The organism is Exiguobacterium sp. S22-S28 (assembly GCF_043359615.1).
Lineage (GTDB): Bacteria > Bacillota > Bacilli > Exiguobacteriales > Exiguobacteriaceae > Exiguobacterium_A.
This window is the reverse complement of sequence record NZ_JBHFFC010000030.1, coordinates 114865-230207: the sequence shown is the minus strand read 5'-3', so window position 1 is coordinate 230207 and position 115343 is coordinate 114865. Positions and strand designations below refer to the sequence as shown.

The 115343-nt window shown below is 47.6% G+C and carries 110 protein-coding genes, 1 tRNA gene and 1 pseudogene (2 of these 112 only partly in view); 83 read left to right on the top strand and 29 right to left on the bottom strand.

Annotated elements, in window-relative coordinates:
* The 3 genes from gatB to rlmD form a co-directional block, all read left to right on the top strand.
* Positions 1–525, top strand: the 3' portion of a protein-coding gene (gene gatB / locus ACHA8N_RS14045) for an Asp-tRNA(Asn)/Glu-tRNA(Gln) amidotransferase subunit GatB (protein WP_393966074.1). 909 nt of this gene lie to the left of the window's left edge; only the last 525 of its 1434 coding nucleotides appear in the window; its start codon lies beyond the left edge, outside the window; the stop codon is at positions 523–525.
* Positions 526–672: 147 nt separating this feature from the next.
* Entirely contained in the window at positions 673–1641 is a 969-nt protein-coding gene (locus tag ACHA8N_RS14040) for a diacylglycerol kinase (protein ID WP_147510393.1), read from the top strand.
* Positions 1642–1670: 29 nt separating this feature from the next.
* Entirely contained in the window at positions 1671–3041 is a 1371-nt protein-coding gene (rlmD, locus tag ACHA8N_RS14035) for a 23S rRNA (uracil(1939)-C(5))-methyltransferase RlmD (RefSeq protein ID WP_147510394.1), read from the top strand.
* A 95-nt stretch (positions 3042–3136) separates the two neighbouring features.
* Here rlmD and ACHA8N_RS14030 read toward each other — a convergent pair whose 3' ends face one another.
* The 3 genes from ACHA8N_RS14030 to ACHA8N_RS14020 form a co-directional block, all read right to left on the bottom strand.
* Positions 3137–5272 carry a bifunctional glycosyltransferase/CDP-glycerol:glycerophosphate glycerophosphotransferase gene (locus tag ACHA8N_RS14030; protein ID WP_393966073.1) on the bottom strand — a complete coding sequence of 712 codons (2136 nt, stop codon included), beginning with the start codon at positions 5270–5272 and terminating at the stop codon, positions 3137–3139.
* A 70-nt stretch (positions 5273–5342) separates the two neighbouring features.
* On the bottom strand, positions 5343–6500 hold the full coding sequence (locus ACHA8N_RS14025; protein WP_393966072.1) for a helix-turn-helix domain-containing protein: 1158 nt from the start codon (positions 6498–6500) through the stop codon (positions 5343–5345).
* A 169-nt stretch (positions 6501–6669) separates the two neighbouring features.
* The gene (locus tag ACHA8N_RS14020) at positions 6670–8919 is read right to left on the bottom strand and encodes a methyl-accepting chemotaxis protein (protein WP_393966071.1); all 2250 of its coding nucleotides are present in this window, start codon (positions 8917–8919) and stop codon (positions 6670–6672) included.
* Between the two features lie 176 nt (positions 8920–9095).
* Between ACHA8N_RS14020 and ACHA8N_RS14015 the strand changes: the two genes are divergently transcribed.
* Positions 9096–9518 carry a CBS domain-containing protein gene (locus ACHA8N_RS14015; RefSeq protein ID WP_012371366.1) on the top strand — a complete coding sequence of 141 codons (423 nt, stop codon included), beginning with the start codon at positions 9096–9098 and terminating at the stop codon, positions 9516–9518.
* Between the two features lie 127 nt (positions 9519–9645).
* The gene (locus tag ACHA8N_RS14010; protein ID WP_393966070.1) at positions 9646–12447 is read left to right on the top strand and encodes a putative bifunctional diguanylate cyclase/phosphodiesterase; all 2802 of its coding nucleotides are present in this window, start codon (positions 9646–9648) and stop codon (positions 12445–12447) included.
* Positions 12448–12601: 154 nt separating this feature from the next.
* On the opposite strand, the gene ACHA8N_RS14005 is transcribed toward ACHA8N_RS14010, so the two are convergent.
* A complete protein-coding gene (locus ACHA8N_RS14005) occupies positions 12602–14308 on the bottom strand; it encodes a M3 family oligoendopeptidase (RefSeq protein ID WP_393966069.1) in 1707 nt (568 codons plus the stop codon).
* Positions 14309–14482: 174 nt separating this feature from the next.
* Between ACHA8N_RS14005 and ACHA8N_RS14000 the strand changes: the two genes are divergently transcribed.
* From ACHA8N_RS14000 to ACHA8N_RS13965, 8 genes are all read left to right on the top strand, one after another.
* Positions 14483–14986 carry a PTS sugar transporter subunit IIA gene (locus ACHA8N_RS14000; RefSeq protein ID WP_393966068.1) on the top strand — a complete coding sequence of 168 codons (504 nt, stop codon included), beginning with the start codon at positions 14483–14485 and terminating at the stop codon, positions 14984–14986.
* A gap of 165 nt (positions 14987–15151) precedes the next feature.
* Positions 15152–15913 (top strand): ABC transporter ATP-binding protein, encoded by a 762-nt coding sequence (locus ACHA8N_RS13995; RefSeq protein WP_393966067.1) that lies wholly within the window; start codon positions 15152–15154, stop codon positions 15911–15913.
* Positions 15900–17816 carry an FtsX-like permease family protein gene (locus ACHA8N_RS13990; RefSeq protein ID WP_393966066.1) on the top strand — a complete coding sequence of 639 codons (1917 nt, stop codon included), beginning with the start codon at positions 15900–15902 and terminating at the stop codon, positions 17814–17816. The genes ACHA8N_RS13995 and ACHA8N_RS13990 overlap by 14 nt, the downstream gene beginning before the upstream one ends.
* 82 nt (positions 17817–17898) lie before the next feature.
* Positions 17899–18585 (top strand): response regulator transcription factor, encoded by a 687-nt coding sequence (locus ACHA8N_RS13985; protein ID WP_147510403.1) that lies wholly within the window; start codon positions 17899–17901, stop codon positions 18583–18585.
* Positions 18586–18602: 17 nt separating this feature from the next.
* Entirely contained in the window at positions 18603–19574 is a 972-nt protein-coding gene (locus ACHA8N_RS13980; RefSeq protein WP_393966065.1) for a sensor histidine kinase, read from the top strand.
* Positions 19567–20331 (top strand): ABC transporter ATP-binding protein, encoded by a 765-nt coding sequence (locus ACHA8N_RS13975; RefSeq protein ID WP_393966064.1) that lies wholly within the window; start codon positions 19567–19569, stop codon positions 20329–20331. Before ACHA8N_RS13980 ends, ACHA8N_RS13975 begins: the two co-directional genes overlap by 8 nt.
* On the top strand, positions 20297–22231 hold the full coding sequence (locus tag ACHA8N_RS13970; protein WP_393966063.1) for an ABC transporter permease: 1935 nt from the start codon (positions 20297–20299) through the stop codon (positions 22229–22231). Before ACHA8N_RS13975 ends, ACHA8N_RS13970 begins: the two co-directional genes overlap by 35 nt.
* 23 nt (positions 22232–22254) lie before the next feature.
* A complete protein-coding gene (locus tag ACHA8N_RS13965; RefSeq protein ID WP_147510407.1) occupies positions 22255–22884 on the top strand; it encodes a helix-turn-helix domain-containing protein in 630 nt (209 codons plus the stop codon).
* Positions 22885–22933: 49 nt separating this feature from the next.
* On the opposite strand, the gene ACHA8N_RS13960 is transcribed toward ACHA8N_RS13965, so the two are convergent.
* From ACHA8N_RS13960 to ACHA8N_RS13950, 3 genes are all read right to left on the bottom strand, one after another.
* Positions 22934–23365: a hypothetical protein gene (locus tag ACHA8N_RS13960; protein ID WP_147510408.1), complete on the bottom strand. Its 432-nt coding sequence runs from the start codon at positions 23363–23365 to the stop codon at positions 22934–22936.
* Positions 23366–23431: 66 nt separating this feature from the next.
* Complete coding sequence (locus ACHA8N_RS13955) at positions 23432–24634, bottom strand: ABC transporter permease (RefSeq protein ID WP_393966062.1); 1203 nt, start codon at positions 24632–24634, stop codon at positions 23432–23434.
* Positions 24624–25517 (bottom strand): ABC transporter ATP-binding protein, encoded by an 894-nt coding sequence (locus ACHA8N_RS13950; protein WP_393966061.1) that lies wholly within the window; start codon positions 25515–25517, stop codon positions 24624–24626. Before ACHA8N_RS13950 ends, ACHA8N_RS13955 begins: the two co-directional genes overlap by 11 nt.
* Before the next feature lie 174 nt (positions 25518–25691).
* On the opposite strand from ACHA8N_RS13950, the gene ACHA8N_RS13945 reads away from it, so the two are divergent.
* A complete protein-coding gene (locus ACHA8N_RS13945) occupies positions 25692–26630 on the top strand; it encodes a VOC family protein (RefSeq protein WP_393966060.1) in 939 nt (312 codons plus the stop codon).
* The gene (locus tag ACHA8N_RS13940) at positions 26627–27226 is read left to right on the top strand and encodes an alpha/beta hydrolase (protein ID WP_393966059.1); all 600 of its coding nucleotides are present in this window, start codon (positions 26627–26629) and stop codon (positions 27224–27226) included. Before ACHA8N_RS13945 ends, ACHA8N_RS13940 begins: the two co-directional genes overlap by 4 nt.
* 69 nt (positions 27227–27295) lie before the next feature.
* Here the strand turns inward: ACHA8N_RS13940 and ACHA8N_RS13935 are convergent, their stop codons facing one another.
* Complete coding sequence (locus ACHA8N_RS13935; RefSeq protein ID WP_147510413.1) at positions 27296–27763, bottom strand: hypothetical protein; 468 nt, start codon at positions 27761–27763, stop codon at positions 27296–27298.
* Between the two features lie 361 nt (positions 27764–28124).
* The gene (locus ACHA8N_RS13930) at positions 28125–28865 is read right to left on the bottom strand and encodes an SGNH/GDSL hydrolase family protein (protein WP_147510414.1); all 741 of its coding nucleotides are present in this window, start codon (positions 28863–28865) and stop codon (positions 28125–28127) included.
* A 43-nt stretch (positions 28866–28908) separates the two neighbouring features.
* Between ACHA8N_RS13930 and ACHA8N_RS13925 the strand changes: the two genes are divergently transcribed.
* From ACHA8N_RS13925 to pgmB, 3 genes are all read left to right on the top strand, one after another.
* Complete coding sequence (locus ACHA8N_RS13925; RefSeq protein WP_393966058.1) at positions 28909–29976, top strand: acyltransferase family protein; 1068 nt, start codon at positions 28909–28911, stop codon at positions 29974–29976.
* 51 nt (positions 29977–30027) lie between these two features.
* Positions 30028–30360, top strand: a complete 333-nt coding sequence (locus ACHA8N_RS13920; RefSeq protein ID WP_235188816.1) for an Asp23/Gls24 family envelope stress response protein — start codon at positions 30028–30030, stop codon at positions 30358–30360.
* A 236-nt stretch (positions 30361–30596) separates the two neighbouring features.
* Positions 30597–31259 (top strand): beta-phosphoglucomutase, encoded by a 663-nt coding sequence (gene pgmB / locus ACHA8N_RS13915; protein WP_147510417.1) that lies wholly within the window; start codon positions 30597–30599, stop codon positions 31257–31259.
* Between the two features lie 233 nt (positions 31260–31492).
* Here pgmB and ACHA8N_RS13910 read toward each other — a convergent pair whose 3' ends face one another.
* Complete coding sequence (locus ACHA8N_RS13910; protein ID WP_393966057.1) at positions 31493–32794, bottom strand: N-acetylmuramoyl-L-alanine amidase; 1302 nt, start codon at positions 32792–32794, stop codon at positions 31493–31495.
* A gap of 294 nt (positions 32795–33088) precedes the next feature.
* Here ACHA8N_RS13910 and ACHA8N_RS13905 point away from each other — a divergent pair, with 294 nt between their 5' ends.
* The 6 genes from ACHA8N_RS13905 to chrA all read left to right on the top strand — a co-directional run bounded on the left by ACHA8N_RS13905 (position 33089) and on the right by chrA (position 40408).
* Positions 33089–33490, top strand: a complete 402-nt coding sequence (locus ACHA8N_RS13905; RefSeq protein ID WP_147510418.1) for a Rok-like winged helix domain-containing protein — start codon at positions 33089–33091, stop codon at positions 33488–33490.
* Positions 33491–33702: 212 nt separating this feature from the next.
* Positions 33703–36096, top strand: coding sequence for an accessory Sec system translocase SecA2 (secA2, locus tag ACHA8N_RS13900; RefSeq protein WP_393966056.1), 2394 nt, complete (start codon positions 33703–33705; stop codon positions 36094–36096).
* 19 nt (positions 36097–36115) lie between these two features.
* Positions 36116–36895 carry an SLAP domain-containing protein gene (locus tag ACHA8N_RS13895; protein WP_393966055.1) on the top strand — a complete coding sequence of 260 codons (780 nt, stop codon included), beginning with the start codon at positions 36116–36118 and terminating at the stop codon, positions 36893–36895.
* Between the two features lie 78 nt (positions 36896–36973).
* Positions 36974–38017, top strand: a complete 1044-nt coding sequence (locus ACHA8N_RS13890; RefSeq protein ID WP_147510421.1) for a glycosyltransferase family 4 protein — start codon at positions 36974–36976, stop codon at positions 38015–38017.
* Positions 38018–38074: 57 nt separating this feature from the next.
* Positions 38075–39196 carry a DUF418 domain-containing protein gene (locus ACHA8N_RS13885; RefSeq protein WP_393966054.1) on the top strand — a complete coding sequence of 374 codons (1122 nt, stop codon included), beginning with the start codon at positions 38075–38077 and terminating at the stop codon, positions 39194–39196.
* A gap of 54 nt (positions 39197–39250) precedes the next feature.
* Positions 39251–40408: a chromate efflux transporter gene (gene chrA / locus ACHA8N_RS13880; RefSeq protein ID WP_393966053.1), complete on the top strand. Its 1158-nt coding sequence runs from the start codon at positions 39251–39253 to the stop codon at positions 40406–40408.
* Positions 40409–40531: 123 nt separating this feature from the next.
* On the opposite strand, the gene ACHA8N_RS13875 is transcribed toward chrA, so the two are convergent.
* The 3 genes from ACHA8N_RS13875 to ACHA8N_RS13865 all read right to left on the bottom strand — a co-directional run bounded on the left by ACHA8N_RS13875 (position 40532) and on the right by ACHA8N_RS13865 (position 42667).
* Complete coding sequence (locus ACHA8N_RS13875) at positions 40532–40948, bottom strand: GNAT family N-acetyltransferase (protein ID WP_393966052.1); 417 nt, start codon at positions 40946–40948, stop codon at positions 40532–40534.
* Complete coding sequence (locus tag ACHA8N_RS13870; protein WP_393966051.1) at positions 40923–41957, bottom strand: LCP family protein; 1035 nt, start codon at positions 41955–41957, stop codon at positions 40923–40925. Before ACHA8N_RS13870 ends, ACHA8N_RS13875 begins: the two co-directional genes overlap by 26 nt.
* Positions 41958–42025: 68 nt before the next feature.
* The gene (locus ACHA8N_RS13865; RefSeq protein WP_393966130.1) at positions 42026–42667 is read right to left on the bottom strand and encodes a YigZ family protein; all 642 of its coding nucleotides are present in this window, start codon (positions 42665–42667) and stop codon (positions 42026–42028) included.
* A 98-nt stretch (positions 42668–42765) separates the two neighbouring features.
* Here ACHA8N_RS13865 and ACHA8N_RS13860 point away from each other — a divergent pair, with 98 nt between their 5' ends.
* The 14 genes from ACHA8N_RS13860 (at position 42766) to ACHA8N_RS13795 (ending at position 53624) form a co-directional block, all read left to right on the top strand.
* Complete coding sequence (locus tag ACHA8N_RS13860) at positions 42766–43938, top strand: sensor histidine kinase (RefSeq protein ID WP_393966050.1); 1173 nt, start codon at positions 42766–42768, stop codon at positions 43936–43938.
* On the top strand, positions 43935–44630 hold the full coding sequence (locus tag ACHA8N_RS13855) for a response regulator (RefSeq protein WP_147510428.1): 696 nt from the start codon (positions 43935–43937) through the stop codon (positions 44628–44630). The genes ACHA8N_RS13860 and ACHA8N_RS13855 overlap by 4 nt, the downstream gene beginning before the upstream one ends.
* A gap of 134 nt (positions 44631–44764) precedes the next feature.
* A complete protein-coding gene (locus ACHA8N_RS13850; protein WP_393966049.1) occupies positions 44765–45610 on the top strand; it encodes a DegV family protein in 846 nt (281 codons plus the stop codon).
* A 163-nt stretch (positions 45611–45773) separates the two neighbouring features.
* Positions 45774–46988, top strand: a complete 1215-nt coding sequence (locus ACHA8N_RS13845) for a helicase-related protein (protein WP_393966048.1) — start codon at positions 45774–45776, stop codon at positions 46986–46988.
* Positions 46989–47173: 185 nt separating this feature from the next.
* Complete coding sequence (locus ACHA8N_RS13840; RefSeq protein WP_393966047.1) at positions 47174–47623, top strand: ComF family protein; 450 nt, start codon at positions 47174–47176, stop codon at positions 47621–47623.
* 213 nt (positions 47624–47836) lie between these two features.
* Positions 47837–48046 carry a hypothetical protein gene (locus ACHA8N_RS13835; RefSeq protein ID WP_393966046.1) on the top strand — a complete coding sequence of 70 codons (210 nt, stop codon included), beginning with the start codon at positions 47837–47839 and terminating at the stop codon, positions 48044–48046.
* A gap of 36 nt (positions 48047–48082) precedes the next feature.
* A complete protein-coding gene (flgM, locus tag ACHA8N_RS13830) occupies positions 48083–48331 on the top strand; it encodes a flagellar biosynthesis anti-sigma factor FlgM (protein WP_147510432.1) in 249 nt (82 codons plus the stop codon).
* 97 nt (positions 48332–48428) lie between these two features.
* Positions 48429–48836 (top strand): flagellar protein FlgN, encoded by a 408-nt coding sequence (locus tag ACHA8N_RS13825; protein WP_147510433.1) that lies wholly within the window; start codon positions 48429–48431, stop codon positions 48834–48836.
* Between the two features lie 12 nt (positions 48837–48848).
* On the top strand, positions 48849–50402 hold the full coding sequence (flgK, locus tag ACHA8N_RS13820; RefSeq protein WP_393966045.1) for a flagellar hook-associated protein FlgK: 1554 nt from the start codon (positions 48849–48851) through the stop codon (positions 50400–50402).
* Positions 50403–50423: 21 nt separating this feature from the next.
* On the top strand, positions 50424–51401 hold the full coding sequence (flgL, locus tag ACHA8N_RS13815) for a flagellar hook-associated protein FlgL (RefSeq protein ID WP_393966044.1): 978 nt from the start codon (positions 50424–50426) through the stop codon (positions 51399–51401).
* A 13-nt stretch (positions 51402–51414) separates the two neighbouring features.
* On the top strand, positions 51415–51993 hold the full coding sequence (locus tag ACHA8N_RS13810) for a DUF6470 family protein (RefSeq protein ID WP_147510436.1): 579 nt from the start codon (positions 51415–51417) through the stop codon (positions 51991–51993).
* 4 nt (positions 51994–51997) lie between these two features.
* A complete protein-coding gene (gene fliW, locus ACHA8N_RS13805; protein WP_393966043.1) occupies positions 51998–52438 on the top strand; it encodes a flagellar assembly protein FliW in 441 nt (146 codons plus the stop codon).
* On the top strand, positions 52438–52665 hold the full coding sequence (gene csrA, locus ACHA8N_RS13800) for a carbon storage regulator CsrA (RefSeq protein ID WP_393966042.1): 228 nt from the start codon (positions 52438–52440) through the stop codon (positions 52663–52665). The genes fliW and csrA overlap by 1 nt, the downstream gene beginning before the upstream one ends.
* Before the next feature lie 134 nt (positions 52666–52799).
* A complete protein-coding gene (locus tag ACHA8N_RS13795) occupies positions 52800–53624 on the top strand; it encodes a squalene/phytoene synthase family protein (protein WP_026832120.1) in 825 nt (274 codons plus the stop codon).
* Positions 53625–53677: 53 nt separating this feature from the next.
* On the opposite strand, the gene ACHA8N_RS13790 is transcribed toward ACHA8N_RS13795, so the two are convergent.
* The 4 genes from ACHA8N_RS13790 to ACHA8N_RS13775 all read right to left on the bottom strand — a co-directional run bounded on the left by ACHA8N_RS13790 (position 53678) and on the right by ACHA8N_RS13775 (position 59781).
* Positions 53678–54604, bottom strand: a complete 927-nt coding sequence (locus tag ACHA8N_RS13790) for an alpha/beta hydrolase (protein ID WP_393966041.1) — start codon at positions 54602–54604, stop codon at positions 53678–53680.
* A gap of 2 nt (positions 54605–54606) precedes the next feature.
* Positions 54607–55488 carry a YitT family protein gene (locus ACHA8N_RS13785; RefSeq protein ID WP_147510440.1) on the bottom strand — a complete coding sequence of 294 codons (882 nt, stop codon included), beginning with the start codon at positions 55486–55488 and terminating at the stop codon, positions 54607–54609.
* Positions 55489–55568: 80 nt separating this feature from the next.
* Positions 55569–58376, bottom strand: a complete 2808-nt coding sequence (locus ACHA8N_RS13780) for a sensor domain-containing protein (protein WP_393966040.1) — start codon at positions 58374–58376, stop codon at positions 55569–55571.
* A 280-nt stretch (positions 58377–58656) separates the two neighbouring features.
* Positions 58657–59781 (bottom strand): hypothetical protein, encoded by a 1125-nt coding sequence (locus ACHA8N_RS13775; RefSeq protein WP_393966039.1) that lies wholly within the window; start codon positions 59779–59781, stop codon positions 58657–58659.
* 129 nt (positions 59782–59910) lie between these two features.
* Here ACHA8N_RS13775 and ACHA8N_RS13770 point away from each other — a divergent pair, with 129 nt between their 5' ends.
* Positions 59911–60570, top strand: coding sequence for a response regulator transcription factor (locus ACHA8N_RS13770; RefSeq protein WP_393966038.1), 660 nt, complete (start codon positions 59911–59913; stop codon positions 60568–60570).
* Positions 60567–61832 carry a HAMP domain-containing sensor histidine kinase gene (locus ACHA8N_RS13765; protein WP_393966037.1) on the top strand — a complete coding sequence of 422 codons (1266 nt, stop codon included), beginning with the start codon at positions 60567–60569 and terminating at the stop codon, positions 61830–61832. Before ACHA8N_RS13770 ends, ACHA8N_RS13765 begins: the two co-directional genes overlap by 4 nt.
* Positions 61833–61885: 53 nt before the next feature.
* Here ACHA8N_RS13765 and ACHA8N_RS13760 read toward each other — a convergent pair whose 3' ends face one another.
* Positions 61886–62389 carry a hypothetical protein gene (locus tag ACHA8N_RS13760; RefSeq protein ID WP_147510445.1) on the bottom strand — a complete coding sequence of 168 codons (504 nt, stop codon included), beginning with the start codon at positions 62387–62389 and terminating at the stop codon, positions 61886–61888.
* Positions 62390–62526: 137 nt separating this feature from the next.
* Between ACHA8N_RS13760 and ACHA8N_RS13755 the strand changes: the two genes are divergently transcribed.
* The 11 genes from ACHA8N_RS13755 to ACHA8N_RS13705 all read left to right on the top strand — a co-directional run bounded on the left by ACHA8N_RS13755 (position 62527) and on the right by ACHA8N_RS13705 (position 72828).
* Entirely contained in the window at positions 62527–63009 is a 483-nt protein-coding gene (locus tag ACHA8N_RS13755) for a hypothetical protein (protein ID WP_393966036.1), read from the top strand.
* Positions 63010–63086: 77 nt separating this feature from the next.
* On the top strand, positions 63087–63917 hold the full coding sequence (locus tag ACHA8N_RS13750; RefSeq protein WP_393966035.1) for a GNAT family N-acetyltransferase: 831 nt from the start codon (positions 63087–63089) through the stop codon (positions 63915–63917).
* A 345-nt stretch (positions 63918–64262) separates the two neighbouring features.
* Positions 64263–64655: a hypothetical protein gene (locus ACHA8N_RS13745; protein WP_393966034.1), complete on the top strand. Its 393-nt coding sequence runs from the start codon at positions 64263–64265 to the stop codon at positions 64653–64655.
* A 393-nt stretch (positions 64656–65048) separates the two neighbouring features.
* The gene (locus tag ACHA8N_RS13740) at positions 65049–66563 is read left to right on the top strand and encodes a peptide ABC transporter substrate-binding protein (RefSeq protein WP_393966033.1); all 1515 of its coding nucleotides are present in this window, start codon (positions 65049–65051) and stop codon (positions 66561–66563) included.
* A gap of 206 nt (positions 66564–66769) precedes the next feature.
* Positions 66770–68053, top strand: coding sequence for a methyl-accepting chemotaxis protein (locus ACHA8N_RS13735; protein WP_393966032.1), 1284 nt, complete (start codon positions 66770–66772; stop codon positions 68051–68053).
* Between the two features lie 225 nt (positions 68054–68278).
* Positions 68279–69370: a flagellin N-terminal helical domain-containing protein gene (locus ACHA8N_RS13730; RefSeq protein WP_393966031.1), complete on the top strand. Its 1092-nt coding sequence runs from the start codon at positions 68279–68281 to the stop codon at positions 69368–69370.
* 559 nt (positions 69371–69929) lie between these two features.
* Positions 69930–70286, top strand: coding sequence for a flagellar protein FlaG (locus tag ACHA8N_RS13725; RefSeq protein WP_393966030.1), 357 nt, complete (start codon positions 69930–69932; stop codon positions 70284–70286).
* Positions 70287–70309: 23 nt separating this feature from the next.
* Positions 70310–71890 (top strand): flagellar filament capping protein FliD, encoded by a 1581-nt coding sequence (gene fliD / locus ACHA8N_RS13720; RefSeq protein WP_393966029.1) that lies wholly within the window; start codon positions 70310–70312, stop codon positions 71888–71890.
* Between the two features lie 12 nt (positions 71891–71902).
* Complete coding sequence (gene fliS, locus ACHA8N_RS13715) at positions 71903–72271, top strand: flagellar export chaperone FliS (protein ID WP_393966028.1); 369 nt, start codon at positions 71903–71905, stop codon at positions 72269–72271.
* Positions 72268–72621: a hypothetical protein gene (locus tag ACHA8N_RS13710; protein WP_393966027.1), complete on the top strand. Its 354-nt coding sequence runs from the start codon at positions 72268–72270 to the stop codon at positions 72619–72621. Before fliS ends, ACHA8N_RS13710 begins: the two co-directional genes overlap by 4 nt.
* 27 nt (positions 72622–72648) lie before the next feature.
* Positions 72649–72828 (top strand): hypothetical protein, encoded by a 180-nt coding sequence (locus ACHA8N_RS13705; protein ID WP_393966026.1) that lies wholly within the window; start codon positions 72649–72651, stop codon positions 72826–72828.
* A 34-nt stretch (positions 72829–72862) separates the two neighbouring features.
* Here ACHA8N_RS13705 and ACHA8N_RS13700 read toward each other — a convergent pair whose 3' ends face one another.
* The 8 genes from ACHA8N_RS13700 to ACHA8N_RS13665 form a co-directional block, all read right to left on the bottom strand.
* Positions 72863–74617 carry a diguanylate cyclase domain-containing protein gene (locus ACHA8N_RS13700; protein WP_393966025.1) on the bottom strand — a complete coding sequence of 585 codons (1755 nt, stop codon included), beginning with the start codon at positions 74615–74617 and terminating at the stop codon, positions 72863–72865.
* 91 nt (positions 74618–74708) lie between these two features.
* Entirely contained in the window at positions 74709–75377 is a 669-nt protein-coding gene (locus ACHA8N_RS13695) for a DUF2225 domain-containing protein (RefSeq protein WP_393966024.1), read from the bottom strand.
* Positions 75378–75400: 23 nt separating this feature from the next.
* Complete coding sequence (locus ACHA8N_RS13690) at positions 75401–75841, bottom strand: YaaR family protein (protein WP_014971201.1); 441 nt, start codon at positions 75839–75841, stop codon at positions 75401–75403.
* Between the two features lie 18 nt (positions 75842–75859).
* Positions 75860–76753, bottom strand: coding sequence for a flagellin N-terminal helical domain-containing protein (locus tag ACHA8N_RS13685; RefSeq protein WP_393966023.1), 894 nt, complete (start codon positions 76751–76753; stop codon positions 75860–75862).
* Positions 76753–77145, bottom strand: coding sequence for a flagellar export chaperone FliS (locus ACHA8N_RS13680; protein ID WP_393966022.1), 393 nt, complete (start codon positions 77143–77145; stop codon positions 76753–76755). The genes ACHA8N_RS13685 and ACHA8N_RS13680 overlap by 1 nt, the downstream gene beginning before the upstream one ends.
* Positions 77142–77432 carry an EscU/YscU/HrcU family type III secretion system export apparatus switch protein gene (locus ACHA8N_RS13675; protein WP_147510462.1) on the bottom strand — a complete coding sequence of 97 codons (291 nt, stop codon included), beginning with the start codon at positions 77430–77432 and terminating at the stop codon, positions 77142–77144. The genes ACHA8N_RS13680 and ACHA8N_RS13675 overlap by 4 nt, the downstream gene beginning before the upstream one ends.
* Positions 77433–77441: 9 nt before the next feature.
* Entirely contained in the window at positions 77442–79316 is a 1875-nt protein-coding gene (locus tag ACHA8N_RS13670) for a hypothetical protein (protein ID WP_393966021.1), read from the bottom strand.
* Positions 79317–79409: 93 nt separating this feature from the next.
* Positions 79410–79916, bottom strand: a complete 507-nt coding sequence (locus ACHA8N_RS13665; RefSeq protein ID WP_147510464.1) for a competence protein ComK — start codon at positions 79914–79916, stop codon at positions 79410–79412.
* Between the two features lie 249 nt (positions 79917–80165).
* Between ACHA8N_RS13665 and ACHA8N_RS13660 the strand changes: the two genes are divergently transcribed.
* The 15 genes from ACHA8N_RS13660 to ACHA8N_RS13590 all read left to right on the top strand — a co-directional run bounded on the left by ACHA8N_RS13660 (position 80166) and on the right by ACHA8N_RS13590 (position 99126).
* Positions 80166–80366 (top strand): cold-shock protein, encoded by a 201-nt coding sequence (locus ACHA8N_RS13660; protein ID WP_026832145.1) that lies wholly within the window; start codon positions 80166–80168, stop codon positions 80364–80366.
* A gap of 280 nt (positions 80367–80646) precedes the next feature.
* Positions 80647–81210, top strand: coding sequence for a ribosome hibernation-promoting factor, HPF/YfiA family (gene hpf / locus ACHA8N_RS13655; protein ID WP_012371293.1), 564 nt, complete (start codon positions 80647–80649; stop codon positions 81208–81210).
* 217 nt (positions 81211–81427) lie between these two features.
* The gene (secA, locus tag ACHA8N_RS13650) at positions 81428–83947 is read left to right on the top strand and encodes a preprotein translocase subunit SecA (RefSeq protein WP_147510465.1); all 2520 of its coding nucleotides are present in this window, start codon (positions 81428–81430) and stop codon (positions 83945–83947) included.
* A 67-nt stretch (positions 83948–84014) separates the two neighbouring features.
* The gene (prfB, locus tag ACHA8N_RS13645; protein ID WP_147510466.1) at positions 84015–85115 is read left to right on the top strand and encodes a peptide chain release factor 2; all 1101 of its coding nucleotides are present in this window, start codon (positions 84015–84017) and stop codon (positions 85113–85115) included.
* Between the two features lie 62 nt (positions 85116–85177).
* Positions 85178–85681 carry a GNAT family N-acetyltransferase gene (locus ACHA8N_RS13640; protein WP_393966020.1) on the top strand — a complete coding sequence of 168 codons (504 nt, stop codon included), beginning with the start codon at positions 85178–85180 and terminating at the stop codon, positions 85679–85681.
* A 101-nt stretch (positions 85682–85782) separates the two neighbouring features.
* Positions 85783–86652 carry a YitT family protein gene (locus ACHA8N_RS13635; protein WP_147510468.1) on the top strand — a complete coding sequence of 290 codons (870 nt, stop codon included), beginning with the start codon at positions 85783–85785 and terminating at the stop codon, positions 86650–86652.
* A 110-nt stretch (positions 86653–86762) separates the two neighbouring features.
* A complete protein-coding gene (cccB, locus tag ACHA8N_RS13630) occupies positions 86763–87128 on the top strand; it encodes a cytochrome c551 (protein ID WP_393966019.1) in 366 nt (121 codons plus the stop codon).
* A 196-nt stretch (positions 87129–87324) separates the two neighbouring features.
* On the top strand, positions 87325–88011 hold the full coding sequence (gene ftsE / locus ACHA8N_RS13625; RefSeq protein WP_147510469.1) for a cell division ATP-binding protein FtsE: 687 nt from the start codon (positions 87325–87327) through the stop codon (positions 88009–88011).
* Positions 88001–88900: a permease-like cell division protein FtsX gene (gene ftsX, locus ACHA8N_RS13620; protein ID WP_393966018.1), complete on the top strand. Its 900-nt coding sequence runs from the start codon at positions 88001–88003 to the stop codon at positions 88898–88900. Before ftsE ends, ftsX begins: the two co-directional genes overlap by 11 nt.
* A gap of 38 nt (positions 88901–88938) precedes the next feature.
* On the top strand, positions 88939–90222 hold the full coding sequence (locus ACHA8N_RS13615; RefSeq protein WP_393966017.1) for a murein hydrolase activator EnvC family protein: 1284 nt from the start codon (positions 88939–88941) through the stop codon (positions 90220–90222).
* A 95-nt stretch (positions 90223–90317) separates the two neighbouring features.
* Positions 90318–91739, top strand: coding sequence for a S41 family peptidase (locus ACHA8N_RS13610; protein WP_393966016.1), 1422 nt, complete (start codon positions 90318–90320; stop codon positions 91737–91739).
* A 19-nt stretch (positions 91740–91758) separates the two neighbouring features.
* The gene (locus ACHA8N_RS13605) at positions 91759–92922 is read left to right on the top strand and encodes a PDZ domain-containing protein (protein WP_393966015.1); all 1164 of its coding nucleotides are present in this window, start codon (positions 91759–91761) and stop codon (positions 92920–92922) included.
* 167 nt (positions 92923–93089) lie between these two features.
* On the top strand, positions 93090–95057 hold the full coding sequence (gene uvrB, locus ACHA8N_RS13600; RefSeq protein WP_393966014.1) for an excinuclease ABC subunit UvrB: 1968 nt from the start codon (positions 93090–93092) through the stop codon (positions 95055–95057).
* 1 nt (position 95058) lies between these two features.
* A complete protein-coding gene (gene uvrA, locus ACHA8N_RS13595) occupies positions 95059–97914 on the top strand; it encodes an excinuclease ABC subunit UvrA (RefSeq protein ID WP_147510474.1) in 2856 nt (951 codons plus the stop codon).
* Between the two features lie 108 nt (positions 97915–98022).
* The gene (locus tag ACHA8N_RS13590) at positions 98023–99126 is read left to right on the top strand and encodes a DUF4097 family beta strand repeat-containing protein (protein WP_393966013.1); all 1104 of its coding nucleotides are present in this window, start codon (positions 98023–98025) and stop codon (positions 99124–99126) included.
* Positions 99127–99231: 105 nt separating this feature from the next.
* Here the strand turns inward: ACHA8N_RS13590 and ACHA8N_RS13585 are convergent, their stop codons facing one another.
* Positions 99232–99624, bottom strand: coding sequence for a hypothetical protein (locus tag ACHA8N_RS13585; protein WP_147510476.1), 393 nt, complete (start codon positions 99622–99624; stop codon positions 99232–99234).
* 119 nt (positions 99625–99743) lie between these two features.
* Here ACHA8N_RS13585 and hprK point away from each other — a divergent pair, with 119 nt between their 5' ends.
* From hprK to ACHA8N_RS13530, 11 genes are all read left to right on the top strand, one after another.
* Positions 99744–100679: an HPr(Ser) kinase/phosphatase gene (hprK, locus tag ACHA8N_RS13580; RefSeq protein ID WP_147510477.1), complete on the top strand. Its 936-nt coding sequence runs from the start codon at positions 99744–99746 to the stop codon at positions 100677–100679.
* Complete coding sequence (gene lgt, locus ACHA8N_RS13575; protein WP_147510478.1) at positions 100679–101512, top strand: prolipoprotein diacylglyceryl transferase; 834 nt, start codon at positions 100679–100681, stop codon at positions 101510–101512. The genes hprK and lgt overlap by 1 nt, the downstream gene beginning before the upstream one ends.
* Positions 101513–101516: 4 nt before the next feature.
* A complete protein-coding gene (gene ppaX, locus ACHA8N_RS13570) occupies positions 101517–102173 on the top strand; it encodes a pyrophosphatase PpaX (protein ID WP_393966012.1) in 657 nt (218 codons plus the stop codon).
* Positions 102157–102639: an acyltransferase gene (locus ACHA8N_RS13565; RefSeq protein ID WP_147510480.1), complete on the top strand. Its 483-nt coding sequence runs from the start codon at positions 102157–102159 to the stop codon at positions 102637–102639. Before ppaX ends, ACHA8N_RS13565 begins: the two co-directional genes overlap by 17 nt.
* A gap of 29 nt (positions 102640–102668) precedes the next feature.
* A complete protein-coding gene (gene kapB, locus ACHA8N_RS13560) occupies positions 102669–103049 on the top strand; it encodes a sporulation phosphorelay system protein KapB (protein WP_393966011.1) in 381 nt (126 codons plus the stop codon).
* Between the two features lie 96 nt (positions 103050–103145).
* Positions 103146–104630 carry a tetratricopeptide repeat protein gene (locus tag ACHA8N_RS13555; protein ID WP_147510482.1) on the top strand — a complete coding sequence of 495 codons (1485 nt, stop codon included), beginning with the start codon at positions 103146–103148 and terminating at the stop codon, positions 104628–104630.
* A 60-nt stretch (positions 104631–104690) separates the two neighbouring features.
* Entirely contained in the window at positions 104691–105653 is a 963-nt protein-coding gene (gene trxB / locus ACHA8N_RS13550; protein ID WP_147510483.1) for a thioredoxin-disulfide reductase, read from the top strand.
* 111 nt (positions 105654–105764) lie between these two features.
* Positions 105765–106634 carry an RNase adapter RapZ gene (rapZ, locus tag ACHA8N_RS13545; protein ID WP_147510484.1) on the top strand — a complete coding sequence of 290 codons (870 nt, stop codon included), beginning with the start codon at positions 105765–105767 and terminating at the stop codon, positions 106632–106634.
* Positions 106634–107632 carry a gluconeogenesis factor YvcK family protein gene (locus ACHA8N_RS13540; protein WP_147510485.1) on the top strand — a complete coding sequence of 333 codons (999 nt, stop codon included), beginning with the start codon at positions 106634–106636 and terminating at the stop codon, positions 107630–107632. Before rapZ ends, ACHA8N_RS13540 begins: the two co-directional genes overlap by 1 nt.
* Complete coding sequence (whiA, locus tag ACHA8N_RS13535; RefSeq protein WP_147510486.1) at positions 107629–108585, top strand: DNA-binding protein WhiA; 957 nt, start codon at positions 107629–107631, stop codon at positions 108583–108585. The genes ACHA8N_RS13540 and whiA overlap by 4 nt, the downstream gene beginning before the upstream one ends.
* A gap of 81 nt (positions 108586–108666) precedes the next feature.
* Complete coding sequence (locus ACHA8N_RS13530; protein WP_012371268.1) at positions 108667–108903, top strand: hypothetical protein; 237 nt, start codon at positions 108667–108669, stop codon at positions 108901–108903.
* 116 nt (positions 108904–109019) lie between these two features.
* Here ACHA8N_RS13530 and clpP read toward each other — a convergent pair.
* Together clpP and ACHA8N_RS13520 are read right to left on the bottom strand one after the other, a co-directional pair.
* Positions 109020–109607: pseudogene (clpP, locus tag ACHA8N_RS13525) on the bottom strand (ATP-dependent Clp endopeptidase proteolytic subunit ClpP); the annotation flags it as partial.
* Between the two features lie 177 nt (positions 109608–109784).
* Positions 109785–109860: transfer RNA gene (locus ACHA8N_RS13520), tRNA-Arg, on the bottom strand.
* 168 nt (positions 109861–110028) lie between these two features.
* Here ACHA8N_RS13520 and ACHA8N_RS13515 point away from each other — a divergent pair.
* From ACHA8N_RS13515 to tpiA, 6 genes are all read left to right on the top strand, one after another.
* Positions 110029–111180 (top strand): RNA polymerase factor sigma-54, encoded by a 1152-nt coding sequence (locus ACHA8N_RS13515; RefSeq protein WP_393966010.1) that lies wholly within the window; start codon positions 110029–110031, stop codon positions 111178–111180.
* Positions 111180–111440, top strand: coding sequence for a glutaredoxin family protein (locus tag ACHA8N_RS13510; RefSeq protein WP_393966009.1), 261 nt, complete (start codon positions 111180–111182; stop codon positions 111438–111440). The genes ACHA8N_RS13515 and ACHA8N_RS13510 overlap by 1 nt, the downstream gene beginning before the upstream one ends.
* Positions 111441–111554: 114 nt before the next feature.
* On the top strand, positions 111555–112583 hold the full coding sequence (locus ACHA8N_RS13505; protein ID WP_393966008.1) for a sugar-binding transcriptional regulator: 1029 nt from the start codon (positions 111555–111557) through the stop codon (positions 112581–112583).
* A gap of 53 nt (positions 112584–112636) precedes the next feature.
* Positions 112637–113644, top strand: a complete 1008-nt coding sequence (gene gap / locus ACHA8N_RS13500; protein ID WP_393966007.1) for a type I glyceraldehyde-3-phosphate dehydrogenase — start codon at positions 112637–112639, stop codon at positions 113642–113644.
* Positions 113645–113767: 123 nt separating this feature from the next.
* Positions 113768–114952, top strand: coding sequence for a phosphoglycerate kinase (locus ACHA8N_RS13495; protein WP_393966006.1), 1185 nt, complete (start codon positions 113768–113770; stop codon positions 114950–114952).
* Positions 114953–114979: 27 nt separating this feature from the next.
* A protein-coding gene (tpiA, locus tag ACHA8N_RS13490; RefSeq protein WP_393966005.1) for a triose-phosphate isomerase crosses the window boundary here: on the top strand, positions 114980–115343 show its start. The gene runs 389 nt beyond the window's last position; 364 of the gene's 753 nt are visible here — the first part of the coding sequence; the start codon lies at positions 114980–114982; its stop codon lies off the right edge, out of view.

Here is a 115343-nt window from a genome sequence, read left to right as displayed (position 1 = left end):
TATCAGGAAGCGCTTGGTCTATCGGCGTATGACGCGAAACAACTGACGGTCACACGTGAGATGGCGGAATACTTCGAAGCGACGATTGCAGCGGGGGCGGAACCAAAAGCAGCAGCCAACTGGACGGTTGGTGAAGTCCAAGGTCACTTGAACAAATCGACGGAAACGTTTGACACGATCAAGTTGACACCAATCCGTCTTGCGGAAATGATCGAATTGATCGCCGGCGGCACGATTTCATCAAAAATCGCGAAACAAGTCTTCACGGCAGTCATCGAACAAGGCGTCGAGCCACGTGCTTACGTCGAAGAACAAGGGCTGGCTCAAATTTCGGATGAAGGACTGCTTCGCGGACTTGTCGTCGAGATGTTTGAAGCGAATCCGGCTGTCGTCGAAGAACTCGTCAACGGACGCGACCGGAAAAAAGGCTTCGTCATCGGTCAAATCATGAAAAAAACAAAAGGAATGGCGAATCCGGCATTACTGGATCAACTGTTCTACGAAGAACTCGAAAAATTAAAATAAGCTCTGTTGAAGCACTGGTGTCCTTCCTTGAATCAAGAGGAAGATACCGGTGCTTCTTTTTTTGCCTTTGTAATGTGCCGGGACTTCATGTAAAATAAAACAGTTATGTATCAAATGGATCGGTTGAGTAAAAAAGGAGAAAATCTTATGAGACCTAGAGCGCGAGTGATTTATAACCCGACTTCCGGGAAAGAGATGGTAAAGCGAAATCTGCCGTATATCTTGGACCGGCTGGAAGCAGCGGGTTATGAGACTTCCGTCTATTCGACGAAAGCGGTCGGTGACGCGACATATGAAGCAGCACGGGCCTGTGAAGCCGAATTTGACCTTGTCGTTGCTGCAGGTGGAGATGGAACGTTAAACGAGGTAATCAGCGGGATGGCATCGTATCCGGTTCGTCCCAAACTGGGCGTCTTACCGGTCGGAACGACTAACGATTTTGGTCGGGCGATGCGGATTCCTTTGACGATCGAAGGGGCAATGGATGTCATCTGTACGGGATATACGATGCCCGTCGACATCGGTAAGATTGAAGGGACGACAGGTACCCACTATTTTATCAACATCGCAGGTGGCGGCATCATGACAGAATTGTCCTATGAAGTTCCGTCTAAACTCAAGACTGCGCTTGGACAGTTGGCGTATTACGTCAAAGGAATGGAAAAACTTCCGCAAATCCGTCCGACGTATGTAGAACTTGAGCATGAACGGGGAATCTTTAAAGGAGAAGTCATGCTGTTCTTGACCTCAAATACGAACTCGGTAGGCGGTTTTGAGAAACTTTCGCCGAATGCTTCCCTCAATGATGGACGTTTTGATTTATTCATTTTGAAAAAGTGTAATCTCGTCGAGTTAATCCGTGTCATGCGGTTGGCGTTAAAAGGGGATCACTTTTCGGACCCTTGCATTGAACACGTGACGACGTCTTTCGTCCGGATGCGAAATACATCCGAGATGAGCTTGAACATCGATGGTGAATTTGGCGGGATTTGTGAAGGGGAGATGACGAATCTTCAATCGCATTTTGACGTCATGACGCCGAAGTTCCGGATTGATGAGATGGAAACGATCAATTTACAGCTACAAGCAGAAGAACAGGAAACAAATCTTGCATAAGGTGCGGGATTTTCTAGGAGGAAAATAACATGATTCCAGTACAAAAAAATGACGAGCATGTCGTCGAGATTGTTGATTTGACACACGACGGTTCAGGAGTCGCGCGGATTGACGGCTACACGGTCTTTATTCCCGGTGCATTACCGACGGAACAAGTCAAAGTAAAAATCACGAAAACAACGAAATCATACGGTTTCGGACGAATCATTCGTCAAAAAACGAAGAGTGTCGATCGTGTTGAACCACCTTGCCCGGTCTACAACCAGTGTGGCGGATGCCAACTGCAGCATCTCTCTTATGAAGCGGAACTAAAATTCAAACATAACCGTGTCCGTGACGCCTTCGCCCGTCTAGCTGGTCTTGAGATTCCGGTCCACGAAACGATGGGTATGGAAGATCCATGGGGATACCGCAACAAGGCACAAGTTCCGGTCGCGTTCCAATCAAACAAATTAATGGCTGGTTTTTATCAAAAACGCAGTCACCGGATCATCGATATGGATTACTGTCTGATCCAAAACAAAGAAAATGATGAAGCGATTCAAGCGGTTCGCAAAGTATTGGCTGACCTGAAAGTTCCGGCGTATGACGAAAAGAAAAACAGCGGTGTCATCCGTCACATCATGGCGCGTCACGGTTATCATACAAACGAATTGATGATCGTCCTCGTGACGAAAGTCAAACAATTGCGTGGTGTCGATAAAATCGTCGAAGGCATCTTAAAAGCCGTCCCGAACGTCACATCGATCCAGCACAACATCAACCCGGATGAGACGAACGTCATCTTAGGAAAACGAAACATCGTCTTACACGGACCAGCTGTCATCCGCGACCAAATCGCCGGATTGACGTATGAAATTTCACCACACTCGTTCTTCCAGGTTAATCCGTTACAGACGGAAAAACTGTACGGAAAAGCACTCGAGTACGCACAATTGACAGGCAATGAAATCGTCGTTGATGCCTACTGCGGAATCGGTTCGATTTCGTTATCACTGGCCCAACAGGCGAAACACGTTTACGGCATCGAGATGGTCCCACAAGCGATTGACGATGCACGCCGAAATGCGAAAGCGAACGGCATCGACAACGTGTCGTTTGAATACGGAACAGCAGAAACGGTCATGCCGGCGCTCGTTAAAGGCGGCATCAAGCCGGACGTGATCGTCGTCGACCCGCCACGTAAAGGGTGTGACGAAGAATTCCTTCGTGCTGCGGCTGAAGTCGCGCCACAACGGATCGTTTACGTCTCTTGTAATGCATCCACACAAGCGCGTGACGCGAAGTTGCTTGCTGAACTTGGTTACAAGCTGATGGAAGTGACACCTGTCGATATGTTCCCGCATACGACACACGTCGAAAGTGTTGCACTCTTCGTACGTGAAACGAATGAGGCATAAGAATAGATTGTAACATGACAAAAGACGCTGCGACTCTCGAAACATCATCGAGAGTCGCAGCGTCTTTTTTTCATGCCGGCTTGTGCAAGTGAGTATTATTCTTCACTCTGTTCCAACACATCATTTTTTTCGGAAGGCGGACCAAACAGTTGCACCGCAACACGTTCACTGGCGGTTCCATCATCTAAACTACAGAACTGATCCAGGAAACGATCGTATTTTTCATCATATAGAGCCGATTTCACATCAATTTGTTCGATGTAATCAATCACTTGATTCGTTTCTTTTAAAAGTGGACCAGGAACAACCTGCTCAAAGTCAAAGTAGAAACCACGTAATGTCGAGGCATATTTTTCCAAATCATAAGTGAAGAAGATCATTGGACGCTTCAAGTGAGCGTAATCAAAGAAGACGGAAGAATAATCGGTAATCAACACATCGCTGATTAAATAAAGTTCAGCAATGTCCCCGTACGACGAAACATCGTAAGCAAATCCGGCAAAATTCTGAATGTCCATGTTTTGGGCGATGAGATAATGCATCCGAAGAAGGACGACATACTCGTCACCGAGTCGTTCTTGCATCTGTTTTAGATCCAGTTGAAGATCAAAACGATACTGTCCACGGGCGATGAATTCGTCATCGCGCCAAGTCGGAGCATAGAGCACGACTTTTTTATCGAGCGGTAGATCCAGTTTTGTTTTGATTTCACTGATTAAGCCGTCTTGATTATCTGTGTACAGTAAATCATTTCGGGGATAACCGGTTTCAAGTAATTCGTTTTGGAAACCGAAGGCGCTGGCAAAGATATCGCTCGAATAAGGATTTGGCGAAATCAGATAGTTCCACTCCTGCGCTTGATTGTAGAAATTCCGTTTGTATCGGATGGCATTGGTTCCTGCCATATGGACTTCTTCCATATCGAGACCCAGTCGTTTTAATGGTGTACCATGCCAAGTTTGAAGATAAATCGTTTCTTCGCGTTTGCTCAAACTGACGGGCTGTCGTGTATTGAAGATCCAATATTTCGCACGTGCCATAGCTTGATAATAAGCCAAACTGTTTTTTAACACCCAGTTCGGACAGGCTTCTTTTACATCTTCTGTCGGTTCTTGAGCAAAAATCCAGACAAGATCCAGATGCGGATAATTTTTTTGCATATAGAGATACAAGGCTTTTGGATTATCTGAATAACTGCGTCCTAAGAAACTTTCGAATAACACGAGATTTTCTTTCACCGGTAGTTTTTGGAAAGCACGATAGAGCATCAGACCGTTCTTAATTTTTTTACGCTTGACCGAGCTGACGAAACGTTTTGCTTGAACACCTCTAATGTACAGTTGGAACAAGGTGAATGATCCGGTTGACCACGCCTTTAAATATTTACTCTTCGCTTTCGTTTGCTTCAGGTCACGGGCGACATAATTAAAAATGATTTTTTGTTGTTGCAGATCACCTTTTTCTAACAAACTGCGTCCGCGTTTCGAGATAAAGCGTTTGTACCACGTATTTAGAAACGATTGTACAGAATCATCTGTCGTATCCGCTGAAAGAATACCAAATATACGTGAGCTGTCTGCCAGTGTTTGCACATCCCGTAATTGATACAAGGACTGTCCTTCGAGAGGAGTACTTCGCGAATTTCTGCCGTACACCACGTAATTAACAGAAGTGAAATTCGTTAATTGCGAAATGACGGTATGGGCGATGACCGTGTCTGAAAACCAAGTAGTCTGGAAAAGAGAAAGATCCAACAATAACGATTTTTTAATCATCCATCCATGGATGCTCGTTAAGTGGTTGGCGTTAAATTTTGAGCGTGTATAGAAAAAGTAGCGGTCGTCTTCAATCGGCATAAACCATTTCTGTTTATTGTAGACCGGAGACACTTTTCCGATGATGACTTCACCATTTGTTTTTTCAGCCGCCTTTAAGAAGGTGTACAGGGCACGGGGAGACAATACATCGTCGCTGTCTAAAAAGATGATATATTCTCCTGTTGCCTGAAGTAAGCCGGTATGACGTGCGCTATGCACACCTTGATGGGCTTGCTCGACGACTTTAATTTGCGGGAAATTGGCTTGAAGGTCTTGACTGTAATTACTTGCGCCGTCAAACACGACGATGATTTCGACAGGTGATTCAACCGATTGTTCGATGACGGATTGAATCGCGGCATTCACTTGTGATTCGGTTTGATAAACTGGAATGATGACACTAATGGAATTCATGAAAATGCTCCTTTTTTTAAAGACTATTCTTAAAAAGTACCATAAATAACCGAGTATGTGCAGAAATCACTTAAAAACGATGACTCTGTCTGTAGTGTGTAGGTGTTTCTCCTGTCGTTTGTTTAAAAGCCTGGCTAAAATGGCTTTGACTTGAAAAGTGCAGCTTATTTGAAATCGTCAATAAAGAATCATCGGTGGAGCGCAATAATCGTTTTGCTTCGCGAATGCGTTCCCGAATGACATATCGAGCGAGCGGCAATCCGGTTTCCTCTTTAAACAGAACGGACAGATAGTTTGAGGAAACATGGATGGCTTGACTGATTGAAGATACCGAAAGCGCTTCATACAGATGTTGTTGAATATAACGAATCGCAGCTAGAACATGCGGCGAATGCCGCAGTTCCTGCACTTCTTTAACAGCTTCTGCAAAGCTGACTGTAATCTTCACATGACGGTTCCGCAGTTCTGAAATGCTGGTCGCGGCTTCGATCGACTCAATCATCCGGTCGCTGAGCATAAAGGCTTCATCGGGTTCGAGACCGCCTCTAATCGCGGCACGAGCACTTAACAAGACTGTACCGAGCAACAGATTTTTTTCGGCACGCAACGGTTGATGGCGCGCCAAGGATCCAAATTCTCCGTAGGCCGGGAGAGAATAAGTTGTTGCCAGACGTTCGCTTTGTCCGGAAGAAATCCATTCGATAATCTGTTGTTCCCGTTCCCAAGCCTTCATGTAGGCGGTCGCAGCGGTATGCGGCGGAACGTCAGCAACGATTTGAACTTCCGGATGCTGACTTTCAGATTCGGTCTGAATATCTTGTGCAGCCAGTTGTTCCCCCGTTAATAACCGGTAAAGGAAATGCGCACAATGCATCAATCGATTTTCTGTCGTCCGTGTTAAGACTTTATAGAAATCATGAAAGGTTTTGTCCTGAATGTGTGCACGAAACAGGGCCGATTGTAACAAAACAGGACCGATTCGGTACTGTCCTTGATTCAGAACCGGCATGAATAAGTAGGCTGTGCCATCGTTTAGTGTGTACAACAATGGTTTGGTTTTGACGTCAGGCCATGTCTGTTCGATTGTCAGCTGACTCGGATGAACGGGTGGGGCAGGGCGAATGTCCAATGATTCGCCGGTCGATGACTGATACGATACGAAAAATCCGGTCGTCCCGTACAAATTTTCTGCAATTTGAATTAAATCTTCTTCTCGTAAGGATGTCACGAAAATTCCTCCTTCCTCACCAATCGTGTTGTATACAGTTTACGTCGTGAGTACTGGGTTGTATAGCCGGAATCGCTGTCCGTCACATGCTGCAGAACAGCAGGAAACGAAAAAAGACATCTACACCTTATGATAACGAAGGTGGTTGATGTCTTTTCGTGTTAAACGATTAACGGATCGTAGAATCTTCTCCAGAAAGAGCGTCTGATTCTTCCGGTAAATGTTCCTCGGCGGAATCAGAGATCATGAGTTCTTCTTCATTCAAAGAAGAGACCGCTGCTTCGTCGTAAGAACTATTTTCTTCAGTCTGTTCGAACATTTCTGCGGGGGTATCTTCTTCCTCATCCATCGCGTCGTCTACTTGGAAGCCGAATGTTAAGGCGTGCAGTTCAGTTGCGATTTGTGCGAGGTGCGCAGCAGCTGTCGTGACAGCTTCAATCGTCGCATTCGTTTCTTGAATACTTGCAGCACTCGTCTCGATCCCGGCTGCATTTTCTTCCGTCAAGGCAAGGATGGTTCCCATAGCATCGGAAACATCTTCTGTTGCCGTCGTCAAGGCGCTGATATCTCCCGTCAATGATTCTGTCCGTTTCGAGACGTGCTGGACGGATCCGGCAATTTGTTCAAAATCCGTCCCAGTCGTTTTGACCGATTCAAGAGAAACTTTTAAGTCACTCATGACGCCATTCATCGCGCCCATCGCTGTCTGGGTTTCTTGTTGAATGTTACCGAGTAATTGCTTGATTTGTTTAGCCGATTGGTCACTCTCTTCCGCGAGTTTTCGGACTTCGCTGGCGACGACGGCAAAACCGCGGCCTTGTTCACCGACACGGGCTGCTTCGATGGCAGCATTGAGGGCAAGCAGATTCGTTTGACTCGAAATGGCCTGTAAGGTTCCGAGAATCTTACCAATCTCATCGGAACGTTTTCCAAGGAAATCGGATGTGTTTTGAATTTCCTGCTCCAACGAGTCAGAGTGTTGCAGCAGTTCGGTAATCGTTTGTTTGGTCAATGCACTGCCGCGTGTTGCCGCTTGTGCGACAGAGGCGACTTCTGTCAAAGTTTCTGTAGCTGCTGTTTGCATGGCGATGGATCGTTCCTTGACCCCATAAACAGCATGCGAAGAGCGTTCCGCTTGTTTCGTCTGTGTCTCGCCGGCTGCAGCGATTTCTTCCATCGTCTGTCCAATCTGAACCGATGCATTTTGGACGTGTGTCGCATTAGAAGATAAATCTTGTGAAGCATCTCTTACGGTACCGGCAGAATCAGTCATGGCGACGATTGTCTGCCGGATTTTTTGCCGCATCGCATCAAAGTTCTCACCCAAATCGGACAATTCATCCCGAATCCAACGTTTTGAACGAGGTGTTGATCGTAAATCACCACTTGCGATCGCTAACGCTTCATTTCGGAGTCCGGATAATGGACGGTTAATCGAACGTCCGATTAACCAAGCGATGACCGTCGCAAGAGCAATCGCAACGACGAAGTTAATCAAAGACTGCTTGAGCATGGCATCTTTTGGTGCATACAAAGAAGCATGATCCAGTACGACAGCCAATTTAAATCCGGTCTTTGAAGACAATTGCCAAATGACGACGGACTTTTTACCGCCGACATCCATGATTGTCGAACCCGATTCTTCGTTGATCATCTGTTTAGGTGCCGCAAAGTACGGTTTTCCCTTTTCGCGTAACTGGTCTACTTTTTTGAAGAAATAGTTGTTGTTTGGATGCGTAACGACTTTACCGTCTTTTGTGTAGCTGAAGACGAATCCTTTTTGACCGATTTCGATGCGTTTCATATCCTGCGATAGACGGTCAATACTTTTATAAACGGACAACACACCTTTGATATTGGCTTGATCGTCAAGTGTTGCTTTAGAAAAGCCGATGATGGACAGTTTGGTGGCTTCATCGTAATACGGTTCGCTCATGGCGACAGTACTTGAATTTTCCAAAGCTTGTTTGTACCAAATCTCTTTACGTGGATCATATCCGGAAGAGGCATCCTGCTTCGGCCAGTTTAAGTATCCGCCTTTTACATCCGCATACTGAACAAAGGAGTTCTCGATTTTAGACGAACCGTACTTTTCGAGGATGCTGTAAATGTCTTTTGCCTTTTGTGAAGGCAACTCGGTGACAGTGGATGTTTCAGGATCAGTTATGTAGTTCGGCAATTGGCCATCGGCCCGGTTAAAGGGAAGACCTGCGAGTAAGGTTGTATCTTTTTTTGTGTCATCGATGATACGGGAAAACGATTGTTCCAGTTGTTTTAAAGCAGTTTGTGATGTTGAGTCAACGAGACGTTCAACCGTCTGACTCGTCTGATTATAAGAAAACCAGGTCGAGACACCCAAAGTAAGAGCAGGTAATAAAATAAGTCCAATAAAAAGCCGACGTGTAATCGGAAGGCGCATATGTATTCTCCCATCTTTTGAAATAGTCTTTAAAATCTGTCTATTCTGATTATCGGAAGGGTAATACTAAATATGAAGGAATTGTGGGTAGATTTTCATGATTTGGGAACTGAACGTAACCAGAGTTCATGATAAAATAGAAGAGGTGTCACAGAGTGGCTAGGGAGGAACTAGAAATGAACATCGCTTTTTTCTTATTACCAAAAGACGAAGTCAAATACTTAGATCCGGAGTCGACGGTCAGACAAGCACTGGAAAAGATGAAACATCATCGTTTCACATCGGTCCCACTCGTCGACGATAAAGGAAAATACGCAGGAACCCTGACGGAAGGGGATGTCTTGTGGGCATTGGAAAAAAATCTGGAACATGCGGATTATGATCATGTGCTGCAAACCCGTTTGACCGATATCAAGCAACGCGTTCGCTATAAGCCGGTTTCGATTACGGCACAAATGGAAGAGATGATTGAAGTCATCACGGATCAGAATTTCGTACCGGTAATTGATGACGGAAAACACTTCATCGGAATTATCCGTCGGCGTGATATCATTGATTATTTTGCAAAAAAAGTCGCACGTGAAAACGTACAATACTGAAATCTAGTATCAAAAGCACTTATTTTCACGAAAAGTGAGGATAGGTGCTTTTATTGACCCGTTTTTACTTCACGAAAGAGAGGAACTGGACGATATAGAAGCATAATGACAGGTTAGGGAGGACGATGTGTTGCGGCGTTTATCACCAGTCTCCATCGTAGAAGCATTTCGAAAACGCTCCTACTATAAAACATTCACATGGATGGTTGTAATTATTGGCTTTTTAGCCTTGTTTATCGCGACACAACAGTTATTGAAAAATCTCGAAGACGGTTATCAGCTTAAACGGTCAAGCGATAAAATGGACATTTTTAATCAATTAAACAAAGTCGAACGGGATTTGACAAAAGAGTACTATCTGACGTTGAGTGAGACGACAACAAAAATGAAATCATCACATGAGGATTCATGGGAAAATATACAGACGGAGATTCAGACATTAAAAAAACAGCTTAAAAAAACAGACACAACAGGTCCTGCCAAAAAAGAATTGTTGTCAGAAATGGAGGACATCACGTCAAAAGGACGTCAAGCCGATCATCAATTTTTCCGAAAGGCGACTTCTTACAAGAATGAAGTCTTGTTCAATCAACTGTATTTAAGTAAAGAGACGGAGACCTATTACTCCTTGTTCTCAAATCTTTTTTTAATAGAGGAAGAGCTTGGACGGACGGGACAATTCTTATTGGATGAAAACGAAGACCGGCAACTGGATTCAATTGAACTATTGCGGATTCGTCAAGCGCGTCAGGAATTAGAAATGCGCCACAACAGGTTAATTCAATCCCTTTATGCAAAAATGGAAGCGGACGGGGATAGCCGGCCACGGGAGATTTCTGTAATGAACAATCAGATCAATGCCTATCTGCGGATTATTGATGCGGCGATCAATCAACCGGATAATCAACAGTACGGGACGATTGATTCAGTGTCAGCGCGTTACCAGACGAGTATCTCCCGGGTCTTTGACGAAGGGATTCGTGATGTTCAAGCAGAGATGACGGATCAAGGAACGTCTGTCATCCGAAATGCATGGTTTGCATTCGTATCGGCGTGTAGTGTCATCTTACTTTTAATTTGGCTGACCTTGTCGTTACTGCGGGCTTTCCGTAAAGACTTACATATTCTCCAAGAGGAAGCGGACTTTTTTGCAGAAGGTCCGCGCCAGTCACGCTACCATGTACCGAAACAAAACGATTTTTATCCGGTCGTTGAAGCCTTTCGCACGATGACGACCATTATTTCAGGACTGTTGGATTATAACGATAAAAAAACAGTTGAGATCAAACAGAAAAAAGCTGAAATTGAATCGCTATTCTCACAAAATACAAATCCGATTGTCGCGTTGTCTTCTGATTTTCAGCTGTTGAGCGGAAATGATCGGTTCAAGCAATTGGCACAATCATCGGAATTGATGACGATTGAAGAGTTGATTCATCCGGCTGACTTGAACCGAGTCCGTCGGGCGTTAAACCGGGCGATCGAAGGATTCAGTCAAACGATCCGGTGTCAAATGATTTTCAAGGAAGACATCCGGAACATGTTCGTCAACATCATTCATGTCCCGACTAAAAATGAAGGTGGGACCGCCCTCTATTTGACGTGTCACGATGAAACGGATCAATTGAAACGGGAAGAACGCATCACACAGTTAGCTTTATTTGATGTTTTAACCGGCTTATTGAATCGAAACGGCTTTGAACAAAAGATGGAAGAAGCACTCGCTGCACCACAACCGGGAGAACTGGTGACGATTGGTGTTCGTCAGTTCCGACGGATCAATGATATTTACGGTCACAGTGCCGGAGATCAAATTCTAAAAGAAGTATCGACGCGTTTGCGGCGTCACTTCATCGGTACCGGATCTGCTGCCCGAATCGGTGGGGACGAATTTGCTGTGATGATTTTTCAACAGGACATCGTCAATTATCGGGATCTCAAGTCCATTATTGAAAGACCGTACCGGATTGACGGCGAGAACATTGATGTCGCCATCAGTATGAGTATGGTCCGTTATCCGGACGATGCTGTAGCCGTAACGTCTTTACTGTCTTCAGTCGACATTGCCATGCAGCACGCGAAGCGGGAAGAGACCGGTGAGCCGGTTTGGTTCGAGTCGTGGATGAGTGAAGAGTATCGGGAATCAGTGGTGCTTGAATCAGAGTTGCGCGAGGCGATTAACCGGAATGAACTACAACTGTTCTATCAGCCGCAGGTGAATCTGGAAACAAAGCAGGTGGATGGGTGTGAAGCCTTATTACGCTGGTTCCACCCGGAACGTGGTCTGATCAGTCCCGCGGTCTTCATCCCGATTGCCGAGCGTTCGATGTTGATCGAAGAGATTGGCATGTGGGTTGTTCAAGAATCGGTTCGTCAAGTAAGAGCATGGGAAGGGACGCCACTGGGATCACTGCGTGTCTCCGCCAATCTGTCAGTAAAAGAGTTGGTATCCGGACGAATCGTCGAATTTTTGGAAGAAGTGAGAGGTCGTCATCCGGGAATCGAACAACGAATGGAGCTCGAAATTACAGAGTCTTTCGGAGTTTTTTCAGATACACGGGTCTTTGACGCCCTTCAAAAATTGAATCATCTCGGTTATCGTTTGGCGATTGATGACTTTGGAACCGGGTATTCCTCGCTATCCTACTTAAGTCGTTTACCGATTCAACGTCTAAAAATTGACCGTTCCTTCATCAGCGGCACAGATGCTTGTTCGAACGCCCCGTTAATCGAAACCATCATCCAACTGGCCCACACGTTAAAGTATGATGTGGTGGCAGAAGGGATTGAACAAGCGGAACAGGGAGAAAATTTACGGAAACTGAACTGTGAGTACGGTCAAGGTTTCTATTATTCACGTCCGATTCCGGCAGATGAATTTAAAATATGGTTTAATCGCTATCAAGATCAAATCAAACAGTCGGGATAATGTCTTTCAGGCGTTAAACTAAAAAAAGTGATCGCTTCCCATCGAATGGAGGGGCGATCACTTTTTTTGTTTACTTTGATGGGAGAAACAAAATGAGTCAAGAACAGACAGAACGAGGACTCCTGTTTAAAAAGCGAAGTCCTGTCTGCAGTCATTACACACGATCAAGTGCGAGATCGTCTGTTTCTGCCAAGTAGGCTTTGATTGGCGCAACCGCTTCACTGACCGTACCAGGAGCGAACGGTGATTTCAGTCCTGCCCGTTCGACGAGTGTGAGGAAGCTTTCTGATCCACCGGCTTTGCAGAGCGCGAGATACGACTTCCAAGCCGCTTCCCGGTCTTGCTCCATCCACGCATAGAACTGGAACGCACAGACTTGTGCGAGCGTGTAATCGATGTAATAGAACGGACTGCCGAAGACATGTCCTTGCTGATGCCACCAGGCGCCGGAATCGAGGTAATCATTTTCTTCATAGTTCCGGTGTGGCAAATACTTCTGTTCGATCGCACGCCATGCCGCGCGACGCTCCGCCGGTGTCAGTTCCGGTTGATTGTAGATGACATGTTGGAACTCATCGATCGCGACACCGTACGGTAGGAATGTGACGCCGCCCGCAAGATGACTGAATTTGTATTTGGCAGTCTGATCACCAAAGAACTCCTCCATCCACGGATACGCAAAGTATTCCATTGACATCGAATGGATCTCACATGCTTCATATGTCGGGAACCCATATTCCGGAACAGTGAAGTGACGGCTTTCATACACTTGGAAGGCGTGCCCGACTTCGTGCGTAAGGACATCAATGTCGCCGGCTGTCCCGTTAAAGTTCGAGAAGATGAACGGGAGTTTTTCGTCAGCGATATACGTACAGTATCCGCCGCCTGCCTTACCCGGTTTCGCTGTCAGATCAAGCGCGCCGCGATCAATCATGTACTCAAAGAACTCATTTGTCTCCGGTGACATGTCACGGTACATTTTCTTTCCGCCTTCGATGATGAAGGCTTCTTCGCCTTGTGGTGTCGCGTTGCCGGACTTAAAGGCGAATCCTTCGTCGTAATAATAAAGGGAATCGACACCGATTCGGCGTTGCTGGCGTTCTTTCAGTGATGTCGCGATTGGCACGATTGTCTCGAGAATTTGCTCGCGGTAGTTTTCGACCATCGATTGGTCGTAATCGACACGTAACATCCGGGCATAACCAAGTTCGACGAACGACGGGAAACCAAGTGTCTTCGCGATATCGGTCCGGACATGAACGAGTTTGTCGTAAATCGAGTCGATGGCGTCGCCGTGCTCTTTTAAATAGCCATAACGTGCTTCAGAAGCGGCTTTTCGGACGTTACGATCGGCCGACTGTAAGTAAGGACCAAACTGGGATAAGTTCAATGTCTTGCCGTCAAATTCGATTTGCGCAGCCGACATCAATTTCGTATACTCACTCGCCAAACGGTTTTCTTCCTGCAGTTTTGGAATGATGGCGTCGGAGAATGTTTTTAAACTGGCTTCCGCCAGTAAGAAAAGCTGTTTGCCCCACGTCGATTCGAGTGAAGTACGGAGGGGATGAGCCGTCAACGCATGGTAATAACTCGAGACGTATCCTTGGTAAACCGGACCGGCTTCATCAAAGAAACCTTGCTCCGTTTCATAAAAACCGTCGCGTGTATCGATTGTGTGACGAATCTCTACTAATTGGCTGGCTGTTTCAAATTGATTTCTAAGGGTATTAATCTCAGAGATGGCATTGTTTGCTGCATCGACATCTGTTGCTTCACGCAATCTGTTGATCGCGGCATGCATGGAAGTTTCAAGGACATTCAGGTCAGGACGGACATATGTAAGTTCTGAAAATGTTAACATGTAAGCGCCTCCTTGTGATTTCTAACTATTATCACACAAAAATACTTGCAAAACCAGAGTTACAAACGTATGCTTTTTGTGAGAACGTGAGCGAGTTTACATTTAACTGGCTCCTATAAAAAAATCGAATCTTCTTAAAGAAGAAAACGATCGAGAAAGTAGAGGGATAGTATCATGGGATTCTTTAAAAAATTGTTTGGTGGTAATGATGAAAGCAACACGAAAATCGCTTCTGCCCTTACAGGTAAAATCGTCAGCATCGAGAACGTACCTGATCAAGTTTTCTCACAAAAAATGATGGGAGACGGCGTTGCGATCGAACCGACGGAAGGTAAAGTCGTTTCACCAATCAACGCGACAGTTGAAACCATCTTCCCGACAAAACATGCAATCGGTCTTAAAGGCGAAGACGGTCTTGAGTTATTGATCCACGTTGGATTAGACACAGTCAACCTTAAAGGTGAAGGCTTCACGGCACACGTTCAATCCGGTGATAAAGTCAAAGCCGGTGACGTCCTCGTTGAGTTTGATCTCGATTTCATTCGTGCGAACGCACCATCGACGGTCACACCGATCATCGTGACGAACCACGATCAATTTACACTTTCTGCTGTTCCGGCTGAAGGAACATCTGTTGTCGCAGGTGAAACAGAGCTTTTCAAAGCGACACATAAATAATCATTTTACGTAATCGCTCCCTTGTCTTAGACGAGGGAGCTTTTTTTGTCGTCTTCTCCTCGAGCTTACTGTTTTGTAAGATGCTTGAAAGTCTAACCGATTCTTTGAAAGGCATATTGCTCCGTATACTAAAAGCAACATGAAGAATACGGGAGGAAACACACTATGAAATCAATCTTACACGCAGAACAGATTACGAAAGTCTACCAAACGAAAAACGCCCGGCATGAGGCACTCCGTCCTACGACGTTGACGGTCCATCAATCCGAATTCGTCAGCATCATGGGACCGTCAGGAGCAGGGAAGTCGACGTTACTGAATCTCTTGTCGACCATCGATCAGCCGACGGACGGCACGATTCATATCAACGGGGAAGACGTAACCGGGATGAAAGAAAAACAGTTGGCCCGGTTTCGTCGGGAACAGCTCGGATTCATTTTTCAGGATTTTAATCTGCTCGACACGATGACGATCGAAGAAAACATCGCCTTGCCGCTTGCTTTGCAACAGTTGCCAAAAGCGGACATTTTGGCACGAGTCGAGCAGGTGGCAGGCGAGCTCGGAATTGAAGAATTACTAAAGAAGCGACCGGCTGAACTGTCAGGTGGTCAAAAACAGCGGACAGCCGCCGCCCGGGCTATCATTCATCAACCGTCGTTGATTTTAGCGGATGAGCCGACCGGTGCTCTCGACTCGAAATCGGCGACCGGGTTGCTAGAAGCAATGGCTCGTCTCAATGGGCAGGGAGCGACGATTTTGATGGTGACGCATGATCCGATGACAGCGTCGTATGCAGAGCGCGTCGTGTTCGTCAAAGACGGCGAATTATTCCGGGAGATTCATCAGTTTGGATCACGGAAAGAGTTTTTTGAACAAATCATGGAAGTACAACGTGAACTCGGAGGTGTCGCTCGTGAACTTGTTTAAGTTGGCTTTTCGCAATTTAAAGAACATTCGTCAAAACATGATGTATCTTGGCGCAGTCACTTTCGCCATTTTGATTTATTACACGTTTTTAGCCATCCGATCGAACGAAGCGATGTTGCAGGCCAATGAGTTATATGGAAAACTCGGCACCGTCTTTACCGGATCGAGTGTGATTTTAGCATTGTTTTCCGCTATCTTTATCTGGTACTCCAGCGACTTCTTCCTGCGTCGCCGGAAGCAGGAGATTGGTCTGTATGCGTTGCTTGGTCTTGAGCGCCAACAAATTGCCAAACTCTTGTTTCTCGAAACGATGGGGTACGGTCTCATCGGTCTCTTGATCGGTATGTTGCTCGGAACGGTTGCTTCGAAGTATTTTGTCATGCTGCTCGCGTATGTGATGGGGATGTCGATTGAAGCAGACTTTTCGATCAATGCCGGTGCAATCGGTCAGACGGTTGCCGTCTTTCTGACCATCTTTTTATTGATTGCGATCCGTTCGGCACGGACGATTTACCGTTTCACATTGATTGAACTGTTTAAAGCAAAGCAACAGGTCGAGACGGTCCCGAAAGTGCATCCGGTGCTTGCCGTAGTGTCCGTCTTGTTGATTGCGGTCGGTTATTACTTAACGGGAAAACCATTGCTTGAACACTTTACGATCATTGCACCGGTTTTGATGCTTTGTATTATTGTCGGGACATTCGGAACGATGAGTTACTTTACGATTTTCCTGTTACGTCTGTTAAGCCGCCGTTTACGGCATTATCAAGGGACGAACATGATTTTACACGGTCAGCTGTTATCCCGTATCAAATCCAACGCCGTCATGCTATCGACGATCACCGTCATCACGGCCGTGACGTTGACGACAGTCGGAACCGCGACGTCGATTTACTATTACATTGATCGGACGGTCGAAGAACAGATGCCGTACAGCTTATCGGTTACAGGGAAACAAGCAGAGGCAGAAAAATTAATTCGATCATCGAATCAAAAGATTGAGTCGCGGTCGATGGTCAATGTCAAAAATGTCAATCATTCGTTTCAGGAGTTGCCAAACCCGCTATCCTTTACGACTTCATACGAGACATTTGGATTTGACGGAAAACCGGGACAATTCAGCTATATCAGTTATTCCGATTATGAGAAGCTCGCAAAGAGTAACGGAAAACGTGTTTTGCCGGAACCTGGAGCCGGGGAAGCGATTGTCCTTGAAACTTTTAAAGGAAATGATCTTTTGAAAGAACCTGTTCAGTCACCGATTGGGGTTTCCATCAAAGATACGCATTCATCCTTTCGTATTACCGGTGCGACGAATTTACCAATCACTCAACTCTATGCAAAAAAACGTCTGGCATTTGCCGTTTCCGATGATGCCTTCGCGATGATGCCGGAAAAAGCAGCAATGCTGACGAACTATCAGTTCTCGGATGAACGAACGGATGACGGATTGATCAAACAGTTGGAACAACTGTATGGCAAAAAAGCAGAGACCGACATGGCGGCCTATTATCCGGTCTATGCCATGACGACTGCGACGACAGGGCTGCTCGCGTTTGCTGCCGGATTCCTTGGGCTTGTCTTCCTGCTTGCGACCGGTTCTATCATCTATTTTAAAATGCTCGCAGAAGCAGAAGAATCGAAACAACGTTTTGCCATTATCCAAAAGATCGGAGTCGACGAGCAGGAACAAACAGGAATCATCCGCCGATTGGTTGGATTCATGTTCTCCCTGCCGTATGTACTCGGACTCGTTCACAGTCTGTTCGCGATGCAGGTGCTGCAAAAACTGTTAAACTACAATTTAGTTTTACCGATGTCGCTCGCCATCGGCTGTTATACGATTGTCTATCTGGTATATTATGTCATGACAGTGCGAGCCTATCGCCGCATCGTCATGTAATTCGGATGGACTGGAAACGAATAAACGTTTCCAGTCCATTTTTTGTTCGGTATCATGGAGGAAGAAGGAGCTGAATGTACTGATGGAAACCATATTATTAGTAGAAGACGATCAACAAATTGCTTTGTTGTTAAAAGAATTGTTGGAACGGTACGATTTTAATGTCATTCATGAAGATGGGTTAGGTGATGTCGTAGCTCGGTTTGAAGAGACAAAAGCAGACGTCATTTTGCTGGATGTCAATTTGCCGAAGTTTGACGGCTTTTATTGGTGCCGGCAACTCCGGATGAAGACGCGGGCGCCGATCCTGTTCATTTCAGCCCGGGTCGGTGAGATGGACCAAGTCATGGCTTTGGAATACGGGGCGGATGATTATATCGTCAAACCATTCCAAGGAGCTGTCGTCATCGCAAAAATCAAAAGTCAGATTCGGCGTGCCTACGGTGCATTGTCCAATGAGAGTGACGAGCGGACGGTAACAAAAGCAGGACTGGTTCTGTATTTGGACCGGTATATCGTTGAGCACGCGGACCGGACGATTGAGCTGTCCAAAAAAGAAGGACTGATTTTAGAAATGCTGCTGACTGCGAGTCCACGGATTGTCAGCCGGGGGGACTTGCTGGAACGCATTTGGGACGACGAGGCATTTGTCGATGAAAATACGCTGAACGTCAATATTACCCGTGTCCGAAAACGATTGGCAGAAATCGGAATCGGGGGACTCGAGACGGTTCGGGGAGTCGGTTACAAACTGGTTCTCGACCAATGAAGCTGTTTCTCCGACATATGATTCCCGGAATATTATTTTTTGCGGGTCAGCTGGCCGCCTTGTTTCTGATTTTATGGTTGTACGATCTTTACCGTCCGGCCGCGTTCTTTTACATCGCACTCTTGAATGGGATTGCCTTGTTAATTTATTTAAGTTACCGTTTTTTCAGTATGCTGCCGCTGTTTAAACGATTGCAGACTCCTATTCAATCGGTCGCAGAACCCATTCGCGGTGACAGCGATGAGCCGCTTGCAGCTGCTGTCGAACACTTTTTAGAACGTCAACAGACGGTGTTTCGAAACAGTCTGTTTGCGGAACGGCGTAAAGAAAAGGAACGTCACCGTTACGTCGATCAATGGATCCATCAAATGAAGACACCGCTGTCGGTCATCGAGCTGATTCTCGAACATCCCGGAGAACACTTTCAAGCGGATCTCCGCCACGAGGTCGACCGGATGCGGATTGGACTCGATCAGATGTTGTATTCGTCTCGTCTTGAAGCGATTGAAACCGACTTGAAAGCAGAACGATCGAATCTGCGGACATTGGTCGCCGGTCTGATTAATCAGGAAAAACGATTGTTCGTCAAAAATAAAGTGTATCCGAAGCTTGAAATCGCGACAGATGTCTATGTCTACACGGATACCAAATGGTTTCGTTTCGTATTGCTTCAGTTGATCACGAATGCCGTCAAGTATACTGCCGGTCACGGTCACGAGGTCGTGATTCGGGCAATTGAACAGGCGGGGCAAATCATCGTGACGGTTCAAGATGACGGCGTCGGGATACCGAAACGGGACGTACCACGCGTCTTCAATGCCTTCTTTACCGGCGAAAACGGCCGAAGATACGGGGAATCGACCGGAATGGGTCTCTACTTCGTCAGTCAGATTTGCTTGAAACTCGGGCATACGATTGAAATTGAAAGTGTGGAAGGAGAGGGAACGACGTGTCGTCTCATATTGGTAGGAGGGAAGCAACATGATTGAAGTCAAACAGTTGGGCAAAGTCTATCCCGGAAAAGTGACGGAACAACCGTTGACCGACATCAATTTCCGGGTCGAAGAAGGCGAGATGGTCGCAGTCATGGGACCTTCCGGCAGCGGAAAATCGACCTTGATCAATTTACTGGCGACGCTCGACCAACCGAGTTGGGGCTCGATTTTGATTCAAGGGATGGATACAGCCGCATTTAAGCGAAAGGAGACGACCCACTTTCGACGGGAGACGCTCGGAATCATTTTTCAGGAATTTAATTTGCTTGATTCCTTGACGGTCGCCGAAAATATGCTTGTTCCATTAATGTTGAGCGGCAAAAAGACGCAAGAGGCGCGGGAAGAGATGTATCATCTCGCGAAGCGTCTTCAGATTGATGAATTGCTGGATAAGCAGGTCGATGAAGTGTCAGGCGGACAACGGCAACGGACGGCGATCGGTCGTGCGTTGATTCATGCACCGCGTCTGATGCTCGCGGACGAACCGACGGGGGCGCTTGATTTTCAGGCGACGAAACATGTCATGGAGTTACTGGCGGAGTTGAATGCGGCAGGGATGACGATGGTCATCGTCACACATGACCCGACCGTCGCGTCTTATTGTAATCATGTTCTGTTTCTGAAGGACGGCAGCATCCAGACGGAGCTGTTTCGTGATGAGCCGCGGCGTGTCTTTTTCCAGCGCGTCATTGAATCGCTTTCGTTGCTAGGAGGGGATGAACATCACTTATCTGCAATACGCCCTACGTAACATCAAGCGTTATCAACGTCTGTATTACGGATATGCCTTGACGATCATCGTCGCGATGACGATTGCGACCAGCTACTGGAATCTTGTCGTCAGCGAATCGTTTCAGAATATCGCCAAAGTGTTAAGTCAGTTGAATCAAGTCATTGAGTTGACGATGGTTTTCGTGTTCATCGCGGAAGTCATTATTTTGTTTTTCAGTATTTTATTCATCTATTCGACGACGTATACGATGCTTGAGCATCGCAAAAATGACTTGCGGATCATGCGGACGCTCGGAAGCGGTTTTTCGCACTTTTTGAAATACTTTATGATTGAAATCTTGATTGTCGGCGGTTTAGCGATTACAGCCGGTATCACGCTCGGCGTCGTTTTGACGAAGCTGATGTTACTCTCCATCGAAAAGGTCATGTTCCTGCCACGGTTGGCAATCGAGATTTCCGTTACTTCCTCTTTGGTGTTGATTGCTGGCGCGTTGTTGACGCTGTTGATCGCGACGGTCCTTGCGATTTACCGGTTTCGACCGGATCGTCCTGTCCGCCTCCGTTCCCGGCTTCGGATTCGACTTGGTCTTTTCGTTCAGGGAGTGGCAGTTCTGATTCTGTTTTACGGATATTTCATGGCGCTGACGCAACAAGGCAACTTCTTTCTGGTCTTTCCGTTTGTCATCTTCGTCGGATCGTTCTTTTTTTGCCGGCATGTCATTCCGGTCATTCTCAAACTGTATCGCCCCCGGCGGTTGTCGTTGCGAAAACTGATTGTCTCGGAAATCGCCATTCAATTACGGACGAACAGCACATTGGTCGCACTGGGAACGATTTTGACTTCGTGTGCACTGACAGCGGTTGGTCTTATTTTTATCCTTCAATTAATTGGTTTTGACCTGTCGTCGAAAAATCAATTTGGATTGGTCTATTACGAGGAATCTGCAGTCCCGTCCAGTCGCCTTCAGACATTGGAACGGACAATGACGAAAACGTTCCCTGATAAGTATCGTCAAGATGTCAGAGTCAAAGGATCGAAGACCCGGCACGTGATACCGTTATCGGACTACAATCAACTCATGAAACATTTGGAATATGCCCAGCGCACGTTGTTGCAGCCGAATCACGCCTTTATGATTCCGGCCCGTCCGGTTCAAGTGGAAGAAGTGACACCGACGATGAAAAAAGCCAAGGCTGCGATGGAAAAGGCCGGCTACACACTGGAACCGATGGCGGAACATGGTCTTCTGTTCGGATATAACGACCGGATTGAAACGTTATTCGTCGTCAGTGACCGCGCCTTTGCAGAGATGAATCTTCCGTTATCCCATGTCCGTGTCTTTGAAACACCATCCTACACGGACTATGGAACAAAAAGTTGGACGAGTTGGATGTCCATCGTCCGGGACATCCAATCGAAAGAAGCGCTCGGAAAAAAAGAATCGATTCCGTATCAGTTGATCAATGAAACGGAAGATGAACTGGACGGCATCCGCATCGTCCGTCTCGTTTCCTTCGTCGTCATCCTGCTGACGGTATGGTTGTTCATCATCAATGCGAGTTTCCTGCATGTTTGGATGCAGATGACGGCAGAGAAGGAACAGAAACGATTGAAGACGTTATTTGCGCTTGGCTTCAGCAAACGCAGCATCCGGCGTTTTCTGTTCGTCAAATACGGTGCAGTCTTGATGATGCCGTACCTCATTTCGATCTTTCATGCCTGGTTGTTCTTTCAAGTCATCTTATCGGAAGGAGGACTGGAAATCGGTCCGTTTCTTTCGTTGTCCTTGATCTGGATTGGAATCGTCACCGCAGGTTATTTCATCAGTATCCTTCCTTTATGGATTCGTTATCCACGTCATCTGCTGAAAAAATCGTGCGAAAGTTCGATGTATCCAATACCTGATTCAAGGGTATGATAAGAATAGCGAGGAGGGGTAATATGCTGGATCATTCACCTTACCGGGGATACGGTGACCGCATCCGAATCTTACGAGAACGGGCCGGAATCTCGATTGACCAATTGGCGGAAAGCCTCGGGGTCGCATCCTATTTTATTCGACGCACTGAACTGAGCGAAGTGTATCCGACGAAAGCGTATATCGAATCGTTGGCGGAAGCATTGCATATCGACTCGAGTTATTTGGCGCGTCATATTTGGACGGGCGAGTCTTTGAAATTCGTCATGCAAGAAAGGACGCCGCTTGAAGAAATGCGTTTGGCGTATGAACAGACGATGGGACAGGATGAGGCAAAAATCGAACGGCAACTCGAGGAACGGATGCGTTTATTTGATTTGATGTATGACGAAGACGTCAAACGAATTGAAGAAACGATGAGTGTAACGGAGCAACGGATCTTTCATGAGTTGGTAGAGGCCGTCATGGAAGCCGGCGAATTGCAACGAGAGGAAGCTGCAGAGACGTTTGAACTGTTTGAAGACAAACTCCCGACGATGCTTCAACTCGATGAATACTTGGATCGTTTAACGGAGGAGACGAATCTTCCGCAAACCGATTGTTATGCGAAATTCAGCCGGACGGATACACGTGCCCGTTACCACCGGAAATGAGCAACAGAAAAAACGCCGTCTCGGAATTGAGACGGCGTTTTTCAATAGATTAACGTTGTACAGCAGGACGTGGAGTCCGGCGTACTTTTTGACGTGTCCGTCCGATCAAGAAACCGATGATGGCGTTTGCGATGACGAGCACCCAGCCGACATAACCGAAGTTTAAAGTCAGACTGCCAAGCATCGCCTGCCATTTGAAAATCATCATGAAATCTCCCCGAAGTAAGAAGCGGGCGACACAGACGAGCAGAACGGTCGTTCCTCCGATAAAGACGCCGATCCAACTTCCGTACAAGCGGGACGACTGGACGCGGAAAGCAACGAACGACCAGTAAAACAGACTGACGATGAATGTCGTTCCTCCATAAGCGAGGACAAGTTTCCATGTCTCACTTGCCTGTGGAAATTTAGTGAACATGACAAGAGACGAGACGATGGCGGCAGCTGTAAATAAAATCGCTGCCCAAAAACGAGACCGCATAACGTAGTTCCTCCTCAAGGCTTTTTCTCACCTAACGATAGCGGAAACGATTCATCTTGTAAACCGTTACCGGCGTCCACCGAGGATTCGCCGCAACTGCTTTAAGGGATTGGAACCGTAAAAGAGAACACCGCCCCGGTAGAACTTTGTTCCGACGAAAAGTGCCAAGGCAATGCTCAGTCCCATCAAGATGAGGGATAAAGCGACTTGCCAGACGGGTACTTCGGTCAACATTACCCGAAGGAACATCAGCATCGGGGTGAAGAAGGGAACGAATGATAAAACGACGACGGCTTGATTCGTCGGAGCGTTCAAGCTGAAGATCGACACCGTGAAGGCAGCAACGATTAACATGATAACGGGAAGTGTGACTTGTTGGGCATCTTCCACACGACTGACGAGCGATCCGAGTGCAGCGAGTAACGTCGCATACAGCAAATAACCGAGCAGGAAAAAGACGAACAGGTAAATGATTGTTTTAGCACTCAGTGAATCAAGGGACAGCTGATCAAACAAGCTGCTGCTTTGCGCACTATAATAGCCGACGCCGACGAGTAATGACAACTGAATCAAACTGACGGTCGCGATCGATGTGATCTTGGCGAGCATATGCTGAATCGGACTGGCCGCTGAAATCAGTAACTCCATGACACGCGACGATTTTTCATTGGCGATTTCGGTCACGATCATTCCGCCGTAAATCGCAATCGTAAAGTACATCAAAAAGAGCAACACATAGACGAGTGCGGAAGCGGCAAACAGCTCGTCTTCACTTTTTCCGCCGGTCGAGGTCAATTCTTGTTTGACATCGACGGGAGCGGCAAGCGAAGCGAGGAGATTCGGATCGACCTTCGCATTGGTAATGATATTTTGATCACGGACTTGTTTTAAAGCAGTCGATAATTGGGTTTGCAGCTCCTGTTCCGGACTGGCGCTGATCAGCGTGACACGGTACGGGTCATCCGTTAAGACGGCGACGGCATCGTACGTTCCTTTGTCGACGACTTGCCGGGCCTGTTTCAGCGTATACTCTTTTTGGGTAACAGTTGTTTTAATCCCGACTTGTTTCAGAACAGGCAAAATGTCCGTATCCAGTGTGCTGACGACGGCAATTTTCGGATCATCACCCGAGAACCAATCGATGATCCGTTCAATATTACTCAAGCCGACGAGAACGACAAGCATCAACGCCGTTGAAACTAAAAAGCTTTTAGCCCGCAATTTTTGCAGAAGACTGAAACGGTACAGGGTAAGGAATTTACGATTCATAACGTTTGCCGACCTCCTCAATGAAGATATCCTGCAGGGACAGTTGATCCCAGACAAAACGTTCGACTCGGAATCCTTCGGTAATCAAGTGGCGCAACAATGAATCGGCGGCTTCTTTGGAAGCAACTTGTAACGTATGACCGGTTCCGTCCGAGTCCACCTGCAAAATGCCGGGGAGTGCATCCCAAAGTAAGGGCGGCGCATCTGTCGTCAATAAGACACGCGTCTTGCCGTATCCGGCTTTGATATCCGGGAGATAACCGGCGACGACCGGCTTTCCGTGATCGAGGATGGCGACGTGTTCACACAATTCTTCGACGTGATCCATCCGGTGGCTGGAGAAGACGATTGTTGTCCCGTCCGCCGTTAATTTACGAACAGCTTTCTTGAGCTGTTCGACATTGACCGGATCAAGACCGCTGAACGGTTCATCTAAAATCAACAGTTCCGGTTTGTGCAGAACGGCAGAAATCAGTTGGATTTTCTGTTGATTTCCTTTGGATAATTGTTCGACCCGCATTTTTTCATATTGCGGAATTTGAAAATAATTTAACCAGTCGAGCAAAGACTGTTTCGCTTCTTTACGTTTCATGTCACGCAGTTCCGCGAGGAAAATCAATTGTTCATCCACGCGGATTTTCGGGTATAATCCGCGTTCTTCAGGAAGATAACCGATTTTTGATAAAGGAATCGGTTGTCCTTTCCATGTAATCGATCCTTCTGTCGGTTTCAACAGACCGAGTAACATCCGGAACGTCGTCGTTTTTCCGGCACCATTCGCACCGAGCAACCCAAAAATTTGACCTTCCGGTACTTCGAACGATAAATCATCGACCGCTGTGAACGTACCAAATTGTTTCGTGATGGCTTTGATTTCGAGCATCTCATCCGTCCTCCTTTAATTTGATGATCGTTTTTATGTAACCTATTCTCTCTTCTTACGTGTACATGGGAAAAAGGTTCCAGTCCTAACAAGAATGAGCATATGTGTTTACTTTTAGTAAATTAGTTACTATTATCGTGTTAAAGGAATGAAACAATGAGGGGGGAACGAATCATGAAAACCAAAGGGATTCATCATATTACGGCAATGGTCGGCAATCCACAGGAAAATCTGGATTTCTACGGTACGTTGCTCGGATTACGGTTCGTCAAGAAAACTGTCAATTTTGACGATCCGGGTACGTATCATTTTTATTTTGGCAATGAATCCGGTGCGCCGGGAACGATCATTACCTTTTTTCCGTTTGAAGGAATTCAACAAGGAAAAGTCGGAGCAGGTCAAGTCGGTACGACGGCATATGCGATTCCAGTTGGTGCCTACGGTTTTTGGAAAAACCGCTTGACCGAAAAACATGTCATGTTCGAAGAATCTGAACGATTTGGAGAACGACAATTAGTCTTAAAGGATCCACATGGCTTACAAATTGAATTGGTCGAACGAAGCAAAGGACCGAACAGCCGTTTTGAAATCGATGGAATCTCGACAGATGTTGCGATCAAAGGTTTTGCCGGAGCGACCTTATTGTCACATGATCCAGCAGATACGGCACGTCTTCTGACAGAAGCGTTCGGATTGACGATCGCTAAACGTTCCGAGACGATGGACCGGTATGAGGCGGAAGGTGAATTCGACAATACCGTCGATATTTTGCATACGAATGTACCGGTTGGTCGTCCGGGTGCCGGAACGGTTCACCATATCGCGTGGCGGGCAGACGATCAGGTACAACAGCTGGACTGGATGAAACAGATCAATACGTTTGGATTGATGACGACAGAAGTCAAAGACCGCAGTTACTTCACGTCGATTTACTTCCATGACCGTGGTCGGATTTTGCATGAAATCGCAACCGATAATCCGGGATTTGAAGTCGATGAAGGATTTGAAGCACTGGGAGAAGACTTAAAATTACCGGAACAATTCGAAGCACACCGGGCGACGATCGAAGGTCATGTCGCACCAATCACATTACCAAAGGGGAGACTTGTATGATTCATCTATTTGAACCGGCGAAACAACCGGGCGCACCGATTTTTCTTTTGTTACACGGAACAGGCGGGACGGAGCAAGATTTGATTGGGCTCGTTTCACTGCTCAATCCGGATGCCGGCTATCTGTCGGTCCGGGGCGAAGTGACGGAAAACGGGATGCCGCGATTCTTTAAACGATTGGCGGAAGGCGTTTTTGATGAGGAAGATCTTGCCCTTCGCACTGCTCGCTTGATTGAGTTTGTTAAAGAAATGAGTCGTACTGCTGACTTTTCTCTTCAAGATGTCATTCCGGTCGGTTACTCCAATGGCGCAAATATCGCGGCGAACATGATGTTTGAAGAACGTTTGTTTGAACAGGCGATACTGCTGCATCCGATGGTACCGCGTCGTGGTGTGACATTACCGGATTCGTCACAGGTTCGAATCTTTATCGGAGCCGGAGCGAACGATCCGATTTGTCCGGCTTCAGAAACGGAAGACTTAAAACAACTCTTCGGGCAGGCCGGTGCGGATGTTGACGTGACGTGGTCGAACCACGGGCATCAACTCGTTATGCCGACAATCGAAGCTGCAGCAAGCTGGCTCGTCCAAAAATAATGGCACAAAAAGAGCATGGGATTCAGGAAGCAGATGTCCTGACATTCCATGCTCTTTTCTTTTTCATATTCAAGCAGGATGATCGCTCTTAGGACGGGAATAGACGATGAGGACGCCGTGCTCGACGAGTTGGGTGGCGAGTGCTTCAATCGATTCTTGGGATGTTTTCGTTTGCGTGATGTGTTTGTAGAGGTGACGGAGTTCGCGGCGCATCGGTTTACGGATCAACCACATGCTGTCGATGATGGGGCACCAGCTCAAAACGGTTTCATGACTGATGTAAAACTGGGTTTGACGGTCAAGATACCGGATCCACCATTCATCGCGTGCCATTTTTAACAGGACGCCCGTCAGCAGGACAACGGTCAGGGAAAGTGGAATGCTTTCGTAAAAAGGAAGGTTTGCGAGTACTTCACGGATACCTGTGACAAGACTGAGCATCGTCCATCCAATGAGACCGATGACGAGCCAATAGCCAAAGTTGACTGTACTTCGTTGCCGCATCATAACTCTTGGTTTAAGAATTGGAGTAGCCATCAGAATCACCTCCTTGTTAAATAATCGAATTTTCTGACAATTTATAGTTGTCCTTCTACTATAGTTACTTTTTCCCGAAACGTCCAGTCCTTAGACATAGAAAATGTGTTTCTTTCTTGACGAATTTCGTGTACGCTAAAAAAAGAAAGTGAACGGTTACATATAAGGGGGAAAAAAGATGGATCAAGTCGTGTGGATCGCAGTCGGTATCGTTGCAATCGCTGTATTCTCAGCATCGAGCATCGCCGCATACATGGGTGTCAAAAACCAAGAAGATTAATGGTGTGGTATACGCCATTGCAAGAATGTTAAAAAGGAGATTCCGATTTTTTACGGAATCTCCTTTTTAACGTCCTTCATTTCATTTGTTTTCCGTAATCTGAAGACGTTCGGCAAACGGTTTTAACGCGTCACTCCATCTTAAATAGCCGTCTCCGACTAAATGAAGACCATCGTACGTGATTCGATTTTGGAGATAACCCTGTTGATTGGTCAGTGCGGGACGTAAGTCGACGAACTTTGCTCCAACAGATTTTGCGAGCTGTTCGAGGTTACGGTTCAGTGCTTCAACATCCCGGTTGATCCGGACAGAATCGGAATACTTTGGAGCAACAGGAAGTGTTGACTGAATAATGACATCGATGTTATTTTTTCGGAGCGTCGTCACAATCGTCGTCATATTTTCTGTGATCGTCGGAATCGGGGTAAAGTGACGAATGTCATTGATGCCGCCCATCAGGAAAACACGTTTTGGTTTCATCTCAACGATCAGATCCAATCGTGTCAAAAATCCTTCTGTCGTATCACCCGGGATTCCGAAGTTGACAATCGTTGGATCATCAAGCAGAATCCGCCAATCACCAAAGTTCGTCATGGAGTCACCTAGCATGACAGAATTCGGAGATTTTGGGTATTGATAAGTATGAAAGAGACTATTCAAGCGGACGTAGTTTGGATTTTTTGTATATTGAAATGTAGTGGTAGGTTGTGTAGTAGTAGCAGGAAAGACCTGCTCAAACAACTCAATCGGCTTGCGTCCGATCAACAGAGCGAGGAGGACGATGTTTGCGACGACCGAGAGAATGACTAGTGCTTTTTTCATAAAACAATCGTTCCTTTCGAGGGAGTATAAGGGGTAGTGTAACATGAATCGAAATCCATGGTTTGATAATATTAAAGGATTCCTTGTCATTTTTGTTGTAATCGGTCATATGCTGACGGATTTACGGTTTGATTACGACGGGAAATTGCTTGAAACCGTTTATTTGGTCATCTACGCGTTCCATATGCCATTATTCATTATCTTGAGCGGTTATTTCTTTCGCGAAAATAAATACTTGCGCGTCATCCAGCTGTTTGCCGTCTACTGTGTGTGGCAACTGTTGATTGGTTCTTGGGCTACCTTCAACGATGGGATGCCTCTTTTATCGGGTGAGAACATCGGAACGCATCTGTTGCGGCCGTACTGGGCACTTTGGTATCTGTTTGTCATGGTCGTCTGGTATATCGTGACACCGTACGTCGTCCACTTAAGAGGCTACGTCTGGTTCGGGTTGGCCTTTGCTTTGTTATACGGTTTTGAACTCGAAAATACAGGTTTCCTTGCTTTACGGAAATTGATCATGTTTTATCCGTATTTCCTTCTCGGGAACTACTTATCGGAACATGAATTCATTCGGATTTTTGAAATGCCGAAAAATTTTAAACGGCGTATGAATGTCCGGTTGATCGGCGGACTGGCATTTGCGAGTGTCGTCGGTTTCCTTCTATATGAGGCATGGCGTGACACACCGGAAGAAATCATCGCTTTGGCGAATGCCTTCAAACACCGTTTTCCGTACGTGGATCAATATGACAGTGATGCGTGGATCGGTGTGTTGAAACACAGTGTCATCTACTTCCTGTCGATTACAGCATCCCTTGGATTCATGATGCTTGTACCGATGCGTCGTCTTCCGCTCGTGACGCGGGCAGGGGAGCTGAGTTTATATGTGTATCTCCTTCATGTCTTTTTCGTCATGGCGTGGCGGCAGTACGTAACAGAAGCGTTTGTACCCGAACCGTGGCTCGCAATGCTCATCGTCACCGGTGTTGCGTTATTGATTGTCGGGGTGATCATTCATCCGGTCGTTGTCCGTCTCCTGCGTCCACTGATCGAAATCGATATTCGACCAATCGTCGAAGAGCGAGAAGACCTTTCAAAAAAAGGTTAAATGCTATACACTTTAAAGTAGAGCGATTAATAGATGAAGGGCGTGGAATATATGTCATATAACTTAAACAATGCGGATGGCGTCGTAAACGTTTCCCAACAGGTCATTGAGGTCATTGCTGGAGTAGCAGTCCAAGAAACAGAAGGGATTGCGTTTACACAGGATGATTCGAAGTTGCAGGAAAAACAGATGGTTAAACTCGTGAAGGTGGAGGATGTTGACGGAGCCATTACAGTCAGCTTGTCCGTGCATATCAAATACGGGATGTCGATTATCAAAACTGCAGGGAAAGTACAGGAACGGATTGCACAGGACATGGAAAACATGTTGGCGTTTCAGCCGAAAGCAATCAATGTTCGGGTCATCGGATTGCTAAAAGGATAATAACCTAAAACTCTCTTCTACTGAGGCATTCAAAAAACGCGTAATCAGCGAAAAAGGAATGCTCCCTTCAGAAGAGAGTTTTTTGTTTTTAAGAAAGGAAAGACAATATATTTTTGATAACGCTTGCAAAGAGAAAGATGAACAGGTAAAATTATTTTTGAGGCAAGTGCAATCGTTTGCGCAAATCATTCGATTTCTTGTCTTTCATGTACGATGAAAGAAAGGATGGATGTCGGATGGCACCAACGATTGAAGCGGTCATTTTTGATTTAGACGGCGTGATTACCGATACAGCCGAGTATCATTATTTGGCTTGGAAACAACTAGGTGAGGAGTTGGATATTCCGTTCGACCGGGATTTCAATGAAACACTAAAAGGCGTCAGTCGGACTGATTCGCTAGAGCGGATTTTAACACTTGGCGGAAAGCAGGATGCTTTTACGGATCAAGAGAAAAGTATGCTCGCGACGAAAAAGAACGATCATTATGTCACGTTGATCCAACATATCTCAGAACAGGATATTTTGCCGGGAATCATTGCATTTTTGGATGAAATCCGTGACGCTGGGCTGAAGATCGGAATGGCATCGGCTTCTAAAAATGCGTTGATGGTCGTTGAGGCACTTGGAGTCCGGCACTATTTTGATGACATCGTCGATGCAGCAACTGTTGCCCAGTCAAAACCACACCCTGAAGTGTTTTTACGGGCAGCGGAAGCGCTTGACGTCGCACCCGACCGTTGTATTGGTGTAGAAGATGCAGCGGCGGGAATTACGGCGATTCATGCAGCAGGTATGTATGCAGTTGGAGTCGGTCCGGAAACGGCGTTACATGAGGCAGACTATCGTGTCGATTCGACGGATTTGCTTTCCCTTGAGCAAATTCTAGCTAGTCGCTAAGGAACATCCGCTATTCCCTGATAGCGGAGCGTTTCATCTGATTGATCTCTTTTCATGTGAGAATAAGAAGAAAGGACGGCTTCCCTGAGCTGTTCTTTCAAACACGAGCATTGGAGACGGTTATCTTTTAAGATGCCGGCTCTGATGTTTTTTTGATTTTGATCAATTTAAAAACGAAGGATGTTTTGCTGATTGAGCAAAACATCCTTCGTTTTTTGTTGATTCATACAGAATTAAAGAGAAGATAAGATACCGTTCGCTAAAGCATCAGCGAAGCGCTCTTGATAATACGGAGAGACCAGTTTAGAACGATCTGAAGCGTTCGAAAGGAAACCAAGTTCTGTTAAGACGGCAGGCGCGTTCGTGCCGCGGAGAACAGCAAGGTTACCAAAACGGATACCGCGATCACGGAGTCCGGCAGTACTTACGACATTTTGTTGCAGTTTCCGTGCCAAGTTGCCGGATGACGTGCCACGGTAGTAGAAGTTTTCAGCTCCATAGGCAGCAGTTGAAGTAGATGCATTCACGTGAATACTTACAAAAAGGTTTGTTTTGTGGGCATTCGAGATCCAGCTGCGCTCTGACAATGATGGGTAGTAATCATTTGTATAGCGTGTTAGTTTTAAATCCACTTTTCCAGCGAGACGTGAAGCTAAAAGTTTTGTGACAGACATGACGATGTCACGTTCGTAAATGCCGTAGCGTGCTGCACCGACATCGTGTCCACCGTGTCCAGGATCAAGAACGACTAACGGACGGTTGGACATACTCGGTTGGAACAACGATAAATATGTTGCCTCTACGTAACCGGAGCGACCATCGTTTGTCCGAACCGGAACAAAACCACGTGTCTTATGGAGATAGTTGCTGACGGTTACAGCAGTCCCACGCGGAAGAGTTCCAATAGAAGAACTTAATGAACTGGCGCCTGACCGTAATGTAACAGATGTCATGGCCGGAACAAGCACGTACATCTTTGTTCCTGTATAATCGACAGCTGATTGTGGTGGAAGCGAAGCAGAGCCGGATGCAGATTTCTTTAAATAGCTTCCGGAGACATAACCCGTTTTGCCGCCGTATGACAGTTTGTACCAGTTGTCAACACGATAACTCGATGTGACGACCTTCCCTTTAGGAATCGTCAGCAGCTTAGAAGCCGTTGATGATCCAGAAGAACGGAGATTCAAAGCATCCAGTGTTATGTAATTTGTTTTTGCGAATGTTGTCCCGGCGAGCATCGGATCAACTTTTTTCAAATAAGCACCGGCAACATAACCTGTTTTTCCGCTGTAAGATACTTTATACCAAGTGCCTTCTTTATAAGTCGAAACAAGGTATTTCCCTTTAGGAATAGCTAGAATTTTTTTTGATGACATAGATGTCGATGTTCTGAGGTTCAGAAGATCAAGCGTCTGATAAGTGGTTTTTGAGAACGTCGTACCTGAAGCAGCTGAGACACTATAGGGAGTCAAAGCGAAAGAAAACAAAAGGCATGAAACTAAGATGATGACGGGTAATGCGATAAACTTTTTCAATTGAATGTTCCTCCTTTAAATCGGTGAGTCAAGCAGCATAAAAACTATAAAATATAAATGTTATTAAAATATATGTTTTTAAAAAATAAATGTATGTTCGAAATCGTCTCCTTTCTGTTAAGATGAAAATGGAAAAAATATTTAAGGAATAATTGTTGAATGTTACAAAAAAATTAAATTTATAAAAAAATCATATATTAATCTGTAAAAAAAGTGGTTACAATATTTCAAAAAACATACAAATGAAATATTATTGAAACAAATATGTATAATTTTAGAAAAGAGGGTAATGGAATGAATAACAGTGAGCATATTTATAGAGAGTTGATGGAAATTGAAGAAGAATACAGACGATTGCAACGTCGTGCCGAGTATCTAGTCGGAGAACTCAGTAGAACGAACAAAGAACAATACGATGAGATCGCAGTGACGCAGGAACGTCCGTTTAAACAAAGACGAGTGAATCAACGGTATCCGCTGGAAGTCTATGTACACCAGATCAGTGATCTCATGCGTGAACGGGAGTCGATGTCAGCCCGTGATATCCAGTTGGAATTAGAATTACGCTACCGTCACCAAATCAGTAACATTTATCAATTGATGGCTAAAGTCGAACAAGCGAACCCGGCGATTAAAAAAGTAGGCCGTGGAATTTATACATATGATCCATCGGCAGAAATCCCTATTTTTATGTAAAATTACTCAAGCACAGCTTTTTTTTCATAAAAAGAGGTGCTTTTTTTTGATTTTATAATGGCAAATTAAATACAATTTTTAATAAAAAAGTAAATGATTTTCTTAAAAACGGTTATTATCTATATCGTTCCAATTTTTAATTGATATAATATAAACAGGAAAATACATTATCGTACCTCGATCAAATTAGGTCGTGGAGAGGAGCAACCATTGTGTTTCAACTAGTAAAAGAGACATTCAACGAACAATCAAAACGTTTAAAAAGCTATAACAAAAAAGTAAAGAAAATAAATGAATTAGAAGCAGTCTATACAGCCATGAGCGACGAAGACTTACAGAAGGTGACGGTTGAACTAAAAAGAAGAGCGGCTGAAGGGACACCTTTAGAAGAATTAACGATTGAAGCGTTCGCATTAGTCCGTGAAGCCAGCGTACGTGTGCTCGGCATGAGACATTACGACGTCCAATTAATCGGAGGATTGGCATTACTGGATGGACAGATTGCCGAAATGGCGACGGGTGAAGGGAAAACATTGGTTGCGTCACTTCCAAGTTTTACAAAAGCACTTCTCGGAAAAGGGGTTCACGTCATCACCGTCAATGATTACTTGGCTAAACGTGATGTGGAACAGATTGGTGAAATTCATCGTTTCCTTGGTCTTTCGGTCGGATTGAATGTGCCTGATATTTCTCCGGATGAAAAGCGTGCGGCATATGCTTCCGATATTACATATGGTGTTGGTACAGAGTTCGGTTTTGATTATTTAAGAGATCACTTGGTCACGCGCGATGAAGACCGCGTTCAACGGGGACATCATTTCGCGATTATCGATGAAGTGGACAGCATCCTGATCGATGAAGCCAAAACACCGTTAATCATGGCGGGGAAAGCTTCCGTCCATCAAGGGCTTCAAACGATTGCCCGGACTATCGTCTCAGCGTTTTCGAACGAAACCGAATATGAGTACGACGAAGAGATTAAAGCGGTTTCTCTGACGGAAACAGGAATCAATACGGTTGAAGAAAAATTCGCCATCGATAATCTGTTCGCGGCAGAACATCAAGTGTTGTATCACTACATCGTTCAAGCCTTGCGTGCTCATGTGGTCATGCACCGGGATGTGGATTATATCGTCCGTGACGGAAAGATTGAGCTCGTTGATTTATTCACCGGACGAATCATGGAAGGAAGAAGCCTGTCGGATGGATTACACCAAGCGATCGAAGCAAAAGAAGGTCTCGTCATCACGGAAGAAAACAAAACGACGGCCCAAGTGACGATCCAACACTATTTCAGGATGTATGAACTGATTTCCGGAATGACGGGAACTGCCCAGACATCAAGACAAGAATTGCTGAAGACATATGGGATGGACGTCGTTCAAGTCCCGACGAACCGTCCGAAACTGCGACAGGACGAGCCGGATATCATCTATGCGACAAAAGCCGCCAAATACGAAGCGGTAGCTCAGCTCGTAAAAGAAGCACATGACACGAAACAGCCTGTTTTGATTGGAACGACTTCGATTGAACAGTCCTTGCAAGTTGCTGAATCGTTAGATGCGTACAAGCTTCCTTATATGATACTGAATGCGAAAACCGTCGATCAAGAAACAGACATCATCAGTCAAGCCGGACAAGCGGGACGCATTACAATCGCGACGAACATGGCAGGGCGCGGAACGGATATTACGCTGGACGAAACCGCGAAATCAGCCGGTGGACTGTTCGTCATTGGGACAGAGCGTCATGAATCAATCCGGATCGATAATCAGTTGCGCGGTCGCTCGGGACGTCAAGGTGACCCGGGAAAAAGTGTCTTCGTCGTCTCGTTAGAAGACGACTTGATTCGCCGGTTTGCGAAAGACCGGTTAGAGAAGTTTCTCAAGAAACGTCAGCAAAGCGCAGATGATCGGGTTACGAACAAAGAAGCGTATGCGTTGCTCAGCTATGCACAAGAAACGTGCGAAGGAACCGGTTATTCCATCCGGGAAGAACTCGTTAAGCTGGATGATGTCTTGCACCAACACCGTCTCGTCATTTATTCGTTACGGAATCAGGTCATCGATGCAGAAGATATCGCGTCACTTGTTTTGCCGATGGCACAAAAAAGTGTCGTTCATTTGACGGAAGGGCTGCTTTCGGAAGAACTGGTCGCAGAAGAATGGCCGATCGAAGAGTTTACGCTGAATATGAACGAGTTATTGAATGACGAGATTGAGTTCCCGTCCCAGGCGGAGAGTGTAGAAGAAGTCAAACAGTACTGTGTTCAATTGGCGGCTGAAAAACAAGAAGCGTGGCAGACGCAATTGACGGAGGAGCAGGCAGGTGAAGTCATGCGTGAACAGCTGCTCGCTGCACTTGAAGAAAGTTGGACGGAACACTTGACGACGATGAACACGTTAAAAGAAGGAATTCACCTCAGAAGTTACGGACAGGAACAACCGTCACGCATGTATGAAAAAGAAGGATTTGAAATCTTTAACTTCATGCTGGCCGAAATCGAATACCGGGTCACATATGTATTGTCTCGACTGACAGAATATGTGTGGCATGAAGAACAGGCAGAGATCAGTGATGTAGGGGAGATTGAAAAAGATGTTTAATCGAAGAAAAAAAATCGTGATGGAACCAGTGGAATCAGCGGAACAAGAATTTTTTAAACCGAAGTTAATTTTTACAGAAGATATGTTACTCGAAAAAGAAGACGAATACTTATTTCGGTATCATGCGAATCAACTGCCGGCATTAAGAAGCAATCAGCTTTCTGTCGAAGCGTTGCAACTGGATGCTTCCACTTATCCGGTATCGGTCATCTCGTTGTTCAGAAATACATTGGAACATTCTTTCCAAATCGATGGACTGCCGTTATTGATGTTAGATGAACGCAAGCAGTTGATCGGTCGGAAAGTCTTATCGACAGAAGATATTCCTGAATTCATAGCGATGAGCAGTATTCCCTGTTGGTTGGATTTTCATGAAGAAGAAATTTTCCTTTCGGCAGCTGAAACATTCCCGGAAAAGATCACACTGTTGTTTAGTCTGGAAGAGACGCATCATCTTGAACTGGGAGAATCCTTGTCGACAGAAGAACAAAAACGGGTGAAACAAGTCTTGTATTCGACCCCGACGCTGACAAGTGAAGAGTTGAATGTCTTGAGTGTTTCGAGTCATCAAGCAGACGGGAAATTAGTCGTGCTGCTTTTGATCCGAAATGGTTACAATCAATCCATTCAACTCGGCACACTTCCGGTCGAATTGTATGCCGAAGATCAAGTCTTTGAAGCACATCACATTCCTATTCAGCAGGAAATTGAAGCGCATACGACGATACCGGTCCGAATCGAGCTCGACGTCATCCATCTGCCGCACGAAGGGGAAATCGCACTTCGCGTAGCGCGGTAAACTTTTGTTTACAATCGGGGAACAGGAGATTATTGATGAAAAATTATGATATAATTCGCGCAGGAGCGTGATGTTATTATGTTATGGACGGCGTCCATTGTGTGTTTTATCGCGGCCTTACTGATCACACCCGTTGTGAAACGCTTTGCGATTGCAGTCGGTGCCGTTGACAGTCCGGACGCGCGAAAAGTACACGTGCGGATCATGCCGCGTTTAGGCGGACTGGCGATTTATATTGCCTTCATGATCGGTTATTTTATTTTGCAACCTTCGAGTCCGTATGCGACTCATGTTTTGGTAGGCGGTTTTGTCATCATCTTGACAGGGGCATTTGATGACCGTTTTCAATTAAATGCCCGGCTGAAGCTGATGGGACAAATCGTTGCGGCGGTTGTTGTCTTAAACGGCGGTATCCGGATCGAGTTCATTAATCTGCCGTTTGATCAACAACTGTTTCTCGGATGGTGGAGTGTTCCGTTAACCTTTTTATGGGTCATCGGGATTACGAATGCCGTCAATTTGATCGACGGACTGGATGGTCTGGCGGCCGGGGTTTCAAGTATCGTTTTGCTGACACTGATCAGCCTCGCCGTCATCCAGGGAAATGTCTACGTGACGATTGTCGCGATTCTTCTGTTGATGAGTACGTGCGGATTTTTATTCCACAACTTTTATCCGGCAAAGATTTTCATGGGAGATACGGGAGCCCTTTTCTTAGGTTACATGCTGGGCGTTCTGTCCTTGCTCGGATTTAAGAACGTCACGCTGTTCTCACTCGCGGTTCCGGTCATCTTGCTCGGGATTCCCATTTCCGATACGTTGTTTGCGATCGTCCGCCGCGTATTGCAGGGGAAACCACCGTTTGCTCCGGATAAGGCGCATCTTCACCACCGTCTGCTCGATCTCGGATTTACGATGCGACAAGCCGTACTCGTCATTTACGGGCTTTGCGCCATCTTTGGAATGACAGCGATTCTGTTTTCACAAACGAATTCACTGGGCGCACTGATTTCTCTTGTTATGCTGTTACTCGTTCTTGATATTTTAGTCGAGTCACTCGGATTACTGGGAGAACGGTATCGTCCGTTGTTGAATTTGTTGGAACGAATGACATCAAAATGATCAATCAGCCGCTCAATGCATGTTGAGCGGCTGATTGGCGATTGGGGATACTAGAGGATGAAAGCGATTGAACGGACAGACCGGATTGTTTATTTGGATGTTTTACGCGGATTCGCCCTATGCGGGATTTTATTCGTGAATATGCCGAGTTTTCTCGGAGATCGATCGACGAGTGAGATGGGACGATGGGATCAAATGATTCGCCTCTTATTTGATTTATTGATTCAGACGAAGTTTTATACGTTGTTCAGTGTGTTATTTGGGGCTGGTTTTATTTTATTTATTGACCGCCTCCGTGTTAAGAACAAATCACTTTGGATCTTTGCCCGCCGGCTCGTGATTTTGTTGCTGTTCGGGCTGATTCATCTTTTATTTTGGAAAGGTGACATTCTCCAGACCTACGCGTTAAGCGGCTTCTTTTTATTGTTATTCGTCAAAGCCCGGCCGAAAACGAAGCTGTTTTTCGGAATTGCCCTGCAGTTGTATACGTTTTTCCTTTACTTATCGATTTATTTGTATGCCCGTTCTGTGGGAGATGCCTCCATCGTGGAACCGGACGGAAAGCTGCAGGAGTTGGTAGCATCCCGCCATCTGCTCGATTATATCGCCTATCACGCGACAACCGAGTTACCGATAGCATTAGCCAATACACTGACCATTTTCCCCGAGATTTTGTCCTTGTTCTTGATCGGTGCGTATCTGATGGAACGTTTTACGGTTCGTCCGCCGACAACACGGACACTCAAGATCATACTGGCGGTCAGCTTGATTTTATCGATTCCAATGCTTTATCAAATCGTCATCATTCATCAGGGGCCGGTACCGGACGGCTTAGCGAATTACTTTTTCGTGTGGTTGTCGGGGCGGACACTGGCAGTGACATATGCCGTCGGGATTGCGTTGCTTATTCGTTCGGGACGTTCCTTCAGCGGATTTCAGGCGCTCGGTCGCATGGCACTCACGAATTATCTGTCACACACATTGATCTTTACCGCCCTGATTTTCTTGACCGGAGCGTACGAAACCATCCCGCTCTGGCAAGGAACATTAGCCGTGATTCTCATATTAAGCGGACAAATCGTCTTTTCACGCAACTACTTGAACCGTCACCGCCAAGGTCCGGTGGAAGCCGTTTGGCGTGCCGGGACGTATGGTTCTAAACCTTCTGATCATGTCTAAACGGTCACAGAATATTTACAAACTTTTTGTATAATTCACCATGGAGGTGGTGATATGAACCGGTGGATCGAAATTTTTATCGTGTCCTTGAAACTGGGTCTGACGTCTTTTGGCGGACCCGTCGCCCATTTAGGGTACTTTTATGAGGAATATGTCAAACGAAGGAGATGGGTGGATGAGAAAGCCTATGCGGATCTCGTCGCCCTGTGTCAATTTCTCCCGGGACCGGCGTCAAGTCAGGTCGGGATGGGGATTGGACTCGTTCGAGGCGGTGTCGTCGGGGCAATTGTCTCATTCATCGGCTTTACGTTACCGTCGAGTGTGTTGCTAATCATGTTTGCGTTGCTCGCAACCGAATTTGATTTAACGGAAGCAGGCTTCATCCATGGTCTGAAGCTTGTTGCAGTCGCTATCGTGGCGGATGCGGTTATCAGTATGGGAACGAAGCTTGCGGTTGGTCCGAAACGGCTCTTTTTAATGCTACTGGCCCTCGCCGGAGTCTTGTTGCTGGCCCATCCTCTTGCACAAGTCGGTGTGCTTGTACTCGCGGCATTGCTTGGTCTAGTCTTGTTTGACGACGAACCGAAAAGCGGCGGACAACTCAACATCCGTGTTCCGCGGGTTCTTAGTATTACGGCATTGATTCTGTTTGTCGTGTTACTCGCAGCGACTCCGATTTTAGCGAATGGCGCGACCGGTCATGTCCAATTGATGAGCATTATGTACAGTGCCGGAGCATTGGTGTTCGGTGGCGGGCATGTCGTCCTGCCGTTTCTGCAACAGTCACTCGTTCCTGATTTTTTGACGGGCGACAGTTTTCTTGCGGGATATGCGGCGGCGCAAGCCGTTCCGGGTCCGCTCTTTACCTTTGCGACCTACTTAGGGACGGTCATCCATGGCGTGACTGGCGGAATTCTTGCGACGCTCGCGATTTTCCTGCCCGGTTTCCTGCTTGTCATCGGGGTCCTCCCGTTTTGGGACAGTGTTCGTGGCAACAAACAAGTCAGCCGCATGTTGATTGGTGTCAACGCAGCTGTCGTCGGCATCCTGCTTGCGGCCTTGTATGATCCAATCTTTACGTCAAGTGTCAAAACAGGGATCGACTTTTTCGTCGCCTTTGGGCTATTTTGTTTACTTCGCTTCTACAACCAGTCACCGCTGCGCATCGTCCTCATCGGTGCTGTGATTGGAACGATGATGAGTTGGATTTGAAGCATAACCAAACGGATTGTAAACGGTATGTAAAAAACGAACGCTTTTTCTGTTTAAAACAGGAAGGCGTCCGTTTTTTTGATTAGAATAGATTGTTGAAGCAATACCCAGGTGATTTAACCTTTACTCCCGTTTAAGCGTCACGAGGACAATCGCGTCCCGGCTGACTTGATTGATTTGTTGAAATCCGAATTGCTGATACAAAGCGATTGCCGGAAGATTGGCCGCAGCGGTCGAGACAAAGTGGAGCCGGTGTTTCGCCAAAACATGACGGAGTAACTGTTTCGCGATCCCTTGCCGGAAGTGTTCCGGTGCGACGACTAAGCGTGTAATCGTCTCTTGTTCGATCGTCAAAGCACCGACCAGTTGTTCATTCAGACAATAGACGTAACCGTTCGGCTGCTCGTGCACCAGTTGTGCGGCTGTTTGCTGAAGCGGCGGGAAATCAGAGACACGGATGATGTCCGCTTCAATTTGATAAGCACGTTGTTGGAGTCGATGAAGCGCCGGGTAATCAGTTGCTTCCAGTCGTCGAATCATCCGTGACCTCCGGTGTGGACGTGAAATCATCTGTTGTTTGCGGCAAGTTCAGTTGTTCTTTTAAAGTGGATTTGGCGTCAGATAACGATGCCGGATCAAGTTGATAATAGTAGGTTCCATTGATTTTCGTATCGGTTCCTTTTAAATCGATGCGATTCACGGCATTCAGCGACTTCGCAAACGGTTGTAACTGGAACGCTTCCGTCAACGACATGTTGGTCGTGAAGTTATCACCGGTCGCATCCATCAGTTTATTGAGTTTCGTGATCGATCCAAACGATGTCGACTGATCGATGATGGCTTGAACGACCTGCTGTTGGCGTTTCGTCCGTCCGATGTCGCCTTCCGGGTCTTGATAACGCATCCGGGCGTAAGCCAATGCTTCTTCTCCGTTTAACCGCTGAAGACCGGGCTCAAGTTTGACGCCGCCTTGTTTGTCGGAAGAATTTAACGTATCGATCGGTAACTTGACGTCGACATCGATTCCGCCGACAGCATCGACGATGGCAACGACGCCGTTAAAGTTAATTGCCCCGTAATAATCGATCGGAATATCGAGCAGTGACTCGACGGTTTCGATTGTCGAATCAATTCCGCCGTACGCATAGGAATGATTGATTTTGTCTTCATATCCGACAGAAGGAATCATGACGAGGGAATCGCGTGGGATGCTGAGCATGCTGATGGATTGCTCCGCTTTATTGAACGTTGCGACAATCATCGTGTCAGCTCGTGACGAAGTGTCGCCTTTCCGCTCATCGGTTCCGACGAGTAAGACGGAAAAGTGATCTTTCGTCAGATCGACGGCAGCTGCCCGTTTTTCTGATTTATCACCACGTGACAGTTCAACTTCGGATTGTTTGGCCGTCTGGAAGGTTTTATTGGCCACGTAAGCAAAAGTTGCGCCTCCGGCAATCAGGACGACAAGAAACGTTATGACGAATATCCTGAACCAGCGTTTTTTCGGTTTTTTATGTTTTTGGGAACGGGATTGTCTGGATTCATCCACAATTCATTACTCCTAACTTTACTGAATTATTAAAAAACTTTCGATTTCTTTACAATAAGTATAGCAGGTCAAGATAGAATGTCACGTTCGACGTAGCGGGAACGGGTTTTCTCAAGAACCGCCTGACCGTTCGTCAGGTTCGTCATCCAGTCGAGGAAAAGAGGGACCGTTGATTCTTCCACCCAAACGTCAATCTTGACCTGATCAAGATAGTGAATCTGATCGATGATGTGCGGGGTTGCCCGCAGTTCATTCTCAAGCTTCCCGAGCCACGTATAATCGACGGTGATTTCGACCAGATCGTGCGCGACACGTTCGACGATTCCGACAGCATTCAACGCTTCCGAGACACTGGAGCCGTAAGCCCGGATCAATCCGCCGCCACCGAGCTTGATGCCGCCGAAGTAACGGGTCACGACGACGACAGTGTTGCGGAGGTTCCGCTTTTTAAGAACTTCGAGCATCGGAACGCCTGCCGTCCCGCTCGGTTCGCCGTCGTCATTGGCTTTTTGGATTTCATTTCGTTCGCCGATGACATAAGCGGAACAGTTATGATTGGCGTCGTGATGTTTTTTCTTGAGGTCCGCAATGAAGCTCTGTGTCTCCTGTTCTGAGGTGGCGCGCGCCAAATATGTAATAAATCGTGACTTTTGAATAATGATTTCATGGAAACCGTTTTCTTTTACTGTATAATAATTAAATAATGTCATAATCAAAAATGTCCTCCTCGTTAACTAGTTCTTTCTAGCATAACGACGATTAGAGAGAGAGACAACCGTGGGGACTGGCAAGGAACGGAGGGAGTAGTATGACGAATGAGATGGGGGAGCGACTGTCCTTGAATGATATCGTACAGAACATCATTGGTGTCGTAGAAGAAAGTCGGGAAGAAATCGTCCGCATCACGGAAAGTTCTCGGGAACAGTATGCTGAAATCCAGCAGGAGTTGCGGGAATTGAAGACACGTGTCCACGACTACATTAAAGAAGCCGAGCGGCTGGAACGACACATTAAGGACTCGAAAGCGCGACTCGTCATCGTGAGCAAAAACTTCGACAACTACTCGGAACAAGATATTCGTTCTGCTTATGAGACGGCGAATTCGCTTCAGCTCGAGTCATTCATCAATCAACGGGATGAGATGAACTGCCGCAAACGGCGGGACGAACTCGAACGCCGTCTGATCCAGCTGGATGAAACAATCGAGCGGGCCGACATGTTGATCAGCCGGGTTTCGGTTGTCTTGAACTTCTTGACGGACGACATGCAGGTGATGAATGAGAAGTATGAGAAGGCGATGCAAAAACAGGAGATGGGATTAAAAGTCTTCCAATCGGCAGAAAACGAACGCCGGCGCCTGTCCCGTGATATGCATGACGGTCCTGCACAAACGCTTGCTCATGTCTTGATCCGGGCCGACCTGATTGAAAAAATTCACCAACATAACGGTGCGGAAGCTGCTTTTGAAGAGATTCACCGCCTGCGGACCTTGATCCGTGACGGTCTGGCCGACATACGCCGCATCATTTATGATTTACGACCGATGACGTTTGATGATCTCGGGTTCGTCCCGACACTCGAGCGGTATCTGCGTCATATGCAGGAAATTTCGAATATTCCCATTCACTTCAACTATCTGGGTGGAGGGGAACGGATCGAGTCGACGTATGAAGTCGCCGTCTTCCGGATTGTCCAGGAAGCGGTCCAAAATGCAGTTAAGCATTCCAAAGCACAGGATATTCGTATTATTATAGAACAGTATCAACATTCCGTTCGGATTCATGTCAAAGACAATGGAGTCGGATTTGACTTCGATTCAATCGTCGAATCCTGCGATGAGTCATTCGGCTTGATCGGCATGCGGGAACGGATCGAATTGATTGATGGAGATTTTGAAATCGAGACACAACCAGGCAGAGGTACAGTCATCAAGGTGAAAATTCCGATTGAGGAATCTGAAGTGAGAGGGGAAACACTGTGAATAGCGAGCAAGTAAAAGTAGTCATCATAGACGATCATCAGTTATTCCGAGAAGGCGTCAAACGAATTCTTGATTTCGAAGAAGAGTTTGTCGTCGTTGCAGAAGGGGAGAGTGGGGCGGATGTCATTCCACTCGTCGAAGCCAATCAACCGGATATCGTTTTAATGGATATAAATATGCCGAAAGTGAACGGAGTCGAAGCGACAAAACGTCTGATGGAAGTCTATCCGGACGTTCGGGTCATCATCTTGTCCATTCATGACGATGAAACGTATGTCATGCATGCATTAGGTGCCGGTGCTGTCGGATATCTGTTAAAAGAGATGGCGACGGATGAACTCGTCAACGCGATTCGTTCTGTTTACCGGGAAGGCGGATACGTCCATCCGAAAGTTACGCCGAATTTGTTGCAGGAATACCGTCGTCTCATGAAAATGAAGCAGACGATGTCGTCTCAAACGATGGAGAAGCGGGTCGCCGAAGCACCGTTGCATGTGTTGACACGCCGGGAATGTGAAGTCTTGCAGCTGCTCGCGGACGGGTTCTCGAACCGGGCGATCAGTGATACGCTATTCATCAGCGAAAAGACTGTTAAAAACCACGTATCTTCTATTTTACGTAAGATGAACGTACCTGACCGGACAGGAGCTGTCGTCGAAGCGATTCGCCGCGGCTGGGTCGTCGTCGTTTGATTGCAGGACGGAAGCCGTTTCGGCTCCGTCTTTCTTTTTTTTCACGCGCCACCTATGATATGATAAAAAGCGATTGTGACCTGTCAGAATACCTTATGTCACGACGGAACTCTTAAAAGCGAGGAAATTCACGAATGAGCCAGATTGTGATTTTAACGGATAGTACTGCCTATCTGCCAACTACCTATTGTGAAGAAAACAATGTCCATGTCGCACCGCTTAGTGTCATCTTCGACGAAGAGGCGTATCGTGAAGGAATTGATATTTCCGTACCGGACTTTTATGAACGGATTCAGACGGGAAGCCTGCCAACGACGTCACAGCCGAACATCGGCGATCTCGTCGATGCCTTTGAACGCCTTCCTGCAGGGACGGACATCATCGGCATCACACTCTCAAGCGGAATCAGTGGAACGTACCAGGCACTACATACGATCAACATGATGGTCGAACACGTCCAGGTACATCCGATTGATTCCCGGATTTCCTGTATGCCGCAAGCCTTTTTGGTCAAGGAAGCGGTTCGGATGCGCGATGCGGGTGCAACGGCTGCTGAAATCGTCACCCGTCTTGAGGAACTTAAAGAAGTCATCCGTGCCTATTTCGTGGTCGATGACTTGGAACATCTGCAACGCGGTGGACGTCTCAGCATGACCCAGGCCGTTGTCGGCTCTTTCCTTAAAATCAAACCGGTTCTTCATTTCGTCGACGGGAAAATCGTTCCGTTCGAAAAAATCCGGACGTTCAAACGAGCCGTCAAACGGATTGAAGAAATGATGGACGAGACGATTCAAGGAACCGGTGCCGGTTATGTCATCGGTGTCATTCATGCGGAAGATTCATCCAAGGCGGAAGCGGAAATTGCCGTCCTGCAAGAACGGTTCCCGGCCGCTCGAATCGAGATGAGTGTCTTTGGACCGGTCATCGGAACCCACTTAGGTCCGGGTGCGATCGGCATCACGTGGTATCAAGAAGCATAATCCTGTGTTAACGGCGGGGTATACAAGAAACAACCGGTGCATTCCTGAAAAGGGATGTGCCTTTTTTTGTGTTGTTCCGGTACATTAACTGAAACCACTGCCGGCAGGAGTGAAGGAAAGCATGACGAAACACAACGTAAGTCATACGAAAAGGAAGTGCTTGATGGACTTACGCGGACGTTTAATTCCAGACTATTCACTTGAGACAACGGTGGATCAGCCGTTGGTGTACCGCCCGGCCGTCACGTGGCGATGTCAACGGTGCGGCAAACTGCCGACACGTGGTCCTTGTACGTGCGGGAAACGGTGTTATTACTGCCGTCACTGCTTGATCTTCGGTAAAATCCGGACGTGTGACCGTCTTGTCACGGACCCGCGTCCGCTCGACGCCGTTCAGCCGGACGCACATGCAGCACTGCGATTGACGAATGATCAGCAACGGATTGCGGACGCAATCGTCCGCACGATTGACCGCCGGGACCGTTTGCTTGTCCATGCTGTGTGCGGTGCCGGTAAAACACCGATGTTGTTTCCCGGTATCGAGCGGGCGTTGCAGACGAATCAACGGGTCTTGATTGCGACGCCCCGTGCCGACGTCGTTCGTGAACTGACCGGACATCTCAAGCAGGCGTTTCAACACGCGAATATCGTCTCTTTGTTCGGCGGCTCGACGGACCGGTTGCTGCTCGGGGATATTACAATCAGTACGACCCATCAATTGATTCACTATCGTGCGTGTTTCGACGCCGTCTTCATCGATGAGGTTGATGCCTTTCCTTACCGGTCGGACCGGACGTTACACCGGTATGTCCGACAAGCCTCGTCCTCCGAATCCTCGTTGATCTTACTCAGCGCAACACCGTCCTTTTGGGATCGACGCCTGCCGACCGTCCGTTTGATGCGCCGTTATCATGGAGTTCCGTTGCCGGTACCGCGTTTACACCTCCCTTATATGAAAGCAGACGTTGTGACATGGCTGCAGATCCACTCCGGGAAACCGCGGCTTATTTTTGTTCCGGAAGTTTCGATGTTGGACGTTTGGCAAGCTTATTTACGTGAGCATCAACTGGAGAGTGGGACGGTTCATGCGGCTGATCCGGACCGGGTCGCGAAGGTGGCACACTTTCGAACGACGACCGGAATTTTGTTGACGACGACGATTTTGGAGCGGGGCGTGACTTTGGTCGATGTCCAAGTAGCGATTCTTGACGCCGACCGTTCATTCAGTGACGCGGCGTTAGTCCAAATCAGCGGACGTGTCGGGCGGAGTGCTGACTTTCCGACCGGAGACGTCGTCTTTTTTGCGAACGACCGCTCCGATGCGATGTATCAGGCAATCGATCAAATCAAGCGGGCGAACCGGGAGGGATGTCCATGACTTGCTTATTGTGCGGACAATTTTTTTTACCGAACTGGACATTGTCGAACGTATGGGCTAGGCAAATGCTGTGTCCAACCTGTAAAATAGAATTTGTGAAAAAAGGGGAATGCACGGATTGCGGAAAGCCCGGACTACGGCTGTGTGCGGACTGTCAAGAGTGGCGGAATCAAGGGCAACACCTCGTGACACATCCATTGTACTTGTATCATCCGCAGGCAAAAGCCTTTATGAAACAGTATAAGTTTCTCGGGGATACATTCTTGCTGAATGTGTTTAAAACGGAGCTGAAGAAGGTAAAAGTCAAACAGGACTGGATTGTTCCGATTCCGATCAGTCCAGAGCGGTTGTCTGAACGCCGTTTCAATCAGGCAGAATCGATTGCCCGAATGATGCGCGGAACAGTCAAACTCGCTTTGGAGCGAACAGAAGGTACAGCGCTCAGTCACTTATCAAGACAACAACGATACGAACGACCGAATCCGTTTTCTGTCACACAATCGGTTTCCGGTAAAACGATCCTGCTCGTCGATGATGTGTACACGACGGGAATCACCTTGCATCAAGCGGCTTTTCGGCTGCGTGAAGCCGGAGCAAAAGAAATTTCTGCGGTAACTTTATTTCGAAGTATTTAAAAATCCTTCACTCCTGCCGATACTCCATATGAGGTGAAGGAAATGGATGTAGTAAACTGTACAGCTTGTAGGAAATTATTTATTCGTCAATCTTCTGATTTGTGTATCGATTGTATCAAAAAAGATCATACTGATTTTGAGAAGGTACGTGAGTTCCTGCGAGAGCGGCGAAAAGTCCGAACCTCACCTGTTGACGTTGAGAAGGCTATCGGAGTGAAGAAAGAAAACGTCTTACGATACATCAAAGAAGGGCGATTGTTGATTTCTGAGATTTCTCAGATGGAGATCATGTGTGAGAGTTGCGGGAAGCCCTCCCGTGATGGCACGATTTGTGCCGAATGTCGTGATACATTGCGACGTGACCTCGCCCAAGCGATGCTAGATTCTGCTAACCCTTCGAAACCGAGAACGTATCGAACTTGAATTAAGAATCTTGTAGTCTAGAAAGCAGGTGTTCACATGCGAATTGATTCTTCGAAGTGGGTGAATATGCCCAAAACGTACGAAAGAAATCAAAAAGTAGAAGGAACAGAACCAACACGCACGAATCGACCGGATGAAGTGACGATCTCAAGTGAAGCACGGATGCGTTACAGCGAGACGACTTCTTCCCGGGCAGAGAAGGTGGAATCCCTTCGCCAAGCAATTCAAGATGGAACGTATAAACCAGACGCGAAAAAAATCGCTGAACGTTTCTTAAACTTATAAGAAGTAAAACGACTTAAACAGGAGAGGCGACTCGGGGCACGGATGCGCGGGTCGCTTTTTATATGAACATACATAAGAGACAAGGAGGAGACAGCAGATGGAACTCATCGATCAACTGACAACGGAACATAAGACCTTGTTGAAGCTGGCACATGAAAAAAAGCAGATTTTGATTCAAAATGATATGCCGCGCCTCTCACAAATCGTCAAGGAAGAAGCGGTCTACTTAAAAAAGATCGTACAGCTGGAAGAACAGCGGATGGCGCACATGGGAGAGGTGACGATGTCGGAATGGCTTCAGGCTCATCCGGAAGATGTGACATCGATGCGTCGTCTCCTTGAAACGATGGGGCAATTAAAAAAAGCCAATGACTTGAATGCAGAATTATTAACACAGTCGCTGGATTACTTAAACTGGCATCTTCAATTACTTATACCGGAAGCAGACGACTTCACCTACGGTCAATCGGCACTGGACCGGGCTCACTTTAATCGAAACGCATAAGGAGGTAAAGACATGGGATCTACATTCATGGGACTTGAAACAGGGCGTCGTGCATTGACAACGAGTCAATGGGCGCTTCAGGCAACGGGAAACAACGTATCGAATGCGGGGACGGCCGGCTTCTCAAGACAACGGCTTGTTCAAGCGTCGACAGAGCAGCTGTCGGTGTCACTCGGCGGCGGGAAAAACGTTCAATTCGGAACAGGTGTCCGGGGAGAACTTGTCGAACGGCTGCGCGATTTAATGGTCGATAAACAGTACCGGGATGAATCGACGAAGTTAGCGTATTATTCGTCAAAAGCAACGGCATTTGGACGGATGGAAGACATCATCAACGAACCGTCCGATACCGGTCTTGCCAAAACACTGGATACGTTTTGGGCATCGTTGCAGGGTCTTTCAAAAAATCCGCAAGATTCAGGTGCACGAAGTGTCGTGCGTCAGCAAGCGGATACGGTTTCCAAAACATTTAATTACCTGGCGACTTCGTTATCGAAAGTACAGGGAGATTTAAAAAATGAATTGGATGTATCGGTGAAAAAGGTCAATGACCTGCTTCAAAAAATCTATAACGTAAACACGCAAATTCATGAAATCGAACCGATTGGCGTTTTGCCAAACGACTTATATGACGAGCGGGACCGTTACTTTGACGAGTTATCGACGTATGTCGATTTTGAAAAAGTGTCGATCGATACAAATGCCATTACATCCGGACAGATGGGCAATGCTTCACGGATTGCGGAAGGGCGAATTAACATCAACATCATCATTCCTAATGGAACGAGTTTAAAAGCTGTTGAGATGACAGATACAAAAGCCAAATCATTGGAATTCACGACAGATACTGTGACAGGAGCCTACACGGGATACAAAACGACAACAGGTGATGTGAAGTTCACACAAACGTCCGGTTTTGCGAACGGAAAGCTCTGGGGATTGATGCAGATGTACGGATATCAAAACGATGGCGCAACTACCGTATCAGGCGAGTATCCGAAGATGATGGGGTATCTAGATAAGATGGCAACCGAGTTTGCTTCAGCGTTTAACGACGCACACAGCAAAAACAAAACGGTGACAAAAGATGCGAGTGGTGCAACAGTAACCGCCCAGGGAACAAAAGACTTTTTTGTCTCGTCTGATTCAGCCAAGCCGATTTCAGCGAAGACGATTTCCGTCGGTAGCGAAATTTGGAATAGTTTATCGAACATCGCGTCTTCACAGGATGGAAATATCGGAGACAGTTCAGGAGCGCTGATTTTAGCTGATATTAAAACGAAGAGTATTTCTAATTTAGGTGCAACGATCGGTTCATTTTATCAATCGATCATCGGGGATATGGGCGTTTCGACGAGTCAGACAATCGATCTCGGGAAAAATGCCAGCGTCCTGATGGAAAATGCCGATCAGCGACGGATGTCCGTTTCAGCGGTTTCACTCGATGAAGAGATGACGATGATGATTCAATATCAACATGCCTACAATGCCGCAGCACGGAACATTACGACGGTCGATGAGATGCTTGATAAAATCATCAATGGTATGGGACTAGTCGGTCGATAAAACGAAAGGAGGAACAAGAAGATGCGGGTGACACAAACGATGTTGACGAAAACGAATATTGGACATCTTTCGTCGAGTTATCAAAAATTGAGTACGTTACAAGAACAGTTGATCAGTGGGAAAAAGATTCAAAAGCCGTCGGAAGATCCTGTCGTTGCGATGCAGGGCATCCGGTACCGGACGGAAGTCCGGGAAGTCGATCAGTTCAAAAAAAATGTCGATGAAGCAACAGGCTGGATGGATTTGACGGATTCGGCGTTAGACGAAGTAACGTCCGCGATGCGCCGGATTACGGAATTGACGACGCAAGCGGCAAACGATACGTATGACGCAACGCAGCGGAAAGCGATTCAAAGCGAGGTCGGTCAATTGATTGAGCATATCGGAACGCTGGCCAACACGAAATACAATGAAAAGCAGATTTTTAACGGGACCAAAACGGACCAGCCTTTCGTGGATATGACGAAACTGAAAGATTTTTTGAAGGACACAGCCGGTGTGGCGACAGTAGACAGTATCTTTACGAGTGGTGCGACACCGCAGAACGGAAAAATCGAGTACGAAGTCTCTTCCGGTATCCGTGTGCAAGTAAATGTCACACCGACAGACGGTACGACAGGCGGGGTATTCGGCAAAGAAACATTCGAGACGCTGAAAAAATTATTTAATGAACTGGGCGGTAAAAAGGCTGACGGTACAGCGGGCAGCAGTACGAATAACGGCTCGACGTTATCCGGTATGATCACCGACTTGAACAGTATGATCAATAAGACGGTCGAAACGCGTGCTGATCTTGGCGCCCGGGTCAATCGGCTTGAACTGAACGCTTCCCGTCTTGAAGATCAAGAAATCATTGCAAAAACGATTATGTCTGATAATGAAGACATCGAGACGGAACAAGTCATCATGGAACTGAAATCGCACGAAACATTGCACCGGGCGGCACTCAGTGCAGGAGCACGCATCATTCAGCCGTCCTTGCTTGATTTCTTACGTTAAGGGGTGACGGTTCATGAATCTGCCACATCTTGAGATGCGCCAAACGACCGCGAAAATCGGCATGAACATTACGCGGCCGACGCTCGAACAAACACAACGGCCGGCGACGTTATCGATCGAGCAGCCTAAAGGGGATTTGTCGATTGAAACGGTTGCGGCGCGTCTTGAAATCGACTCGTCGCAAGCCTGGATTGAAATGGGGAAAATTCCGGCATTCGAATCCGTTCAGCGTTATGCGGAATACGGACAACAGATGGGACGACAAGGGACAGGACGAATCGCGGCAGAAGGCGACCAAATGATGCGAATCGAACAAGGGGGAAGCGTGGTAGCCCGTATTGCGAAGTCACGGGATACTCCGCCGGCAGAAGTCACGACGCTTGGTTTCTCTCCCCGGAGTCTTGATCGTGTCAAAATCAACTATACGCCGGCAGAAGTCCAGATTCATTATACGGCTGAAAAGCCACGGATTGAGGTTCAAGTCAACCGACCCGAGTTAAACGTAACAGAGGGGACGGTCGAGATTTATCTACGGGAACAAAATCAACTGGATATGTGGCCGGTCGGCGGCATATTCGATGGGGAAGGATAATCTTATGCAAATCGAAACTGATTTTTTCGGCACGATTCAAATCGATGAAAGTGAAGTCATTACCTTTGCTTCGGAAGTACCCGGTTTTCCGGATGCGCGTCGTTTTGTGTTATTACCGTTTGGAGACAATATTCCGTTTTGGTCGTTTCAATCGATTGACCAGTCGGAATGTGCATTCGTCGTGACGAATCCGTTTTGGATTGATCCGGACTATGTCTTTGAGCTACCGGAGTCAGCGAAAGAACAACTGGGGATTCAAGAAACGGCACAAGTCGCGGTCTATACGACGGTCACCTTGCGTGAACCGTTCCAGGAATCGACGACGAACCTGCGGGCACCGTTCGTCATGGAGACGAAACGCCGTCAAGCGAAACAGATCATCCTCGATGAAACGTATGCGAACCGACGGGTGATCGGCAGTTTGACAGAAGTAGGTGGCCGCTGATGCTTGTTTTAAAACGTAAAACGGGAGAAGCGATTCAAATTGGTGACGATATCGAATTGACGATTCTTGCGATTGAAGGCGATCAAGTCAAGCTTGGTATCAATGCGCCCCGGCAAATCGATATCCACCGGAAAGAAATTTATCTGGCCATTCAAGACGAAAATGCGGAAGCCTCGCAAAGTACGAGCTTGATGACGCAATTGTTAAAGCAACGGATGGATACATAATTTACGCTTCTTTTGCTGATTTTTTTGGCAGAAGAAGTTTTTTTCATTAACGAAAAAAATGCTCATTTCTTTTGAATCGTGTATAGTAATGTAGAGAAAAGAAACCTTTTTGACTAAAGAGGGAGTGTAATGGGATGAATGAGACGAAGCAGCTGAAGAAAGACGCCAATCGTGTATTAAAAGCGACGAGCCGGACCTTTTATATACCGATCAGCCGTCTGTCACAGGAATTACAGGAGGCTGTAGGAGCCGCCTATCTATGTATGCGTGCAATCGATGAGATTGAAGACCATGAAGAACTTCCGACAGACGTCAAGACCACACTGTTGCGGGAAACGGCATTATTGATGCGGGGAACGTTCTCGGACGAGACGTATCGGGCGTTGATTGCACCGTATGCGGACCAGTTGCCGGAAGTGACGCTTCGTCTTTCAGAATGGATCGCCTATTGTCCGGAAGGAATCCGGTCGAAAGTACTGGAGTCGACAGCTGAGATGGCGGAAGGCATGGCAGTCTGGGCGGAGCGTGACTGGACGGTCAAGACGGCCGCGGATCTTGACGAATACACGTATTATGTCGCAGGACTCGTCGGCGTCATGTTATCGGATATTTGGTACTGGAAAGCGGGGATCGTCACCGATAAACAACAGGCAATCGGCTTCGGACGGGGCTTGCAAGCTGTCAACATCTTACGGAACCAACAGGAAGACGCCGAACGGGGTGTCGGTTATTTCCCACCGGGTTGGACGACGGAAACGATGTTTGACTATGCGCGCGACAACTTGGCGGAAGCGGACGCCTACCTCGCGTCGATTCCAAAACAGACGACGATTTATGAGTTTTGTAAAATTCCACTCGCCCTTGCGCACGGGACGCTCGATGCGCTCGCCCGTGGAAAAGAAAAACTCAGTCGTCCGGAAGTCTTGAAGATTGTCGGCAGTGCCGTCTTAAAACGATAAGTATATCAAAAGGGAGACCACGTTCACGCAGAACAGGGTCTCCCTTTTTGTCGTTATCGAATATCTTCGAGGTAGGACAGAACTTTTTCTTCGTACGCTTGACGATCGTGTTTATAGGACTGGACGTGTCCGTCGTTTTCCGTCACATACAACTCAGACCGCGGCGCTGATTTTTGCAATCGCATGCTTTCCGTCACTGGAATGGCGTCGTCATCTTTTCCATGAATCATCAGGATCGGATAATCAATCCGGCGAATCGCTTCAATCGGTTGAACCCGTTCCGGATTCAGTCCGGTCAAAGGGGGTGTCACCTGTAAGATGACCGGGGTGAATGGGAAGTTGGGCAGTCCGCTCCAAACCGGCAGATTCGTCTCGAGATAGTTTTTGAGATCACTGAACGGACTGTCGGCGATGACACCGGCGACATCTGCTTTTGGTGCTGTGACGAGAGAAGTAGCCGCACCCATCGAGATGCCATACAGGACAACCGGTTCTGAGGCACGTGACTTGGCATAATTGACAGCCGTTAATAAATCATCCTGTTCGTTCGCACCGACCGTGACACGGTCGCCTTCCGACTCACCGGAACCCCGGAAATCAAACGTCAACACGTTGTAGCCGGCTTGATGAAACTTCTTGAATAATGGCAGAATCGGGACATCCGTTTGTTCCCGGTTTTTACCGTACCCATGAGCGAAGACGATGGTCAGTTTGGCATCTTCACTTGGAATCCACCAGCCGGACAGGCGGGTCCGATCTTTATACGAGCGGAAGGATACATTTTCGTATGCCAGATTTTCTGCCTTTTTCGGATTAGTCGTCAACGGTTCCCGTTCGGGTTGCGTCAGGGATGAGCCGACATAAGCCGAGATTCCGACAATTGCAATTAATACTAAAACAAACAAGACGATCAGTCCGGCAATGAGTTTCTTCCGGTGTTTCTTCAGCAACGACACGACCATCCATCCTTTCTGGAGCAACGTTAGTGAATATCTTTTTTCTTGAATCGTCCGCCGTGGACATCGTGAATGTTTCCGATGGCGATGAAGGCTCCTTCGTCAAAATCACGGACGATTTCCTTCAGTTTCGTTTCTTCCAATCGACTGATGACACAAAAAATAATTTTTTTGTCGTCTCCGGAAAAAGCGCCTTCTCCGTTTAAGTACGTCATCGTCCGACCAAGCCGGTCCATGATGGCAAGACCAATTTCCTCATGATTTTCAGAAATAATCCAAACACTTTTTGATTGATCAAGCCCGTCAATGACGACGTCAATCGTCTTAAAGGCGATGAAGTAAGTAATCAACGAATACATGGCCCGGTCCCAACCGAAGACGAAACCGGCGGCACCTAAAATGAAGACGTTAAAGAACATGACAATTTCACCGACCGAGAAGGGAGTCGACCGGCTGAACGAGACGGCTAGGATTTCCGTTCCATCGAGCGAACCACTGGCCCGGATGACAATTCCGACACCGATTCCGAGGATCAATCCTCCAAAGACTGTCGCAAGCAAATCGACCCGCGTCATCGGACCGATGTCTTCGAGTAACTTGGTGGCGATTGCCATGACGGTGATGGCGTACAGTGTGGATAAGGCGAAGGTTTTCCCGATCTGTTTATATCCGAAAAAAATGAACGGAATATTGAGGAAGAACAACCAAAGGGCGAGTGTCGAATCCGTCAGTTTCGAACCGATGATCGAAATCCCGACGATCCCGCCATCGATGATGCTGTTCGGAACAAGAAATCCTTTCAGTCCGATCGCAAAAATAACCGCTCCGATCGTCAATAACAACAGGCGGCGCACCAGTTGCCATTTGGTTGAACGGCGGTGGCGTTTGACCTGTTCAGTCGCAGGCATCGAACTCCTCCTTTTTAGTGCTTTTTTATTACTATAACAAAAAAGCACTAAGGCGCGCGATAACGACCTTAGTGCCGGATTCAGCCATTATAGCGTAATGACTGGAAAAAACGTAAGACGAGTTCAGCTTCCTGTGCTGTTGTGTACTCTCCGATATATTGTCCGTGCTCCATTGCTGTAAGGGTAATGGTACAAGAGACGAGTTGAATTCCTTCAAAAAGACGGACTTCAAACGTCGCTGTCTGTAAGGGAAGTGAGGTATCCGTCGTGAAATAAAGCAAGCGGGTACTGGTCCGGTGCGCTTTAATATCTGAAAAACCAAGTTCAAACGTCTGATCATGGTGTTTCAACATCTTGATTTTTCCTTGAACCGAAAAGCTTGGAATACTGTCGGCTGCAAGTGAGCAGATCTCAATCGGGTACAGTACTTCACGTAACAAAAAACTGCCCATCACGTCGGCTGAGACCGGCTTACTGAACAAATAGCCTTGGATATTAGGACAATTGAGCGCCCGGAAAGTCTCAAGCTGACGGAGTGTTTCGATTCCTTCAGCGATGACCGCTAAATTAAATTCTTTTGCCATATACAAAATACTTTTGACGATGGCTTGCGCTTTTGCATCCTCCGCGATATGTGTTGCAAATTGACGATCGATTTTGACAACGTGGATCGGGTACCGTTGCAGATAAACCATGGAAGAATACCCTTTTCCAAAATCATCAAGAGCAATCCGCACTCCGATCTGACTCACATATTCCAGTGTCCGGCTAATGTTCGGATCGTCCATGATCAAGGCGGCTTCCGTGATTTCAAGCTCCAGCAGTTGGGGGGATAAATTATATTTTGTCAGGATGTGTTCGATTTGATATTCAAATCCCGGAATTAAGAATCGCTTCGGGGAGACATTCACTGAGATCGGCACAATCGCTGCGCCGGATCGTGCCCACTGTTTCATCGTTTTACACGCTGTCTCGACGACCCAGTCCCCGATCGCGATATGAAGTGCACTTTCTTCCGCAAGTGGAATGAAATCATTTGGGGGAATGCGTCCCCATTCGGGATGTTGCCACCGGATCAAGGCTTCGAGACCGATGATTTTTCCCGTCCAACTGTCGACTTTCGGTTGATACTCTAAAAATAATTCATCGCGTTCGATGGCATAATGTAAATCCTGTTCCAGTCGATAACGGCGGTAATAGTCGATATCGAGATTGGAGGCGTAATGATGCACGGTACTGTGATTCTCCCGCCGTGAACGCCGCAATGCCGTATAGGAATGCTTCATCAGTTCGACAGGATCGTCACTGTCATCCGGGAACCGGCTGATACCAATCGAGACCCGTGCAAACAAGGCATACGGTTCGATTAAAATCGGTTCGGCAGATAAGGACAGTAACACCTCGGCGCAAGAGGTGGCATCTTCCTTGTAACTGGACGGGATCAACATGGCGTATTCATCCCCACCGAGATGACCAAAAAAGACCTCGTCCGGTTTCGTCGTATAGAGCAACGCGCTTGTCGCTTGAATCCATTGATCACCTGAGGCATGGCCGAACGCATTGTTGATGTCGGAAATCCGGTTAAAGGAAATCGTTAAAATCGAAAAAGCTTCATTTTTTTTGATCCAATCCGTGATCGTCTCGTTCAACGAAAGTCGGTTCGGCAAACCGGTAATGGAATCATGCATCGCCAGTTGCTGTAACCGTTCCTCGTACTCTTTTTGGAGCGTGATATCGTGCATGATGCTGTTCGTGTAGGCAATCGATCCATCGAGATTAAAAACGGGAATTTGTTGATCCTCAATCCACTTGCAGCGTCCATCCGAAAACAGCAACCGATATTGGATCGTTCCGGATTTCCCGGACGTCAGCTGTTGAATGAATTGTTTCATCGCTGGTGCATCACGTGGATCCAGTCGTTCGCACAGCCAGTCCAGGCTCAAAATCAAATCCTCCGGTAATTCTTCGAAAATCTGAAAGAATCCCTTGGAGTGAAACAGCAGCCGTCCGCTTGATAAATCAATTTGCGAAATTGCCGCCTCTAATGCTTCATAAATTTCTTTCGTTTGTTCGCGTTCGAGCTTCAGCTGCCTCCGGGCTTCGCTGACCTCTGATAAATCATATAGGATGATGGAAATCTGATTTTTATTGTCGTGACGACGTAACGCTTTTAAACGTAAAAGCTGATACTGTTGTTTGAAATTCAAGATTGACACTTCTTGTTCAAACGAATCAATTTCTCCGTCCACCAGCCGGATCATTTGAAAGCGCAAAGGATCAAAGTCACGTGGATGGATCCGTCCTTTCAACTGTTCGTTTGAGAGTTGCGTCAACTCCATTTTTGGAAGACCTAAGTAGTTAACCAAAGACGCGGAATAGTCAACTTTCCGTGTTAACGCATCATACTGGAATACGACCAGTTCCGGAATTTGTTCCGTCAGTTCGAGTTTGGATTGAATTTTTTGGACGTCATCTTCCAGTTGTTTTTCGCGTGTGATATCGCGTGCGATCCCGTATACCCCAATAACCTGACCGTCTTGTTCAATCGGCATATTCGTGATTTTTAATGTCAGCCGATGGTGATCGGCATGTAATCCTTGTGCTGTATAATGAACGGTTTCTCCGGCAAGGGCACGATTGAAAAAGGCGGTCACGGCCTCAACCTGTTCAGGTGGATTGAAAACTGCAAAATGTTTGTATAATGTTTCTTCCGAATAGCCAAGCATTTGCGGAAGCGATTCATTGAAAAAAATGATTTCACCGAGGTGATTGAAGAAAAAAACAGCATCCTTTGTTTGCTTAAAAAAAGGCTCTGCCCGCTCGGGATGTGACAGTTCTAACCCGCCGATCAACAGAGGGGATGTAGATGAACGACTGAGTCGTTGCATCGTCTCGAAAAAAGTCATAGACAGATCTCCTCACTCGAATTTTTACTCTCTTTACTACTATCGGAATAAGTCGAGTGGTATTTCAATTAAAGTTCAAAGAATAGACTTTTTTTCGAAAAAAAGCGAATCATTTTTAGAAGAAAAAGAAAACAGAGGAACAGCAGAAGTCGCGCTTCGGAGATGGTCTTCATCGATTCACTGATCAAAGGGCACAAACAAACGGCACCACGCTCCACTTGGTGTGAAGGGTGATGCCGTTTTCTTCCGGATGTATACACGGTCAGATGGCTAAGTCGACAGATGTGTCACTGGCATTCGGATCCGCTTGATCCGAATCGTTCATGTCGTGATGACGTCCCGGACCATGTCCGCCGCGGGGATCTTGCTTGATGTCATCGTAGCTCGAAACTGCATCGGCCCGTTCCTGCATGCGTTCTTTGATGGCCGTCGCTTGTTTTTTCGTGATGGTACCATTTTTGACTTTTGCATCAATCGATTTTGTCTGTTCTGCGAGGACAGCTTTTTCAAAATCAGCGAAGGACACGTTGTTCGCTTCCGCAAACTCCGGTAATGATTGATCGGCTGCCTTGAACTTCGTTTCATCGAGATTCAGTTGCTTGAGGATGGCAGAGGCCGTATCGCCGAAGACATCATGTCCCGGTCCGCCGTGTTTTCCGGGTCCATGCTGACCGCGATCCGGTAAGTCATCATAACTGTTGGCGTCGGAGAACTCTTCCGTCAGACGGGCTTTGATGTCTGTTGCTTGTTTTTTCGTCATCTTACCGTCCGTGACGAATTGATCGAGCTGCGTTGTCTGCGCCGCAAGCAAGGCTTTTTTGTAGTCAGCAAATTTGATGGATTGGGCTTTCGCATACGCAGCAAGTGATTGGTTGGCCGCATTGAACTTGTTCTGGCTCAGTCCAAGTGCCTGTAAGACGTCGGCGATCAACGATTCGTTAAAGAAGCCGCCTTTGTCTCCGTGGTGTCCTTTCGGCATCTGTTCCTTCAGTTCGGCGTAGTTTGAAACACCGCTGAAGCGTTCCGTATGGTGTTTTAACATGTCCGCTGCCTGTGACTTTGTTAAGTCACCGGATTTGACGAGTGAAGCGAGCTGTTCTTTTGCGGCGTCCAGTTCGGCCTTTTTATATTCACTGAATGTAATGCCTTTTTGTTTGGCAAGGTCTGCGATCGATAAGCCTTTTTCACGGGCAGCATCCATCTGCTTTTCTGTCAGATTCAATTTTTTGAGCAGTAACGTCAAGTCGAGTCGTTTCATCCCTTCAAAATGCGGGCGTTCTGATTTCGTTTCTGTCGAGCTGTCATTGGTTGCAGCATAAGCAGACGCACCTCCGACGGTTAAGGCGCTGATGGTCAATGCGGTGATCCATTGTTTTTTGAATTGCATGGGTGATCACTCCTTTCACCCTTCATGTTAGCGGGCATCTCGAACGAAGTTGTGAGGAAGTTGCAAGGAAATCGCAAACAAACGTCAACCGGTCAAAAAAGGCAGTACACTACAAGTGGAGGGATGAAGATGAAGATTTTAGTAATTGAAGATGAACTGAAACTGGCGCAGGTCACGGAACGTTTTCTGCGGCATTATAATTACACCGTAACGCTTTCCGCTTCTCTTACGGACGCCAAACGGTCTCTCGCCAACGAATCGTTTGACGCTGTCCTGGTCGATGTCCGATTGCCGGACGGCGACGGCTGGTCGCTTGTCCCGTCCATCAAAGCGACGGTCCCGGCACCCGTCGTCTTTATGTTGACGTCACGCGGAGAAGCGGACGACCGGGTGTTTGGACTGGAGCTTGGCGCGGACGACTATCTCGTCAAACCTGTCGTATTGAAGGAGTTGATCATTCGACTGGAGCGGGCGTTGAAGCAACGTGTGCCAGCCGGACGACAGTTGGGTGACGTGACGATCGATGAAAAAGCACGCCGTGTTCAAAATGGAACGGAGAGCGTTAATTTGACGAAGATGGAATTTGAGTTACTGGTCTATTTCTTGGACCATCTTGGGGAAGCACTGACACGCGATCAAATTCTCGATGACGTCTGGGGCTATACGTTCGGTGGTGATACGCGGACTGTCGATACACATGTCAAGCAGTTGCGTGATAAACTGCCGATCGTTAAGCAACAGCTGAAGACCGTCCACCGGGTCGGATACCGGTTGGAGGCGATCGAATGAGTAAATTGATGCGGAAGTTTTTACTGGCGGTCGTTGCCCCGTTATTGATTATGGGGGTACTCAGTTTTAGTCTGACGGCATTTCTCGTCAATCGCTTTGCGGAAGATGAGCGGTACAGTCAGTTGGTACGGGAAGCAAACATCATCAAAGAGGCACTTACGGAGAATCGTCCGGTACCGCGGGACATTCAAGGATTTATTAGTCGGGACGCAGTGACGGAACGGATTGGCGGGCGGGGGCGGCAAGTCGTCGAACTGCCGATTCTTGACGATTTAAAACGAAAAGATGTCATTGAAGTTCAAGGCAACCGGTTGTTGACGTATCAGTTGACGAGCGGAGACACCGTCATCACGACGATCCGCGAAGCACCGCTCGCAAGCAGCGCACTCGACGGTGTCTATCTCGCGATTGGTGTCGCTTTGTTCGTCGCGTTACTGCTCGCAACGGGTCTTGCCTACTACATGGGACGCCAATTCATCCGACCGATCATTGACTTGCGCGGCGTCGCAAAACAAATCGGCGACGGTCAGAAGACGGTCACGTTACCGCTCCGTCCAAAAGATGAAGTCGGGGAACTGATTCAAGCCGTGGACGAGATGCAGGAACAACTGCTTCAAAAAGAAAAGTTGCAGAAATCGTTTATCGCCGGCATCACCCATGATTTACGGACACCACTTGCCATCATCCGCAATGAGACGGAAGCACTGGCAGCAGGTGTCATTCCGGTCGATGAATTGCCGGACGTGACGAACAGTATCATCGAGGAGACCGACCGGCTCGGTTTATTGATTGACGAAACGTTGGTCTACTCCAAACTGGCCGGCGGCATGATGCCGGTCGACCGGACAGAAGTCGTACTCGATCAACTGGTTATCGAGACGACGACCCGGTTGCAGTCGACGTTTCTCAAAGACGGTCTTCGTTTAATCGTCGAAACGGAACCTGTCCGGTTGGCGATTGATCGCCGGATGTTTGAACGGGTGCTCGTCAACTTCCTGATGAACGCGCAGGTCGCGGCGCCGACAGGAAGTGAAGTCCGGGTCTGCCTGACTCCGGAAGAACTGACGGTCGAGGATGCCGGAAACGGAGTCGCAGAAGACGACCGGGCAACGATTTGGGACTTGTATGTCAAACAGACCGGAGGATCCGGACACGGTCTCGGGCTTGCAATCAGCCGCTTGATTCTCGACAGTCACGGACTGACCTACGGCGTCCGGGACAGCACGCTTGGCGGCGCGTGCTTTTATATTCGGTTTAAGTAATCCGAGCAAAAAAAGACCCGCGTTTCACTGGAGTGAAGAGCGGGTCCTTGTGGTTATTCAGAATCGTTCGCTTGGACGAGGCTTGGTTTGACGAGTGTATAAAATTCATCACTCATGCCGACACGGCTGCCCATTTGGCAAGCCAGTTCAAGTGTTTCCTGGTAGAATTTCGCGACGAGGTTATGGTTTTTGATGTGCATCTCTTTCATCGCTTTTTCAACACCGAGGACAACTTTCGCGATTTGATCATCGGCATCATTACGGACCGGGACAACGTTTTCCGGAAGGTCCACTTCCTTGTCGTGTCCGTTAAAGCGGAACGAAGCGCCGAAGCCGAGGTGTTCGAGGAAGAAGTGCGGCAATAATTTGCCGGCGAAGAACTGGTGCCATTCGCTCTCTTTCATCGTATCCATGTCGCGTTTGAACGATGTCGTCGCCAGTGCGTAGCGGTCATGTGTATCTTTCATGAACTTCTCGAGGATCGGCACCTGCATCGCAAACGAATTCTTGAGCAGATTATCGAGCTGTTCTTGCGTTAATTGTTCTTGTTCAGCCATCAGTTTAACCCCATTTCGTTTCGTTAGTTCTATCGTAAGAAATTTAGACAATTCCGTCAAATCTTTTTCAAGAATAGAGTTTACCTATTTCACAAAAGGGAAATGATTTACTATCGAAGCATTAAGGGGGAGTTAGCATGAAACGAGTGGCAATGACAGGGGTATTAATCGGAGCATGTTTACTTCCAGTGACAGCTTTCGGTGCCAGTAACGTGACATATACAAACGGAACGATTCAAAATAAGGATTTCGGCTATTCCGTCAAGACGACGGCAGCCTTACAGACAGCGATCAAACAGGATAAGGTGAATGTCGTCAAAAATAAAACCGTCAAGACGAAATACGGTACCGTCACACGTAGCGGAACGTTTTCGCTCTATTATAAAGTAAAGGGCAAAGATCAAATGCTCGTCAACTTAAACTTTGAACCGAAAAAATTGACAAAAACCCAATTTGAGAACCAAGTCGGTTTCGGGACGTACCTCGGAACAAAAGGCGACAAAACGTATTACTACGTCCAACCGACCGAAGCCGTCCAAGGGGCAGTCGGAAAACAAAAGATCGCGGATCTCATCGCACGTGACGTTCCGACGATGATGAAGACATTCAAATTAAAATGAGTTCACTGCAAGGAGCACCAGCTTTTGCTAGTGCTTCTTTTGCTGGTTCGATATAGTAAAGGTTGAGGTGAAGTGAAATGGAATGGACAGTAACAGAAGTTAAACAAACAACAGAAGTGTTGCAACTCGAGAAATGTGTCAACGACCACGACGGGATCGAACTGAAAGTCGCGGCGGACTGGGTCGGACAAAATGATTTTGCGATTTACGATGATACGAAATTGATTGGCTATCTCCAAGCATTTGCGTACTTACCGACGGAATGGGAAGTCAACGTTTTCGTTGATCCCGATTACCGGCAACAGGGTGTCTTTAAAGCACTTGTTGAAGCGGCAAAAGAAGCGGCTCGTCCGCAAGGCGTCGAAGCGTTTACGTTTGTCATTGATGATGAAAGTAAATCTGGTCAAGCTGTTTTAGGACAACTCGGTGCTGAATACCGGATGACGGAATACAACATGGTCCTAAAAAAGGCGCAGTTGTTCTTGAAAGCGGATCCGGATTTTGAACTGCGGGAAGCAACGAAGGACGATCGTCCGTTCATCGTCGAGACACTCGGTTCATCATTTGGTAACACAGCCGATGAAGCGGAGTCGATTTATCAGGCGATCGAGTCGGAGGATCGCATCACGTTCATCGGTGTCGCAAACGGTAAGCCGATCGGTGTTATTCGGGCGTATCTTGCGTCCGAGACACAAGCAAGCATTCATGCGTTTGCGGTTCGTCCGGAAGCACAAGGTAACGGATACGGTAAAAAAATGTTGAAGCTGATGGTCCAAGCGATGTTCCGCACCGGTCGGACGCAGCTTGAGCTGGATGTCGAGACAGATAATGCCCGAGCGCTTGATCTCTATAAAGAGGCCGGGTTCGTTGTCGGGCGCGGTTACCAGTTCCACGTGCTCGGATTATAATCGTTTTACAGGAAGTCCACGTGAGTGGGCTTTTTTTGTTTGGTAGATCATAGGTTTTGGAACACAAAAAAAGCAAGTTTCCGTTCGTCCGTTGGCGCGCTTTCCTCGGGCGGAACACAAGCCGCGATCGTCCTCTTCGGACGACCGGGTCTTGCCTGTTCCTGACGGAAGGGACGAGCCCTTCCTTTTCCCGTAGGAGTCGCGCCCGGACACCGGAAACTTTTTTGTTAGGAAACTGGTGAAGGAAAAACAGAAAAAAACAAGTTCATCATCTAAAAGAAGTCTGAAACCTTCTCCGGGTTTTGTCGTATACTATGCATATGGAAAAAAAGAGGAGGCGACGTCATGGACGGTCGACAGGATTCATTACGGACGTTGAAGTGGGTATCAGGTGGTTTAGAGGCAATGCTTGGGATTCCGTTGCTAGGCGGGTTGATTGTCATTGGGACAGGATATAATGCACTGTGGTTGATGCTCGCGTTTCATATCGTAGTCGTCGTCTTGACGGCACGAGCCGGTCGCGTGTCAAAAGGAAACATCGTCGGAATCGTCGCGTCGACAGTCGGTGTCATTCCGGTCGTTGGCATGCTGTTGCACATCGCAGCCGCAATCGTGATCTTACTGGATGCGGCATTCGGAAACCGGATGATTACGCGGACACATGTGGAACGCGTTGAACCGATCCGTCCCCGTCCGGTCCGGAAAGAACAGGAACAGAAAGAGGATCATCCGTTCTAAGCTTTTTTCGTTGACAGGAGAAAACAAGCCGTGTAAAGTAAAAAACAAGTTAAGCCATATCAAACAAATCAACGACGCGGAGTAAGTACCGTCAACACTGCCGACAAAGCGAGTCAGGAAAGGTGAGAGCCTGACGCGGTAAGCTGATCAGGGAATGGACCGCTAAGAGCCTGTTGAACGATTCAGTAGACAGGACGGTTGCCCCCGTTACCGGGCTAGCTGGTTGTTGGACCAGCGACAAGAGGAGATTTTTAATCTCAACTAGAGGTGGCACCGCGCGGATACAGGCGTCCTCTATGCAGTAGCTTTTGCTATTGCATAGAGGGCGTCTTTTGTTTTACGTCAAGGAACGCCGAATCATCCAACGCACATTATCTTTAGGGGGAATTTTTGATGAAAAAGACATTGATCGCGGCGGCAAGCACGGCGTTCCTACTCGCAGGATGCTCGACGACAGAAACCGAAAAGGCAGCACCCAACGAAAACGAAAAGAAAGTTCTGCACACGATGGAAAGTTATGATCTCTTGTCGGTCGACCCGGCAGATGCCATCACGTCAAACATCTTTAACCAAATCTACGAAGGACTCTACCGGTTTGATGCGAACAACGAATTGGTTCCGGCAGCAGCGAAGTCGCATACAGTATCGGAAGACGGAAAAGTCTACACGTTTAAGCTCGATCAGAATGCGAAATGGTCGGATGGCAAGCCGGTCACAGCGGAAAACTTCCGTTATGCCTATGAGCGGGTAATCGAAACGAACTCACCGTTCTCTTACTTGTTAGAACCGGTTAAAGAAACAAAAGTCATCGACGATCAGACGTTACAAATCGAACTCAAACGTCCGACACCGTATTTCCTCAGCATGACGACGTTCGGTACGTATATGCCGGTCCGGGAAGATATCGTGAAAGCACAGGGCGACAAGTTCGGGACGGATCCGCAGACCAACGTCTACAACGGACCGTTCACGTTTAAGAAATACCAGGCGGAACAAGGGTACACACTCGCGAAAAATGCGGATTATGCGGACCGGAAAAACGTCAAGATTGACGAAGTCGACGTTAAAATCATCAAAGACCCGATGCTCGCAATCAATCTGTTTGAAACCGGTGAACTTGATGTTGCACCACTCAACTCGGAAAACGTCGTCACGTATAAAAACAAAAAAGAGTACAACACGTTCAGCGACTCACGGATGTTCTTCATCCGGATGAATCAAAAAACGGATGCGCTTAAAGATCCGAAGACCCGTCAGGCAATCGACGCCGCATACGATAAAAAAGCACTGACGGAAACATTGCTCGGGAACGGATCATTGCCGGCTGATTACATCGTCCCGCAAGAGCTTGATCCGAAGTACGACAAGACCCGTCAAATCGAAGCGTCTTTTGACGCAACACAAGCAAAACAAGTTCTCGCCGATCAAAACCTTGAGTTGACGATGATCATTGAAGATGATGACGTCTCGAAAAAAATTGGTGAGTATATCCAAGGTTCACTGAAACAACAAAACGTCGATGTTAAGCTGTTGTCATTGCCGAAAAAAGAACGATTGGCACGTGAAGGCCGAGGGGACTATGACTTGTCACTTGCAAGCTGGGCTCCGGATTATCAAGATGCAACAACGTACTTGAACCTCTTCATGACAGGCAATCCGTTTAACATGATGGACTACTCGAACAAGAAATATGACGGACTGTTGAAACAAGCGGAAAACGAACTCGATCAAGACAAACGTCTCGCCTTGTTGAGCGAAGCGGAAACGATGTTGCTCGACGATCAAGCGATTTCACCGGTCTACCAACGGAAAAATGCGTTCCTTCAAAATACGGAAGTCAAAAATCTTGCCCGTCACAATGTCGGAACGGATATTTCGTATAAATATGTTGAGATTGACCGTAAGTAAAGTAAAACCATCAGACATCTATGTCAACGCCCTTCTTCTATAGAAGAGGAGGCGTTTACTGGATGTTTTTTTGTTATGTCTATTACATATGTGACGAAAACGTGAGGAGCATGAACTACAAAATCAGGTCAATATGGTTAAAGCGTTCTCAGAAGTTGCCGATAAGAAAGGTGATGAGATTTGAAACAGGAAAGGGAGTTTCGAAGATGAGTAGATTACGAAAGAATTTAAAAATGCGGTTATTTGTTTGGGTACTGGCGATTTCGGTCATCACAGGCGGGATTTCAGCACAGCTGACGTTGTTCCTACATCGGGGACTTGATGTCGCCGACGGTCCGTCGATTTGGCTTGGTGCTGGAATTGGCTTGATTTTATCAATCATCGGTTCCTCGTTGATCCAGTTGATTTTGCGTCAGCCGATTAAAGCGATCGAAAAAGCGACGGAAACAGCACGCGAAGTCGCAAACGGCAACTTTAACGTCGATTTCGAAGAAGCGAAACGTGGCGACGAAGTCGATCAATTGATGCATGAACTCGAAGTCATGGTGTTACATATTCGCAAACAGGCAACCCAAATGGGCAACTCGAGTGATAAATTAACAGCGTCAGCGCAGGAAATCGCGGCGGCTGTTCATGAAGGAAATGCATCAGGCGAAAGCATCCGGACGGCGATGGCAGAATTGTCAGGGAAAATGAACGAAAACGTCGATCAAGCGTACTTGTCAATGGATGCCCTCGGTGCCGTCAAGCGGACGATGGATGAAGTCGCAAAAGAAATGAATGAAGCCTTAAAATCGGCGACGGTCATGCAAACGGAAGCCGAGAATGGGAAAACTCTTGCGACAGATTCAGTGGAAGCGATGCATATGATTTCAAGTAAGATGGAACAGTCGGCGACACTGAACGGTCGTCTGACGGATATGACCGGTGAAATCTCACGGATTACCGATGTGATCAGTGATATCTCGGCGCAGACGAACTTACTCAGTCTCAATGCGTCGATTGAAGCGGCACGTGCCGGCGACGCTGGTCGCGGATTTGCCGTCGTTGCAGCGGAAGTTAAAAAATTAGCTGAACAGACAGCAACATCAGCGAAAGAAATTACCGATTTGATTTCCGGTGTTAAACGTCTCGTCAACGATACAGCCAATGCGATGACGGACGTCCAAAAAGAGGTGGCGACCGGTGTCGGACTCGTCGAACAAGCGGGATCGTCGTTTGAAGAAATCCATCAGTCAACGGAAAGTGTCTATTCGCGTGTTCAATCGGTCGATCAATTGGTTATCAAGTCGGATAAAGAAATCGATCAAGTTGGTTTGACGACAGCCAATATTCTCGCGATGGTCGAAGAAGCATCGAAACACGCCGATCAGGTGTTGCAGGCATCAAGCCATCAAGCGGCATCACTCGGTGAAGTTAATGGGGCAATGGAAGAACTGGTTGCGGTCGCCGAACAATTACAGGAAGAGACAGGCGCGACGCGTCTGTAAAAGAAAACTCGCAGACGAAAATTCCGTCTGCGAGTTTTCTTTTCAAGAATTTTTAATTTTTTTGAGAGAAACTGTTAAACATTTTGATCCGACGTCGATATATAGAGTGGAAGCAGTCATCGACTACAACCACCGCGCTACTCTTGGGCCGGCCAGGGGGCGCATCTCGGCGAAGACGGATCTTCAAAGAGACAAAAAAATTATTCCTATGGAGGGAAACTTAAAATGATTATCAATCACAACATTACAGCTCTTAACACACACAACAAACTTTCTGCAGCATCTGGTGCACAAAGTAAATCAATGGAGAAACTCGCTTCAGGTCTCCGCATCAACCGTGCAGGCGACGATGCTGCGGGTCTTGCGATTTCTGAAAAAATGCGCGCACAGGTGCGTGGACTTGACCAAGCTTCACGTAACGCACAGGATGGTATCTCTATGATTCAAACAGCTGAGGGTGCGCTTAACGAAACACATGATATTCTTCAACGTATGCGTGAACTCGCAGTTCAAGGAGCCAACGATACGAACGTTGCTCAAGACCGTGACGCTATTCAAGAAGAATTAACAGCATTAAAGAGTGAAATCGACCGTATCGGTGAAACAACAGAATTCAACAAACAGACACTTTTAAATGGTGGACTTGGTGGATCTGTTGCTCAAAATTCTGGGACGACTACAGTTCTTGCTGTTACAGGTGTAGCAGGTGCTTCTACTAATGGTGCCGTTGCTGGAACATATGCGATTACTGCTGCTGCTGGCGAATTGACAATGACATTCGGATCTAAAACGCAAACAATCAGCAACGCTGCTGGCGCTCAAGACTTGAACTTCTCAGAGTTCGGTATCTCGATCAAAACAAATGCTGGTTACACTGCAGATGCCGCAATTGGTAACGTTGTTGTAGATCCTGGAGCAGTTACATTCCAAATCGGTGCTAACGAAGACCAAAACTTGAGCTTGAACATCCGTAACATGAAAACAGACGGCGTATTAAACCTCGCAACTGCAGGACGTGTAGATGTTTCGACTCACGCAACAGCTAAAGCTTCAGTAACAAACATCGAAGGTGCTATCACTGAAGTATCTAAAGAACGTTCGAAACTCGGTGCTTACCAAAACCGTCTCGATCACACAATCAACAACCTTAAAACTTCTTCTGAAAACCTAACAGCGGCTGAATCACGTGTTCGTGACGTTGACATGGCAAAAGAAATGATGAACCAAACAAAGAACTCAATTCTTGCACAAGCTGCACAAGCAATGTTGGCTCAATCGAATCAAACACCCCAGGGCGTTCTTCAACTCCTTCGGTAATTTGATTCCACAGGGCGTCTGATCGGGTAACTGATCAGAGCATGACTGGGTGAATTGCTGGAACTCCTAAGAGCCTTGATGTACGACAACGTGGCTGGAAACGGCGAGCGTGACCGTTCTGAAAAACGTCAAGGATTGGACAATCAGCAGCCAAGCACCTGTAGGGAAACCTTGGTGAAGGTTCAACGACTAGGATAGACGACCTAATGGAGACTTCCGATGGTTATGAAATCCGTACTCCGTAAACGGCGGGGGAAGCGCCCAGCTCCTAGTGATGACTAGGATGAAGATATAGTCTTATCATTAGCGAAAGTTAATGCGCGTAGCAAGCGAACCAACAGCCGCAAGGCGTTCTCCAATTACTCCGTTAATCGTAATTGGTCGTATAGCTTACTTAAAGGTCATGGACTCGTTCCATGGCTTTTTTTGATCTTTTTATTTACTTAGAGTGTTTGTAAATCAAATAATACGAAGTGAAAGGTTTTATAAATCAAATCATATAAAGAATTGAGTGATTAAACCGATATACTACATAGAGAAGAAAAAGGAGTGTTTGTCCATGAATTCCATTCATACGGAAATCCGGCTTCACCTGCCTCAAAATGTCTTGCCTTATGAGGCGACACAAAATGTCTTTGTCGAGGCCAATCAGGAAGAGTTAGCGCAAGACGGGATTGTCATCTTGCCAACACCCCAACATATTACGAAGCTTGAAACAGCAATCGAAAAAGCGAATGTCCAGCTTGAAACACAACGAACGGGTTTAAAATTCGTCAAACATGAAAAATTAAATGAATATTATATTCAAGTCGTCGATACGAACGATAATGTTGTGCAAGAAATACCGAGCAAAAAAGAACTCGATTTTTTTGCGGCTTTTATGGAATTTAATCAACTGATTGATAAACGAATTTAATTTATAAGGAAGGGACTGATTGGATGGCAGGAATACGTCTAAGTGGTTTAGCGAGTGGAATTGATACAGAAACGATGATCAAACAATTGATGCAAGCAGAACGAGCTCCAGTTGATCGTTTATCTCAAAAGAAACAGACTTTGACATGGCAACGCGATGCTTATCGAGAAATGAACCGGGGGTTACTTGATTTACGAACGGCTGCGAGTGATATGTTGCTATCGAAAAACTATACAGCGAAGACAGCAGCAAGTTCAGACTCTTCTAAAGTTACTGTAACAGCAGGTTCGACATCAACGACTGGAAGTGTCACGATTGATAAAATTACTAATTTGGCATCATCTTCGTCACTTGTCCTTTCTCGAAATGCTTCTATAACAAACAACATAACAAGTGATACAAAATTGAATGTTAGTGGTCTTGTTGCTAAAGATGGATTAGGAAAGATGGAGCTTGAATTAAATACTTATCAAGCAGATGGAACGTTAGGTACAGCAGTGATCATGAACTTTGACGGAACGTCAACCATTGGTGATTTAGTTTCAAAAATCAACAGTGATAAATCACTTGGTTTGAGTGCGGTCTTTAATGACATCACAGGAAAACTAGTTTTGACACGCCAAAATACCGGAAAGCTTGCAGCGAGTAACGAAATTATTTGGATGGATAAAAATCAAAGTGTATTTGATAGTACGACCGAACCAGTTAAAAAAGCAGTTGAAGGTCAAAACGCTGTCTACAGCATTGGTGGAACACTGCTTGAGCAAAAGACGAACACGTTTACACAGAATGGTCTGACGATTACTTTGGCAGGAACGTCGACAACACCAGTAACGCTTAATACGAAACTTGATACGCAGGCAAATTTTGATTCGATTAAAAAATTCGTCGATAAGTATAACGAGATGATTGATAAAATGAACAAAAAAGTCCGGGAAGAAAAGTATCGTGATTTTCAACCTTTGACGGATGCGCAACGAAAAGATTTGAGTGAAGATGAAGTCAAGAAGTGGGAAGAGAAAGCCATTAGTGGTGTTCTTAAAAATGATAGTTATTTACGAGATGGCATGGCATCATTTAGAAGTGCTCTTTCGTCAGAAATTGACACAGGTTACTCCTATACTTCTGGTACAGAGACGAGTCAATTGAAATACATGTCCCAAATCGGAATCACGTCAACCAGTGATTTTCGTGACGGCGGGAAATTAAAAATCGATGAAACGAAACTGAAGAAGATGCTTGAAGAACAGCCGGAAGGTGTCTATAAACTATTTACTGTTGATGCTCCTCCACCAGTAACAAATCCGGACGGAACGATTACAAAAAATCCCGGTGGTCTTGACGGTTTTGTTCGTCAAATTCAAGGATTTGCGACGACGATGCGCGATAAAATTTCAAAAGTCGCTGGACTCGATGGTGCCGTCGCAACGACGTATCGTCTCGGGAAATCACTTGCTGATCTCGATAAGAGCATGTTGACATGGGAAGATAAGTTGAAAACAAAAGAAGACAGTTACTATCGCCGATTCGCAGCGATGGAAAAAGCCATGAGCCAGGCGAATAGTCAATCGGCAACGCTCTCGAACTATCTTACTCAAGGATAAGGAGGATCAGCTATGAATCCATACGCTACGTATCAAACGAACTCGGTCACAACCGCTCTACCACAGGATTTGACACTGATGCTCTATGAAGGATTAATCAAGTTCACGATGCTTGCGAAACGTGATATCGAAAATGGCTTAATCCAAGAAAAAAATACGAACATTCAAAAAGCGCAGGCGATCATTATGGAATTACAATTGACACTAAATCAATCGATTGCTTTGTCAAAAGACTTAAATAGTCTTTACGACTATATGCAAAGCCGTCTCATTGATGCCAATGTCCAAAATGATGTCGTAGCGATTGACGAAGTACTTGGTTTTGCGGAAGAATTTCGTGAAACGTGGAAAGAAGCGATGAAACTCGCGCGTCAACGATGAGTCCGCTCGATCCCCTTCGTCTGAAGACAAAACATCTGATGGAGTTGCTTGAGCAGACACCGGACGAAGAAGTCTACGACGAGTGGTTGCTGAAGATTCAAAACCTGTTGAATGAACGGGAAGCGTTTATTGCTGCTCACTCGAATTTACTCGCCGGTGCCAATCAGGCCGTCATTCAAGAACTTGTCGCCGACAGTCAAAAAATCGACTTGAAATTATCGTCAGAAACCGCTAAATTAGGGGTACAAATCAATCAATTGCGCCAGACGAAAACCAGTCGAAAGTCGTATGTTGATCCGTATGAAGAAGTGGAAGGTAGTTTTTCACCGTATTTTGATTCTCGTCAGTAACTTTCTAGATGTAGGGAGGGATCTCGCGTGACAAAACGTGAAGACAAGAAGAAAAAAGTCGTTAAGCCATTTTATCGTTCCGATGGTTCGTACGATCAGTTCATCGAACCGGATATCGAATCGGAATCCTGGGAAGAAGCGGAACGTCCGATTTCCGATTTACCGGATGCCTATGAAGAGGAAAAATATCGACGCGAGTCGTTGTAACGAAAGAGGACCTTCCACTATGGAGGTCCTCTTTTCATTTAAACCGATAGGCATTTTTTTCATGTTGTTTGACACTGTACATCGCTTCATCCGCCCGAATCAACAGCTGACTCGTCGTCGTTCCATCATCTGGATACCGGGCGATGCCGATTGACGGCGTGACCGACATCCGAGATCCTTGAAAATCAAATGGTTGATTCAATTGATGGATCAGTGTTTCTGTGTACTGAACTGTTTCTGTTTTCTCACGGAGTAAGAAGACGATGAATTCGTCGCCACCAAGCCGCGCGGCGACCTCGTCGTCCCGCAAGTGCAACTTCAGACGGTTCGCAGTTTCTTGCAGGACGTAGTCACCGGCGTCGTGACCGAATTGATCGTTAACCTGCTTAAAGCCGTCCAGATCGATAAATAACAGCGAACCGACATGAAGTTTTGGCAGTTGTTGTTCCAACTGTTCTTCGAAATACCGACGATTCGGCAGCCGGGTCAAGACGTCATGATAACCAAGATTTTCGAGCCATTGTTCCTGTTCGAGTGTTTCCGTGATGTCGGATAACAGGACGTACACATAGTCATGATCTGGAACCGGAATCAGTGTCGTCTGATACGTATGGGTTTTATCCTGCAGTAACAGTTTTCGGCTGGACTCGAGACGGACGACTTCTTGGCGCAGTTGGTGCATCAGTCGGTCCGGTAATTGACCAGTAAAGCGTGATTGGGCGGCTGGGTTCATTGTCTGTACATTCCCCGTACGCGTGACTTGGACAATCGGTTCCGGATGATCGAGAAACAGTCGCCGGTACTCTTCCTTCCGGATTTCGAGTAAAGACGTTTGCTCTTTGACCTGTCGGGCGAGATCAAACTGAACCCCTACATGTTCGTGTAATAAGGTTTGATTCAAACGCTCCGAAAAGATCTGCCGGACTAAGAACAGCGAAAACAGAATCGTGATTGCCAAAATATAAACAACTTGGGGTACGTCAAAAAATGAAATCCAGACGAGTAAAGAAGCTAAACAGATATAAGGCAGATACGGTCGTGGTAACACACGCGGATGAGTCGCAGTTTGCGGAACTTCTTGAAAATACATCAGAAGTAACGATAAGCTGACCGGATAAAGTGGTAAAAATAATACCATCCATTCCAGTTGGTCGCGGACCAAAAACGTATAATAACCAAAGTTCGTCACACAAAACAGTGTCATCGCTTGAATCAGTTGCCGGTGTCGCATCGATCCGCGTAATCCCGTCGTATAGAGAATCAAAAAAGATAACAGTACGGCTAGAAAACAGAGTGAATACAGCGTCATTGCCGCAAGTTCGAGTGGGCTGCGGGCAAATTCGGGCAGCTTCTGTAAAATCAGGACGTAGCCGAAGACGAACGACATGCCGAATAAGATAAATCCGTCGAGATACAACAACCGATTTTGCCGGAACGACGACCAGTCAATCAAACGGGTCAGTGTGCGTGCGGTCAAAAACAGAAACAGGGTCAAAGTGACATTCGCTAACGCATCCGACCAGACTGGATGAAACCGGCTCGGTAGAAGCGCTAATACGAAATTTAGGACGATACCGAGCCAAAACAGCAGAACGGCATGGCCGATCAAACGGTACGGATGACCCGGTGGTTTTAAAAACTGGATGTATGCCGTCCAAGCGACATAACTTAACGCGGTAATCGTGAGACAGGCTGCAAGTACCGGTGTCCGCACTGGATCAAACGTTAGCAGTAACAGCAGATAAGTAACGAGCAGGTAAGAACCACCTATTTGATACATTTTCGTCATGTGTTCGCCTCCTTTCTTGAGTGTGTAAAAAGTCCGAACGAGAGAAACACCCTGTTTCGTCTAAAAAAACAAAGACGGACAGGGTGTGGTTTCAAATGGCATGTGTTTCCCGGTACCGTTCCCAGTGTTCCCGTGCGTCTTTTTTGATCCGGTCGGAGACGGTTTTACTTTGGAAAATCAGGCTGTACCATTGTTTGGCGTTATCGGTATCGCCTAGCGTCGCGTACAAGTCACTGATCCGTAACAACAACACGTCATGTGGAATACCGGTTCGGACAGCATCCGTATACTCCAAGTACAGTGTTTCATATTTCTGAACCGCCCGTTTTGCCCAGGTCATCTCCTGCGCATTATCTTGCAACAGGCGGTACATCCATGAGATTCGGACACCGAGCATCGCCTGAATGCTGTCTTTTTGGAAGGTGACTTGGGCGATGTAAAGGCAAAATTTATACAGATGAAGCGCCTGTTTCAGCGTTCGTTCCGTTTCCGAAAACGGCAGGACCGGAAGGACAGGCAAAATATCCGTTTCAAGGACAGTCCGGACGTCCGGGCGTAACTTTTCGAACGATTCATGGAAGATGAACCGGCAGTGGCTGCACTGGACGGGTTCGTAAAAATAAACATTTGGTCCTTGATAATGGATCAAGCCGTCAAGATCCGTGTGATCCGTCCGGATGTGACGGCTTAAGACACGTTTTGTTTCGGTATCTTTCAGACAATAGGGACAACGGCATTTTTTGGCGTACAGGTCAGGCATAAAACAAACTCCTCCAGATGAATTTAAACGAAGACGTTGACAAGCATTCCTTTGATCTCCCCGATTTGATCCAAAATCTCAAGGCGGCGGGATTCACCGGAAATGACATTGTCGGTCAGTTGGAGCAGTTTCGCATCGACTTGTTCCACGACCTTGTAGATTTTCGTACGACCGCGGCGGTTGAATCCGCGTTTTTCTTCCAGTTGCTGCGACTGATCGAGGGCGTCTTTCAGGAAGTCCTTAATCTTCTCTTTATATGCTTCGAGATGCTCGATCGTTTGGCTTTCCGCGAGCAGCTGACCGTGCTCTTCGACGAGCATCAGCTTCTGTTGGAGTCGTTCGTAGCCTTTATGTTCCCGTTTATCCTGCATCAGAGCGGAAAACGTCGTCGAGGCCTCGACTTCGCGTGGTCCGGTCTTCGGTGTCTGCAGGCGGCTTGTTTCTTGGATGCGCCGGATATCCATCGGTGATTCCCCCTTTGATTAGTTGAGTAGTTGCAGAACGCCTTGCGGCAGGGCATTGGCTTGCGCAATCATCGCCATACCGGATTGGTTCAGAATGTTGTATTTGGCATATTCCATCATTTCACGTGCCATATCGGTATCGCGAATCCGGGATTCGGAAGCGGTCAAGTTTTCCCGGCTGATCGTTAAGACACTGTTTGTTGCTTCAAACCGATTTTGGATCGCACCGAGTTTTGCGCGTTGAGCCGACACACTGTCGATTGCCTGCGTATACAGACTGAGGGCTTGACTGGCGCCTTCGCTTGTCAGTAAACTCAGGGCGTATTCGGGAACAGCGGCGTCACTTTGCGATGTCAAAGGTTTACTGTCAGCCGACGGTTGCGTTGTCGTACTGATTTTTAGCGCAAAGGCCCGCATGTCTTCGACTGAAATCGTGATGCCTTCGTTGGCACCGGCATTCGTTTGAATGAACAGTCCTGTTGTTGTTTCGTTAAAATCTCCGGTCAGGATGTTTTTTCCGTTGAACTGGGTCGTTTCAGCGATCCGTGTTACTTCGCTCGTCAACTGATTGATTTCCGACTGAATGGAATCCCGGTCTTCCGGTGCGAGGGTGCCGCTGCCGGCTTGAACGGCAAGTTCACGCATCCGTTGCAGGAGGCTGTGCGTCTCACTCATACCGCCTTCGAGTGTTTGCACCATCGAGATACCGTCGAGGACGTTTTGTTCGGCTTTATCCAAAGACTGCAACCGAGTCCGCATTTTTTCGGAAATCGCGAGACCTGCGGCATCATCGGCGCCACGGTTGATTTTTTGACCGCTTGAGAGTTTATCCATCGTCGTCTTGACGTTCAGTTGATTGGCACTTAAGTTTCGATAGGCTTTTAAAGCCTGTACATTGTTTGAAATCCGCATTAATAGTCCATCCCTTCGTAACGTTCGTGGTGTGCCGCCCGGACGAGAGGACGGTCTTTATTCAAACTGGCGGCTTGCCAGGTGATTAACAGTTCTTCCGCTAATTGTAACAGTTCAGGCAGCACATGGGGCTGCGTGTAAACCTGTAAGGTCTGCTCCGCCATGTATTGATAAAGCTGGTCGAGTTGTGCCGTAATGATGCCGCCGTCGTCGTTCAGTCCGTCCTGTAATTTGATCAAGAGCTGGTAGGCTTTTTGCAGACGGATGTTGGCGTCATCAAACCGGCGTTCCTCGCGGGCGAATCCAGTCTGTTCATACTGGAGAACCAGCCCTTTTAACATCGTCTCCGTCAGTTGTTGGGGTGTCATCTGATACAGTTCTTGTTCTGTCATGTGTCCCGTCCTTTCGCATGATCCAGTTCTTCAATCAAGAGTAACAGTTCAGCCATCACGTCATAGAGTTGCGGCGGAATCGCCGTTCCAAGATCGAGATCAAGCAGATGACCGAGCAGTGAGGTATCATGTTCGATCGCGACGCCGCTTGCACGGGCTTCCTGCAAGATGCGGTCTGCCGCAGCACCGGTGGCCCGGGCGACGACGACCGGCGCGTTGCCGGACGCTTCATCGTACCGGAGGACAGCCGCTGATTTGCGATGTTTTAAATCAATTTTCTGATACATGGCTCCTCCTTAAATCCGGTAATCATAGCCGGCAGGTGTCTTCTCGTCCGGTTTGACGGCTTCCGGTGCGGGTTGATCTTTCGTAAAGGCATCAAAACGAATCTTGACGTCCTGGTAACCGGTTGCCTGTAAGGCTTCCGTCGTCCGGTCGAGAAACGGGGTGGCCAAACGTTCGAGAATCGGTGAATCATTTTCAATCGTGATCTGCATTTTCCGGTTGACTGTTTCGACGCGGACACCGATTTCGCCAAGACGGGGTGTCTCGAGCTGGACATACAACGTATTGTTTTCCCAGTCGATGACTTCGTCCGGCCGTTTATTTTGTAAGTGGACGTGCAGTCCGGCTGTCCCTTCGACCACTTGGACGGGGAGGGCAAGCAAGAGTTGTTGCAGCTGCTGATTCTGATCCGGTTTATTGACTTGTTGTTGCGTCGTCAAAAACGTCTGCAGTTTGGCGGCTTCCGGGTTGGCGGCGGGTGTCGCCAGTTTCAGCTCTGCCGTCTGCAACTGAAGTGTTTTTTGGACCGTCTCCTGTAAGACACGCGGACTGTTTTGTCCCGCTTCATACGGAATCGGACGCTGTGTTGGGGCCTGTCCCGTATTCGAAGCAGCGGTCCGCGGCATCGTATTCAGTTCCGGTAAATAAGCGGTCCGGACGTTCGTCGGAGCGTACCGGAATGCTTCGAGGAGCGAGCGGACGTCCTGGATGACGGCTTTTGCTTCCACACCGCGTCCGAGCAGTGCCAGCTCCGTTCCCCGTTCGAGTTTTGATAACAGCTGAATCAGTTGTTTTTCGTCGCGCATACTCGTATGTAACATCGCGTCCGTCTGCTGGAACGTCTGGCGCAGACGATTTGCCGTACTTTCAATCACTTGTGCCATCTGTAACGGGCGTTCCTCGACGAGCGGCTCGATTTGTCGGAGTTGCGAAACAATCGTTCGTTGCTCGCGCCGGAAGTCATTCGTCACCTCAGCGAGACGAGGGGTCACTTCAGCGATGACCGTTAAGTTGGAACGGGACGGTGCCGCTTTTTCAACAGTCGACTGCTGCGCTTGCGTGATGACAGCAGTCAGTTGGTCGAGTTTACTCGGCTGCGGACGTTCTGCGGGAGCCGGTCGTTCAGCCGGGAAGTAGGGCCGGAGTTGTTCCTGGACCTGCGTCAATTCACCACGGTCGATTTTGTTCAGGATATCCGGTTGCGCGTCGGCCGGTAAATGGGTGACGATTTGCTTTAAGGCGACCGGTGTCGTCGCGTGGTCAATGTCAGCATGCGTCGGTACGGTAGCCCGGGCGACGTCAAGCGCGATGATGTTACTGAGTGTCGGTTTTTCGATCACCGCCTGGCGTTCGGGTAAGACGTCGACCAAAGAATCCGTCGTTGCGAGCAATTGGGTGATCAAAGCATCGGCGTCGGCCGGTAACGCACTGTCGGATGGACGCGTGACGAGATCGAGTACCAAGTCCTTATACGTCCCTTGCAAGGCAGCGACGAGTCGGGCGACCGTCTCCGGTGTCTGCGGCAGTTGACCGGTCGCAAGTAGCCGGGCGACCGCTTGTTTGAGTTCAGGCGGCAGTTCGTCGAGTAAGGTTGCATCGACGCCAGACGAATCGGATTTCGCCGGTCCGGTCGCAGTCGTATCTGCCGGCTCCGTAATTTGTTCGATCAGATAACCTTCTGTCGTTTGTCCTTTGACCTTGAATTGAAAGGTGCCTTCCGGAACTTCGCCGGTGAACGTCATTTCGATCTTTTCACGACCGACTTGGACCATTGCCGTGTTCGGTCCTGTTTTCTCAAGAACAGTTCCGCTGTATGTTTTTGTCTCGGACAGCGCAGTCGGGGGTGTTGACCGGGTCGGACTGGTTGGATTCATCTGGATGTTCATCGATGAACCTCCTTTCTTGATAATTTCCTCATCTTATTATATATCGGCACAAACAAAAAAGGATTAAGCGAAATCATCGCCCAATCCAGTTTTTTAAGATTTAATTGCATTAAAGCGGTCCTCTAATGTCATCGCGTTCAATTGTTGGTAACGAGCCATGAGCTCACCAGTTGCTTTCATTTGGTTGCGGACGATGTAAGGAGAGGCGTTTACGGGAAGAATCATGCCATTGCGAGTTTTCAACTTGGTTTGTCCATCCTCTTCAAGGACGTCCGTCATATGACTCCAAGCATACCATTCACAATCATCACGTTTGGGTGATTTGGTAGGGAAAAAGACGAGGCCGAGTGTCGGTTCAATGACAACTGGAACTTTTCCTTTCACGGAAGCGACACGTTTAGCCGTGACAATCCGTTCTTCGATGGAGCTGTTGTACTGTCTGCACGATAACTGCAGAAGTTGATACGGACGAAGCGGCGTCATGATCGTTGACCCGTCTTCTAGGACGATGATGGATTGTTTCATCATGTCATAACAGGGCAAAATCGCGACGGTCCGTTTCGTGATTCGATACTTTTCGTCATTATAGAATGGTCGCATTCGACTGCATCCTCCTTAAATAGGACAATGGATAAAACAGGTAATTACTAACGATATAATACAATATTACAAATGTAATGACAATGTCATTTTTGAAATATAGAGCAATGAATGCTTTAACATCAACGAATGTGACGGTAAATTCAAATTAATCAGAATTTTTAATTGTCAATAATTACTTCTTTTGATAGTATATTCCGTAGAGAGCCTGCTCTCGCACTATAGTTTGCGAAGGGAATGTGAATTCGAATGGAACAAGGTAAAGTAAAATGGTTTAATGCTGAAAAAGGTTACGGCTTCATCGAGACATCTGATGCAAAAGACGTCTTTGTCCACTTCTCGGCGATTCAAGCAGAAGGTTACAAATCGCTTGAAGAAGGTGAAGAAGTAGAATTCGAAATCGTCGAAGGCGATCGCGGTCCGCAAGCAGCAAACGTCTCTAAACTGTAATCCGTAGCAGCCACCACCGTTTTTAGGAATCTCCTAAAAGCGGTTTTTTTGTTTCATCTCAATTTGTTAAGGGTATATACGCTAATATCAACACGCAACAACTATTATAGTACGCTAAGAAAAAAAGGAAATGTTCAACAGAATGTCATCGTTTTCATTTCCTTACAAGGCTTATCGTGGTATAATAATTACGAACCAAAGAATTTTGAATCTTCAGAAGGAAACGACTGAAGGGATGACGAATTCATAGGTTCAACCGGTTACTTAAGGAGGAGTTTACATGATCTACAACATTCGCGGTGAAAACTTGGACGTCACAGATGCTCTCAAGGATTACGTCGAGAAAAAGCTTGAAAAGTTAACTCGTTATTTTACAACTCCTACGGAAGCGCAAACGGCTTATGTCAATCTCAAAGTCAACAATGAGAAGCAAAAAGTCGAAGTGACGATTCCAATGCCAAACCTCTTGCTACGGGCGGAGGATGTCAATGGCGATATGTATGCAGCCATCGACCTCGTCGTCGATAAGCTTGAACGCCAAATCCGGAAACATAAAACGAAGATCAACCGGAGAGGCCGTGCCAAAGATGGCGGTATTGGGGAGTACTTCAAAACGCTCGAAGGACCGGAGGCAGAAGCACCTGTCTACGAAGAGGATGAAGCGGAACTCGAACTCGTTCGAACAAAACGTTTCACACTCAAGCCGATGGATACGGAAGAAGCGATTCTTCAAATGGATATGCTCGGTCACACGTTCTTCGTCTTCTCAGACGCAGAAACGGGTAACACGAACGTCGTTTACCGTCGGAAAGACGGCCGTTACGGCTTAATTGAACCAGAATAATGAATTGACAGAGGGCTTACTCTTCGGAGTAAGTCCTCTTTTGGTATAGCAAAAAACTATTCATAATAAGAAATGGTCTCAGACTAAAGTTGGATTTCAAATGACGTGAACGGTCCGCTTGTTGAAATTTGACGTCGTATTCGGTACACTGAATAAAGGAAAAATCTCGGAATTCTGTTCGTTTTAAGAATCGTTCGAAGTAAGGGGACTGTAAGGCATGGCTAATTTTCTAAAAGAGTTATTCGCACCGACAAAACGTGTGCTGAAAAAAGCAGAAAAAGCGGCGGATGCCGTGGAAACATTTGAGGCGCAAGTCGCTGCCTTATCGGATCAAGAACTAGAAGGAAAAGCGGTTGAATTCCGGACTCGTCTTGAGAACGGGGAAGACCTCGATGATATTTTACCAGAAGCGTTTGCCGTCTGTCGTGAAGTATCGACACGTGTCTTAGGCATGCGTCACTACCGTGTCCAGCTCATTGGTGGATACGTCCTGCATAACGGCGATATCGCTGAAATGAAAACAGGGGAAGGGAAAACGCTTGTTGCGACACTTCCCGTCTATTTAAATGCGCTCGCTGGAAACGGCGTCCACGTCATCACCGTCAACGAATACTTGGCGAAACGTGACCGTGACATCATGGAGCCGCTGTATGCGGCACTCGGACTCTCGGTCGGCTTGAATCTCTCGAGCATGTCGCGTCAAGAAAAACAGGCGGCGTACAACTGTGACATCACATACGGAACGAACAATGAGTTCGGTTTTGATTACTTGCGTGACAACATGGTTCTTTATAAAGAAGACCGTGTTCAACGTCCGCTTTCCTTTGCGGTTGTCGATGAAGTCGACTCCATCCTCGTCGATGAAGCACGGACGCCCCTGATCATTTCGGGATCTGCCGAAAAATCAACATCACTCTACTCGCAAGCTGATATGTTCGCGAAGATGATGAAAGCGGATGAAGACTATACGGTCGACATCAAGACGAAAAGTGTTCTGTTGACGGAACAAGGAATTGATCGTGCCGAGAAATACTTCGGCATCGACAACCTGTTTGGTCTCGAACACATCGCGCTTAACCATCACTTGAGCCTCGCGCTTCGTGCGAACTCTGTCATGCACCGGGACGTCGATTACATGGTTCGTGAAGATGAAGTCATGATCATCGACCAATTCACGGGACGTGTCATGGAAGGCCGCCGTTACTCGGAAGGCTTGCACCAAGCGATTGAAGCGAAGGAAGGCGTCGAGATTCAACGCGAATCGATGACGCTTGCGACGATCACGTACCAAAACTTCTTCCGGATGTATACGAAACTGGCCGGTATGACCGGAACAGCGAAAACCGAGGAAGAAGAATTCCGTAACATTTACAACATGCACGTCGTACCGGTTCCGACGAACAAACCGATCGTCCGGGACGACCAGCCGGACTTGATCTTCAAGACGATGAACGGGAAATTTGCTGCAGTCGCAGACGAAATCGAACGCGCCCACCGCGAAGGACAACCGGTCCTCGTCGGGACGGTTGCCGTTGAAACGTCGGAGTTGCTCAGCAGCATTCTTAAGAAACGCGGCATCCGCCACGAAGTCTTGAACGCGAAAAACCATGCGCGGGAAGCGGAAATCGTTGAGAACGCGGGACAACCGAACGCGGTAACGATCGCGACGAACATGGCTGGTCGGGGTACCGACATTAAGCTAGGACAAGGTGTCATCGAAAAGGGTGGTCTCTACATCCTCGGAACGGAACGTCACGAATCACGCCGGATCGACAATCAGCTCCGTGGTCGTGCCGGTCGTCAAGGTGACCCGGGAGCATCCCAGTTCTACTTGTCACTTGAAGATGAATTGATGCGTCGTTTCGGGTCTGATTCTCTGCAATCGATGATGGATCGTCTCGGAATGGACGATTCGCAGCCAATCGAAAGCCGGATGGTCTCGCGGGCCGTCGAATCCGCACAAAAACGGGTTGAAGGAAATAACTTTGATGCGCGGAAACAAGTTCTCGGCTACGATAACGTCATGGCCGATCAACGGAAAGTCATGTACGCGGACCGGGCAGCAATTCTCGACGCCCAGTCGGTTTCCGATATCGTCCGTCCAATGATGATTCAGACAATCGAAGCCGGTGTCCATCAGTACACACCAATCGAGTTCGTTCCGGAAGAATGGAGCATCGGAGCACTTGCGGATTGGGCCAACCAAACGCTTGCGATTGAAGAAAAAGTGTCGGAGCAAGACTTGTTCGGTAAAGAACGCGAAGAAATCATCGAACTGTTACAAGAACGTGCCTTTGCCCACTACGAGCACAAACGCTCAGAAGTGCCGGCAGAAGCGTTCGACGAGTTTGAGAAGGTCATCGTGCTCCGCGCGGTCGATCAGCACTGGATGAACCATATCGATCAAATGGATCAACTGCGCGAAGGGATTCACTTACGGGCTTACGGTCAAAACGACCCGCTCCGTGAATACCAGTCGGAAGGTTCGATGATGTTTGATACGATGAACGCGGCGATTGCAGAAGAAGTGACGCAATTCGTCCTCCGGGCGGACCTTGATCCGAACCTGAAACGCGAAAAAGTCGTCAAAGATGAAGTCGCCGTTTCCGGAAAAGAAGACAAGGTCGTCAAAAAGGCGCCGGTCCGGAAAAATCCTAATGAACAAATCGGACGCAACGATCCTTGTTGGTGCGGATCCGGTAAAAAATATAAGAACTGTCACGGCCGTCAGGCATAAGTGACGAAGCGGCTGAAAGAGGCGGGAGATTCCTGCCTCTTTTGACGGAAAGAGAAGGTGGAACACAATGGAATTAGCAGAAATACGCAATACCGCCGAGTGGATGGAAAAGAAGCTCGATGAATACAAAGCATCACTGGATCTTGAGACAAAAATCTCACGAATCGAAGAGCTTGAAAACGAGATGACATACCCGGACTTCTGGAACAATCAGGAGTCGGCGCAAAAAGTCATCGATGAGTCGAACGGTCTCAAAGCGATGGTCGATAAATACCAACACCTCGCAGACGGCCACGAAAACATCGTCTTGACGTATGAATTGATCAAAGAAGAACCGGACGTCGAGTTGCAGGAAGAACTCGAGTCGGAGCTTGGCGACATCAAGCGGAAGTTTGACGAGTTTGAATTACAGATCCTGTTGAACGGCGAATACGATGCCAACAACGCGATTCTCGAATTACACCCGGGAGCCGGCGGAACCGAGTCACAAGACTGGGCGTCGATGTTACTTCGGATGTACCAACGTTTCTGCGACAAGCAGGGCTGGAAAGTCGAAACGATGGACTATCAGCCGGGCGATGAAGCCGGCGTCAAATCGGTCACGCTACGGATCCAAGGGCATAATGCCTATGGGTACTTAAAAGCAGAAAAAGGGATTCACCGTCTCGTGCGGATCTCGCCGTTTGATTCGTCAGGCCGCCGCCATACGTCATTCGTTTCATGTGACGTCATGCCGGAATTCAACGATGACATCGATATCGACATCCGGACGGAAGACTTGCGTGTCGATACGTACCGCGCGTCTGGTGCCGGTGGACAGCACATCAATACGACGGACTCTGCCGTACGGATTACCCATATCCCGACAGGTGTCGTCGTCTCATGTCAGCAGGAACGGTCGCAAATCAAGAACCGTGAAGCGGCGATGAAGATGTTGAAAGCGAAACTGTACCAACGCGAAATCGAAGAGAAACAAAAGAAACTCGACGAAATCCGCGGCGAAAAATCAGACATCGCCTGGGGCAGCCAAATTCGTTCATACGTCTTCCACCCATACAGCATGGTCAAGGATCACCGGACGAACTACGAAGTCGGGAACACGCAAGGTGCGATGGACGGAGACATCATGGGCTTCATCGATGCGTATCTGCGCTTAATGAATATGTAAGTCAATAAACCGCCGGCATTCGTGTCGGCGGTTTTTTCAACGAATCGAAGGAGGAGACAGATATGCAAATCCGTACAGAAATTTTTAAAGATGCTGCCGGGATCCGGCTTGTCCATCAAGCCGCCTTTGGTCAACGGGCGGAAGCCGATCTCGTCGAAGCATTACGGGAAGAGGAAAGCTCCCGTCCGCACTACAGCCGTGTTGCCGTCACGGACCAAGGGGGAATCGTCGGACACGTTCTGCTCAGCCGGATATACATCGAAGACATCCCGTCGCTCGCCTTGGCGCCGGTCGGTGTCAAACCGTTTTGGCAACGAAAAGGCATCGGGTCCGAGTTGATTCGGCAAGTGATCGAAGACGCACGGGAAGCCGGAGAATCACACATCGTCGTCCTCGGACACGACAGCTATTATCCGCAGTTCGGCTTCGAGCGGGCCGTTGATTACGGCATTGAAGCGCCGTTTCCGGTTCCGACGGACATGTTTCTCGTCATGCCGCTCGAACGGCAGGCGTTAAAAGGCATACAGGGAACAGTTCAGTACTCGAAACCCTTTAGCGCGGTATAAGAGAACCACTGCGAGTTGCTCAGCCCTTCTAGTCGCTTCCCGACTTTTCCGCTAAAATGAAAAACGGGTTGTAGAACTTATGTAAGGGGAAATGTAACGTTATGACATCAACACGTCAGGAAGTCGTCCGCGACTATGTGTATTTATTGCTGGGATCAGTTTTTGTCGCCAGCGCGTTCAGTTTGTTTTTGGCGCCGAACCAATTGGCGTCCGGAGGCGTCAGTGGTCTCTCGATCGTCTTAAATGATTTGTTTGGGGTTTCGCCCGGCTTGTTCCAATTGATTGCGAACATCGTCTTGCTCGCGATCGGCTGGATGATTCTTGGAATGGGGTTTGGTGTGAAGTCGCTCGTCGGATCGATTTTTTTACCGGTCGTCATCTTAGTCTACGAACGGTTTGAAGTGCCCGCTGCGACGATGAACCCGATGCTTGCTGCGATTTTCGGTGGTGCCGGCGTCGGGATTGGTCTGGGTCTGATTTTTAAAGCCCGGGCGTCGACCGGCGGGATGGACTTGATTGCCCAAATCCTGCACCGATTTACGAAGTTGCCGCTCCACCTGTGTATTGCTCTGCTCGACGGAACGATCGTCATCAGTGCGGCTGTCATCTTTTCGCTTGAAATCGGTTTGTATGCACTTGTCGCCTTGTTCATCACGATCAAGATGATCGATATCGTGCAGCTCGGGATCACGAACGACAAGCTGGCCTATATCATCTCGGATCAACGGGAAGCGCTCGTCAAAGAGATTTTTCAAACCCTCGACCGGGGAGCCACGGAGATCGAGGCGGCCGGTGCCTTCACGCGGACGCGTAAACCGATGCTGATGGTCGTCGTCCGGCAGGGGGAAATCACGACGTTGAAGGAAATCGTCAAACACATTGATCCGACTGCCTTTCTCGTCGTCAGTGAAGCGCATGAAGTGCTTGGTCTTGGTTTTTCGGACGATAAACGTTACCGGAATGTGCCGTAATCGTTTGTTATTCGTGAAGTTTTTGTGAAATCACGCTTAAAAAGTAGCAATAACGGTTATACTCTAATAACAAACAACGTTATTTTGGTACTTATAAGGGGGACATACGGATGAAACTGAAAAATCTTTTACTCGCAGCCGGACTTGGCGCGACACTCGTACTCGGGGCATGTGGCAGTGATGACTCCAGTTCATCGGATACATCGAAGAAAGACGAATCGACGATGAGTGATGATTCGGCAAAAACAGAAACAGCGGTTGATGCAGAAAAAATCTTTGCGAACAACTGTGCTTCGTGCCACGGGAATAATCTCGAAGGAAACGTCGGACCGAACTTAACAAAAGTCGGAGCGAAATATTCGTCGGAAGAGATTCAAAAAATCATTAAAAACGGTAAAGGGCAAATGCCAGCAGGCATCCTGAAAGACGATAAAGAAATCGTTGCCGTCGCGGATTGGTTAGCTGAGAAAAAATAATTATGTGATACTATGGGACAAGAGATGACGGACATGACAAGTGTTCGTTATCCCTTGTCCCTTTTTTCCGTTAAAACCACTGGAAATGACATTTGATTGTAATGTGCACCGTTTTTTTTGCCTGTTATAATGGGATTCGATAGGCGCTAAGACCTATCTGATCACCAACCAGTAATCAAGTAAGGATGTGAAGTAAGTGATCAAGATGCAACAAGTCAGTAAAATCTATCCGAATGGTGTCACGGCACTTCGTGAAGTCAACCTGACGATCAATCAAGGCGAATTCGTCTATATCGTGGGTCCATCAGGAGCCGGGAAATCAACATTCATGAAAATGATGTATCGCGAAGAACGACCGACAAGCGGTTCGTTTTTATTTAAAGGAATTGAAGTCGGTAAGTTAAAAAACCGCCAAATCCCCGAACTTCGCCGCCAAATCGGCGTCATCTTCCAAGATTTTAAACTCCTCCCGTCCTTGACGGTTTATGAAAATGTCGCATTCGCCCTTGAAGTCGTAGGCGAAGAAAAATCAGCGATCCGAGAAAAAGTACTGGAAGTGTTGGATCTCGTCAAATTGAAGCATAAGGAACGCAACTATCCGGATGAATTATCCGGTGGAGAACAACAACGGATCTCGATCGCGAGAGCCATTGTGAATCGTCCTGCCCTCGTCATTGCGGACGAGCCGACGGGAAATCTTGATCCGGACACTGCATGGGAAATCATGGAGGTCTTCGAAGAAATCTATCGCCGTGGGACAACGGTCGTAATGGCGACACACAATCGAGATATAGTCAATAAGATGCGCCATCGTGTGCTTGCGATTGATGGTGGAAAAATCGTTCGAGACGAAGAGAAGGGAATGTACGGCTATGAAGTTTAATGGATTTCGTCATTTACGCGAAGGGGCAAAAGGTCTCGTCCGGAACGGCTGGATGACATTTGCTTCTGTTAGTGCTGTTACCGTCACTTTGTTGTTGGTAGGTATTTTTGCGATGGTCATGTTCAACGTCAACAAGATCTCCGATAACGTCGAAAAAGACGTCGAGATCCAAGTGTTCGTCGAACGCGAATCCGATCAGGCAAAAATCGACTCAGTTGGAGAAAAATTAAAGCAGATGCCGGGCGTCGAATCGGTCCGTTACAGCTCAAAAGAAGAAGAACTGGATCGCTTCAAGGAACAGCTTGGCGAAGGATCGGAAGCTTACCAGTCGGTTGAGAAAGACAACCCGCTTCATGACCGTTACATCGTCAAAGCGACTTCACCAAATGAGACAGAAACTATTGCAACAACCGTCAAAAAAATGGAAAATATAGATAGCGTCGAATATGGTGAAGATTACGTTGAAAAGATGTTCAACTTCCTTGAAGGGGTTCGGATCGGCGGAATCATCCTGATTGTCGGTCTGACATTCATGGCGATGTTCCTGATTTCGAATACGATCAAGGTCACGATCTTCTCGCGCCGTCGTGAAATTGAGATCATGCGACTCGTAGGTGCCAAAAACGGTTTCATCCGGGCGCCGTTCTTTATCGAGGGACTTTTAATGGGCGTACTCGGGGCATTGATTCCGATTGCTGTCGTTTACTTCGGTTATGACGTGACGTACAATGCGTTGCAACCGCAGCTCGTGACGTTGAACAAGTCCATCTTCACGCTGATTCCTCCCGGTGAGTTATCTGTTCAGATTTCACTTATTCTGCTCGCACTGGGTGCGTTCATCGGAGTATGGGGATCGACGACGTCACTCGGCCGGTTCTTGAAGGTTTAATATGATAATCGAATAAAAGATAAGGAGAGATGCTTCTCATGAAGGTCCGATTCTGTTCTGCCGTCCTCAGCTTCGCATTCATCAGTGCAAGTATGTCCGTTCACGCAACGTCCAAAGGAGATTTGTTGAAGGAACAACAGGAGGTCGAGTCCCGTCTGAAACAGACGGAACGATCACAGAATCAGACATCTGAGAAGTTAATCTTGACGAAAGAGGAGCGCAGGGAAGCACAAGCGCGCCTCGATGAAGTCAACAGCCGTTTGGATGATTTAGCAAGTCAGATTGCAGATCAACAAGCGGCTGTTGCTGTAGCCAAAAAGGAATGGGCGAGCGTCGGACAGGCTGTCCGACAAACGCAGTCTAAATTGGCTATACAAGAACAATTGATGGGGGAACGCCTCCGGTCCGTGCAACGCGACGGGGACGTCAAGTACATTGAAGTACTGCTCGACGCAAAAGACTTCGGTGATTTGATTTCCCGGTTCAGCACCGTCAGTGAAATCATCCAACAAGATGACGAAATCCTGCAAAACTATCAAGCGAACGTTTCGCAATTGACGGAACAACAGCTGGATCAAGAACGGGTCGTCGATCAGCTGAAAAAAGAGCAACGCAAGCTGTTGATTTTACAGACGCAGATCGTGGCCGAATCCGATGTAAAACGGACATTGGTCGTCCAATTGAATCGTCAGGTCAAACAATTGCAGCAAGAGCAGTTTTCGAAAGCTGAAGAAGCCGAGATTCTGGCAGATCAAAAACAGTTGATTGGTCAACAGTTGGAAGCGTTGCGTGAAGCCGAGCGTCGCCAAGCCGAACAGGAAGCGGTGCAGGTGCAAACACCGGCCCGTCCGGCTGAAGAAACACCGAATCAACCGTTGCCGTTACCGTCTTCTGAGGAAGAGACAGTCACGAAACCGTTCCATTTACCAGTGACCGGATACGTATCGTCTCCGTTTGGTCCCCGAAATAATCCATTGACAGGTAAACGAGAACGGCATACGGGAATGGATCTGGTCAACGCTGAGGGAACACCGATCAAAGCGGCGGCGGGAGGGATTGTTCTTCGTGCAGGCCGTGCAACCGGTTACGGTAACGTCGTCATGGTGACCCATTTAATTGACGGGAAAGTCTGGACGACAGTGTATGCCCATTTGGATTCCATTGCGGTTGCAGCCGGACAGACGGTCCTGCCGGATGAAGTCATCGGGAATTTAGGTTCGACGGGGTGGTCGACCGGTCCGCATCTGCACTTTGAGATTCATCAGGGCGAATGGGCGGTCGGTCAGCCGAATGCCGTGGATCCGGCCCCCTATGTTCTATAACGTAAGAGTCAGGCTGACGAAAAGATAGGGTAACCTATCTTTTTTTGCTATACTGAAAAAAATAGCAGGTTTACACCAGAAACGAGGAATCACGCGTGAAGAAATCGACAACGGCCGTCATAGCGGTCAGTACGTTTGGCTTGGGGCTTGGAGCAGGGGCTGTCGGTATGTTAGCGACAGGCGGAACGGATTCCGTGACGACAAGTTCGTCCTCCAATGCAACCGGAGATTGGAAAAAAATTGACCAGGTAAGACAGATGATTGCGCAAAATTATTTAGAGGACGTCACGGATCAAGAGTTGCTTGAAGGTGCCTTGACCGGAATGACGGAAGTTTTGAATGACCCGTATTCAGTCTATATGGATGAGTCGGAAACGGCATCGTTTAATACGAATTTGTCGTCTTCTTTTGAAGGGATCGGCGCGACGCTCGAACAAAAAGGGGAATCGATCGTCATCGTCTCACCAATCAAAGGATCACCGGCTGAAAAAGCAGGCATCAAACCGGGCGATGTCATTCTAGAGATCGACGGCAAAACCACTAAAGGTCAAAAAACGGATCAGGCGGTTAAGAAAATCCGTGGTGAAAAAGGAACAAAAGTCGTCTTGACGATTCAACGGAGCGGACAGGATCCGATGAAGATCACAATCGTCCGCGATACGATTCCGATTGAAACCGTGTATTCGAAAACAGAAAAAGTCAACGGGAAGACGATTGGTGTCCTGCAGGTCACACAATTCTCCGATCCGACAGCAGATGAGTTCGAAAAACAACTGGCTGCACTGGAAGAAAAGAATATTGATGGTCTCGTCATCGATGTCCGGGGAAATCCGGGCGGCTTGCTGACAGCGGTCTCGAAAATGATTGCACCGTTCATTCCGAAAGATACGCCGATTTTCCAAGTGGAAGATAACAAAGGCGAACGGACACGGGAGTTCGGGAAAGCGGACGAGAAGAAACCGTATCAGCTTGTGGTCCTCGAAGACAGCGGTTCTGCATCGGCGTCCGAGATTTTAGCAGCCGGTCTGAAGGAAGGGGCAGGTGCGGAAGTCGTCGGAACGAAGTCGTTCGGGAAAGGGATTGTCCAAAGTGCCTACGATTTAAAAGACGGCAGTGACTTAAAACTGACGACAAACAAATGGCTGACACCGGACGGCAACTGGATTCACAAAAAAGGCGTCAAACCGACGGTCGAAGTCAAACAGCCGGACTACTTTAATGTGACGAAGATTCTGACGGATGAGAAGACGCTTGCGACCGGAGATTACGGAAAAGCGGTCGAAAATGCGCATCTCGTTTTGGAGGCAATCGGTTTTGATCCGAAAGGGCAGGACGGCTACTACGGCGATACGATGAAACAAGCGGTCGAGCGCCTGCAAAAAGAAGCGAAGCTCGAGGTGACCGGAAAAATCGATCAGGTGACAGCGGCTGACATGGAGACACGTCTCCTGAAGAAACTGGAAGACTCGAAAAATGATGTCCAACGTATCAAAGCACTTGAAGTCGCAGCACAATAACTCACAGAAAGAGGTCTGAATGGGCGTGGAATTACTCGATGGAATCGGTTGGACGGCGATGAGTTTCTTCGCCAGTCCAGTCCTGTGGTTAGCAATTCTGGTCAGTTTTTTACTCAGTGTTCGACGGGTCAAACGGGAACGGAATTTGTTCCGGTCGCGCACCCGCAGTAAACGGACCGATGTATTTGAAACATTGGTTCCGGGAATCATCATCGGACTGGTGCTGTCCATCGTCAGTTTGAGTCTTCAGCTGACGCTGTCGTTCGAGTTTATATTGGCGTTTATCGTACTGGCGTCTCTGATGCTGTTGACCGGGATTGTCCGGTTTAATCTGCCGCTCTGGCCGCTCGTCGTGTTGGCAGGTCTGACATGGTTCGTGACGGGAGACCGCATGGCAGATTTAAAAGACGTCAGTGTGACGAATTGGTTGGTGCTCGCAGCGTTATCTTTAGCAGCAGAATTGGTGTTGCTCATCTGGCGCGGAAAGAAAAACTTGTCGCCTTCACTTGTCTTGTCGAAGCGCGGCCGTTACATCGGTGGACTTTCTTCGAATAAGCTGTGGGTGGTTCCGCTTGTCGTTCTTGTTCCGGGCAGCAGCCTCGAGACATTCATTCCGCAGTGGTCGTTTCCGGAGTTTGTTCCGATTATCCTGTTCCTGCCGATCGGCTTTAGTTTTCTCTTTACCGGTCAGTTGCCGGAACACTTGATGCGTCCGCTTGTCCAAGGACGGCTGATTACGCTCTTGCTGTCCGTCGTGCTGGCGGCAGGTGCCTTCTTGACCGGACAAGACGTCTGGTTGTACGGCTTGCCTGTACTGCTTCTTGTACATTTGCTTCTGCATCAGCGGACAAAACGACTGAATCGGTCACAAACTCCGTTGTTCTTAAACGGGAAACGCGGCGTCGTCATTCTTGGAACGTTACCGGAAAAACCGGCTTCTGAGATGGGACTCATTCCGGGCGAAGCGATCTATAAGGTCAACGGAGAGTTCGTTGAGTCGGAGAAATCGTTTTACGAAGCGATTCAAAAACATAAGCCGTACCTTCGATTGGAAGTCATGAACCATAACGGAGACGTCCGGTTTGCGCAACGCGCTTTTTATGAACAGGATCATCACGATCTCGGCATCCTGTTCGTCAGTGAACCGGGAAACAAACGGACAAAAATCCGTACACTGCATTAAAAACACGAATCCATCCGTTCAGGAAAACAGTTCAGCTGCCCAGCTGGACTTTTTCTTTTGGCGAAAAACGGGTAACTTCTAAGTGGAGCACTTCAAAATCGAATGTTTGTTCGTAAAGTGGTACAATAAAAATAGACTTTGTGAACTGGATGAGGGGGAAGAATACGATGGATTTTGAGTTAGTATCACCATTTGAACCGGGTGGCGATCAGCCGGTGGCGATTGAAAAACTGATTGCAGGCGTCAAGAACGGCGAGCGCCATCAGACGTTGCTTGGAGCGACGGGGACAGGGAAAACCTTCACCGTCTCGAACGTAATCAAAGAGATTAAAAAGCCGACATTGGTCTTAGCGCACAACAAGACGCTTGCCGGTCAGCTGTATTCGGAGTTCAAAGAGTTCTTCCCAAATAACGCGGTCGAATATTTCGTCAGCTTTTATGATTATTACCAGCCGGAAGCATACGTACCGTCAACAGATACGTTCATTGAGAAAGATTCGTCGATCAATGACGAGATCGATAAGTTGCGTCACTCGGCAACATCTTCTTTGTTTGAACGGGAGGATGTTCTGATTGTCGCTTCGGTTTCGTGTATTTATGGTCTCGGTAATCCGGAAGAGTACAACAACCACGTGCTGTCGTTGCGGGTCGGAAACGAGATGGGACGAAACGAGATGTTGCGTCGTCTGATCGATATTCAATATGAACGCAATGATATTGATTTCCAACGTGGACGGTTCCGTGTCCGGGGGGACGTCGTCGAAATTTTCCCGGCATCCCGCGATGAACAATGTGTCCGGGTCGAATTTTTCGGAGATGAGATTGAACGGATCCGCGACATGGATCCATTGACCGGTGAAATCATTGCCGACCGGGAACACATCTCGATTTTCCCGGCGTCCCACTTCGTGACCGGAGATACCCGGCTGCAAAAAGCGATTGCTAACATCGAGACAGAACTGGAGACACAACTCGCGAAAATGCGGGAAGATGGCATGTTGCTTGAAGCCCAGCGTCTCGAACAACGGACAAATTATGATCTTGAGATGATGCGCGAGATGGGCTACTGCTCGGGAATCGAAAACTATTCCCGGCACTTGAACTTAATGCCGCCCGGCTCGACACCATATACGTTGATCGACTATTTCCCGAAAGACTTTTTACTGGTCGCTGATGAGTCCCACGTGACGTTGCCGCAAATCCGCGGTATGTACAACGGAGACCAGGCACGGAAACAGGTCCTCGTCGACCACGGTTTCCGTCTGCCGTCGGCAAAGGACAACCGTCCGCTCCGATTCGAGGAATTCGAGGAGAAGGTCAGCCAAGCGATCTATATCTCGGCGACACCGGGTCCTTATGAAATCGAGCATACAAAAGAGATGGTCGAGCAAATCATCCGACCGACTGGACTGGTGGATCCGACGATTGAAATTCATCCGATCACCGGACAGATTGATTACCTGATGGATAACATCCGGGAACGTGTCGCGAAAAACGAACGGGTTCTCGTGACGACGCTGACGAAGAAGATGTCGGAGGATTTGACCGACTATCTGAAGGAGCATGGTGTCAAAGTCAATTACATGCACTCGGAAATCAAGACGCTCGAACGGATTGAAATCATTCGTGATTTACGGCTCGGGAAATACGACGTCCTCGTCGGGATCAACTTACTGCGGGAAGGACTCGATATTCCGGAAGTCTCACTCGTGACGATCCTGGATGCGGACAAAGAAGGATTCCTGCGCTCGGAACGATCCTTGATTCAAACGATTGGCCGGGCCGCCCGGAACTCGGAAGGGCACGTCATCCTGTTTGCCGACAAGATGACCGACTCGATGCAGCGGGCAATTGATGAAACCGAACGGCGGCGTAACATTCAGCTCGCCTTTAATAAAGAACACGGCATTACCCCGAAAACGATTCAAAAAGATGTGCGTGGTGTCATCAGTACGACGATTGAGAATGACGACACCGTCGAAAAACTTGAGAAATTCAATAAACTGAAAAAACCGGAACGCGAAACCTTGCTCGAACAACTCGATCAAGAGATGCGTCAAGCAGCAAAAGATATGCAGTTTGAACGGGCAGCAGAATTGCGAGACCTTATCTTAGAATTGAAAGCAGGTGCCTAAGTTGGCAGAAAAAAAGAACAAAATCATCATCAAAGGCGCTCGCGTCAATAACTTACAAAACATCGATGTCGAAATTCCGCGCGATCAGCTCGTCGTCCTGACGGGCTTGTCGGGATCCGGGAAATCCTCTTTGGCGTTTGATACGATTTATGCGGAAGGGCAACGGCGTTATGTCGAGAGTTTGTCCGCGTATGCCCGCCAGTTTTTAGGTCAGATGGATAAGCCGGATGTCGATGCGATTGAAGGACTCAGTCCGGCGATTTCGATCGATCAGAAAACGACGAGTAAAAATCCCCGGTCGACGGTCGGAACGGTCACGGAAATTTATGATTACCTCCGTCTGTTGTATGCGCGGATCGGAAAACCGATCTGTCCGAATCACGGGATCGAAATTTCGAGTCAGACGATCAGTCAGATGGTCGACCAAGTCATGGAACTGCCGGAACGCAGCCGTCTGCAAATTCTCGCACCGATTATTTCCGGACGCAAAGGCGCACACGTCAAAGTTTTTGAAGACTTGAAGAAAGAAGGGTTTGTCCGCGTCCGGGTTGATGGAGAGACGATTGATTTGACGGATGACATCGAACTTGAGAAAAATAAAAAACATTCGATTGAAGTCGTCGTTGACCGCGTCGTCGTGCGTCCGGACGTCGAAGCCCGGCTCGCGGATTCGCTCGAGACGGCACTTCGTCTAGCCGACGGCCGTGTCATCGTCGATACGATGGATGGGAACGAACTGTTGTTCAGTGAACACCATGCCTGCCCGATCTGCGGTTTCTCGATCGGTGAACTCGAACCGCGGATGTTCTCGTTCAACTCACCGTTTGGCGCCTGTACGTCGTGTGACGGTCTTGGGACGAAGCTTGAGGTCGACGTCGATCTCGTCGTGCCGCATCCGGATAAATCGCTGAATGAAGGAGCGATTGTAGCCTGGGAGCCGACGAGCTCACAATACTATCCGCAGTTGCTCGCAGCTGTCTGCAGTCACTTCAACATCGATATGGATACGCCGTTTGAACAGTTGTCGGAAGAACACCGCGACATTTTGTTGAACGGAAGCAGCAAGGAAGAAATTCAGTTCCGTTATGAAAATGACTTCGGGATGGTCCGCAACACGTCCCTGTTTTTTGAAGGCGTCTTAAACAACCTGCAACGCCGGTTCAAAGAGACTTCTTCCGACTATATCCGCGAACAGATGGAAGGGTACATGGCGAAAAAAGCCTGTCCGACGTGTAAAGGACACCGCTTGAAACGTGAATCACTGGCGGTCAAAGTGTCAGGGATCCATATCGGTGACGTGACGAAGATGTCGGTCAAACAAGCCGTCGTTTGGTTTGAAGAGTTACCAAGCAAATTATCCGAGAAGGATCAGACGATCTCACGGATGATCGTCCGTGAAATTCATGAGCGGTCGTCGTTCCTCGAAAACGTCGGACTTGATTATCTGACGATCTCACGTGCCGCCGGAACACTGTCCGGGGGGGAAGCGCAACGGATTCGTCTCGCGACCCAAATCGGTTCGCGTTTGACGGGTGTTCTTTATGTCCTTGACGAGCCGTCAATCGGACTGCACCAACGGGATAACGATCGACTGATCAATACGTTGAAGACGATGCGCGATCTCGGGAACACGTTGATTGTCGTCGAACACGATGAAGATACGATGATGGCAGCGGATTACTTGATTGATATCGGACCGGGCGCCGGCGATCACGGTGGTTTCGTCACGGCAGCGGGACGTCCCGAGGAATTGATGCAGGATCCGAACTCGTTGACGGGGCAATACTTGTCCGGCAAGAAGTTCATTCCGGTCCCATCGGAACGGAAACAACCGGACGGTCGGGCATTGCGGATCCATAAGGCGTCGGAAAACAATTTAAAAAACGTCGACGTCGACATTCCGCTCGGCTTGTTCGTCGCCGTGACCGGTGTATCCGGTTCCGGGAAATCGACGTTGATCAACGAGATTCTCTACAAGACGATTGCCCATGAAATGAACCGGGCGAAGGAAAAACCAGGGGCACATAAAGGGATTTCCGGACTCGATCAAATCGACAAGGTCATCGATATCGATCAGTCACCGATCGGTCGGACACCCCGTTCGAATCCGGCGACATATACCGGCGTCTTTGACGACATCCGCGACGTATTTGCATCGACGAACGAAGCCAAGCTCCGCGGCTACAAAAAAGGTCGTTTCAGTTTCAATATTAAAGGCGGACGCTGTGAAGCCTGCCGTGGCGACGGCATTATCAAAATCGAGATGCATTTCCTGCCGGATGTTTACGTCCCGTGTGAAGTCTGCCACGGAAAACGTTATAACCGGGAAACGCTGGAAGTAAAATATAAAGGCAAAACGATTGCCGATGTCCTCGAGATGACGGTCGAAGATGCATTGGAATTCTTTGAGAAGATTCCGAAAATCAGCCGGAAGCTGCAGACGATTGCCGATGTTGGTCTGACGTACATGCGTCTCGGACAACCGGCGACGGAACTGTCCGGTGGAGAAGCACAGCGGGTTAAGCTGGCGTCTGAACTCCACAAACGCTCGACCGGAAAAACCATCTACATTCTGGATGAACCGACAACCGGCTTACACGTCCACGATATCGCGCGCTTGCTGAAAGTCTTGCAACGATTGGTCGATAACGGGGACACGGTACTTGTCATCGAACACAACCTTGATGTCATCAAGACAGCGGACTACTTGATTGATTTGGGTCCGGAAGGTGGCGACGGCGGCGGGAAGATTGTGGCGACCGGAACACCGGAAGAAATTGCAACAGTCAAAGAATCTTATACGGGTCATTATTTGGCGCCGGTCCTCGAACGGGACGCAGCCCGGATCGAATCGTGAAACTTTTTTGATTCAGGAATCGTAAAAAGGGAAGTAAGGGAAGTAGAACGAAATAAACACACAAGCCACGTGAAGTAACGTGTACCAGATCAGAGGAGGGAATTATTGATGAAGCAGGATATGCGCCAACTGATACTTGAACAAGTGAAAGAAGGAAAGCTGACGATTGACGAAGCGCTCGATAAGCTCGAACGTCTGGAAGCGATTGATCAGTCGCAATCGACGACGAGTGAACACAAGTATGTGGATGAACCGGAACACTACGACCGGGTCGATCATTATACGGTCGATTCCTTGACGTCAAAGGTCATGTCAGCGTTTGATGGAATCGTCAACCGGATTAAAGAAAGTGACTTGTCACTGAACCAAACATCTGGACCGAACGTCACGTATGTCAAACAATTCCCGTTCAGCGGCGAGACGATTCATTTGGATTTATTTAATGCCAATGCGATCGTCGAGCCGAGTGATTTGGAAGAGTGTGAGCTGACCGTTACCGGCCGGCCGCTCCGTCAAGTCACGGAAGAACAAGCGCTCGAGCAACTGCAAGCATCACTCCAGCACTCTGTTTCTGCCAATACGCTATCGATTCGCTTGAAGGATAAGCGGGTTCGCGCGACGGTTCACTTGAAAATTCCGCGCCGTCATTATGAATCATTGGTCCTTCAGACGTTAAACGGAGAGATCACCTTGTCGTCCCTCGATGCGACGTCCGTTCAATTGATGACGGCGAACGGACGCATCCATGTCCGTGACCTGTTCAGCGAAGAAGTGAAGACGTCAACGGCAAACGGATCGATTGAAATCGAAGAGTCGGAAATCAAGTCACTGAAAGCGAAGACGGCGAACGGTCAAATCGTTACGACAGGTGTTTTTGAACGCTCTGAACTGAAAACAGTGAACGGAAACGTCCGTTGTGAGCTGAAGACGGTACAGGACGCGAAGATTCAAGCCTCGTCACTCGCCGGAAGCATCGCTTTGATGTTGCCGCACGGAGCAGAGGTCTATGGGGAACTGGAAACGAACTTCGGTGGATTAAACTGTAACCTCGACGAACTCGAATTGATCCGTGATCAAAAAGAAGTCGTCAACCGGAAACTTCACTTCCTGTCCGGTCGTGGACGCTCTCCGAAAATTGAAGTCGCAGCCGATACGAAGACCGGTACGATTTCGGTCACGCACGGTGTGCATCTTAGTCCGCAAGCCCTTTAAGCCAAGCGCCCTGTTCCTTTTTAGGAGACAGGGCTTTTTTGTGTATGAAAAAGCCGACCCTTCCCTGTCAAAGTACAGGAAACAGTCGGACGACGTGCCAATTACTTAATAATCGTAATCCTGATCCATCATCGGCTCGTCAAAATTCATGTTCTCAAAGTTATTCATGTCGTAGCCGAACGAGAATAACGTGATGATACCGATAATACCGAGGATGATTGAAAGAATGATCAATCCAATCCCCATCCAACTCTTCCGGCGTGACCGGTTCCAGTAAAAGATGATTGCCAGAATATACGAGATAAATGAACCACTGATGAAGATTCCGATAATCGAGATGATGAAGAATAATAAAGCGGTTTGATCCTGATTGCGCGAATACGCTTTCCACATGTCAATCAGTGCGATGATCAGGTACACAAACCCAACGATGGCAAGAATCCCGAATAAAATCATGATGATAATAATACCAATCCCACTGCCTGAAGCCTCCATCATAATATCCCTCCTTTTTATGTTATCTGTAATCCATTCCCAAGATTGCCCACTTCTAATCGAAATCCTTGATTTTCGCAAAAATATGGTACAATACTTCAAGTGAAAGGGGCTGATTGAGCGTGCAACCAAAAGTGCGGACAGCTGAAATCGTAAAGCAATTCAATTTGAAAATCGTGACCGGAGAAGAAGGGTTACACCGTCCGATTTTGACGGCGGATTTGTGTCGACCGGGTCTTGTTCTTGCCGGATACTATGCCTATTATCCTGCCGAGCGGCTACAGATTCTCGGGAAAACGGAATTGACATTTTTTAATAATTTGACGTACGAAGAACAGCTCGAACGGGCGAACGTCCTCTGTACGGATGAAACACCGGGTATTTTGATTACACGTGGTTTTGAAGTGCCGGAAGCAATCGTCAAAGCAGCAGACGAAACGAACGTCCCGTTGCTTACGACGAAGGGACATACGACATCGGTCGAATCTCAAATCACGAACTTCCTCGAAGCAGAACTTGCGCCGACGACAGCGATGCATGGTGTCCTCGTTGATATTTACGGGGTCGGTGTATTTATTAAAGGAGCAAGCGGTGTCGGGAAATCAGAGACGGCGCTTGAACTCGTCAAACGGGGACATCGTCTAGTCGCCGATGATTCGGTCGAGATCCGTCAAACCGGGGACGGCATTTTAGTCGGTACAGCTCCGAAGTTGATCCAACATCTGCTTGAGATCCGGGGAATCGGTATCATTGATGTGATGACGTTATTTGGTGCCGGTGCTGTTCGTTCGCACAAAAAAATCAGCCTCGTCTGTAATTTGGAAATTTGGGATCAAACGAAAGTCTACGACCGGGTAGGACTCGATCAAGAAGTGTTGCAAATCATTGATACAGAAATCCCGTTCTTGACGATTCCGGTGCGTCCCGGCCGAAACTTGGCCGTTATCATTGAAGTCGCCGCGATGAACTACCGTCTGAAAAACATGGGCATCAATACAGCAGAAGAGTTTGCGGGTCGTCTCGCGCAAGCGATTGAAGATGGGAATGGTGGTCTGTGATGGGAACATTAGCGAGTGTCCAACCGACCTTTGACCGGGTAGCGATTGAAATTGGTCCGATTCCGATTTATTGGTACGGCATCGTGATTGCGCTTGGCGCCGTCGTCGGTCTGATGATTGCCATTTTTGAGTCAAAGCGTATCGGTTTCAACGAAGAATACGCGGTTGATGTCGTTATCTGGTCGATTCCGATCAGTATCATTTGTGCCCGGATCTATTACGTCGCGTTCGAATGGGACTATTACGGTCAGAACTTGGATCAGATCATCAATATCCGCCAAGGCGGGATTGCGATCCACGGTGCGATTATCGGTGCCATTTTGACGGTCTTGATTTATACCCGGAAGAAAAACATTTCGTTTTGGCAAATTGCTGATATTTTGGCGCCGTCACTTTTGTTTGGTCAAGCCGTCGGCCGCTGGGGCAACTTCTTTAATCAGGAAGCCCATGGTGGAGAGACGACGTGGTCGTACTTGCAAGATACGCTGCACCTGCCGGACTGGATCGTCAACCAGATGTATATCGATGGTGTTTACTATCTTCCGACGTTTTTATATGAAAGCATTTGGAACATCATTGGTGTCATTTTATTGATTGTCTGGCGGATGAAGTTCAACCCGCGTCGCGGATATATCTTCCTCGGTTACCTCGTCTGGTATTCGATCGGTCGCTTCTATATCGAAAGCTTGCGAACAGACAGCCTGATGATGGGAGACGGACTCCGGACCGCGCAAATCGTCTCGATTTGTTTGATTGTATTTGGTGTCATCATGCTGTTCGTGCGAAAAAATGCTGTCCGTTACTTGGATGGAACAAAACGGGAGGCGAAATGAGCCGATGATTCAAACGATTTTATTTGATCTCGACGGGACGTTGATCGATACGAACCCGCTCATCCTGAAAAGTTTTGAGCATACACTCAGTTATTACTATCCGGACCGGACGTTTACGCAAGCCGAACTGCTTCCGTTCATCGGGCCGACACTCGAGAAGTCGTTTTCGGAAATGAACGCCGACCAATGGAAAGAGATGGTCGCATTTTACCGCAGCTACAACATTGCGATGCATGATGCGCTCGTGCTCGAGTATCCAGGTGTGCTCGACGGATTACGTCGATTAAAGGAACAAGGTTATAAAATGGCGGTCGTGACATCAAAAAGCCGTCGTGTCGCGTTGCAAGGAATCGAATTATTCGGACTGAGCCATCTGTTTGACGCTGTTATTGCGGCAGATGACGTGACGGAAGAGAAGCCGGCTGTTGAACCGTTTGAAAAAGCGATGGCACTGCTCGGCGCGACACGTGAGGAAACGATCATGGTCGGTGACAACGATACGGATATCCACGGCGGGAAAAATGCGGGACTGAAAACGGTTGCCGTCGGATGGGCGATTAAAGGCCGACCGTATCTCGAGGCATTGCAGCCGGATTTGATCATCGATTCGATGGAACAGCTCGAAGACTGGATCGAGGCCGAAAATGCCAAGACGGACTGACCGGTATCACGTCGGGTCGACGAACCCGCTTTGGCACATGTACCGGACCGTTTCATTTTTTAAAGTGATGTGGTGTTTCGTCATCATTACGATCGGTCGCTTTTCACCGTCGCTCCGTTTCAAGAACAGTTTGTACCGGACGTGTTTGCGGATGAAGATCGGCGACCGGACGGCACTTGCCTTGATGGTCATGCCGGATACGATGTTTCCGGAGCGGATTACGATCGGGTCCAATACGATCATTGGTTTTAACACAACGATTCTCTGTCATGAATATTTGACGACCGAATACCGCATCGGCAACGTGACGATCGGCAATGATGTCTTGATTGGGGCAAACGTGACGATTTTACCGGGAGTAACGATTGGTGACGGCGCAATGGTCGGAGCGGGTTCAGTCGTCCATCGGGATATTTTGCCCGGTGAACGTGTCTCGAGTCAGCCGTTGCGTCGACATGAAATGTGACAAAAATGTGAGAAGGAGGAGATGATGAGATGAGTCAAATCCGCTTTACGTATAAAACGGGAAAGTATTTTGGAAGATTATTTGCTGAACGACCGCAAGGGTTGGTCGTCGAAGTGTTAGCTGTCGAAAAACATCCGATTCAAGGTGACCTGCACAATCCGAATCAGGTGGATGTACCGCTGTTTCATATCCGTCCCGCCTTACACCCGCACGAAAAAGTAACGGTTGCCCCAAGTGTCGTTTATGCCTATGAAGGTGAGATTCCGACCTATGCGGACAGTCTGCGGGGAGCGTATACGAAAGAGGTCGACCGCTTGAATCGTCAAAATCCGGAGACGGATGCTTTCGTACAAAAATGCTTGGAGAATTTCAAAGAACTGGAATCGATTTATGCGAAACGTTGGGGGTAAACCCCGGCGTTTTTTTCTGTTGCAACGCTTTCCGAGATAGGTTATTCTTGTCTCTGCAACTACGAAACCAGATTTAGATTTATGGGGGCTTGAATCATGATGGAATTAACCGAATACAAAGCAGACCCCTTTGCGATCACAACGCGCCAAGCGGAACTTTTTTATTTCCGCGGACGGAAGGCGCACCGGGAAGGGCGACTGGAAGAAGCGGTCTATCATCTCGACGAAGCAACGGCGCTTCAACCGAATGATGTCCGTTATCTTTTGCGTTACGCCCGTGTTTTGTTTGAGACAGGCGAGATCAACCACGCCAATGACGTCTTAAAACAAGTACGGACGCTCGACCAGTCAAATACCGAATCATTGTTTTATTTAGCGAACAATTACGCGCACGTTTCCTTATATGAAGAGGCAAAACAATATGCGCTTGACTATTTATCCAGTGCACCAAATGGAAAACACGCAGAGGCATCGGCCGCACTCGTGGAACTGATTGATCTCGAACAAGAGATGGAAGACGACGATGAGGATGAACTGATTCGGTTACATGCTCAGGCACAACGTCAAATCGATAAAGGCATGTTATTTGCGGCACAAGAGACACTCGAATCGTTGATTGTCGAGTATCCGACGTTTTGGCCGGCATATAACAACCTTGCGATTGTCGAGTTTTATCTCGGTGAAAACGACCGTGCTTTCGCATCACTTGAACAGGTGCTTGACGGTAATCCGGGTAACTTACATGCTCTTTGTAATACGCTCGTGCTGCTGCATGAGATGGGACAAGATGAAGAAGCACATCTTTTATCGAAAAAACTCGAGCACGTCCGCTCCGTGAACCTTGAGACACGGTATAAGGTGGCTTCGACGCTTGCCATCATCGGTCGCCATGATTTGGCGTATGAAGAGCTGAAATTACTGGAACGCCGCGGCTACCGGGGAGATCCGTTATTTGGCCACTGGTTGTCGATTTCAGCGTTCAAGACGGGACACGTCGAAGAAGCTGCTGCCTTCCTTCAATCGAAAGAAGCACAGGGTATGCGGGAAGAGCAGGAAGCGTACGACATCCGTCATAACCTTCAGTTTCGTTCCGCATTGATCCAAGCCTTAAAAACGGAAGATGATGTCTCGCGGATTTTTACAGCGCTGTTACTCGGGAAACTGAATGACGGCGAAGCACGACTGGCGTTGTCAATGATGCCGGAAGTAACGGATCAACCGGACGTGTTGGCATTGACGGATCAAATTCTCCACGAAATGAACGGGGAGCACGAGATTGTCGATGCGCGGATTCACCGTGCTTTGATGACGATTCGTCTTGCGGAACGGTATGTATCCGATGAGGAACGGATGAGTCTTGAAGGTGATTTTTATGAACGCTTCGCCCGGCTTGTCCTCAGTGGAGAGACGTTTGACTCGATTGAACGGTCGGCTGCGGCATTGATTTACCTGTTTCACGATGTCCGTGAAGGGATGTTGATTGAAGAGTGTGCCGGATTGGTCGACGTTTCGTTTGACGAAGTCGCAGCGACGATCCGTGCCTATCAGCGCCTTTTAAACCCGGCTCGTGCAAAGTGTTAGACGTTTGTACGATTCTCACCTATACTCAAGTTACAACGAAAATACAGATGGGGTGGAATCATGACAGAAACAGAACAGAAAATATATGACGTCATCATTATTGGTGCGGGTCCTGCCGGTATGACAGCAGCACTTTACGCATCACGTGCCAATCTTTCAACTTTAATGATCGAACGCGGTATTCCGGGCGGCCAGATGGCCAACACGGAAGACATCGAAAACTATCCGGGATATGACAGCATTCTCGGACCGGATCTTTCACAAAAGATGTTTGATCACTCCAAAGCATTCGGAGCGGAATATGCGTACGGTGACGTCCGCAGCATCGAAGACGGTCCTGCTTACAAAACGATCCACGCACACAACAAAGATTATTACGCACGTGCGATCATCATCGCTTCGGGTGCACAGTATAAGAAAATCGGCGTTCCGGGCGAAGAAGAACTCGGCGGACGTGGTGTATCGTACTGTGCGGTCTGTGACGGCGCCTTCTTTAAAGAAAAAGAATTGTTCGTCATCGGCGGCGGCGACTCAGCGGTCGAAGAAGGGGTCTACCTGACACGATTCGCGAAAAAAGTCACGATTGTTCACCGTCGCGAAGAATTACGCGCACAAAAAATTCTCCAAAAACGAGCATTCGACAACCCGAAAATCGACTTCATCTGGAACCATACGGTTAAACAGATCAATGAAGAGAACGGTAAAGTCGGCGGTATCGAATTGATCAATACGAAAACAGCAGCAACGACGACATATCCAATTGATGGTGTCTTCATCTACATCGGGATGAACCCGATCACAGGTTATGTTCAAGATCTCGGTATCTTAAACGATCAAGGATACGTCGTGACGAATGAAGGCATGGAAACGAACATCAAAGGCATTTTTGCAGCCGGAGACGTTCGTGAGAAAACACTTCGTCAAGTCGTCACAGCAACAAACGATGGTTCGATTGCGGCACAAAACGCGCAACACTACATCGAAGCCTTGCTCGAAGAACTGCAAGCATCATCACAAGTCTAATTTGGGAACCAGCTTGGTTGGAGGCACTTCCATCAAGCTGGCTCTTTTTTTATGTTATACTGAAACGAGAGTGAAAAATACACACGGAACTGTTGTCTGGAGGGCGAAGAGATGGAACAGAATCAACCGCAACTGGTCATCATTACAGGAATGAGCGGCGCCGGAAAAACGGTCGCGATGAATAGCTTTGAAGACTTAGGTTATTTTTGTGTCGACAATTTACCGCCGACGCTGCTGCCACAATTGATTGAAGTGATTGGGCAGGTGCGTCCGAAAATCGCCGTCGCCATCGATACACGAGCTCGTGATTTCATTGACAGTTTTTTTGTCGTTTATGAAGACCTGAAGAAGACAAATCTGCAAATTCGGATGCTGTATCTCGATGCCCGTAACGAAGTGCTTGTCCGCCGGTACAAAGAATCCCGCCGTTCGCACCCGCTTGCTCCGACGGCGTCACCGCTGATCGGAATTGAGCGGGAACGGACATTGCTCGAAGGATTCCGTGATAAAGCCCAGTTGTTGATGGATACGAGTGATATCAAGCCGCTCGTCTTAAAAGAACGGATTTTAAAAGAGTTTACGGCCGGCGAACGGATTCCGTTCACCGTCAACGTGATGTCGTTTGGATTTAAGCATGGTCTGCCGCTCGATGCAGATCTTGTGTTTGACCTGCGTTTCCTGCCAAATCCGTTTTACATTCCGGAACTTCGTCCGAAGACCGGACTTGATCTCGAAGTCTCGTCATATGTCATGCAATGGCCGGAAGCGAAGCTGTTTTACAAAAAGCTCGTCGATCTGCTCGAATTCCTGATTCCGCAGTATGAGCGGGAAGGAAAATCGCAACTCGTCATTGCGCTTGGCTGTACAGGCGGAAAACACCGTTCGATTACATTTGCGGAAGCGATCAGCAAAGAGTTCAAGAACCAATACCATGTCGTGACGAACCACCGGGATTATGTCCATGCGAAGGAGGAAAAGTGATGAAATGGGAACGAAAAGTCGTCGCCATCGGCGGAGGAACGGGCCTATCGACTCTTTTGCGCGGACTCAAACACTATCCGCTTGATATCACGGCCATCGTTACGGTCGCCGACGACGGGGGCAGTTCGGGTCGTCTGCGGACGGAATTCAATATGTTGCCGCCGGGCGATATCCGAAACGTCATCGTCTCGCTCTCGAAGTCCGAGACGTTGATGGACCGGATCATGCAGTACCGGTTTGAGACGGGAGAAGGGTTGCATGGTCACTCGCTCGGTAACTTGATGCTGACGGCTGCGACCCAGCTTTGTAACGGTTCGTTCGTCGAAGCGATTGGTGTCATGGGACAGCTCTTGAATGCGGAAGGGAAAGTCTATCCGGCGACGGAGCGGACGATTACGTTATGTGCCGAGTTTGAGGACGGATCGATCGTTAAAGGCGAGTCCCTGATTCCGAAAGTCGGCAAAGTCATCGAGCGGATTTTCCTCGAAGAAGAAAACGTCCGTCCGGTTCCGGAAGCGATTCAAGCGATTCTCGACGCCGATGTCATCGTCCTTGGACCGGGCAGTCTTTATACGAGTATCATTCCGAACGTCTTAATCGAAGAAATCCGGGATGCAATCAAACAAGCTCTGGCACCGGTCGTCTATATTTGCAATGTCATGACCCAACCGGGAGAAACGACGGCGTTCACAGCAAACGATCACTTGAATGTCCTCGAACGATTCCTCGGCAAAGGCGTGATTGATACGATCATCGTTAATAACGAATCAATCGATGTCAGCTATCTCCGTAAGTATCAAAAGGATCATGCCGACATCGTGACATATGATGAATCAAGTTTTGAAGAAGCAGGAATTGAAGTGCTCGCGGACGATATCGTCGATTATAACCATCACTTCATCCGCCACGATTCAGATGCGGTGGCAAGTTTGGTCATGCGAAAGGTGCTGTCGATCCGTCGAGTCCGTCAATTCGAAGGAGAGGAGGAACTGACGTGAGTTTTGCATCGGAAGTCAAAAAAGAACTAACCCAGATCGCGATCACCGATCATGAGATGAAGGCGGAGCTTGCTGCTTTAGCACGCATGAACGGAGCGATTTCGTTTGGTCTCGGACGCGGATTGACGCTTGATATCTCAACGGAAAATGCGTCGATTGCCCGCCGGATCTACTCATTGCTCAAACGTGCTTACGCGGTCCATCTGGATTTATTGGTCCGAAAGAAAATGCGCCTGAAGAAAAATAATGTCTACATCGTCCGTGTCAAACAACAAGCGGATAAAATTCTGCAGGATCTCGGGATTTTAGGCGAAGGGTTTACGATGATCCGATCAATCAGTGATTCGATTCTGCACGATGAACGCCGTGCCCGCGCCTATCTGCGCGGTGCCTTTTTAGCCGGCGGATCGTTAAATAATCCGGCAACTTCGTCGTATCATCTTGAAATCTTCAGTCTGTATGAAGAACACAATGCAGCATTACGAAGCCTGACGAATCAATTTGATTTAAATGCGAAAGCGATCGAGCGGAAAAAAGGGCATATTCTTTACATTAAAGAGAGTGAGAAGATTTCTGATTTTCTTAAACTCGTCGGAGCGACATACTCGATGTTGCGGTTCGAAGATGTCCGGATTTTAAAAGATATGCGGAATTCGGTCAACCGACTCGTCAACTGCGAGACGGCGAATCTCAACAAGACGGTCGGAGCCGCGCTGCGCCAGGTCGAGAACATCAAGTTTCTTGAACGAACGGTCGGACTTGATGTTTTGCCGGACAAACTGAAAGAAATCGCCGTTTTGCGTGTGACCCATCAAGACGTGACATTACAAGAGTTAGGTGAGATGGTTGAAAGTGGTTCCATCTCAAAATCCGGGATCAATCATCGATTGCGCAAGATTGATCAAATCGCGGATAAAATCCGTAACGGAGAGTCGATGACGGGGGCTCTGTAGGGAGTCACTTGCGAGATGAAGCATAGTCTACTATAATATATAGTCGGTGCAACTAAATGTTCGAATTAAGGAGTTTTTGAAATGGCTAATGAGAAAAAACGTATTTCGCTGACAGTAGACGCGAAGTTTGATGAAGTCTTGACGAAAAAAGCAAAAACGATTGGTGTACCCAAAAGTACGCTCGTCGCATTTGCAACATCGTTATTCTTGAAACAGTTACAAGCGGAAGAAGAACTTTCACCGCATGCGAACGGAATTTACACATTGATTCGCGAAAACCACGATATCGTTTCTGATATCACAGATTTGATCGACTAATGAATCAGGACCTCTGTCCGCGTCTGTTTCGAGAGAAGAGACGCAAGGGACAGAGGTCTTTTTTTGACGGCACAAAAAAACCGCCTTCGCAATCAGCGAAGACGGATGAATGAAAATTATGCACGTTCCATGACACGGTCGATTAAACCGTAATCGGCTGCTGCTTGAGCAGACATGAAGTTATCGCGCTCTGTATCACGCTCGATGACTTCAAGGGGTTGTCCTGTGTTTTCAGCCATGATTTTGTTAAGGTGTTCACGCATTTTGATGATGCGTTCTGCATGGATTTTGATATCCGATGCTTGACCTTGTGTACCACCGAGTGGTTGATGGATCATGATTTCAGCGTTCGGAAGCGCAAAACGTTTTCCTTTAGCGCCGGCTTGAAGCAAGAACGCACCCATTGAAGCAGCCATTCCGATACAAATCGTTGAAACTTGTGGTTTGATGAAGTTCATCGTATCGTAAATCGCCATTCCCGCTGTGATTGAACCACCCGGGCTGTTGATGTAAAGCGAAATTTCCTTATCTGGATCTTCCGCTGCTAGGAACAGCAACTGGGCAACGACTGAGTTGGCGACGTTGTCGTCAATCGCGCTCCCGAGAAGGATGATGCGGTCTTTCAGTAAACGCGAGTAGATATCGTAAGCACGTTCCCCGCGGTTGGTTTGTTCGATGACTGTTGGAATTAACATAGTCTTTGCCTCCTTATGGTTGGTATGTAACTCATATTCGACTTGTCCTTATCATAATCCTTTGGTCAATATTGGTCAAAAGATACGCTGTAGGTTTTATGTATTTTTCCTGAAACGGATGTCACTAAACATATCAGTATAGAAAAAAGGCAACACCGATAACGGCATTGCCTGTAGATTCAAGTATGGTACACCCGGAGAGATTTGAACTCCCGACACCTGGTACCGGAAACCAGTGCTCTATCCCCTGAGCTACGGGTGCATGTTTTTACTGAACAATTAATAGTATACCGACATTTTTTCAGGAAAGCAATACTAGATTGTGAAAATTCTTGTTTTTTTACAGATGGCTTGAATCCGGATAAGAACGCACCGGTCGATTATACTAGGAACAGGTACCGATTAAGTCTGAGAGATGGAAGGTGAAGGGATGGAACAGAAGCAGGAACAGACACAGCGTCTCGTCATGTCAGCGTCGCATTTGTTTCAACTGGCGGTCCTTGAAGAATCACGGACGGAGCTTGAGGAACATCTCTATCGAATCATTCGACGCGCCACGCCGTACAAACATAATGGAAGAAAAACGATTCATCCGGATCTTGAGCAGGTGGCGGACCGGATCGAGTCGTTTGAAGCCGATCTTCTGAAGCAAATACGTTTAGAATCGGTCAGACAGGAAATAAGATATATGGCGGAACAACTCATCATGTACTTAGATGCGGATGGATTACTCAGAACGACGGATGCACAACTTGCCACTAGTTTAAAAAGTGAAGCCACGCTGATCAAGCAGGCCCGGCAACTTCTTCAACGATGCGAGCCGACCGGTATCGCGGCACGTTCGGAGACGGAGTGTCGGCTGTTGCATGCCATGGAGCTCGAAGACACCGAACTGATGGACCGAATGGGAGAACTCGCGGACGGCCTGTCACTTCAACACGTCTTAGACCGGATTGACGATGAGGAAGAACGGCGACGCATCAAACAACAGATCAATCGGTTGCCGAAGACTCCGCTGTTACCGGAAACGAATACCGTTACGATGCCGGAAGCGGAAGTTCGGATGATTGAAGGTCAACTTCAAGTGGAGTGGTATGATTTACCGCTCGACGCAGCGTGGACGAATCTAGAAGAAGCAAAACCTTTTTTAAACGCCTACGAACGGCGACGTGTCACGTTACAGGCGATCTTAGATGCCATCATGAAACGGCAGGCGAGATGGTTTCAAGGCGAACTTCATCTTGAACCGCTCACGAAAAAGGAAATCGCGGAACAAACCGGACATCATCCGTCGACGGTTGGTCGGGCGATTGCGCACAAAACGGTTCGGACGATCCACGGGACACTCGGTCTCGAAAACTTTTTTGTCTCCCGCACGAAGGACGGGACGTCGAGTTTTTTGATCAAGGTCCGGATCGCGCAACTGATTCGGGAAACGGTGACACCGTTGTCGGATCAGCAAATTACAGAGCGTCTGGAAGCGGACGGCATCCGTGTCGCACGACGGACGGTCGCGAAGTACCGGGCGAGTCTTGACTTGACCCGGTCCGATATTTTGAAGCAACGAGAGGCGAAAGACTGATGCAAACAAAAGAACACAAGACCTTAACACTGTATTCACGTCCGGGTTGTACGCTATGTGAGGAAGCCGCCGTCTTACTTGATTTCGTACTGGATGAATTTCCCGATTGGACGTTCGAAGAAATCAACATTGAAGAAGATGCAGCGCTCAGCTTACGGTTTTTATATGAAATTCCAGTCGTCATGCATCAGTCTGAAATTTGGAGTTATGGCAAATTTGAGACAGATACACTAAGAAACCGCTTACTTGAAAAAAGTTAAAGGGCGAGGCTTGAAACCTCGAACGCAGGCTGTTATAGTGAGGGTGTACCAAGTGGGACAAGATACGACACGCGGGACGTAAAGTGTCCAGCAACTTGAGAGGAGCGGGAATACATGATTCGGCAGTTAGTACAGATCCAAAAACGAATCGTGCCTGATCTGATCGAAGAAATGCAGACACGTTACGACATACTTCATTATGTCCGGCTCATGCAGCCGATTGGCCGACGGACACTTGCGACAAGCCTTGGCTTGACGGAACGGGTGTTACGCCGGGAAGTGGACTTCCTAAAAGAGCAGGGATTGCTCGAAGTGGCGACACAGGGAATGTCTTTAACGGATGAAGGACGGACCGTTTTACGGAGTATGCACAGCGTGATGGCAGAACTGGCCGGTATTTCCGATATGGCAAAAGCCTTGAAGGAAAAACTAGGCGTACGGGATGTCGTCATCGTACCGGGTGACTCGGATCAGACATTTTGGGTACAACGCGATATGGGACGTGCGACCGTCGCACGTTTGAAACGAGAACTTTCTTCATCTGTACACAACACGATTGCAGTCACGGGAGGAACGACGATGGCTTCCGTCGCGGCGATGATGTCGCCCGATAAGGAAAATCGTCCGATGACCTTTGTACCGGCACGTGGCGGTTTAGGCGAAACACTGGAATTACAAGCGAACACAGTCTGCTCACGGATGGCGTCTCGTGCACAAAGTGATTATCACTTGTTGCACATCCCGGACATGGTCAGTAAGGAAACGTTTGTCAAGATGGTGGAAGAGCCGAGCATAAAAAATGTGTTACAAATGATTAGAGATGCGTCAATCGTGGTACATGGAATTGGTGAGGCAAAAACGATGGCAAAACGTCGTCGTGCTTCAACGGAGTTACTGGAACAGCTCGAAACCGAGCACGCAGTCGCGGAAGCGTTTGGATATTACTTCGATCGGGACGGAAAAATCGTGCACCGGGTGAAGACGGTAGGTCTTCAACTCGACGACTTGAAACAAGTCGAACACGTCATCGTCGTCGCGGGCGGAAATTCCAAAGCAGAAGCCATCAATGCGTATGTCAAACAGTCCCCGGACATCATCCTCATTACGGATGAAGGGGCAGCAACAACGATTTTGAAAGGGTAGCCCCCTTTTGAATAATAGATAACTCGCTTTACATTAAAAGGAGGAAAATTATCATGGCAGTAAAAGTTGGTATTAATGGATTTGGACGTATCGGACGTTTGGCACTTCGTCAAATTCTTCAGTTTGACGGAATCGAAGTAGTCGCAATCAATGACCTTACAGACACTAAAATGCTTGCACACCTCTTGAAATATGATACGACTCAAGGTCGTTTCGACGGCGAAGTTGAAGTACACGATGGTTACTTCCTCGTCAACGGTAAAGAAATCAAAACACTTGCTAACCGCAACCCAGAAGAACTCCCATGGGGCGAGCTCGGTGTTGACATCGTTCTCGAATGTACTGGTTTCTTCACAGACAAAGAAAAAGCTGAGCTTCACTTGAAAGCTGGAGCTAAAAAAGTCGTTATCTCAGCACCTGCTACTGGCGACATGAAAACAGTTGTCTTCAACACGAACCACGAAATCCTTGACGGAACTGAAACAGTTATCTCTGGTGCTTCATGTACTACGAACTGTCTCGCGCCTATGGCTAAAGTTCTTCAAGATCAGTACGGAATCGTTGAAGGTCTCATGACAACAATCCACGCTTACACTGGCGACCAAAACACACTCGACGCTCCACACCCTAAAGGTGACTTCCGTCGTGCACGTGCAGCGGCAGCTAACATCGTTCCTAACTCAACTGGTGCTGCTAAAGCAATCGGTCTCGTACTTCCAGAACTTCAAGGTAAACTTGACGGATCTGCACAACGTGTACCAGTCGCTACAGGTTCACTCACTGAGCTCACAACAGTTCTTGAGAAAAAAGTAACAGTTGAAGAAGTTAACGCAGCGATGAAAGCAGCAGCTAACGAATCTTACGGTTACACTGAAGACGAAATCGTTTCTTCTGACATCGTTGGTATCTCTTACGGATCACTCTTCGATGCAACACAAACGAAAGTCGTTACAGTCGGCGACAAACAACTCGTTAAAACAGTTGCTTGGTACGACAACGAAATGTCTTACACTAGCCAGCTCATTCGCACACTCAAACACTTCGCAGAAATCGCTAAGTAATTCGAGCAATTAAATAGCAATTGAATAAGAGCGGAAACGATACAGTCTCCGCTCTTATTGCGGAAAAAAGTCTGGAGGGGCGCATTAGCCCCTCACTATACGTATGAGACGGAGGACGAATGTATGAATAAGAAATCAATTCGCGATATCGATGTAAAAGGAAAACGCGTGTTTACACGTGTGGACTTCAACGTACCGCTAGAAGACGGCAAAATCACAGATGATACACGCATCCGTGCTGCCCTTCCGACAATCAAACACTTGGTTGACGGTGGAGCCAAAGTCATTCTCGCAAGCCACATGGGACGTCCAAAAGGCGAGAAGAACCCTGAATTCTCACTTGCACCAGTCGTAGCACGCCTCAGCGAACTGCTTGGTAAAGAAATCAAGCTCGTTGAAGAAGCATACGGTCCGGTCGCTGAAGAAGCGGTCAGCAAGCTTGAAGAAGGCGATGTCATCGTTCTTGAAAATGTTCGTTTCTACCCAGGCGAAACGAAAAACGACCCTGAACTCGCAGAAGGTTTTGCGAAACTTGCAGACGTTTTCGTCAACGACGCATTTGGTGCAGCTCACCGTGCGCACGCTTCTACAGAAGGAATCGCCCATCATGTCGAGACTGCTGTAGCAGGATTGTTGATCGAAAAAGAACTTCAAGTTCTCGGTAAAGCTCTCTCAAACCCGGATCGTCCGTTTACAGCGATCATCGGTGGTTCGAAAGTCGCTGACAAAATCGGCGTCATCGATCACTTGCTTGATATCGTCGACACGTTGATCATCGGCGGAGGATTATCTTATACATTCCTCAAAGCTCAAGGTTATGAAGTCGGTACGTCACTTCTTGAAGTCGACAAAATCGAACAGGCGAAGGAATTCATGAAAAAAGCAGAAGACAAAGGTGTGAAGTTCTTGATGCCGGTTGACTGTGTCATCACGAAGGAATTCGGCGAAGAAACATATGTTGGACCACGCGACATCGACAGTATCCCAGCGGATCACATGTCACTCGATATCGGTCCAAAAACGGTAGAACTGTATGCAGAAGCAATCAAGGCTTCGAAACTCGTTGTCTGGAACGGACCAATGGGTGTGTTCGAACTTGATAAATATGCAAACGGAACAAAAGGTGTCGCTCAAGCATTAGCTGACAGCGATGCATACTCGATCATCGGTGGTGGAGATTCTGCTGCAGCGGCTGAGAAGTTTGGTCTTGCAGATAAAATGAGTCACATTTCAACGGGTGGCGGCGCAAGCCTCGAGTTCATGGAAGGAAAAGCTCTTCCAGGTGTCGAAGCGCTTAACGACAAGTAATCTAAAGTTCACAAGGGAGTGTTTTCAATGCGTAAACCAATTATCGCAGGTAACTGGAAAATGAATCTTACCCTCAAGGATGCTGTGGCATTCGCTGAGGAAGTCAAAGGAACTGTACCCGTTTCTTCGAAAGTCGACGCGGCTGTCTGTGCACCGTCTGTATTCCTTGCACACTTGACAGAAGCGACAGCTGGAACGGACCTGAAAATCGGCGCTCAAAACATGTACGACCAAGAGAGCGGCGCATTCACAGGTGAAATCAGTCCAGTGATGCTCAAAGAACTTGGCGTAACATACGTCGTCCTCGGTCACTCAGAACGTCGTGAGTATTTCGGAGAAACAGATGCGTTCATCAACAGCAAAACGAAAAAAGCATTTGAACATGGTATCG

Excerpts from the sequence above, each read along its gene's own strand:
- ACHA8N_RS14040 (WP_147510393.1), top strand. The coding sequence starts at position 673 with ATGAGACCTAGAGCGCGAGTGATTTATAACCCGACTTCCGGGAAAGAG.
- rlmD (WP_147510394.1), top strand. The coding sequence starts at position 1,671 with ATGATTCCAGTACAAAAAAATGACGAGCATGTCGTCGAGATTGTTGAT.
- ACHA8N_RS14030 (WP_393966073.1), bottom strand. The coding sequence starts at position 5,272 with ATGAATTCCATTAGTGTCATCATTCCAGTTTATCAAACCGAATCACAA.
- ACHA8N_RS14020 (WP_393966071.1), bottom strand. The coding sequence starts at position 8,919 with ATGCGCCTTCCGATTACACGTCGGCTTTTTATTGGACTTATTTTATTA.
- ACHA8N_RS14015 (WP_012371366.1), top strand. The coding sequence starts at position 9,096 with ATGAACATCGCTTTTTTCTTATTACCAAAAGACGAAGTCAAATACTTA.
- ACHA8N_RS14005 (WP_393966069.1), bottom strand. The coding sequence starts at position 14,308 with ATGTTAACATTTTCAGAACTTACATATGTCCGTCCTGACCTGAATGTC.
- ACHA8N_RS14000 (WP_393966068.1), top strand. The coding sequence starts at position 14,483 with ATGGGATTCTTTAAAAAATTGTTTGGTGGTAATGATGAAAGCAACACG.
- ACHA8N_RS13995 (WP_393966067.1), top strand. The coding sequence starts at position 15,152 with ATGAAATCAATCTTACACGCAGAACAGATTACGAAAGTCTACCAAACG.
- ACHA8N_RS13985 (WP_147510403.1), top strand. The coding sequence starts at position 17,899 with ATGGAAACCATATTATTAGTAGAAGACGATCAACAAATTGCTTTGTTG.
- ACHA8N_RS13980 (WP_393966065.1), top strand. The coding sequence starts at position 18,603 with ATGATTCCCGGAATATTATTTTTTGCGGGTCAGCTGGCCGCCTTGTTT.
- ACHA8N_RS13975 (WP_393966064.1), top strand. The coding sequence starts at position 19,567 with ATGATTGAAGTCAAACAGTTGGGCAAAGTCTATCCCGGAAAAGTGACG.
- ACHA8N_RS13970 (WP_393966063.1), top strand. The coding sequence starts at position 20,297 with ATGAACATCACTTATCTGCAATACGCCCTACGTAACATCAAGCGTTAT.
- ACHA8N_RS13965 (WP_147510407.1), top strand. The coding sequence starts at position 22,255 with ATGCTGGATCATTCACCTTACCGGGGATACGGTGACCGCATCCGAATC.
- ACHA8N_RS13960 (WP_147510408.1), bottom strand. The coding sequence starts at position 23,365 with ATGCGGTCTCGTTTTTGGGCAGCGATTTTATTTACAGCTGCCGCCATC.
- ACHA8N_RS13955 (WP_393966062.1), bottom strand. The coding sequence starts at position 24,634 with ATGAATCGTAAATTCCTTACCCTGTACCGTTTCAGTCTTCTGCAAAAA.
- ACHA8N_RS13950 (WP_393966061.1), bottom strand. The coding sequence starts at position 25,517 with ATGCTCGAAATCAAAGCCATCACGAAACAATTTGGTACGTTCACAGCG.
- ACHA8N_RS13945 (WP_393966060.1), top strand. The coding sequence starts at position 25,692 with ATGAAAACCAAAGGGATTCATCATATTACGGCAATGGTCGGCAATCCA.
- ACHA8N_RS13940 (WP_393966059.1), top strand. The coding sequence starts at position 26,627 with ATGATTCATCTATTTGAACCGGCGAAACAACCGGGCGCACCGATTTTT.
- ACHA8N_RS13935 (WP_147510413.1), bottom strand. The coding sequence starts at position 27,763 with ATGGCTACTCCAATTCTTAAACCAAGAGTTATGATGCGGCAACGAAGT.
- ACHA8N_RS13930 (WP_147510414.1), bottom strand. The coding sequence starts at position 28,865 with ATGAAAAAAGCACTAGTCATTCTCTCGGTCGTCGCAAACATCGTCCTC.
- ACHA8N_RS13925 (WP_393966058.1), top strand. The coding sequence starts at position 28,909 with ATGAATCGAAATCCATGGTTTGATAATATTAAAGGATTCCTTGTCATT.
- ACHA8N_RS13920 (WP_235188816.1), top strand. The coding sequence starts at position 30,028 with ATGTCATATAACTTAAACAATGCGGATGGCGTCGTAAACGTTTCCCAA.
- pgmB (WP_147510417.1), top strand. The coding sequence starts at position 30,597 with ATGGCACCAACGATTGAAGCGGTCATTTTTGATTTAGACGGCGTGATT.
- ACHA8N_RS13905 (WP_147510418.1), top strand. The coding sequence starts at position 33,089 with ATGAATAACAGTGAGCATATTTATAGAGAGTTGATGGAAATTGAAGAA.
- ACHA8N_RS13895 (WP_393966055.1), top strand. The coding sequence starts at position 36,116 with ATGGAACCAGTGGAATCAGCGGAACAAGAATTTTTTAAACCGAAGTTA.
- ACHA8N_RS13890 (WP_147510421.1), top strand. The coding sequence starts at position 36,974 with ATGTTATGGACGGCGTCCATTGTGTGTTTTATCGCGGCCTTACTGATC.
- ACHA8N_RS13885 (WP_393966054.1), top strand. The coding sequence starts at position 38,075 with ATGAAAGCGATTGAACGGACAGACCGGATTGTTTATTTGGATGTTTTA.
- chrA (WP_393966053.1), top strand. The coding sequence starts at position 39,251 with ATGAACCGGTGGATCGAAATTTTTATCGTGTCCTTGAAACTGGGTCTG.
- ACHA8N_RS13875 (WP_393966052.1), bottom strand. The coding sequence starts at position 40,948 with ATGATTCGACGACTGGAAGCAACTGATTACCCGGCGCTTCATCGACTC.
- ACHA8N_RS13865 (WP_393966130.1), bottom strand. The coding sequence starts at position 42,667 with ATGACATTATTTAATTATTATACAGTAAAAGAAAACGGTTTCCATGAA.
- ACHA8N_RS13860 (WP_393966050.1), top strand. The coding sequence starts at position 42,766 with ATGACGAATGAGATGGGGGAGCGACTGTCCTTGAATGATATCGTACAG.
- ACHA8N_RS13850 (WP_393966049.1), top strand. The coding sequence starts at position 44,765 with ATGAGCCAGATTGTGATTTTAACGGATAGTACTGCCTATCTGCCAACT.
- ACHA8N_RS13845 (WP_393966048.1), top strand. The coding sequence starts at position 45,774 with ATGGACTTACGCGGACGTTTAATTCCAGACTATTCACTTGAGACAACG.
- flgM (WP_147510432.1), top strand. The coding sequence starts at position 48,083 with ATGCGAATTGATTCTTCGAAGTGGGTGAATATGCCCAAAACGTACGAA.
- ACHA8N_RS13825 (WP_147510433.1), top strand. The coding sequence starts at position 48,429 with ATGGAACTCATCGATCAACTGACAACGGAACATAAGACCTTGTTGAAG.
- flgK (WP_393966045.1), top strand. The coding sequence starts at position 48,849 with ATGGGATCTACATTCATGGGACTTGAAACAGGGCGTCGTGCATTGACA.
- flgL (WP_393966044.1), top strand. The coding sequence starts at position 50,424 with ATGCGGGTGACACAAACGATGTTGACGAAAACGAATATTGGACATCTT.
- ACHA8N_RS13810 (WP_147510436.1), top strand. The coding sequence starts at position 51,415 with ATGAATCTGCCACATCTTGAGATGCGCCAAACGACCGCGAAAATCGGC.
- fliW (WP_393966043.1), top strand. The coding sequence starts at position 51,998 with ATGCAAATCGAAACTGATTTTTTCGGCACGATTCAAATCGATGAAAGT.
- csrA (WP_393966042.1), top strand. The coding sequence starts at position 52,438 with ATGCTTGTTTTAAAACGTAAAACGGGAGAAGCGATTCAAATTGGTGAC.
- ACHA8N_RS13795 (WP_026832120.1), top strand. The coding sequence starts at position 52,800 with ATGAATGAGACGAAGCAGCTGAAGAAAGACGCCAATCGTGTATTAAAA.
- ACHA8N_RS13785 (WP_147510440.1), bottom strand. The coding sequence starts at position 55,488 with ATGCCTGCGACTGAACAGGTCAAACGCCACCGCCGTTCAACCAAATGG.
- ACHA8N_RS13780 (WP_393966040.1), bottom strand. The coding sequence starts at position 58,376 with ATGCAACGACTCAGTCGTTCATCTACATCCCCTCTGTTGATCGGCGGG.
- ACHA8N_RS13775 (WP_393966039.1), bottom strand. The coding sequence starts at position 59,781 with ATGCAATTCAAAAAACAATGGATCACCGCATTGACCATCAGCGCCTTA.
- ACHA8N_RS13770 (WP_393966038.1), top strand. The coding sequence starts at position 59,911 with ATGAAGATTTTAGTAATTGAAGATGAACTGAAACTGGCGCAGGTCACG.
- ACHA8N_RS13765 (WP_393966037.1), top strand. The coding sequence starts at position 60,567 with ATGAGTAAATTGATGCGGAAGTTTTTACTGGCGGTCGTTGCCCCGTTA.
- ACHA8N_RS13760 (WP_147510445.1), bottom strand. The coding sequence starts at position 62,389 with ATGGCTGAACAAGAACAATTAACGCAAGAACAGCTCGATAATCTGCTC.
- ACHA8N_RS13755 (WP_393966036.1), top strand. The coding sequence starts at position 62,527 with ATGAAACGAGTGGCAATGACAGGGGTATTAATCGGAGCATGTTTACTT.
- ACHA8N_RS13750 (WP_393966035.1), top strand. The coding sequence starts at position 63,087 with ATGGAATGGACAGTAACAGAAGTTAAACAAACAACAGAAGTGTTGCAA.
- ACHA8N_RS13745 (WP_393966034.1), top strand. The coding sequence starts at position 64,263 with ATGGACGGTCGACAGGATTCATTACGGACGTTGAAGTGGGTATCAGGT.
- ACHA8N_RS13740 (WP_393966033.1), top strand. The coding sequence starts at position 65,049 with ATGAAAAAGACATTGATCGCGGCGGCAAGCACGGCGTTCCTACTCGCA.
- ACHA8N_RS13735 (WP_393966032.1), top strand. The coding sequence starts at position 66,770 with ATGAGTAGATTACGAAAGAATTTAAAAATGCGGTTATTTGTTTGGGTA.
- ACHA8N_RS13730 (WP_393966031.1), top strand. The coding sequence starts at position 68,279 with ATGATTATCAATCACAACATTACAGCTCTTAACACACACAACAAACTT.
- ACHA8N_RS13725 (WP_393966030.1), top strand. The coding sequence starts at position 69,930 with ATGAATTCCATTCATACGGAAATCCGGCTTCACCTGCCTCAAAATGTC.
- fliD (WP_393966029.1), top strand. The coding sequence starts at position 70,310 with ATGGCAGGAATACGTCTAAGTGGTTTAGCGAGTGGAATTGATACAGAA.
- fliS (WP_393966028.1), top strand. The coding sequence starts at position 71,903 with ATGAATCCATACGCTACGTATCAAACGAACTCGGTCACAACCGCTCTA.
- ACHA8N_RS13710 (WP_393966027.1), top strand. The coding sequence starts at position 72,268 with ATGAGTCCGCTCGATCCCCTTCGTCTGAAGACAAAACATCTGATGGAG.
- ACHA8N_RS13700 (WP_393966025.1), bottom strand. The coding sequence starts at position 74,617 with ATGACGAAAATGTATCAAATAGGTGGTTCTTACCTGCTCGTTACTTAT.
- ACHA8N_RS13695 (WP_393966024.1), bottom strand. The coding sequence starts at position 75,377 with ATGCCTGACCTGTACGCCAAAAAATGCCGTTGTCCCTATTGTCTGAAA.
- ACHA8N_RS13690 (WP_014971201.1), bottom strand. The coding sequence starts at position 75,841 with ATGGATATCCGGCGCATCCAAGAAACAAGCCGCCTGCAGACACCGAAG.
- ACHA8N_RS13685 (WP_393966023.1), bottom strand. The coding sequence starts at position 76,753 with ATGCGGATTTCAAACAATGTACAGGCTTTAAAAGCCTATCGAAACTTA.
- ACHA8N_RS13680 (WP_393966022.1), bottom strand. The coding sequence starts at position 77,145 with ATGACAGAACAAGAACTGTATCAGATGACACCCCAACAACTGACGGAG.
- ACHA8N_RS13675 (WP_147510462.1), bottom strand. The coding sequence starts at position 77,432 with ATGTATCAGAAAATTGATTTAAAACATCGCAAATCAGCGGCTGTCCTC.
- ACHA8N_RS13670 (WP_393966021.1), bottom strand. The coding sequence starts at position 79,316 with ATGAACATCCAGATGAATCCAACCAGTCCGACCCGGTCAACACCCCCG.
- ACHA8N_RS13665 (WP_147510464.1), bottom strand. The coding sequence starts at position 79,916 with ATGCGACCATTCTATAATGACGAAAAGTATCGAATCACGAAACGGACC.
- ACHA8N_RS13660 (WP_026832145.1), top strand. The coding sequence starts at position 80,166 with ATGGAACAAGGTAAAGTAAAATGGTTTAATGCTGAAAAAGGTTACGGC.
- hpf (WP_012371293.1), top strand. The coding sequence starts at position 80,647 with ATGATCTACAACATTCGCGGTGAAAACTTGGACGTCACAGATGCTCTC.
- secA (WP_147510465.1), top strand. The coding sequence starts at position 81,428 with ATGGCTAATTTTCTAAAAGAGTTATTCGCACCGACAAAACGTGTGCTG.
- prfB (WP_147510466.1), top strand. The coding sequence starts at position 84,015 with ATGGAATTAGCAGAAATACGCAATACCGCCGAGTGGATGGAAAAGAAG.
- ACHA8N_RS13640 (WP_393966020.1), top strand. The coding sequence starts at position 85,178 with ATGCAAATCCGTACAGAAATTTTTAAAGATGCTGCCGGGATCCGGCTT.
- ACHA8N_RS13635 (WP_147510468.1), top strand. The coding sequence starts at position 85,783 with ATGACATCAACACGTCAGGAAGTCGTCCGCGACTATGTGTATTTATTG.
- cccB (WP_393966019.1), top strand. The coding sequence starts at position 86,763 with ATGAAACTGAAAAATCTTTTACTCGCAGCCGGACTTGGCGCGACACTC.
- ftsX (WP_393966018.1), top strand. The coding sequence starts at position 88,001 with ATGAAGTTTAATGGATTTCGTCATTTACGCGAAGGGGCAAAAGGTCTC.
- ACHA8N_RS13615 (WP_393966017.1), top strand. The coding sequence starts at position 88,939 with ATGAAGGTCCGATTCTGTTCTGCCGTCCTCAGCTTCGCATTCATCAGT.
- ACHA8N_RS13605 (WP_393966015.1), top strand. The coding sequence starts at position 91,759 with ATGGGCGTGGAATTACTCGATGGAATCGGTTGGACGGCGATGAGTTTC.
- uvrB (WP_393966014.1), top strand. The coding sequence starts at position 93,090 with ATGGATTTTGAGTTAGTATCACCATTTGAACCGGGTGGCGATCAGCCG.
- ACHA8N_RS13590 (WP_393966013.1), top strand. The coding sequence starts at position 98,023 with ATGAAGCAGGATATGCGCCAACTGATACTTGAACAAGTGAAAGAAGGA.
- ACHA8N_RS13585 (WP_147510476.1), bottom strand. The coding sequence starts at position 99,624 with ATGATGGAGGCTTCAGGCAGTGGGATTGGTATTATTATCATCATGATT.
- lgt (WP_147510478.1), top strand. The coding sequence starts at position 100,679 with ATGGGAACATTAGCGAGTGTCCAACCGACCTTTGACCGGGTAGCGATT.
- ppaX (WP_393966012.1), top strand. The coding sequence starts at position 101,517 with ATGATTCAAACGATTTTATTTGATCTCGACGGGACGTTGATCGATACG.
- ACHA8N_RS13565 (WP_147510480.1), top strand. The coding sequence starts at position 102,157 with ATGCCAAGACGGACTGACCGGTATCACGTCGGGTCGACGAACCCGCTT.
- kapB (WP_393966011.1), top strand. The coding sequence starts at position 102,669 with ATGAGTCAAATCCGCTTTACGTATAAAACGGGAAAGTATTTTGGAAGA.
- ACHA8N_RS13555 (WP_147510482.1), top strand. The coding sequence starts at position 103,146 with ATGATGGAATTAACCGAATACAAAGCAGACCCCTTTGCGATCACAACG.
- trxB (WP_147510483.1), top strand. The coding sequence starts at position 104,691 with ATGACAGAAACAGAACAGAAAATATATGACGTCATCATTATTGGTGCG.
- rapZ (WP_147510484.1), top strand. The coding sequence starts at position 105,765 with ATGGAACAGAATCAACCGCAACTGGTCATCATTACAGGAATGAGCGGC.
- ACHA8N_RS13540 (WP_147510485.1), top strand. The coding sequence starts at position 106,634 with ATGAAATGGGAACGAAAAGTCGTCGCCATCGGCGGAGGAACGGGCCTA.
- ACHA8N_RS13530 (WP_012371268.1), top strand. The coding sequence starts at position 108,667 with ATGGCTAATGAGAAAAAACGTATTTCGCTGACAGTAGACGCGAAGTTT.
- ACHA8N_RS13515 (WP_393966010.1), top strand. The coding sequence starts at position 110,029 with ATGGAACAGAAGCAGGAACAGACACAGCGTCTCGTCATGTCAGCGTCG.
- ACHA8N_RS13510 (WP_393966009.1), top strand. The coding sequence starts at position 111,180 with ATGCAAACAAAAGAACACAAGACCTTAACACTGTATTCACGTCCGGGT.
- ACHA8N_RS13505 (WP_393966008.1), top strand. The coding sequence starts at position 111,555 with ATGATTCGGCAGTTAGTACAGATCCAAAAACGAATCGTGCCTGATCTG.
- gap (WP_393966007.1), top strand. The coding sequence starts at position 112,637 with ATGGCAGTAAAAGTTGGTATTAATGGATTTGGACGTATCGGACGTTTG.
- ACHA8N_RS13495 (WP_393966006.1), top strand. The coding sequence starts at position 113,768 with ATGAATAAGAAATCAATTCGCGATATCGATGTAAAAGGAAAACGCGTG.